Genomic DNA, 93563 nt, shown 5'->3' with positions numbered 1-93563 from the left:
ATGGCACCAACCACATAAGTGATTGGTGCCAAACAAATGATTAGGGATAAGCACCCCAACATTTGACAGAGAGCCAAAAAAGAGACTCCCGAAGGAGTCTCTTTCATATAGTTAACTATCAAATTAGAATTTGTAGTTAAGTTCTGCACGGTAGAAGTCGCCAAGGTCGTTACCTGCTTGGTCTTCCCAAGAGAAGCCATAGTAAGCGGACAAGCCAACGTTGTTTTGTAATGCATAATCAACAGTTGCCATCCAACCTTTAGCATCTTGAGTGTAGAATTGGTTCCAAGTGGAATCAATGATAGGTGCATTTACGTCTTGATCGAAGTATTGACCTTTCACGCCCCAAGTACCAGATTTACGGATGTCGTAGTTACCGAAGCCAAGACCAGCAACCCAAGCGGAAGAATCTTCTACATGGGAGTCTTTTAACCATTCGCCACCAACCCAAACTTTGTCGAAGTTAGTGTCAGCATGGAAACCATAAAGATTTTTGTAATCTTCTGTAGCACCAACAGTACGTAAGCCAGAGTTTACACGACCATAGAAACCGCCTAATTCAACTTTATCAGCGATTTTGCCTTTTAAGCCTAAGTATGTAGCACCTACATTATCAGCACGAGTGATGTTATCAAGCTCGCCAGATACCATGTAACCATGACCTGCAGTGAATGTTACTTTGTCGTTGCCAGCTACTACAGCAGCACCGTCGAAAGTACCATCGAACATTAAGCCGTTACCGAATACATGACCGAAACGACCTGCTACAGCAGATACACGCTCACCGAAGTTATGTTTTACATATGCACGATCGATGTAAGCTTTACCTTGAGCATTTCCAGCACCTTCACCGAATTCGAAGTTATCAGAGTTCAAACGAACTACTGCTTCAGTTTTATCGTTTACACGTGCGTTGAATTGTACACGAGCACGAGCGTCGAATTTAGATTTGTGAGTATTGCCGTTAGCATCAGTGAATACTGCATCTTCGTTGCCACGGTAACGTAAACGCATATCGCCTGTTACTTTAACATTACCAACGCGGTCTTCCAAAGCTGCTACACGAACGCCCAAGTTGTTCAATTCGTTGGAGAACTCGTCAGCCAAGCGGTTGATCATAGCTTGTTGCTCAGCGTTAGCGCGGTCTTGGTTAGCCATAGCTTTAGCTACCATTTGAGCCATTTCGTAACGAGTGATGTCGTTTTGGCCTTTGAAAGTGCCATCTGGATAACCGTTAACGATACCAGCTGCTGCCAATTGGGAAACTGCTTGGTATGCCCAGCTATCTGGAGTTACATCGGAGAATGGGTTAGCTGCGAATGCAGTAGTTACACCCAATACTGCTGTTGCTGCAAAAATTGCTGCGAATTGTTTTTTCATAGTTGAATTCCTTCTTTCTGAAATAAACGAGAATAAAAATTGTTACAAGATATAGACTTAACAATTCATCTCCATTTCAGAAGTTCGAATTCTCTTTGGGAGTGTCCACGTTTCCTCGCCATGAATCTAGTTCAAAAATGTCGATGTGCTGTTTTGTCCTCACTTGTGCCCTGATATTAGCACGAAGGATTTTTGATGTAAACCCTTTTTTCTCATTTACATTCTCATTTATAAAAATTAAATTTCAAAAAATCATGGTTAGCCGCATAGAATCTAACTCAATCAAGGTTAATAAATTTTTAAAATTTATACAAATTTCTTACAGTTTTTTTATATTGATATTTATTCTCACATCTACTATTAAGTTTTTCTAATTAATGATAATTCTATTTATTTTATTTTAGATAAAGTTATATGCACAGTATCTCCTTTTCTTCATGTAAATACTAAAAAGGAGGCCTTCAATGAGGCCTCCTATATATATACTATTATATATATAATACTTTAATAGATTTATTTAATAGAATTTTCATAGTGGTGTATAGGTAGATTAATAGTATATATACTATATGTAGTATATATAATGATTAGATTTTACTGACTAGTTTTTGTGGTTATCTACTATATCTAGTATATATCCATCATCCTAGACAAATTAGAATTTATAATTTAATTCAGCTCTGTAGAAATCGCTCAAGTCATTGCCGCTTTGATCTTTAGAGTTGAAACCATAACCAGCACTTAAGCCGACATTGTCTTGTAATGCATAATCAATGCTTGCCATATATCCTTTGTAACCATTGGATGTATTCGTCAAGTCATACGCTTGATCCCAAGTGGAACTTACGATTGGAGCATTTGCTTTTTGATTAAAGTATTGGCCTTTAATATCCCAAGTACCTTTTTTAGAGATATCGTAGTTACCGTAACCAATACCTGCGGTCCATGCTGCAGAGTCAGATACATTAGAAGCTTTCAACCATTCGCCGCCAACCCAAACTTTATCTTTTTTAAAGTCTGCATTGAAACCATATACATTTTGGCTATCGTTTGTTTGGATTACGCCATTATGGTTCAAATCACCGCTGGACATTCTCGCATAGAACCCACCAAGAGAAGATTCTTGACCAATTTTACCTTTCAAACCTACATAGGACATAGATGGGTTATCAGATGTTTGATTTTGATCAGCTGCGCCATCTAACATGTAACCATAAGCACCTTGTAATTGTACTTTATCATTGCCAATGTTTAATTGAGCACCATCAAAAGAATCATCATACATCAAACCGCCACCGATAACTTGGTTGAATCGTCCTGCTTTAGCAGATACGTTATCACCGAATTTGTGATTTACATAGGCACGATCAATAGTTGCCGTACCGCTGTTGTTCGAGCCCTCACCAAATTCGTAGTTACCTTTTACACGTACTACTGCTTCCGTTTTATCATTTACATTGGCATTAAATTGAACACGTGCACGGCCATCGAATAAGGATTTGCTATCAGCTTTATACACACCTTTATCCTCTGAACCTTGGTAACGTAAACGCATATCGCCCGTTACTTTCACATTACCTACCCGATCTTCTAAGGCAGATACACGCACACCTAAGCTGTTTAATTCATTAGAGAATTCATCAGCCAAACGGTTAATCATCGCTTGTTGTTCTGCATTTGCCCGATCTTGGTTAGCCATCGCCTTTGCTACCATTTGAGCCATTTCGTAACGAGTAATATCGTTTTGACCTTTGAAAGTACCATCTGGGTAACCATTAATAATACCTGCCGCTGCTAATTGAGATACAGATTGGTATGCCCAGCTATCTGGCGTTACATCGGAGAATGGATTAGCAGCATAAGCTGTAGTTACACCCAATACTGCAGTTGCTGCAAATACAGCAGCCAATTGTTTTTTAATCATGTTTTGTTTCATCATAGTTTCCTTCTTTCTTTAAAAGATATGTTTATCTATATATGCAGAAGGCCTACCATCTATTGAGACTCCCTAAGGACTATGATGTACATAACGTTCTAGTAGAGTATCCACGTTTCCTCTTCTGTAGTTATATAGTCAAAATCACTTATAAGAACCACAACGTTGATGTTGTGCCTTGCTGTGATTACACTATACAACTGGTCAAAAACTTTGTAAAGCATTTTACACAATTTAATATTATGAAATTTCCTTCATGAAGAATTTTGTCATCAAAAAATCAGGTTTTATCTATAATTCTTAAAAATTTAATTTTATAAAATTTCATTTTTCTTAATTTAATTCAGTGTTAATTTAATATATTTTTTCATTTCATTGATTTATTAACCTTATTTTTAATAAGATACTAATAAGTTATACTTCTTTATTACTGGTATTAAAATAAAACCGACCTCCTAGTATTAGATTTTACAAATCTAATACTAGGAGGTCAGTTTAAGTTTACTATTTAATTATAAATCTATCTCTTAACTATTCGCATAATGATTAATCAAACATCCTGCATCAATGATGGCTTTTTCTTCTTGTTCTATATCGCCTAAACGAAGTGTAATTTCTGTTACATTTCCATTATCACTAATGACATAGGCTGTATAGTGATCGCTTTCACCATTTAATATAGATTTTACATTAGGAATCCAAATGTAGTCGCCTACGGCCATAGAATGGGATTGGTCTTCATCGATTAAGAACGGCAACATCCCCCAATTCATCACATTGCTGCGATAACGTTTCGTAGCATATTCCAAAGCAATATTAGCAGCGCCGCCAAGAACGCGTTGGCACGATGCAGCTTGTTCACGAGCCGATCCATCACCTGGTTTATTAGCATAGATTACACTACCAAGGGAAGTATGTGTCCAGAAATCTTCAACAGAATCGGAAAGATTCATAGCTTTGCTGATGATATCATACACAGTTTGGATATTGCTGTATTGTTTTTCTTGACGTGCTTTTTCCATAGAGCGAATCGCTTTTGCACGACCTACATATTCAGGGACCTTACGGCTAAGGGTAAATTCAGATAACGCATATGGGTCAGAACGATACGACGAAGTTTCGCCAGATGGAATCAATTCGTCTGTCGTCGTTACAGGGTCGTCAATATAAGCAGCTACTTTTAGAATCAAATTATCTTGCAATGGTTCAATCGTTGGCCACGGTTTAATAGATGGAGCATACACTAGCTCCTCTTCTTTGTTAGCCTCACCAAAGCCATTGTATACTTTGCTTTCATACGGTTTCGCATCGAAATGGTATGGTTTGATAGTATCGTTATAATCTACCTCTGTAGCTGGCGTTAACGCACCACCATAGATGGCTGTAGCGGCTACAGAACGAGCATCCATTAAGCCAACAGAAGAAATTTGTCCATTGCCTGGTTTGGAGCCTTCTCGATTCGGGAAGTTACGCGTTGCATGGCGAACACTGAATCCTTCGTTATTTGGCGTATCACCAGCGCCAAAACAAGGTCCACAGAAAGCAGTTCTAACGATGGCACCTGCTTCTACTAAATCGACAAGGGCACCATTTTTCATCAATTCTAAATAGATTGGTTGGCTCGACGGATATACGCTGAAAGCAAATCGACCATTGCCGACACTTTTACCAGCTACGATATTAGCAGCAGCGACGATATTTTCATATAAACCACCGGAGCAGCCTACGATAATACCTTGATCGCAATGTAGTTTTCCATCTTTATATTTGTCAACGAGGCCTAAGGACAGAGATTTATTATCTAATTGCTCTACCGCTTGTTCTTCAATGTGTTTCAACAAGTCTAAGCCGCCTTCGTTAAGTTCTTTAATGGTATACACATTACTTGGATGGAATGGCATAGCAATCATCGATTCAATTTTGTCCAAATCTACAACGACAGCACCATCGTAATACGCTACATCTCCTGGGTTCATGGCTTTAAAATCGCCTAGACGACCATGTAAGGCTAAGAAATCGCGCACTTTATCATCCGTTCGCCATACAGTAGATAAGCAAGTCGTTTCTGTACTCATCACATCAATGCCATTACGGAAGTCTACGGATAATTCACTCACGCCAGGGCCAACAAATTCCATAATTTTGTTTTTTACAAAACCATTTTTAAATACTGCCTTTTCAATAGCTAGTGCTACGTCTTGTGGACCAATACCGTGTTTCGGTTTGCCTTTCAAATAAATAGCAATAACACCAGGGCGTTTAATATCATACGTGCGGCTCAACAATTGTTTTACCAACTCAGGCCCACCTTCGCCAATGGCGATGGTACCAAATGCACCATAACGAGTATGACTGTCAGATCCTAGAATCATTTTACCGCCACCAGCTACCATTTCACGCATATATTGGTGAATAACAGCCATATGAGGCGGTACATAAGTGCCACCAAAGCGTTTTACCGCAGATAAACCAAATACGTGGTCATCTTCATTAATGGTGCCACCAACAGCAGCCAAACTATTATGGCAGTTCGTTAAAATATATGGTACGGGGAAATGATCTAAACCACTAGCAATCGCAGTTTGGATAATCCCTACATAGGTAATATCATGAGACGTTAAGGCATCGAATTTAATTTTTAAATTCTCCATCCCTTCCGCTTGTTGGTGAGATGCTAAAATGCCATAAGCAATTGTCTCTTTTTCAGCACTCTCTTTGTCCAATTGTAAATCTCGAACCACTGGAGAATTGGCTTCAATTAACTCAGAGCCATTACGAAGAAATACGCCATCATGTAATAGTGTTACCATATACGTTCCTCTTTCTTTTTAACATAAGCACTTGTGATATATTTATCCCATAGCATACTCATTATTATTTCGAATAATTAGTATACCTATATGTTATACTAATTATGTCATAACTTCAAATAGATGGTTTTCTCTTTTATCATAAAATAAATTTATTTCTAATTCTATTTGAAACTATGTCACAAAAAAAGCTGCCACAGCATGTGGTAACTCATGCTGTGACAGCTTTTTTGATATTTATATATACTATATAATCTCTTAAATAGCGTATTTCACGAATCCCAATACATGGTCGATAGGCACGGGACCAATAAATCGACTGTCGCTAGAATGGTTCCGATTATCCCCCATAACGAAGACATGACCTTCTGGAACAACCACAGGTGTACTGCGGCTAAAATTCATATAATGTTCTTTCGTATATGGTTCTTGCAATTCAACACCATTACGCCATACGTGACCATCTTTAAATTCTAATGTATCACCTGGTTTACCGATTACTCGTTTTACCCACACATCGTTGCTAGCCGCATCTTTATTAAATACAGCAATATAATTCATAAGTGGTTCTTTCACATCATCCATCCAAGTGCGGGGACGGTTAACACGACTATCGATAATGACAATTTGCCCATAATCTGGCATATCTCGTAACACATGTTCCCATTTGGTAACGATTAAATATTGTCCATTATGAAGGGTATCGTCCATAGATTCACCAGATACGCGCGTTGGTTGTACCAAGAAAATATGGATAACCGTAGCAATGACTAAGGCCAAGGCAATGGCATAAACCCAATCTAGCACTTCTTTGAGAAATTTATTATTCATTAATGGCCTCCCTTATCAAATCGACCGCCAAATACGTCATGTACGTCTTGTATTGTTATGAAAGCTGTCGGATCAACTTCATAAACAGTGTTTTTTAAGCGAGTTATTTCCAGTCTCGTCACTACTGAATACAGCATATGCTTCGGTTGCTTTAAATAGCCTCCTTCACCATATAATATAGTAACGCCTCGGTTAAGTTCCGCATTAAGAGCATCGGCAATTTTTTCAGAGTTTGCCGCATCAGTGATGATGGCTACCCCTTTTGATTCCTCTAAGCCAGTAATAGTTATGTCAATCATTTTATAAGCAATGAAATAGGCCACCAAAGAGTACATAGCGCTATCCCAAGTATACACAAATCCCGCTGCCCCAAGGATAACAAGGTTCATAGCCATAACGATTTCCCCTACAGAGAAAGTAGTTCGTTTATCAAAAATAATCGCTACGATTTCAGAGCCGTCTAAACAACCGCCATTACGAATAATGAGGCCTACCCCAATACCTAAGATAATCCCCCCGAAAATAGCCCCTAAAAATGGATTCGTCGTAACGGGCTCAAAATAGTGTGCCAAACTAGAAAAAATAGCCATCCACACAATAGAGAAAAGCGTTGATATAGTAAAATCTTTGCCGTTTACTTTCAAACCGATATACAAAAAAGGTAAGTTCAAGAGAACAACAAAAATACTAAAGGAAATCCCTGTCAGTTCTGCTGCCATTAGAGAAATACCTACTACACCACCGTCAATGATGCTATTAGGTACTAAAAATAAATCAAGGCCTACTGTGTAAATCAAAGCGCCAATAATCATAAAAAAAGCGCGCTTTAACAAATTAGACCAGGACGTTTTTTTCATACTAGTCATTCGTTTCTCCTTCATTATATAAACGTTGAATCGCTTCTCTTCTCTTCGCTTCTATATCGCTATCGTTTACTACGTCTTCCACTTGATCCGCCACGTGTTGCAATTGTTTCGTATAACGCATACCGATAACATAAGCCGTTAAATCATCAATCGGTTCTGGAGGAAATTGCATCCCTTTCGGCACGAGTTTACGCCATCCTGTAGGCGGATTATACTGCCAATATAATTTCCGCGCTTCCTCTGTACTATGAGATTCATCAATGAGACTCGTCGTAATGCGGTGATTGCGCCCTACTTGTTGAATCATGGGATATAATCGCTTATGGTTGGTTCCATTACCACAAACTATATGGGTTATACCAAAATAATCGGTAATGATCCTCTCTATATGCGGTATAAGCTCTTTTGTTTCTACAATGGTACGGCACATCAATTCTCCTTCATGTGAAAGCACAGCTAACCCTGTCTTTTCATTACCTGGATCGATGGCTAATATATAATCTCTATTCATAGTCACATCCCCTTACTTATCACAATATGTATATTTTACCACAAAATAAATAGCCTATGTATTGAATTTCATACATAGGCTATCCTTTATAGATTATTTTATGATAACTTGAATGTTTATCGATATCTTATAATTCTTATATCCATACTATATAACGTACATTCTCCCTTTCTTAGCGATTAAGAATAGCATTATGTAACGCCGTCATTTGGGTAATACGCAATTTAATATGTACTGGGCCAGACGAATACGTATCGCCCTCTGCATAAGCTTCTACGTGTACCTTGCCTTGCATATTCGCTACTCGACGCATAGCGGAGAACAATTCGTCTCCCGGAATAGTGCCAATATCACCGGTTAAAGAATCTGGTACAATACCTTTTGCTTTTGCTTGTTCATTCACTTGTTTTAAAAAATTTAACATCGTTCCTTGGGCATTGAAACCACCGTCGATGACTGCTGAATGAATGAGCTCTCCAGATTTATATACAAATTGCTGCGGATATACTTGAATCGTTGCGATAGCCGGCTCACCAGCAATGATATTACCAGCAGCTACTACTTGTAACACCATAGGGTCTTTAGATTCTACAATTTTCTGAATAGTCACTTCTGTATTTTGTCGGTCCACATAAATAACACTTCGATCCACATCAGTTACACCAATACGGCGTAATACTAATCGGTTCGTATCATTAATAATATTGTTAACCGCTTCCGTAGCCTCTTCTTCACTTAACCCATTACGAACAACCGCTTGTGCTAACAATTGATCTACTTGGAATAAAATCGTTCCTTCACGCAATTGAATAATGCCATTTTGCAATTGTTCTTGTGTTTCTTGCAGCTCTGCAATATGGTTTTCCATCGTTTTTCGAGTGGCTTCTAAGTCTTTTAATTTTTGAGCCGCTTCATTATAAGATGCTTCCATAGCTGCTAATTCTGCTTCTGTAGCAGAGAGATCGGCACGAGCTGCTTCTAATTCTTGGCGACTCAATTCAACTTCCTGTTGGATAGTAGCAATCTCTTCTAATCGCTCTGCTAATTCTTGTTTATTAGCATCCAATAACTGTTGTCCTTCTAAAAGCTCTTTATTTTTAGCTTCTACTTCCGATGTGAGTTTCGCCATATCAGCACGCAATTGATCCATACCAAACAAAGCAGTCCGTACACTTTGAGACGTGAACGTCAAAACCCCAACCGTAGCAGCCGCAACTAAAAGGCCCGTCACAATAGTAACAATAATGGATGTATGCTTCGGTCGTAAGCCAAAGAGGGACATCCGCTTTTTGCCGACTTTTGTTCCCAGCTTATCACCCATGTAAGCGATGAGACCGCCCATGATAGCAATGATAAAAAGAATTTTTAATCCTACAAGCATGGTGCCCCTCCTTTCAAACGAACTTTACCTCGATACGCGCCAGTTCAAATATAAACCAGCAATGACGCCTAATACGTCAGGAATTAAAGCGGCTGTCAATGTTGGAATCGCTCCACCTTTACCTAATGCACCAGCAAAGGTCATAACGCCGTAGTATATAAAGATAATAAAAATACTAATGCCAAAACCGATAGAAGAACTAGACCGTTGTTTTTGTAATCCTAACGGCGCCCCTACGAGAGCAAATACAAAGCTTGCCAATGGAATCGTAAAGCGTTGGTACATTTCCATTTCTAACTTGCTCGCATCTGTATAAGCCGCTTTATATGCTTTAATGCGGTGACGTAACTCTTTAATAGTCAATTCTTCTGGTTTGCGTTGATCTTGTTGAATGTCTTTCGGTTCCATTTTGATTGGCAGAATTTGCTCTGTAAAACGCATTGTCCGTTCTACACCATTGCCAGCAGATACGTCATAAATAATGCCATCATGCATAATCCATACGGAACCATTCCATTCAGCACGGTCAGCATTTTCTACTTGTTGCAATTCCCCATTTTCATTGAATTGCTGTACCGTAATCATACGCAGCTCTTTGCTCTCACTATCAAAGTGTTTTGCGTACATCAAAGTGCCAAGATTATCGCCATTCATCGACTTCAACACTACGTGATCCTGTGTCCTAGGCGTCGAATTCTTCATAATATCTTCGCGTACGATTGTTTGGTACATATTATTTGTCCGCGGCACCACGTATTCGTTAAAGGCTACAGCACCGATGGAAATAATAAGAGCCAAAATATATACAGGCATAGCCAATCGCAAAAAGCTAAGCCCGCCAGCACGCATAACTACGATTTCACTAGTACTACTTAAACGGCTAAAAGCCATCAAAGAACCGAGCAATACAGACATAGGGAATGTCAAAATAACGATGCTCGGCATAGCTAATACAAAAGCTTTCAATACAGTTAATAGTGGTGCACCGTATTCAGTAATATACTGTGCGATGCGGAATAATGTACCAGTACCGACAAAGATACTAGTAAATGCAAAAACACCAAATAGGAAAGGACCTATAAAGGCTTTTAAAATATACGTATCTAATAAGCGCATAGTCCCTCCTACAATTTAAAGTTCTCACCTAAATAATGTTCTCGTGCCACTGGATCATTAGCGATTTCTTCTGGTGTACCTTCTAATAGAATTTTACCACTGCTCAAAATATACGCTCTATCAACGATTCCTAATGTTTCTCGTACGTTATGGTCTGTAATGAGGATACCAATGCCTCTATTTTTTACATGTAAAATAATTTGCTGAATGTCAGCCACTGCAATTGGGTCTACACCAGCAAATGGTTCGTCCAGCAAAATAAAGTTTGGTTCTAACGCTAAGCAACGAGCAATTTCAACACGACGTCGTTCACCGCCGGACAATTGCATACCCGTCCGCTGGCGAACATGATTAATATTAAACTCAGCAATGAGAGAATCTACGATAGTATCAATTTCTTCTTGCGATTTATTTGTCGTTTGCAACATGGCGCGAATATTGTCTTCTACTGTCATAGACCGAAAGATAGATGCCTCTTGCGGCAAATAGCCGATGCCTTCAGCAGCACGCTTATGCATCGGTATGCCAGTAATATCTTTTCCACCTACTGTAATTGTACCAGTTGTGGGTTTTTCAATGCCTACAATCATGTAAAAAGACGTTGTTTTACCAGCCCCGTTAGGGCCGAGCAAACCTACGACTTGACCTTTTTCAACGCGAATGCTCACCCCGTCAACGACATTGCGTCCATCAAAGGTTTTAATTAGATTATTCGTTTCTATATACATATTCAATCCTTATCGATTGGGAACAATAATTAACGTACTGCGACCACCCAATGTTTCTGCAGAATTATCGTCTAAATGGATTTTTAATTCTGGCGCGTTGAGCACATTGCCGTTTTGTACAGCATGAGCATTACCAGTTAATAATACGACACCATCATTTTGATTAGGTGTTTGCGTATACGTAGCGCGGTCGCCAGAACCAGATACGTTTCGATCAGGATTGCTAAATGTTACATTGCCTTGCGCTACAGCGCGGATTTCTTTCATCCAACCTTCTACTTGATTGCCTGTTAAGGTAGTACCTTCTGCAATGAGTTTTGCATTGCCCACTACTTTACCATATTCAGACTCTGTATTATATTCAACAGTATCACCAAAAATTTGGCGGTCTTCGCGTTGCATATGTACATTGCCAGTAGCTTTCAATTGGTTATCATTAATGCTATGTAATGTAGATGCAGACATAGCCATATCTGTACCAATCATGGATACGCCACCTTCTAATTGAGCTTCACGAGTTTTTGTATTATACCAGCCTTTAGCGCCTGTCATCGTTTTGTCAAGCTGTGTAATCACTACATTACCAATAGCCTCAGCGCGACCACTAGTGCCATCATAAGCTAATGTGTCAGCACTGATGGTGAGTGGATCATTATTGGCAGCCAATACGGTAGCGGATACTGACATCAATATAGCCACCGCAAGTGACCCCATTCGTAATTTCTTGTTCATCGCATTTCCTCATCTATTTTTTCGTTAACTTAGCATTGCCTATGGCTTTAATTTTTTTCAAAGACATATTACCTTCCAGTTTATCGCCTACTAATGTAGCGTCTTTACCTTCATAGGTGAAAGCAGATTGAGAGGTAAATTGTTTCGTCTTATTATCGAAGTGAATGGCTTCTGTCACTAATGTGTCTTCGTCTGTATTTGTAGCTGTAATACCGCCATCTACATCGAGGGTATTTCTATCACTGGACAATACCGCATGCGGTGCTGTAATAGTTGTGGTTACATTGTCTTGATAAAAATGGCCCCTTAAATTAGTGAGTACAATAGCCTTTGTACGAGGATCATAATTGATCGTTTCCGCCGACAAGGCCCACACTAATTTCCCATCTGCTTCCTCTTTCAATTCAGCACCTTGGAAATTAATCGTTTGTCCTGAACTCGTACGATTTGTAACCTCATCCGAGTCTTGTAACAAATAGACGATAAAGCCTACTAGAATGAGAACGATGGCGCCCACAATGGCGATTAATTTTTTATTGTTTTTCATGAGCTCGCTCCCGAATTTCTAGTTTCTTATCATAATCAACAATTTGACTCATTTGTGTCATCCAACGATGTTGGAACCAAATCCACTCATCTGGATGTTCACGAATAAAATCTTCTGTTACTTTCACACATTCTTCTGTTAAAGTGTACATATCTACATCATCGTCACCGCTATGTTGGTAATGAAGCGGCGGCAAAATATGAACGATATGGCCCCCTTCTGGCTTGCGCGATGCAAAGATAGGTACTACAGGAGAATCAAATTTTTTCGCAAATGTAGCAGGACCTACTACTGCAGATGATGGCTGTCCTAAGAACGGTACAGGCAAGCCATGAATATAGCCATCTTGGTCTGCTAAGAAACCAAGAAGTTTTTTCTTTTTCAACGCTTTCGCTGCCGATACGATTTCATTACCGCCACTAGCGAATACATCTAAACCAACCATTTCTCGATATTCATTCATAAAGCGAGTGAATTGAGCATTGGGTTGTTTTTTTACAATCGTCGTAGATGGATAACCATGAGCCGCTAAGGCTGCCCCCATCCATTCCCAGTTACCTACGTGACCAGTAAGAACGATAACACCTTTATCTTCTTTAATGGCCTCTTCCAAATATTCTACGCCGCGCATTTCAATATGCTTATCGATAAATTCTTTTGTTAAATTTGGCATGTAGAGAATTTCCATTACACTGCGGCCTAAGTTTTTAAACAAACGGCCAATCAGTTCTTCTGCTTCTTGATCATTCATATTCATGCCAATTTTGATATTTTTGATGCCTCGTAATTTTTGCTTCTTCGCAATCACCCCATAGAGAGGTCCTAACCCAGCACCAATGAGCAAAATGAGCTTATACGGTAATCTACAGATAAGCCAGCTAATCGCTTTCACTAAATGGTATTGCCATTCATTATTCATTCTGCCCACCTCCTTTATTGTCCGTGATTATGAGCCTCCATCATATAGTCTTGCACTACAGAGTCCCATAATCCTTGATGTTTCAAAATAAACTCTACCCCTTCTCGAACAGCACCATGACCGCCGTCATTAGTAGCGATAAATTTAGCGATGCGCTTCACTTCTAATACAGCATTCTGTGGTGCCATAGGCAAACCTACCATCGACAAAGGACCTAAATCATTTAAATCGTCCCCCATATAAGCAATATTGTGTAGAGCAATATTGTGTTCTTCACAAAGGGAGCGCAATGCTTCTGTTTTATTGGCATGCCCCATAATAAGAGCATCAAATTTTAATTCTTTTGCCCTCCGTTCCACCATCGGTGATACGCGAGCTGTAATGATAGCTAGTTTAATGCCGCATTTCTTAGCAGCTGTTAAGCCTAACCCGTCTTTAACGGAGAAAGATTTAGTTTCTTCTCCATTTGATGTATATACTAGCATCCCATCAGATAAGACGCCATCTACATCAAGTACAATCCAACGAATATCCATTATACAATGCCTCGGCGCAATAAATCGGTAATATGAACGATGCCGATAGAACGGCCCTCATCGTCAACAACAGGAAGAACTGTAATTGGACGAGGTTGGTTTTTCTCCATCATATGAAGTGCTTCTGCAGCCAACTTATCTTTCGTAATTGTTCGCGGCATATTCGTCATCATATGTTCTACAGGTCGTTCTAAGAAGTCGCTCCCCGAATCTAAGCCGCGACGCACATCGCCATCGGTAACAAGACCGATTAATCGGCCTTCATTATCTACTACAGTAGCAGCTCCTAAACCTTTTTCTGTCATAATGAATAAGGCATCCCGTACAGTAGCCTCTTTCAGTACTGTTGGATTATCATCATGACCATGCATAACGTTTTCTACAGTCATCAACAAACGACGACCTAATGATCCACCTGGATGGAATACAGCAAAGTTTTCTGGCTTGAAATCGCGGATTTCTAAAAGACTTACTGCTAATGCATCACCTAAAGCCAACGCCACTGTAGTACTCGTCGTTGGTGCTAACCCCAACGGGCACGCTTCTCGTTCTACTTCGGCTAACAACACGACATCAGAGTTTTTCGCCAATGTAGATTCCTTCTTGCCCACAACGCAAATCAACTTAGCCCCGATACGACGTAAGGACGGTAAAATGCTGATGATTTCACCAGTTTCACCACTATTAGAAAAGGCAAGTACAACGTCATTTTCTGTAATCATCCCTAAATCGCCATGCACACCTTCCCCAGGATGCATGAAGAAAGCAGGAGTACCAGTACTGGCTAATGTAGCAGCAATTTTACGCCCAATATGACCAGATTTGCCCATACCAGTACATACAACGCGACCTTTGGAGGCTAAAATCATATGTACAGCATTTTCAAAGCTTTCATCTAAAGTTGTAATTAAGTGTTCAATAGCCTGTGCTTCTATACGAAGGACTTGTGCTGCCCGTTCTAAAATATCCAATACGATTGCTCCTTATGGTTTAACGATTTTATCAATAGCTACTAGCTCTGTTAACAAGGATTCAAATTGGTTCAAATACAACATATTTGGACCATCTGATAATGCTTCTTCAGGATTGTCGTGGACTTCAAAGAAAAGACCATCCACACCACTAGCTACAGCAGCGCGAGCTAAGTTAGGTACAAATTCGCGATTACCGCTAGAAGACGTACCCGCCCCACCTGGTAATTGTACGCTATGAGTCGCATCGAATACGATTGGATACCCAAAGTTTCTCATAATCGGGAAAGAACGCATATCTACAACGAGGTTATTATAACCAAAGCTGAAACCTCGTTCTGTAAGCATGAGGTTTTCATTGCCCGATTCTTTCATTTTATTAAGTACATTTTCCATGTCCTTTGGTGCCATAAATTGGCCTTTTTTTACATTTACACATTTACCTGTTTTCGCAGCGCCGTATACAAGGTCTGTTTGACGGCATAAAAAAGCAGGGATTTGAAGAACATCTAATACTTCTGCAGCTGGTTCGATTTGCTCAATAGAGTGAATATCACTCACTACAGGTACGTTCAATTCTTTTTTAATAGATGCTAAGATTTGTAAACCTTCATCGATACCAGGACCACGGAAAGAATTAAAACTAGAGCGGTTTGCTTTATCGAAAGAAGCTTTGAATACATAAGGAACACCTAAGCGATCACAAATCGCTTTTGCTTCTCTACCAATAGCAAGTGTGCGGTCATAATCTTCGATAACGCATGGGCCAGCCATTACGAATAAGCCTTTGCCACCGCCAACTGTTAAGTCTCCAATTTGAACTGATTTCATTTATATCTCCTTTTGTCGGAATATTTCATTTACACGCGCTAAGTCTTCTGGTGTATCTACACCGACAAAGCGTTTATCTGTAATAATAACACGTATGGTGTGTCCATTTTCTAAAGCCCGTAGTTGTTCTAACGATTCCGTTTGTTCTGCTCCTGTAGGCGCCATATTGGCATAGTTCAGAAGGAAGTCTCGTTTATAGGCGTAAATGCCAATATGTTTTAATGGGGCATTTACGAAACTATTGCGAGGATAAGGAATGAGAGAACGAGAAAAATACATAGCATCATGACGCTTGTTGAGAACGACTTTAACAACCGATGGCTCATCATATTCTTCTTCCCATAAAGGAGTAGCTACTGTAGCCATTTGTAACTCGTCATCAGCTACAAACAAAGCTGCCAATTCATCAATCAAAGCAGCATCAATTAAAGGTTCATCACCTTGAACATTGATGATGAGGTCTATATCATCATAGTGAGTTGCCACTTCTGCTAAGCGGTCCGTTCCCGTTGGATGGTTCGGACTTGTCATCATCGCAGTACCACCAAAGGCTTCTACTGCATCATAGACTCGTTGATCGTCAGTAGCTACGATCGTGATAGCAGGAATTGTGGCTAATGAAACACTTTCATAAACTCGTTGAATCATTGTTTTTCCTGCAATGTCCGCCAATGGCTTTCCCGGTAAACGAGTCGACCCATAACGGGCAGGAATGACACAGCCAACTTTCACAATATAACCTCATTTCTTTTAACTATGTATCTCTTTATTATACACTAAAATCCTAAATTTTCTATAAATTCTTGTTTTCCCGACTTAAATTCAATGCCTATAGATAGCACTAGAATCGGTATTTGTAAGTCTTCAATTGTACGCAACTGACTAAGCTTAACCGCATCTTTTTCGGTAATCATAATAGCCGTCGCACTGTGTGCAAAAGCTTCCTTCCAAATGTTCACAACATCGTCATTGCTGAAGTCGTGATGATCACCAAATCCCATCGTATGAACTACATTGTAGTCACAGCCTTCCAATGTTTTAGTGAAAGAATAAGGGTTTCCAATGCCACTAACAGCCATAATGGTATGTTCTTTACCAAAGCCTACTTGATGACCTTCATCTCCTTGGGCCCATTCATCTAACGTATAGACAGATCGCGGCTTGTGTGTCGTTTCATACACAGGAATATGAGGTACCATGTGACTTAATCGTTGTTTCAAAGCCGCTACCATACCTGGATCGACTTGGTCTACCTTCGTTAGCACGATAGAGCTAGCTCGTTTCAGTCCATCCAATGGTTCCCGTAAAAGCCCTCTCGGCAATACGTGTTCATAACCAAATGGATTTGACGCATCAATGAGCACAATATCTTTATCACGGTGCAAAGCTCGATGTTGGAATCCATCATCCATCACTAAACAGTCTGCTCCTAGTTCATCGATGGCTAGCTGTGCTGATGCTATCCGTTTACGACCAATAATGACACTCGATTGAGGTAATACTTTTGCTAATAGCCACGCTTCATCACCGCTCACTTCTGGCTCTACTAAGAGTGTACCGTGTTCGGAAATAATGATACTTTCACTATTGTCTTTCGCTTTATAGCCACGGCTAAGCACAGTAGGATGAAATCCTTTTTTACTCAACGCGTCACAAATGAAGTGAACCATCGGCGTTTTCCCAGTACCACCAGCCGTAATATTGCCCACACTGATAACAGGCACCGATACGGTAGTCACACCATCGCCTTTATCGTATTTTTTATTCCGCATCGTAACGGCTTTTTCATAACCTTTACTGAGGAAAGCTAAGCCAGCACGAGCCACATCGGCTATGATGGAATCATTGTCTCCACTGACTATGCCTTTAAAAAGATCTTCACCATTCATAGTATAACCTCCCCCTATATATGGGAATCAATCGTTAAGGAATGATATTGTGGGATTCAAATAATTGACGTAATGCTTGGGTATTACGTTTCGTAGCCCCTCTATTTTCACGGATAATATCTAAACAGTTTTGCCCCATCTCTTCTGCTAATGCTGTATCTTTACACAAGCGAAGTACCATCTTCGTTAATTCTTGTTGACTTTTTACTTGTACGCAAGCATTACGGGAATATAAGAGATTGAAAATTTCTTTGAAATTAAACATATGAGGACCTACGATAATTGGTTTGCCGTGGGCAGCAGGTTCAAGAATATTATGGCCACCTGTTTTCACGAGGGAACCGCCGACGAAAATAATATCGCCTAAACTGTACAAACGCCCTAATTCACCAATAGTATCGAGCACAACTACAGGAATCGTACCGTGTACAGGTTCCTTCATATCGCTACGACAAATTGCCGTCAAGCCATATTTTTTCGCTAAGCTTTGTACGTCATGACCGCGATAGATTTCCCTCGGTGCAATTAATAAACGCGCTTGTGGGTATTCTTTAAGAACTTCTTTAAACGTTTCAAAGATAGCGTCTTCTTCCCCTTTATGAGTACTACCCGCCACAATAATAGGATGATTATGACCAAAGCCAAATTCGTCTAATAAAGATTGTTTTTCTTCTTCTGTAACAGTCGCATAGGTTTGATCATATTTCATATTTCCTGTAACAGTAATTTCGTCTTTATCCGCACCAAGGCGAGTAATATGATCCGCATCAAAACTGGATTGCATGCAAAAACGCTCAATAGAACTGAGCATTTCCTTTGTGAAAGCACTAATATAGCGATAGCGCTTCATACTACGATCAGAAATGCGGCCATTTACCATCATAACAGGAATTTTTTCAGACTCTGCAATGCGCAAGAAATTTGGCCAAATCTCTGTTTCTACTAGTAAAATCGTAATGGGTTTAATAATGTGAAGGATTTTTCGCGTCAAATACGGCAAATCGAGAGGGAAAAAGATAATCCCTTCCGCCTCAGGAATGATGCGATGCGCCATAGCGTGTCCTGTGGCGGTAACTACAGAAACAACAACAACGGCTTCTGGAAATTCTCGTTTTACTTCCTTCACCAAAGGGCTTGTAGCTACGATTTCCCCTACCGATGCGGCGTGAATCCAAACAGCCCGCCGACCTTCTATTTTTTTTAGTAATGTAGCAGGCATATACCCTGCACTTTGTTTGATACGCTCATAAAAACCTTCTTCAAAGGCTAGTCGGTAAAGGATGACCGGTATGAGGCCTATCCAATAAATAATGAGCAATACATTATATATCCAGTACATATTTATCCTTTATTGGAGAATTGAACGGAGTAAAGATGATTGTATACGCCTTCTTCTAAGGCTAATAGTTCATCGTGAGTACCTTGCTCCACTAATTGACCGTTTTGTAACACGATAATTTGATGTGCATTTTGTATCGTACTCAATCGATGCGCAATGACAAAAGCCGTACGGCCTTCCATTAAGCGATCTAATGCTTCTTGCACGAGCTTTTCGCTTTCTGTATCCAAGGCAGATGTAGCTTCATCAAGAATTAGAATACGCGGGTCTTTCAAAATAGCACGAGCAATGGCAACGCGTTGACGTTGACCACCTGATAAAGAGCTACCTCGTTCACCTACCATCGTATCGAGACCATCTGGCATTTTTTCAATGAATTCCATTACATTTGCTGCTTTAGCTGCTGCGTATACTTCTTCATCAGTAGCATCTAATCGACCGTAAAGAATATTTTCTTTAATGGATGCATTAAATAATACTGTTTCTTGCGGTACTAAACCAATTTGATCACGCAACGATTTAAATGTTACATCTCGTACGTCGACACCATCGATGGTAATAGAACCATGTGTTACGTCGTAGAAACGAGGCAACAAATTTGCTAATGTCGTCTTCCCAGCCCCTGATGGACCGACTAAGGCTACGCTTTCACCGGCCTTAACAGACAAGTTAAAGTTTTGAAGAGCTAATTTTTCGCCATCATAGGAGAAGTCTACATTTTTAAATTCTACATCGCCTTTAATATTAGGCAATTCTTTAGCGTCTTCTTTTTCTACAACATCTGCTTTCGTATCGAGAATTTCAAATACTCGATCTGCTGCAGCCAACGCTTTTTGAATATTACCATACACTTGGCTCAATCGCTTCACTGGATTAGATAAGTTAATAGCATAAATCAAGAAAGCAATTAGAGAGCCCGCTGTAATGGTTCCAGTCACTACGGAATAACCGCCGTACCAAAGGATGACTGCTACGGCAATAGCTGCTGAGAATTCCACCATAGGACTTAATAAGCTTGTCAACTTAGTCGCTTTAATAACGGCATCAAAATTGCGTTTATTTTCTGCTTCAAAACGGTTCACTTCAAAGCCTTCGCGCGCAAAGGATTTAACAACGCGAATAGCGCCAATCACTTCTTGCAATAAAGCCGTAATATCCGCAATGCGACCTTGTACATCGTGTCCAGCCGTACGCAACCGTTTACCAAAAACATTGATAATAACCAATACTACTGGCACAGTGGTAAATGTTACGAGCGTCAATTTCCAGTCGATGAGGAACATAGATACTAAAGAACCGATAAGCGTTACCGATTCGGTAATAAAAGAAATTAGATTATCTACTACTGCCGATTGTAAAGCTGCTACGTCATTTGTAAGATTACTCATAATAACGCCAGTCTTACGTCGGTCAAAGTAAGACATAGACAATCGCTGTATGTGCTTAAAAATAGCTTCTCGCACATCGATAATAACCCGTTGTCCAATATAGGACATATTATACGTCTGTCCATACGTAGCAAAGCCGCGAATTAAGAAAATCAATACGATGGCCCCTACAATGAGGTTTAGCATTAATAAGTTTTTCTCTTCTAATACTTGATCTACTACATTTTTAATTAACCATGGTACTACTAAATAAGCGGCCGCTGCAACAATCATACAAAATACAGCAAATATCATTCGCTTATAATAGGGTCTCACAAAATATAATAGGCGTGAGTAACTATTCATCCACACTCTCCTTGCCTAGGTCATAAATCAGTTGAGCTACTCGTTTCACTGCCCCTGGTTCACCTAGTTTAGCTTTAACACGGCGCAATTCATCGCGCATGTTTTGATTTTCTTTTAAATCATCTAATAATGGTAATGCTACATTGACGATATTTTCTGCTGATACATCGCCTTGTAACAATTCAGGAATCACTTCTTTATTGGCTACAATATTTGGTAAGCCTACATTCGGTATATTCACCACTAATTTTGCAATGCCATACGTAATCGGCGACACTTTATAAAGCAAAATAGTTGGTAGTTCCATCAATGCCGTTTCTAATGTAGCCGTACCTGATGCGGCTAAGCAGAGATCACAAATTTGCATCAAATCATAAGTGTGATCCTCTGTAATCGTAACAGTCACATTCCGTTCTTCTATAAAAGCTTCTAACTCACTACGGTCAATCGTATGAGCACGAGGCAAGAAAAACTGTACATCTTCGTGAGAGTGCAACAATTGTTCTCCACTTTCGAGCATTACATCAAGCAATGATAGGATCTCTTGCTTCCGACTACCAGGCATTAACAATACTCGTTTTGCTTCTGGACGCGCCTTGAAGTACGTCATCGCGTCTTCTATAGACATCGTAGGCTGTACAATATCGAGCAGCGGATGACCTACAAAATCGACATCGCAATGATACTTGCGATATGCTTCCGCTTCAAAAGGAAATATAGATGCTACTTTCGTAACATATTTTTTTATGGTCTTTCCACGGCTACTATGCCAGGCCCAAATGGTTGGCGCAATATAGTACAACACGGGAATACCTAACTCATGAGCAACGGCAGCGAGTTTCATATTAAACCCTGGATAGTCGATACAAACTAAGACATCAGGCTTTTCTTTAAGCATAATATCTTTTAAATAAGACCGTAATTTAAAGAATTTAGGCAGAGATTTAATAATCTCTACTAAGCCGATGACGCCTAGGTTCTTGATGTCATAGACGATGCGAACACCCGCTTCTTCCATCAACGTTCCGCCCATCCCCAACATATCAACAGTAGGATCAAGTTCTTTTAGAGCTTTTGCTACGCTAGCCCCATGTGTATCGCCGGATGCTTCTCCAGCGGAAAACATTATTTTCATCATTGATCCTTTCTTCTATCTACGAAGGCTTGGTCTACTGCACAAATTACTATATTATGGCGATTTGCCATATTGAGAACTTCTTCTTGTTGTACAAATATAGTCTTTTCTGCTTCTACGGCTAATACATTACAACCGCTATCAATCATAGATTGTAATGTTTTTAACCCTACGGCTGGCACATCAAAGCGCACATCTTGATTTGGTTTCTCCGTCTTTACAACAACTGATTCACCACGTCCTAATTCACCACCGCGAAGGATACATTTATCCGTCCCTTCGATAGCTTCGATTGCCATTGCTGCTTTATGTTTGACTACCACAGTTTGTCCAATATCGAGGCCGCCCATATGCTTTGCCAATTTAAAACCAAAACAAATATCATCCCATTGCTCTTCGGTAGGTTCTCGCTTTGATAAAATCCCCACTTTTGGCATGAACGGTTTTAAATAGACCGTTTGGTCTACTACAGAAAATCCTTCTCGTTCCAATTCATCTACGATAGCAAGCATAATCGTATCGTCTTTTCTATTTCTTAAACGTTTTAAAACGCCTAATGTTTTTAAATCTGGAAAGGACAATCCTTTAAAAAGGATTTCTTTCGTTACTTTACCAAGCATAGTCAATTCAGTAACGCCTTCTTTTTTTAAGGTATCAAAAATCTTTCCTAATTTGGCTACACCAATAGAATAAAAAGCATCTGCTTCCTCTTTTAAAGCAGGTTCTATATCGGGTACAACGCCAATAACTACAACTTGATGCCCCAATATATGGGCGGCACGCATGAACTCAACAGGTAAAACGCCAATACCTGCAATTAAACCTACCTTTGCCACGACTATACCTCCATCAATTTATTATGCATTAAACACTCATATCTATCTATATTTAGACATACTCATATACACTATATTTTACTATAAATTGCAGTTTTTTTCTATGTTTAGACAATAAAAACACTCTACATTGAGCCGGTCCTACTAGGATGTGACACAATGTAGAGTGTTTATACTTAATCTCTACGAGTACGCATAATGCCGCGATCTGCATTGCGCAAGAAGCGCAATAAATTTTCAATTTCTGGAGATGATCCCAATTGCATTTCCATTTCTTCAATGGCTTTAGATAAACTAAAACCAGAACGATAAATAATGCGGAAAGCTTGTTTTAAGTCTCGTCTTACTTCTTCGGAAATGCCTGCGCGAGACAATCCCACAGAGTTCAAGCCGATGACGCGAGCCGGTTGACCATCAGCAATCACATAAGGTGGAATATCTTGTACCACCTTAGCCATACCACCAACCATGGCACCGCGACCAATTTTTACAAATTGATGTACTCCTGCAAGACCGCCGATAACTACGCGATCTTCTACGACAGCATGACCAGCCAATCCCGCACAGTTACTCATAATGACATTGTTCCCAACGATACAATTATGAGCTACATGCGTACATGCTTGTAATAAACAATTATTGCCTACACGAGTTTCCTCTCCTTCACCAGTGGCCCGGCTAATCGTAACGAATTCACGAATCACCGTTTCATCACCAATGTGACAATAACTTTTTTCACCTTTAAATTTCAAATCTTGCGGCTCCAAACCTATGGATGCGCCTGGGTATATTTCGCAGCGCTTCCCAATGGTCGTCCAACCACCGATAACTACGTTAGCACCAATCGTTGTGCCATCGCCGATTTCTACATGTTCCCCTATTACTGCACCAGGACCTATGATAACATCTTTGCCCAATTTAGCATCAGGGTGTACTACGGCCGTGCTATGGATGTTGGATTCCGCATTTTCCATGCCTACAACTATCACGATAATCACTCCTCAAGTTTACTATATAAGGGCAAACATGTATTCACCGCTAGCGCAAAGTTTATCGCCTACATAAGCTCGACCTTCTACTTTGCCCATACGACCTTTAATCTTTACAATTTCCACTTCCATGCGCACTACATCACCAGGTTTTACAGGATGACGGAAACGTACTTTATCGATGCCCGTAAACATCGGTGTTAAACCGCGGTTTTCTTCTGGATATAACAAGGCAATGCCTCCTACTTGTGCAATTGCTTCTGTGAGCAATACACCAGGCATTACTGGGTTTCCAGGGAAGTGACCTTGGAAGAATAACTCATTGAACGTAGCATTTTTAATGCCCACAGCACGTTTTAATGGATCTAATTCAATAATACGATCTACTAAAAGCATTGGATAACGATGAGGTAGAATTTCTAAAATATCTTCATGGTTAAGAATCATTGCTGTGTCTCCCTTATTTCTTCCATTATACTACGAGCCAACTTAGAATTTAATTCATGACTCGATTTCAACGCAATAATATGACCTTCGATAGGTCCCAGTAAACATAAGTCGCCAATCACATCGAGCGCTTTATGACGTACTAATTCATCATCAAAACGCGGTACAGATAAGCATGTTTCATCGTCATAAACAAGCGCATTATCCGTATTGCCCCCTTTTGCTAAGCCCATAGCTTGTAATTGTTCTAATTCTTTTACAAATCCAATCGTACGAGCAGCAGCAATTTCCTTTTGGAACGACTCTTCTGTAATCACTACGTCACATTGTTGTGTTCCTAGGAGAGGATGACTATTTACAGATGTAAAAGTGATTCGATACCCATCATAAGGTACGATTATTACAAAACGATCGCCATCGTAAATGGCATGGCTTTTCTTCACTTTATATACATTGCGTTTTGCTGATTGTTCTTCTATGCCAGCTTGTAAAATTAAATCTACAAAGACAGCACTACTCCCATCTGCTACTGCAGGTTCTGGAGAGTCCATTTCTATATAGCAATTATCAATATTCATAGCACTGAATGCAGCTAGTACATGTTCTACGGTGAAAACTTTTGCTTCCCCGTCTTCCAACGTAGTCGCCCGCATAGTGTTCGTCACATTATCAATGTGTGCTCGCACAGAAGGTGTACCTTCAATATCTGTACGAACAAATACAATTCCGGTATGCTCTGGTGCCGGTTTGAAAACCATATTCACTGGTTCTCCGCTATGAAGTCCAATTCCTTTATATGAAATAGCCTGCTTTATGGTTTGTTGTGGCTTACTCATAAGAAAGTCCTTTCATATCTAAATTTATGTTTACTATACACCATAATGTATTATACCTTATTTGCATACCTGTTACAAGAATTTAAGAATATTTATCTTTATGAAAGCCATAAAAAATCGGTATTATTACCATGCGCTGATAATAATACCGATTTTTATAAAGCTAAATCAGTTACAATACATTGTTACCGTATTCGTTTATTTATATACATCTGGCGGCGTTTCTATAGTGTCACCATAATAACGACGCGTCCATTTCCAACGGTTATGGAGCCAAAACCAATCTTCTGGATAGCGGCGAATATAATCTTCCATAAATTCGCTCAACTTCGTTGTTGTTACCGCTACATCCCGCTTTTTATCATCCGTCTTTTCCGCATACATCGGGGGATGCACGACAATTTCATGCTTTCCAGAATAAGGACTGTAATGCATAGTACAAAATATGATTGGCACTTCTTGCATACGACCTAATACGGCAGGGCCTGCAGCGGTCAATGTTTCATACCCAAAGAAAGGCACTAATACACCGTCATCACCTGGGTCTTGGTCCATAATCAGACCTAAGAAGGCTCCATTTTTCAATTCTTTAACCATTTCTCGAACGCCCGTCTTATACGTCACATGTTGATGCATTAAACGGCGATACTCATTAATAAATTTATCTGCGTCCCCTTGTTGTTTCATAGCTACAGAAATCAAAGGATATCCTTCAGATGCGAGAACACCACCTAATAATTCCCAGTTGCCACTGTGCATAGCCGCTAAGATAGCCCCTTTTCCATCTTCTAAAGCATCATCTAAGTATTCACGGTTTGTAAATTCAACCATGTCTAAATATTTTCCATCTTTAATTTCTGGATAACGTAGAACGTCGATAATCATCCGTCCAAATCGGGTCGTACTCGCTTTTGCAATGCGTTTTGCTTCTTTAGGATCATCTGTGATTTTGCAAAATAAAATCTGACCAATTGCCAAATGTTTTCGTTTTGGCGGTACTGCAAGCCATGCAATTTCTCCTAACAATGTGCCTAATGCGTATTGTACACTATGCGGTAGCATACACACAAAGGCACTAAAGAACTTCATAAACCTATACATACATGTATTAGCTCTCCTTTAGCTGTGCTTTCAAAGCATCGATTTCTTTTTGCAATTGTTTTACCGTTTTCACCATATCTGGCAAACGATTTTCATAGGCCGATAATTTAAGCCACTCTTTATGATGGCGCATAGGGTAACCAGCCATAATCGCATTATCTGGTACATTCCCAGTAATACCAGTTTTACCAGCAAATTGAACATTGTTACCGATTGTAATATGTCCAGTACAACCAGTTTGTCCAGCGAAAATGACATTATTACCGCATTTCGTAGAACCAGCAATACCAACTTGAGCGATAAGGAAACAGTTTTCACCAATGTCTACATTATGACCTAAATGTACTAAATTATCGATTTTAGTGCCTTTTCGTACAATAGTAGATCCCATGGTAGCATTGTCGATAGTCGTACAGGAACCGATTTCTACGTCGTCTTCGAGAATAACATTACCTACTTGAGGAATGTGTGTATGTACACCATTTTCCGTAGCAAAGCCAAAGCCTTCACCGCCAATAACTGCTTTAGCACGCAATACAACGCGCTCTCCTAAAATACAGTTTTCATGAACGATAGCACCAGCATAAATATCAGAATCTTTACCAATACGTGTATTATGCCCAATATATACGTATGGACGAATCGTTACATTATCACCAATGACTGCATTATCGTTAATTACACAATAAGCGCCAATAGCCACATTATTTCCTATTGTTACATTTTTACCGATAATTGCTGTTGGATGAATTTCACGAGGTACCACTACTGGTGGGTAGAACAATTGTAATATAGGAGCAAACGCAGCTTTTGCATTATCTACAATAATCTGTGTCATCGGTGCATCAGGCACTTCTTCTTCTAAAATGATAACACCTGCTTTACACTGCCCAATATGGTCTACATAGTCCCCCACAGCAAAGGTAATAGATTGTGGTACCGCTTGATCAAAGCTGCGCGCTTCTGTAACAATGATTGAATCGTCACCTACAATGCGACCATTAATCAGTTTCGCCAGTTCTAGTACAGTCTTTTCCACTGTCAAATCCCCCTGTTACACTTCGGAATTATTGTGCGCCTGCTTGCGCCTCTTGTGATGCTTCAGCTTGTGCTTCTTGCTCCATAGCTTTAATATCAGCTTCGGAAGCTTTACCCATTTTATTGATCAAATCTTCCGTTACATCTGTACCGCCACCAATAACAGCGCCTTTTTCGATAACTACATCAAGCTTTTTATCTTTCACTAATTCATTGATTTGTTGTTCTTGATATTGTCTATATTCAGATGCTTTTGCATTAGAGAAAGCCGCAAACTCTTGACGAGCTTCTTGAATAACTTGCGGACGAGTTGCTTCGTCAGCAGCCGCTACTTTTGCTTGTAATTCTTTATCTTTTGCATTGATTTCTTTTGTAATAGCGATACCTTTTTCTGTATTATTAGCTACTTTGATAGAATCCACATAACCAATATTATTGCTACCGCAACCACCAAGAATTGGCAATGCTACGATTAATGTAGCACCTAGCATTAAAGATTTCATTCGTTTAGTCATTGATATACTCCTTACTGTACACGATAGGATGCTTTAATAGCATCTGTAATATCAAGGCCCTTGATATTACCACCTGCATCGATTAATACAAGCTCTAATTGTTTTTCTTCTGCAATGATAGCTGCCCGCATGCGAACATCTTCTAAAATAGCATCGTGAAGAGCTGCCACTTCTGCTTCTTTATCAGCCAATCGTTTGGCCCAACTTTCATTCCACTCTTGAGCGACTGGCAGATTATTCTTACTAATAATTTCTTTCACTTGATTTTGCAACATTTCATCTCGTTTTTTAGCCAACTCCGCCTGTACTGATTCTGCGTAAGCTATAAGCTCCTGTTCACCTTTAGTTCGCAACGGTTCTAATTCAGCTTGAATCTTCTGCTGGATAGCTTCGATATCTACATCGGAAGGTTTGCGTTTTTCCAATAGCTCTTTTAAACGAGCTTCTTTTTGATTTCGTTCCGCATCAGCAGCGGCCTTTTGCTCTTCGCTGATGTAAATACGACCATCAAGAGCATATAAATCGAGTTGCAAATTTACAATTTCTAAATCATAGCCCTTTTGTGCGACTTTTAATTGAGCTAAATATGTCTCACTCAATTCTTGTCGCTTCGCGTTAAGTTCTTGATTTAATTCATTTTCCTTAATACCAATACGCGCTTGTAATTCTACATTTAAAGCATCCGTCAAAGTATCATGTAAAGCAACCTCTTTTAACTGCTCTTCTTGTAATTGTGCTTTCTGGTTTAGCGCCGTTTGTTCTAAAGAGTACTGGTTTTCCATTTGCTCTAATTCGAACTTCGCAATTTTATAATCTTCGTAGGAATCGTTAAATTCTAAAAGATCGTCGAGACGTACGACACCAATGGAAAGACCATCACTATCTTGCCGATTCGTCACAAATCCATATGCACTATACATAGTGATAAGGGCAGCTATTAACAATAGAAGTAAACTAACATATTTTGTATTTAGTTTCATATAGCTCACTCTTATGATTTAATTAGCCCATTATTGTGCATCAGCAGCCATTTTTTTCAATACTTGTTCAGTAATATCTACACCGCCGTATAATACGCTATCTTTTGCCATAATTACACTCAAGCCTTTAGATTCTCCTACTGCTTTAGCTGCTTCCATCGCTTTATCTTGTACTTCTTTCGCAATTTCTTGATCTCGTTTAGCTATATTTGTTTGTGCTTCTTCAGCAATTTGTTGTTTTGTAGCATCATCTGGAGCGGCATCAATTTTAGCTTGTGCATCAGTACTTACTTGATTGCGGTATGTCATGAAATCATTAGCCGCTTTAATAAAGATTGGATTTTCAGGAGACATCATACGAGATGTATCAATAACACCTACTGTGCTACTACCAGTAGCACCTGGTGTAGACATTTGCGTATACGCAAGGCCACCAATACCTAAAATAAAAATTACTGCAATAATAAGAGAGAAAATTTTAACATTCTTCTTATTATTTATGGCTCTCATCATATTGTAGTTCCTCTTTTCTATTACATCGAATTACCTCTATCCATCGTCAATAGAGTCCATAATAGTGATATGGGTGAAAGCACTCCCTAATGGGTTGCTTTCACCACAGAATATATCAATATTAGAATTGTGTACCAAAGCTAAAGTGGAATTGGTTATCGTCTTTACCTACACCGTAGTCGAGTTTTACTGGACCAATTGGAGTCATAATACGAACACCTGCACCTACACCAACATTGAATGATTTTTTACTATCATACCATGTAACATGTGGTGTATCCCAAGCATCTCCGACATCAGCAAACAATACGCCTGTAACTTTTTTCACTACAGGGAAACGGAATTCCAATGTAGCATTGTACATTTTCTTACCACGGAATTGGTCATCTTCATACCCACGTAAGGAATCGGCACCACCTAATGTAAACAATTGGCTATATGGGGCATCACCTTGGATAAAACCAGCGCGAGCACGGAACGCCAATACATTCTTAGCACCTAATTTTTTATACATACGCGTTTCAGCAGTAAATTTATAGAAATCAAAATCACCGCCTAAACCGTGACCAGCCCATTGTGCGGTATAGGAAATACGACGACCGCGCGTTGGATCATAAATATTATCGCGGGAGTCATACACTTTTTGCCATGTAGCAGAGTTGATACGACCGAAGTTGTTTTTTACGTAATTATCACCAGCAAAGTCGTAATTCAAGTTATTATAACCTTGACCTGGTCCTGGTCCACGGTCGTAACGGAAACCTGAACTATCTTCATCATCCCATTTATACTCATCTTTACGCGTTTCTAATGTTAAGTAATCGCGAGTATATTCACCGGTTTGACGACCAAAGGACACATTAAAACCTTTAGATTTTTTATTATATTCTGCTACTTCACTACCATTTTCATTATAGTCAGTATATTCATCTTCACGATTGAAATAAGATAATCCAAGGGATGTACCTTTACTATCAATCCATGGTTTTAAGTAAGATAGTTGATAATTTTTATAGCTATCTTTACCTAATTCCCAATGTACTTTAAATTTATCTCCAGTGCCGCGGAAGTTTTCTTCACCAAACTCAATAATGCCTACAAAACCATCAGACTTGGAATAACCCGCACCGAGTGTAATTGTACCAGTCTTGTGTTCTAACACGTCTACTTCAATAATGACATTGTTAGGATCTTCATTACCAGGTAGCATTCTAACGTTTACATCGTCAAAGAAACCTAAGTTATATACACGTTCTACAGAACGACGTACTAAGAACTTATTAAATGGTTTGCCTTTCTTTTGTACGAATTCACGAGTAATAACTTTATCTTTTGTTTTCTTATTACCACCAGGGATAATATCTTCTACAATACCTTCTACGATATTGATATGTAACATGCCGTTTTCATCAACACGAATACCATCAACGTGGGCTAACATATAGCCATCGCGATCATAAGCAGCATTAATACCTTGTACTTTTTGGCCTACATATACGGAATTCATTACTTGGCCGATAGGCAATGCTAAATAGTTCGTCAATACTTCAGACGTATAAATCGTGTTACCTGTAAATGTTACACCTGTTGCAACAGGATTGGCAGTTACGGCAAAATCGAGTTTTACCCCTTCTGGAACAGTAGTAAAAATAGGATTAACTTCAGAGAAATAACCTGTATTGCCTAAGTTTTGAATATCTCTATAAACACCTTCTACACTAACAGCGTCGCCTACTTTTTCTTGCAAAATAGGCATTAATTGTGCTGCTACCTCTTCAGGCACGCCTGAAACAGAAAGACCAGAAATAATTTTGCCTACAAAAGGTGCAATCGATTCTTCATTAGCAGATGTTACATATTGAGCCTCTATGGTCGTCACAGTTTGTGTTTGACCATTTTCAGCGGCTTTATCTAAATCTGTACCACCTGTCGTTTTAGAAATCATTTTAACTTCTTTATCATCAGTTTTCAACGCTGCATTGTTAACAGTTACGGTGCCATCAGAGCCTTGAACAACTGTGCCATCTTGAGTCAATGTAGTATCGCCACGAGCGGCTAAAATAGCAGCATCTGTTTCATCTTGTGATGCTACAGAACCACTTACTGGTGTATACATTATAGGTGCTGCTTGCGTACTTTCATTAGCAGCACTACCGGAATCCCCAGTCATTTCTCCTTGATGTTCCGCGTTCACGATTTCATTATTGTATACTTCAGCTGTTGTGCGAGCATCATCACGAAGCCCTGCATAATTGCTAGTCGTCGTGTCTAAACCTGGAATATAGCCTGTTTGCACGCCTGCAGCATATACATTACCTGCCCCCATAATGGCAGTCATTACTGACGCAGCGAGCATCGTTTTATAGGCTTGTTTTTTTAACATAAATTCCTCCTAAAACTCATCCCTCTTAAAGAGTATTAAATCTTTATTAGTATACCATATTTTGGCAGGAATGAGTACTACTATAAATTAATTTTATGAAACTAAAATGACTACAATAAGAGTCGGTACCGACTCTTATTGTAGTCATTATGCAATAGCCCTTTAAAATTCTTTAGACCAACGGCCACCAAAATACGTATTTCCTTTCGAGGTATGCCATCCAGTAAATTTTAAATTCCTTCGTATCGTATATTCGATACCATATTTATTTTGATGATTATTAATCCCCTGTGTAAACGTAACCATAGTCCGAGGTAACACATATTTGCCTATTTCAATATTATAATTACCTGCCGTTTCACGATTCGTAGGTTCATCAGGATCTATAGACCCAGTTGTAATATTCACACGATCCAAACCCAATGTATTTTGCAATGCATCTTGTACATAACCAAAAGCAAACATTTGCACGCCAGCTACCGCTACGGCATTAGCATCTTCATTGGAAATAGAACTACTATTAGACGCAGCTCCTCTACCAAAGGTAAGCATGGACACAATTTGTTGCCTTGACAATGGAGGCGTAGATTTAAGAGATAAATCAAGTTGATCCACTGTCCCTGTAACTCCAAGCAAAATATTATAATTATTAGCATTAGTTTCTGCTTCTAATTGTAACCTTGGTAAATAGGACCCTTGCATAAAATTAGCAGTCCCTTTTGTAATCGTAAAAGTATGGCTTAAGTATTTAAAAATACCTTCGTTCACAGTAAATTGTCCATGTGCTTCTGGATACAATACGGAGCCACCAAAATGTACATCGCCATTAATGCGCATATCATATAGAGAACGATCGTACAAACGTACATTTTTACCAGCATGAACAGTCACATCCATGCCCATATTTTGAGTACTCTCACTACTTTCCAGAGATAGAGGAATTTTTAATTTCATATTTTCTAAATCGATGCGTCCCATCAATGTTGGTATACTATCACGATCAGCAATATAGAGCTCTCCTCTTAATGGACCTGAAATATATTCGTTTGCTAAATCAATACCGTCTAATTGAGCTGCCATATTGTAGTTTGTTAAGGTATGGCCTTGCCAATTGATTTTCGCTGATAGTCCGGCGGCGCCTTTTCCCATTACCAAACGAGACTGGAAGTCCCCTTGTTGCCCTGAAAATATAAGGTCTCCATCGAAATTAGTAATAGCATTACCTAAATGGTTCACTTTCATCATACCATTTCTAATAGATACAGTCCCGTATGCTTCAGGTTGATCGATAGTTCCTGTAATGTGAATATTTCCTTTAATATTACCAGTCGCTTCTTTTACATCAGCTAACACTAGTGGGAATACGCCCATATCTGCTTCATTAAAGTCGATAACAACATCCATAGCACGGCTATCACTAGCATCTAAGTAACCAGATGTATACAATGCAGCTAATGGTATTTTTCCATAAGCACTGAGTTTATAAACATCTTTGGAACCTTGAATACGCTGAATATTAATAACTCGGTCTTCCATTGTAGCTAATACGAAACCTTGATCAATAGCAACACCATTATACGAACCATTTGCCAGAGCAGCAGACAACTCAATTTTAGGATTCCGTGTTTCCCCTGTCATATTGACTACACCTGTAATTACACCTGTAGCAGGAATATCTTCACCTATTAATGGTAGGAACGGTACAATATTGACATCACGTATCGCAATTTGTACATCCGATTGACCATCAAAGTCCATCGCCCCTTGTGCAGCAATAACACCATCGCCAACAGGTAGTTTAGCCGTCTTAATCGTAAATTTACGGTTTTCTAAGCCGGCATCAATAACGGCATCTCCAACGATGGTCTTATCAATAGACACGTCTTTTATAGTACCTTGTACATACATGCTCGGATTACCTACGACGCCGCCCAATTCAACAGTACCACTCAAAGCACCATCTATATTATCTAAGGAACTACCTGCAAGACTTAAAAGATTATTGACACGCCCCCCTTGTACATCTAAAGATCCAAACAATCGTTTTGTCTCTCCTAATGTAACGCCACCTTTCGCTACATAATGGCCGCCATGCTCCTCATCAAAAGACAACTTCTGCAAGTTAATCACTGTTGAATCTGCATAGATATCACCAACTACATTCGATATCATTTCACCATTAATAGCGAGCGCTCTAGATCGAATAGCACCATTGAAAATTGGCTGTTTCGGTGAACCTTGAACAATGCCTTTCACCCACAAATAACCAGCTACATCATACTCTGTATTGATAAGCACCCGTTCCAAATCGATTTCATTTCCTTCGAAGCTTAAATTCAAAGCATCTTCCGAAACAGTCCCACTACCCGTTACAGTTGCGCCATAGCCTTGGATAGTAAAGGATGGTAAGTGAAGTACTTTATTTTCTAGCCTATAGTCTGCTTCCGCATCACTGATAAGCTTACCGTATAAAGAACCATCCGATAAATGGGCCCGACCTCTAATGTAAGGATTATCCATAGTACCGGTAATATAATTACGAGATTCTAGCCACCCCGTCAACGGAATATCCGTAAATGGACGAATTAAATTTTCAACCCGAACTTTATGAGCGTCGACCGTAAGATCTAAAGATTGATTCTCTACATTGACAGTACCTGTCGCCGTATAAGCGCCATTACCATCTATAGCGCGGGCTTCACGAATGGTCAATACATTACCACTAAGTGCAACATCTGCATCAAAGGCATTGTAGCGAGCACCTTTAAAGTGTACTTCGCTACTAGAAATTCGTGCTGTACCACCAACATTCTCTAATGGCCCGTCTAGGCGAGCATAAACATTAACTGCTCCATCGAGATCAGCTCCTAGGAATCCACCAAAACGAGAGGCATCAAGTTCATAACCAGATACAGTGAGATCTAAATGATTACCATTAATAGTACCGTCACCACTGAATTGCCCAGCCCCCATATTACCTACAACGGACAATGTAGTTTGATTATTGACATTGCTAAATCCAACTTTCATCGTATCAATAACGACACCTCTAGCATTAATATCACGGCCTGTTACATAACCACCAATGCGCTGTACCTCATTTGCGGTACCTTCTACAGAAACGATGCCACTCAATGTCCCTCCCAGAGGTTCTCCCATAGGCTGCGTCAATTGTAATAAATCTACATCATATATATTAGCAGTGCCAATGAAACTACCATCGCCTACATCATATCGACCATTGGCGGCAATGCGACCATCGCCACTAAATAAATCGGCACTTTTAATAAATACGCTGCCATCTCCGTAAGAAATAGTAGCAGTAGCTCTATCAATACGGTAATCACCATAAGTAATGCCGCTACTTTGTAGCTGTCCTGCTACATAAGGGTTGACACTCGTGCCATTAATGTGAAGGCGCCCCCCCATCGTTCCTGTCACACCATTATCTATGAAAGCCCCTATATCAGCAGAGTCAACAACGACATTTAAATTTAGCCCAATATCTTGCTCATCCAAGTCTACTAAGCCATTTACTTTTACCGCTTGTCCATTAACAAGCCAATGGCTACGAGCAATTAAGATATCTTGTTCTTGTAAGAATACCCGACCATTGCCATCAGTAATTTCATAACTAGTATGACCATTATGGAACGTAGCATTAACTCCATCAAAACTAAAGTTCCCAGCTAATGTTAATGCCCCTTCTCGGGATGTAATCTGTGCTTTTACGTCTCGCAACATACCAGACTTAATCGTTACATCTTGTTTAATAGGAATGAGACCAGCAAAACTAGATATATCTAATCGCTTACTATCAATGAACAGGTCAAAATTATTAGTATGCTCCATATCTATGGAGCCACTAGCAGAGAGTTGTTCACCATTGATAAAGCCATTAAGAGCACCTCGAGAAAGCCCCTTAGTATTGATTAATACAGTACCATTTATATCTTTGATAGTATGTACCTCACCAGATTGGATACGTGCCTTACCAGAGCCCTCTTTTATTGTAATAGCAGCATCGAAGGCTGCTTTATCACTATCTGGCGTCGGTTTCACTAATGATTCTACATTCCATGTCTCATCAGGCAATTGCCACACATGAATCTCTGGTTTTTCTAGCATAATTTCCGATATGATAGCAACACCACTAGCATTACCTAAAACAATACTAGGGATGGCAGAGAGCTTTAAATCTACCTCTACATCGGGTACAGCCGCAATGAGCCGATTGTCCTTATCTTTTAGGACTACATTTTGAATTTGTATATCACCGTTCCAGTCCACGCCTAATGAATCATAATGAACCGTACCATTAATAGCTGTATTAAGTTGTTCCTTTATAATGGGTGCTACATACCGTTCCGCTACGGGAATGACAGCAGCAAGCACGGACCCAGATAGGCCTAGCACAGCAGCGCCAATCAAGCACCACTTCTTTCGAGTCATAAGAAACTCCTTATTACAAAATACACAAACTAAATATCTTATTTGTTATATACATTACAATCTTTATAATATAGAATTGTTTTATTTGTTCATAATATTTATTTCTGATAATATTTCTTATATTTATCATATTAATATTACCATAAAGTCGGATTTAACAGTAGTATTTCGGCTTATATTTTATAAAATTAATTAATTTTTATTCTCTATGACCTCTATGGCAAAACCAAAAAGCGACGCCCCTTAGGACGTCGCTTTTTAATTATATAATAATTCTTTTAGTAATGATATGGATATACTTCACATACCACCTGATACGCATTCATTGTAATAGAGTTTATCGCGTATTAGTTAGATCCATTAGTCAAAGCTGCTAATTCTGCTTCTGCACCGCTATTAGCAATCACTGCAGCACCACCACCAACAGGTGTTTCTAAAGGAACGCCTGTTGCTTGTTCAAGAGCTGCAATACTTACATTATAATTGTACAACGCTTGTACGTAGTTATTACGAGCCGTCGTCAACGTAGTTTCTGCATCAAGCACATCAAGATTAGTACCTACACCAGCACGGTAACGCAATGTAGCAATACGGAAATTTTCTTGCCCTTGCTCTACTGCAGTTTGCGTACTAGCAATGGTTTGTTCTGCAGAACGCAAATTCAAATACGCTTGTTGTACAGCAAGATTAACAGAATCAACAGCCGCCAAGTTAGCTTCTTTTGCCTTCGCTAAGTTTGCTTCTGCTACTTTAATTTGATTTTGTGTTTGACCACCATTCCAAAGAGCCCAAGTAGCCGTAGCACCTACAGCCCAGCTTTTATTATCGGAACCAAAATAACCATCGTTATCAGCGTGACGGCGGTTCACGTTCGCAGATACAGTTGGTAAATAGCCAGCTTTCGCTTGTTTTACAGATTGTTCTGCTTGTTTTACGGCCATCGCACTTTGCACTAAAGCAGAACGATGTAACATAGCATACGCTTTAGATTGTTCTAGCGTTACATTGTATGGTTTATATTGTAAGCTTTGTTCCACTGTATTGATCGATGTTTGTACAGGATAACCAATAATGTTATTCAAATTTGCTTCCGATAAATCTGCTGTATTTTGACGTTGTACTAATGTAGTTTGGGATTCTGCCAAGTTTGTATTTGCTGCCAAAACATCAGAGTTCGCTACTAATCCTACATTATATTGAGCTCGTACATTATCTACGTGACCTTGGTAATCTTTAACAGATTGATTAGCTACATCTACTAAGTTACGGTTCATAATCAATGTATAGTAACCATTTACAGCATCGTATTTAGCTTGTTGTAATGCTTCCTCATAAGCCGCACCTGTGCCTTCACGGCTATATCTCATGCCGCGAATATTCGCATCATCTGCAGGAGAGAATACAGGTACCGATAATGTTAATGCATGGGTACCAGATTTACTAGTACTACTACCAGTACCACCACCAGCAGCTGCAATAGCTGCATTACTAGAGGAGCCGGAATCCACATGTGTTCTCGTGCCACTCCAACCATATGTTAAGGAAGGATTTTTAGCCGATGCTGCTACACTTACGTTAGCTTTAGCTGCTTCATAATCCCACATAGATTGTTTGGCGGTACGATTATTAGCTAACGCTAAATTAATAGTGGCACCTTCATTGAGAGTAATGGTTCTATCAAAAGTTTGTGCATCTTGAGCCGCTTTTTCTGCTAATTGTTTTTGTGTTAGCATAATAGCTTCTTTTTGATGCTTAGATAATTTATCACTGTTATTAATCGATGTAGACACAACGTCTGCTGCAAAAGCACCTGTTGTAGCCATGGAGAGAATAATAGCTAAAGTAAGGGCTTTTTTATTCATAGGTTTACCTCCACATAATGTGTTTAAAATACTTGCTTAATACCGAAATAGGTGCCCCCATTAGAAGAACTAAAAGGTCTTGTCATTTGGACTACACCATAGGTATCCTTATGTAATCGAATATCAGAACGTAATCGATATTTACGATGATTTAAATCATACATAACGGCAGATAAGGCAAATGATCCTCGCGGATTATAGTCTAAACCAACACCGAGTTCACTTTCAAAAATGCCACCTCGCACTAACCATTTTGGGGCAATGAATTTACCTGCATTCAAATCAAAATCAGTACCATCGCCAATATTGGAAAAGCCAATTTCTCCCATTCCTTTATCGCTATACATGCGGACTCTACCGTTTACGCGGAACTCATTGTCATTAGTATTATAAAGGAAATCTACAGATGGCTCCACTTTAGAAGATGACTTTTTTTCAGACTGACCACCTTTTATTGCATCATCTACATTAGGCGTTTCAGCACCATTATTGTAAGCTTTACCACCCATTAATTTATTAACACGAGCAGAAATTTGTGCCGTATTATGTAATGTTTCTTTCAAATTATTCTGCGCCGTTGGGTCTGTTACAGTCCCTTCCATGGCACGCGCCATATTATCCACGCGTTCTGTGGTTTGTTTCATATTTGTCAAAATAGCGCGCATATCTTCCCCCGCATTGCCATCAGCATTAAATTGCTGTGCTGTTGCATTGAGTTGTGCTGTTACATCTGCCATATTTTGAGTGATAGCTACTACATTGTCAGCCATAGCTGCGGTAGATTGTAAAGAATATTTTAAAGCATTTTGCGTTTGTGGATCGCCGATAATATTGTTGATAGATTGCAACATTTGCTCCGTACCAGCCATCAATTTTTCAGCACTTTTCATGGCTTTTTCTACAGCATCACTACCTTCACCTTTTACAGCATCTCCATCGCGCAAATACACCTTCGACGAACCTGGAGAAATTTGGATAAATTTATCGCCCAGAAAACCGTCAGATCCTAAACTAAATACAGAATCGCTAGGGATTTGTGTAGTATCGTCAACTTTCATCTTTACCACAACCCCTTGCGGTGTAATTTCGATATCAGAAACACTACCAATAGCAACACCAGAATATTTAACTTGGTTGCCATTTTTTAAACCATTGACCTGTTCAAAACTACCGTTAATTGTCATTTGTGGTTTTCCGAATATATCGATGCGTCCCACAAAAATAATGCCTATAATAAATAGGATTATACCTATAATTGTGAAAGCCCCTACTTTGGCTTCCGTTGTCCACTTCATTACACGTCTCTCCTTGCCACAATATGAATGGGTTCAGCCGCTCCATTGATAAACTGTTGTACTTTTGGATTGGAAGAGTGTTTAAATTCCTCCGTAGGAGAAATCTCAATAAATTTCCCTTTATCCAATAAGGCAATCCTGTCGGCTACATAAAAAGCAGATTGCATATCATGTGTTACAACGATAGATGTACAATCTAATCGCTCTTGCATACCACGAATGAGCATGCTAATCGTACCTGACGTAATCGGATCGAGGCCCGAAGAAGGCTCATCGTAGAGTATAAGCGTTGGATCTAGTGCAATAGCTCGCGCTAAGCTGACCCTCTTTTTCATACCCCCAGACAATTCATTGGGCATATACGATTCGTAACCTCTCAGCCCAACCCAGTCTAATCGCTCACTAACGATGCCATTAATTTCATCGTCTTTTTTATCAGTATGTTGTCGGAGGCCAAAGGCTACATTTTCACCTACTGACATGGAGTCAAATAAGGCAGAGTATTGAAATACCATTCCCATTTTTTGGCGTACTGTATTAAATTCGTCTTCAGATATAGTGGTAATATCAACACCATCTACTATGATCTGTCCTGATGTAGGTCGTTGCAACCCAATGAGAAGTCGCAATAGTGTACTTTTACCACTGCCACTACCCCCGAGAATGACTAATGTTTCGCCATCTTCAACGGTGAGGTTAATGGAGTCTAATATCACTCGACTATCATAAGCTACAACTACATCTCGTAATTCTATCATATGTCGTTCTTCCGAGTTTGATTAATATAGTATAGATGATAAAAAGTAGTTCAATACAAAAATGAGGATAATACTAGTCACTACAGAACTAGTTGTAGAGAAGCCCACTGCTTCTGCTCCCATCTTTGTGTTCATCCCTTTGTATGCACCTACTAAAGCAATGACTGCACCAAAGACACTAGACTTTAACAAACCTAATGTGAAGTCAGAAATAGTGGAAAACAATTGTATTGAATCTAAATAGGTAGCTGGCGCCAAACCTTTGATAACAGTAGCTACAAAATAGCCACCACCGATACCAATAACAATACCATAAAACGCTAAAATTGGCACCATAATCATACAAGCTACAACACGAGGTACAACGAGATATCCTACAGGATCTACCGCCATTACTCTAAGGGCATCAATTTGTTCTGTCACTTTCATAGTCCCGATTTCTGCAGTAATAGCAGCACCGACCCGGCCAGCGAGAACTACGCCTACTAAAATAGGTCCCAACTCACGACCCATAGCAACAGCCATAAGCCCCCCCACTGTACTTTGAGCGCCATAGGTAATCAATACATCCGTAATTTGCAAGGTCATAACGCCACCTGCAAATAGTAAAGTAAGGCTAATGATAGGCAAAGAGTCTACACCTAAGTGAGCCATTTGTTGCACTACATGCCAAACATTTAGCATCTTCAATTGCTTTATGGTTTGCCCTATCAATAATGTGGCGCTCCCAATTTGAGAGAAGCCATCCATTACTTTACGGCCCACAACTTCAAGCCAGTTCACTGCTTGCCTCCTTACCTACTAGTATCTTCCTTATCAGCCCCATCTTTAGGGGCGTTTGCTTTCTCTGCTTTCGCTTTGCCCGCTGTTGTTTTGCCGGCTTCATTTTCAAGCTCTAGTTTATGAGCCATTTTAGCTTGCGCTTTCATTTCTTTAGCTCGTTTTGCTAGCGCTTTATCTCGATCTCCAACACTCATAACTTGTACGGTAAATTGTCCATCACCTTGTACAATATATTCTGTGTCCACAGAAGCTTTCGCTTTTTGATCTTCTTCTTTTGTATCACCTAAGTCTTCATGGGAGTTTTTCTTTTTCATTGCTCCTGGACTCGGCTTCTCTTCTACATCTTGCAATTTAGCTTTTTTCACAGATTTAGTAGATGCTTCTTCATTAACGAGACTAATGCCTTCTTCTAAGAATTCTACAACGATTTGATTATTTGTGTCTGTCTTTTCCAATTCACTAAATAAATCATCAAAATCTTTATACACTTTTAGGCGTCGCAACACTTCATCTGTTAAATTATATTTTTGCTTTTCCAATACATATGGCAATGGAATTTCACCACCACCACGTACTTCTAATGTATATGTACCAATTGGTTGATCTTTTGGAACCGTAAAGAATACTTCTTTCGTAATTTTCTCACCTCTATATGGTTCCAAAATAACGTCTACAACAATCGTATCGCCAGGCGCCACAATCGTAGAAGATGCAGCGGCATCAACGAGCTTTGCTGTTTTCTTATCTTCCGTAATATCTGCTTCGACTGCAATGTCAGCAATTTCATAATCAACAAAACGGTTATTCAAAAGAATGTCGATAATATTATAAAATTCATCGACAGTTTTTTCTGTAATTGAATCACTACTATAGAACATATTAGTTCGCTTCAAAGGTTTTAAATCTTTGCCTTTTGGCGTAATGGTATAGGAAATAGTAGATGTACCAGAACCACTGCGATCAATTAATTTATTCAACATATTATACAATGATGTAGCTGCCAATGTAGGCGTCATTTCTTTATCTTCAACGACTTTGACGTAAGAGCTCTCATCGCGACCCATGTCGATATCTTTCAAATGGAATCGTACAGGAATGCCGTGGGAAATCACGCCAGACACACCAGCGATCCCTGCACCTCTATCTTCTGTAACCGTGCCTACTTCTTGACCCATAGACCCCAATTTAAAAGCTGCATTATAGCTTTTTACAACCGTAAAAATGCTAGCATTATGCATGAAGTAATTCGTCGACCCATGTTTCAAGAACGGATGACCAAAGGCTACGATTTTCTCACCGTCTACGTGAGTCACTGTGCCAATGGAGCCTAATTTTAAATCCCCATCCACTAATAATGCTGCTACAGATCCACCGGCTTCTAACGGTTTTACTATATCGTCGCCGCTAGCGCTAGCTGTATCATAAGTTTCATAATTATATTGTGGCAATTTAGCTTTAAAATAATCCATCGATTTACGGTCAAAACCGTAAGCCATCAAAGGCGTCGTTAAAGGAATTAATTGTTGGTCAGACCAGGTATTGGATAAATTCTTCTCGTATGGAATATTCCATAATTTCACCATATCTTCGATCGGTGTAATCATGCCAATCGTTCCATCTGCAAAGCCCCAACCATACGCTATAGCGCCTACTAATTTTCCATTTATATATACAGGACTACCACTCATACCGTGAGCAATCCCTCCAGTTTGTTCTATAACAGGACCAGAGAATTTTGCCAAAATCAAGTGCCCCGAAGGACCTCTATCCTTCATAACACCTAAGACTTTCACGTCAAAGGTAGAGATGGTATCTCCTACTATTACAGTTTTTGCTATCCCTTCCATGCCCGTTTCTACATCATTAACAGGCATAAAGTCCACTGCCTGTGCCGATGATAGCGCACTACAGAAGAAAAGCGCCAGTATCGTTTTTCTATACCGACGCCAAGAATGAGAAAACTTCATTCCTATCTCCTTTATTTACTTTCTACAGTGACAACAACTTGGTCACGAGAAACATCAGAACCTACTGCAACATTTACTGCAGATACAGTACCATTTACAGTAGATTTAGCTGCTGCCATTGGACCTGCTAAAGTTTCTACAGTCACCAATGTTTGCCCTTCCGTTACAGGGGAGCCAACAGCTACTACAGATGCTACTTTCCCTGTTAATACGCTTTGGTATGATACAGGGGCCGCCATTACAGAAGTAACACCAAGTGCTAACAATGCAGCAAAAGCTAACATAGTTTTTTTCATAACGATCCCTCCTTCTATATAATATGTAACATTTAGATATTAAATGATTGAATCTATTATACTAAATTTATTCTTTTTTTTCAAACAAAATTGTATGCAACTTTTATGCAACCTATGTGTATCATTATTTGACTAGCAAAATACTTTCATACACAGTATTATTCTGCCCACTTTTATCGATTGGTTCGTCTTTAACAGTCATATCGACTCGACCTTGGTTAGACAATTCAAAGCCATTAACAGCACCGAGTGATTTCAAGAGCTCTGCTCCTTCTTCTAAGGTGACTCCTACCGATTGTGGTTCTTTTTTATCAATAGCTACTACAATGAGTTTTTCATCCTTAGTAGAACCGATGAAGGTTCGTCCTTCATTGGTCGATGACAACGGACCTACATAAGAGCCATTGCGCAAAACAAGATGACCACCTTCAAATACAGAGCCTCCATCTGTATCGACTTTAGCTAATGCTTCTCGCGGTTGTAATGATACAGGCGTTCCTATTGTTAAGGATTGTAAAGATTTAATAGCTTCCCCATGAGCAGACAATACATAGGATCCAACTTTTAACGGTGAATTGCCATTACTAATACTTGCTACCTTACCTCCGGTAACAGTCACTTCATGACCGTATTGATTGGTTTCTGTACTATTCCCAAAACGAGGTGTGTACAGTGCTAGAGAATCTTTTCGGCGCGGTCTATTTACAGAAGATATTATCATCTGCTCTTTGCCAGCTTTCACCTGCAATAGAGGCGCCTTTTCTTCTACGAAATAGCCTCTACTCGGCGTATACCGCAATACACCAACAGATGCAATTTTATCAATATCCATATCCCCACTGCGACTTACAGAATAAAGTTTATTAAAATCTTTCCCTTTTTCAGTAAGACCAAGGGCCGCAATGTATTTCTCTGTAACAGAGGCTAACGTAAGTCCATCTTCGTCGTGCATAACCATCATAGGCGATTCATTACTTACTACAAGAGAGGTCGCTTTTATAACGCCTTCTGGCACAGTCGTCTTAATTTTCGTAACCCCTATGGAGTCGCTTATATTTTTTGTTGTTTTCTGACTATAATCAGAAAACATATCCACAACGATGCGATCCGGATTAGACAGTGAAAAAGCATGAAAATTAACGGCTTTACTAGCACCTAACTTAACTTGAATCCCCCCTTTAGCAGGGAAAATGGACACATCTTTAAGAACCCCATCCTTAGACACTTGTTTCCCAATGGATGTAGTCACTTTATTGGTAATATTAGCTAAATTTAAGGTTACCGTACGAGAATCACTATGATAGGATTTAGTCCACGACAAAGGCAGTTCTGTTACGTCTAACACAATTCGACTCGTGCCATCATAATTCGATACTCTAAGGTTTGTTAAATCCCCTGCTAATGCAGTAGAACCAACTGTGCTAAGGACTAACAAAGATAATACAGTTCTAGTAATGCCAGTCATGATACGCTCCTTTCTCATAGCTTTATATATGTTTATTGCAAATCTTCTAATGTATCGCGAAGCGACGAGATTTCATCTAATGTTTTCGCTACCCCTTTAATAACGGCATAACGCGGAGAATCTACTACATACGCAGCAATACCCACCGATCGAGAAATTACTCGATCAATACCGTCAATCAAAGCGCCACCACCAGTTAAAATAATACCATGATCGCCAATAGCTGCCACTAATTCTGGCGGTGTCTTTTCAAGAATACCTTTAATGCCTTCCAAAATATTCATCACTTGCGGTTCTAATGCCCGTTGTACTTCCAACGATGTAAGTGACGCCGTATTTGGTAATCCCGTAGACGCATCTCGACCACGTACTTCGATATGTCTCTCTTGAGATCTACGGTCTACGGTACCAGTGGAGATTTTTATATCTTCTGCCGTAAGATTACCAATGACAAGTTTTTTCTTTCTTCGCACATAACGAACAATGGCATCTGTGAAAGTATCACCGCCAATGCGGAGCGACTCACTAACAACAACACCTGTATCACTTAAGACAGCAATATCCGTAGTACCCCCGCCAATATCGACGACCATGGCTCCTACTTGATCAGCTTCATTTAAGCTAGTTCCCATAGCAGCCGCTAGCGTTTCTTCAATAAGGACGGTCTTTTTAGCACCTATGCGAAGCAAAGCTTCTAAAATGGCTCGTTTTTCAACAGGCGTAATGCCAGATGGAACGCAAACGACGATGCGAGTTTTCATAATGCGAGATGCAGGCATAACAGAACGAATCAAGTATTTCAACATAAATTCTGTCATATCGTAATCTGCAACGACACCGGCCTGTACAGGACGGATTACTTCCACCCCTTGTGGCGTCCGCCCAATCATACGATGGGCTTCTTCACCAACAGCCAACACATCTCCCGTGTGCATATCTTTTGCTACACAAGATGGTTCATCTAAGACGAGACCTTTCCCTTTTGCATAGATAAGAATATTAGCAGTCCCTAAATCAATACCAATGTCGAAAGTCAAAGAACGGCCTACTTTTGCTACCGCATGACCTACATTAGCAGGAGAAACGATGCGTTTCAACGCCATAGTAGGCGTCGTTTTCGCAATTGGTTGCGTTCGTTTCTCTTGGCGCTCTTTACGGCGTAATGCAGTCACTTTCACAGAAGCATCCCGCATTTTTCTGCGCTCATTAACTTCTTCTTTAGCCCGCAAAGCGGTCCCCACAGTACGCCGTAACGCTGACTCAACCTTGTTGGTCAAAACAGATTTAGCACTTCGCTTCTCTGTGTACTGCGGCCCACTTTTACTGTTTTTACTGCGTTTTCGGCGCTGTGTTGACATCCCTTTTAGCCTTTGTTGCGTACCTATCCGATTAGTGGAATCCCCTTCTGGTTGAATGTGTTCTCTTAAGGAGCGCTTCTCACCTTGAGTTTCTGTTCCTACCGCTTCTGGTCTGGGTCTTTTGCGACGCAAAGCCGGCTCTTCTGTGCGCCGGCTTTGTTTTCTATTATTCTGTTTTTGGTTCCTTTTCTCATTCGTCAATCCGAACAATATCGGCACCTAACCTTTTCAATTTACCTACGAAATCATCATAACCACGGTCAATATGATGAAGGCGACCAATTTTAGTAGTCCCTTCTGCAGCAAGCGCAGCACATACGAGAGCTGCACCGGCTCGTAAATCTGTAGCATTTACGTCTGCCCCATGTAAGGATGGAACGCCTGCTACAATAGCTTGGCGATTATCAATATCGATATGAGCACCCATTTTACGAAGCTCTGCAACGTGCATAAAACGGTTTTCAAATACTGTTTCTGTAACAGTACTTGTCCCTTCTGCAATAGTTGTAAAAGCCATAAATTGAGCTTGCATATCTGTTGGAAAGCCTGGATATGGCAACGTTTTAATATCTACAGCCTTCAATTCTTTACCAGAGCTAACTACACGAATACCATCGATTTCTTCTTCTACAGTAACGCCAGCTTCTTTCAATTTTGCTACTACTGGTTTCAAATGCTCTGGCAAAGCATTCTCTACGAATACATCCCCACCAGCCATAGCCGTAGCAATTAAATATGTGCCAGCTTCAATGCGATCAGGAATCACTGTATGAATAGCACCATGTAAAGAAGGCACACCTTCAATACGGATTACATTAGTACCAGCCCCGCGGATATTAGCCCCCATAGCATTCAAGAAAGTTGCTAAATCTACGATTTCTGGTTCTTCTGCAGCATTTTCGATAATCGTTTTACCTTCAGCCATAGAAGCAGCCATCATTACATTTTCAGTAGCTCCTACGCTTGGAAAGTCTAAATAAATTTCAGTCCCTTTTAATCCATTAGGAGCCTTAGCACATACATATTCTTCTGTACTTTCAATTTCTGCGCCTAACGCTTCAAAAGCTTTCAAATGTAAATCAATAGGACGAGCCCCAATGGCACAGCCACCCGGCAAGGAGATTTTAGCTTCTCCTTTACGAGCTAATAAAGGGCCCATCACGAGGAAGGAAGCCCGCATTTTACGTACTAATTCATTTGGTGCTTCTGTAGCCGTTAACATGGAAGCGTCAAAAATAATTTCATCCCCTCCATTGCGCGTAATCTTCACACCTAAAGCTTCAATTACTTGCGAAATAGTGCCTACATCTTCCAAATTAGGAATTTCCAATAATTTGCTTGGTGTAGATGCCAATAATGTAGCTGCAATAATAGGAAGAACAGCGTTTTTAGCACTACTTACGCGAACACGTCCTTCAAGTCGATTGCCACCATTTATAACTAGCTTTTCCAAAAGAATTCCTCCTACATACCCTATATTTTGAACAGCCATAGCTGTATATGTTACATCGTTATATACTAAATCTTATTATACTATTTTTGTTCTCTATACTTCAAGTAATCTCCTAAGATTATCCTCATCAATTCGAGCAAACAAAAAGCCCCTCTCAAAATAGTAGAGAAGAGCTTTTCAATCAACTCATATCGAAATTCATGTCGACCTAGAGCCGGCATAACAATCATATATTATCGAGCTTTTAACGTTTTAAGTTTGTCATCCATGTGGATTGTATCTAGAAATCGAACTGTACCAGTTTTAGATCTCATAACGAGTGTATGAGTCCGCGCACCACCAGGGAAATATTGAATTGGATTCAACAAATTGCCTCGCGTAATAGCAGTAGCAGCAAAAATAACATCATCGCTCTTTACAAGATCATCGATAGTCAACACTTGGTTTACATCTTTAATACCCATATCGATACAACGACGAACTTCTTCATCTGTTTCTGGTTTTAAACGAGCTTGCATATCTCCGCCCACACATTTCAATGCAGCTGCTGCCAACACCCCTTCTGGTGCGCCACCAGTACCGACTACCATATGGATGCCGGAACCTTCAATACAGCATTCCATAGCAGGGTTCACATCACCATCAGAAATGAGCATAATACGAGCCCCTAAATCACGAGCTTCTTGCATCAAACCGTAATGTCGTTCTCGATCAAGCATAACGAGATTGATTTCTTCTACTTTCCGTTCCATTTTAGCAGCTACGTTTTTGATATTTTCAGTTAAAGATTTCGTAATATCAATAGCACCTGCACCACGAGGGCCCACACAAAGTTTTTCCATATACATATCAGGGGCATGTAACAAACCGCCCTTTTCAGCGATGGCCATAACTGCAATAGCACCATTTTGACCTTTAGCAATCAAATTCGTTCCTTCAATCGGATCTACTGCAATATCCACTTCTGGACCACCAGCACCAACTTTTTCGCCAATATACAGCATAGGCGCTTCGTCGATTTCACCTTCACCAATTACAACCGTCCCAGAAATATGCACAGAATCAAAGGCTTGGCGCATAGCATCTACAGCTAATCCATCAGCTGCATCTTTTTGGCCGCGACCTAACAAACGTCCACTGCGAAGAGCTGCCGCTTCTACAACGCGAGCAAATTCTAATGATAATGTACGATCCATATGAGCCTCCTCTTAATTTTGATTAGCTTGTTGCCAATCAGCCATAAATTTTTCTAAACCCGCATCTGTTAATGGATGTTTCATAGCTTGCATTAACACTTGGTATGGTACTGTTGCAATATGAGCACCTGCTTTTGCAGCTTGCAACATGTGAATCGGTGTGCGCACACTAGCAGCAATAATTTCTGTATTGATATTATGAATAGCGAAAATATCAGCAATATCTTGGATCAATGTGAGCCCATCCATGCTAATATCGTCAATACGACCTACAAAAGGACTTACATAAGTAGCCCCTGCGCGAGCCGCCAATAAGGCTTGGTTAGCAGAAAAAACCAACGTTACATTTGTTTTAATGCCTTCTTTTGAAAGCACTGCAACAGCTTTTAGGCCTTCTGATGTCATAGGCACTTTTACTACTACATTAGAGCCTAACTTTACCAATTCGTGAGCTTCTTTGATCATCCCGTCTGCGTCACTCGCAATGACTTCCGCACTAACAGGACCATCTACGAAATTTGCAATTTCTTTGATTACTACGTCTAAGTTTTTCTTTGCTTTTACAATCAAAGACGGATTTGTCGTTACACCGTCGATAAAACCGAAAGAATAAGCCTCTTTAATTTCGCTTACTTCTGCTGTATCAATAAAGAATTTCATACTATCTCCCTACTGTCTATTATTTAGCAGGCGTAATCACTTCTACACCGCCCATATATGGAACAAGAACTTTTGGAATGATGACAGAGCCATCTGCTTGTTGGTTATTTTCTAAAATAGCCGCTACTGTACGTCCTACAGCAAGACCAGAACCATTCAACGTATGTACTAATTCTGGTTTACCTTTTGGACCGCGACGGAATTTAATATTAGCGCGACGCGCTTGGAAGTCCGTCATATTAGAGCAAGAAGAAATTTCTCTGTATTTTTCTTGCGACGGCATCCATACTTCTACGTCGTATGTTTTAGCAGAACCAAAGCCCATATCTCCCGTACAAAGAGTGATGACACGGAACGGCAATTCTAATAGACGTAATACTTCTTCTGCATTATCTGTCAATGTTTCTAACTCTTGGAAAGACTCTTCTGGCTTCGCCAATTTAACCATTTCTACTTTGTTAAATTGATGTTGACGAATCAAACCGCGCGTATCTCGACCAGCAGAACCTGCTTCTGCTCGGAAACAAGCAGTGAAAGCAGTGTAATATTTAGGCAACTCATCTTCGCTTAAAATTTCACCACCATGATAATTTGTCAATGTTACTTCTGCCGTAGGGATTAAGAAATATTCTGTATCTGCTACTTGGTACATATCTTCAGAGAACTTAGGCAATTGACCAGTACCAGTCAATGTTTCTCTTGTCACCATGTAAGGTGTCATCATTTCTGTATAGCCGTGTTTATCTACATGAAGGTCTACCATGAAGTTAATAAGAGCCCGCTCTAAGCGAGCACCTAGCCCTTTATAGACAGTAAAACGAGCACCGCTCATCTTTGCAGCTCTATTAAAATCGAGAATATCTAAGGATTCCCCTAAATCCCAATGCGCTTTAGGTTCAAATTCAAAAGCCCGCGGATTGCCCCATTTACGCATTTCTACATTGTCATTTTCATCAGCCCCAACAGGAACAGAGGAATCGCACATATTTGGCAACATCAATGCAGCGTCACGAAGCGTTGTTTCTACTTCACGAATACGACCGTCTAAATCAGCAATTGTATCGCCTACTTGCTTCATTTCAGCAATTTTATCGTCAGCATTTTCTTTATTTCGTTTTAACTGGCTAATTTCTTCTGTTACAGAATTACGTAAAGCTTTTAATTCCTCTACTTTTTGAATTAACTCTTTTCTTTCGTCGTAAGCAGCTACAACAGTGTCTAAATCACCTGTAGTGTGACGGTTTTCAAGGTTTTGCTTTACTAAATCGAGATTTTCTCGCACAAACTTCAAATCTAACATCCTATTAACCTCTTTTATATGACGGACAAACTAGAATTTCAATACATTTAAGTATACCATAAAATGCAGTATTAATCATCATCTTCTTCGTCAAGGAGATAATCTTTAGCCATCCATTTTCTAGTACTTGTAAAGGAAATAGTAACCCATTTTTCTGTCGGGTTCCCTCCAATTTCTTCATCGATTTCATTGCGAATCCCATCTAACTCAGCAATGGTTTGGTAAGGGAAATTTTTCCGCACTAAAATATCAATTTCAATAATCCGTGTATTGCCATAGGCTTGCACGCTGGTTACATAATCTTTGAAATTATATTTTTCCATAAATCGGTCCATAATCTCTTGAACTTCATTATGCAATGATGTAGGCGCCCAACCTAAAATTTGTTTTGTAGCAGGCACTAAAATATGGATTACCGATGGCACCATTTGTAAAGCCAATACGATAAGCACAATAGGGTCTATATACACAGCAAACTCTTCGTATTCTGTACCTTCTAACAAAATAGCCACTACAAAGCTAATCAAAATAGCTGCTTCTAACAAAGCATCCACATACCAGCTCACATTATCAAACTTAACTAAATTAGATTGTAAACTTTTGTTGATACGCTTTACATAGAAATAATAGGCCGTATCTGCAATGGTAAAAAATATAGCATAATAAATAGCTGGCCCAAAGTCTACGTGCCGCCCCCCTCCTAACAGATCCGTTATACCACTAAATAAGGCATAAATAACGATAAGTAAAATAAAAAATCCTTCTACAGCCAATACGAGAGGCTCAAATTGCCAATAGCCAAATTGAAAACGCTTGCTCGTTTCCCTCGCCACTAATTTAGCAGTCATAAGCATCATAATTTTTATAATTACATCGACGAAGGAAAAGACCCCATCTAACAATACTGCACTCGATCCAGTAACAACGCCCATAATCGTACCACTAATAGCCACTAGCGACATAAGCGCCACCGATTGCATTAATAATTTTTGTTCTATGGAACGCCTAGCTCCTAATATATCCATAGCTAGCTCCTTTCTATATCTCTATTGTATTATACACTACATTGATGATTTAGGTTCTAGAATTAATATTGAGTACATCAACAAGGTGCAACTTCAATATTATTTTTGTAAAAAAGACTTATAGCCTCAGATATTTTACAATAAAGTATCAAAATTCCCCAAAAAGGATGTGAATATATATGCCTACTACAGATTATGCAGAATTTCTTTACACTATAAAAAGAAGATATTACAAATGGCTATCCTAATTCTGACACATTTGTCTTTGACTCGAATTACCAGTAACAGCCTTCCTTTCTCCATTATGGTCAAATTACTAGACGCGCCAAAGATTACCGTGTTCATACTGTCAAATTTGAGCTGGTAACGAAGTACATTAGTCGGTAAATATCGGTAATTATAATACATTTCTCCGCATTGTTATTATTCATTTTCAGAGAAAAATCATTTTATCTTCCAAGATATACAACCGAACATAACCATCCTTAATCTATTATTTAATAACCTCTCTAAAAGCTTGACATACATTACGGTTGCTAATGTATGTGATATTTTTATTACAATAATATTGCACTGTTATTCCAAAATTCATATACCATCCCCTACATTTCTTGCAATCAATTATTAACGGCTTCCTATTACCATATTCCAATAGATATACAAAGCTGTTTAACAAAAAATAAAAACACTCAAGAGTATTATCTATGGATTGCGTCATTTTGAACGATTGATGCTTTATACCGCTCTTTTAATCAAAAAATGGCACCAACCACAATTGTGATTGATGCCTAAAATGAGTCTATAAGAGAGGGTACCCAAATCTTTAACAAAAATCAAAATCGCTCCAACAGGATACCTAAAATCATATTCAGTTGTAGCTCTTTCATTTTATCAGTGAGTCTCATCTAGGTTGCCAGGACTAAAATTAGCTTCTAGCTGATCTATAATTCCTGTATAATCATCCTTTTTAGATGCCCATATTCTAATATCAAGAGAATTTATGGATTTTGAACCGACAAAGCTTTTGTGATAATATATATAATCACCAGCACTATAAGTAACAACATACCAATTATCCCTAATAGTTCGAAAGCCGAATTCTCCATGTTCACTGGCTCGCTCCCGACTCTCCCTATATATACTTTGTACTGTTTCTCCCGTTATATTATTTAAGCCATAAACTCTTATAACAATAGATTCATCATCCACGAAAAATTCTCGCCCACTTCCATCAGTAGACGAATTCGTATGCCGTAAGTTACCAGGATATTTTATAGAGAATCCAAATCTGTTATTTCTATATAACTTAGTCTCTGTCCTCTTTGATTCTTGAAGAGGCTTTAGATTCTCTTTTGAAAAAGAGCTGTTTGGGGAAGATTCATTTGTTTTATTTATGCTTTCATTTCTTTCTACTTTAGGCTCATTCATCCTTCTCGGAATATCTTGATTTGAGTTTATATAGTTTATCTCTCGCTCACTAGTTTCTTGATTTAATAAATTGGTATATACCAGTACCTGTCTTGATATAGCAGATTCTAGCTCAGTAATTATACTTTCATATTTAGCCCAAGAGCTTTGCGCATAATGAGTAAAAATAAGAGAAGCTATTAATAAAACTAAAAAAATATATCTATATATTTTAGTACTCCAATTTTTACCCAAATATTCCAATTGGGGAAAGTAAATTTGCCCAGTAGGCGCCCCATAATAGTTTACATCCGCATTACCATTTTTTATTAATTTATTGAATATATACAAAGGCCCTAAAATAGGAAAAAATACCCACACAAGACCTTTTATCCCTATGTCTAAATCGTGTAGCCTTCTAATCGTTAAAGTAATAATAGGAATAATAGTGATAATCGAAAATAAAATTAAATAAAAAATTTGTATATTAGGATATGTGTCGACAGGAAACAAAAAGATTAAAAATATACCTACAACTAAATATATTAAAAACAGAATAATATTTGTTTTAAAATACTCAACAACACTAACTCTTCCTTCCCATTCAAAATATTTATAAACTATATTTTCTTTAAAGGTATCAATAAACCCCACACAATAAATACTGTTGGGATATAGTTTTGAAAGTATTCTAATATATACATCTAAATTATTTTCATTCCCAATTCTCTTTTTATTCATTCTCCGCCCCAGTATTTATCAGAAATCTCTCTATATCTCCTTTTAAAATATATACATCCTCTTTATTCATATTATTAAAATTAGATTTTAAAAATCTATCTTTTACATCTATAATAGTGTTATCTCTTAATTCATCAATATATTGATATATATTATCAATAAAGTTTTTATATAAATCCTTTCTTGCTGTTAGATACATAGACTTGACACTATCATTCAAATGCTCTATATGATGTTTTCGATCATTATACATTTTCAAGACACCAACTGCAGCACCAGCCAACAAAACCGGAGGCATAACCCCTCCCAAAGCAGCCCCTATACTAACGTGGGTGGCTGCAGGTCCCAATACAGCCGCATAAACAGATAGTGCTCCTCCAGCTGCAACTGCTGTCATGACAGAATCTTGAAACCCATTATGCTCAACGCCTAAATGGACAAACTCTGCTGACTTTTGATATTCAATAATTTGACTTTTAATAGAAATATTTAATTCTTCTTCAAATTCTTCATCAACTTTTGTCAAAGAATTTTTCCACAATTCATTAATCTGGGCATTTAACTTCTCTACAAAAATATCTATGTCAGTACTCCCATTCCTAATTGATGCATTAACTACGTCCATCACTTCGGTTTCTGACGGTAATTTTTCGTAAAATCTTCTATCAGAAAATTTAGCCCTTATATTTCTTTCTTCAGTAACTAAATATTCTTCATAAATCCATTTAGATATATATCTCTCTATATTTGTTTTTAAACTTGATGTAGCATAATCAATCTTTGATTCAATTTTATCAAACAAATCTAATTTTAATTCTATATTATTTAATGCATGTTGATGTATAACTCCAATTTGTTTTTCAAGAACCTTTATAGAGTTTCTTACAGACTCCTCCTGTACAGCACTCGCTTGTCGATCTATATTCTCTTCTAAATATTGATATAAACTTTGAAATCCAGACTCTCTAATTAATGCTTCATTATTAGTAGATCGCCCTTCAAAAGCCAGTTTAGCACTTATAGGGAAAATTTTGTCAAAATACAATCCCATTGAGTCATCTAAATACTCAATCAATTCTTCCTTATCTGCTTGTACTTCATCAATCCTATTAATTACAGCTACTATGGGCTTCCCCATGCCTGCTACTTTCCTTACATAATCATTTATATCACTCTGTCCAAGATAGTTTCCATTAAAAACCCACAATACTACATCAACATCTTGAAAATAATCTATCGTCCTAGTCTCATTTTCTTCTGTAATTGTTGCTAAGCCAGGTGTATCAATGATAAATAGATTTCTTAATCCTGACATAGATCTATAAATTTCAACATCTTTGCAGTTTTTAAAATAAGTCTGATCATTTATATTTTTAGTTAATTCATCATAAATTTCATCAATAGAGCCGCTAAATTTGCTACCATCCAAATAATTTATACTTGCAGACTCTATATCCGAATAAGAAACTTTTATAATGGACGCTGTAGCTTCACTCACATTCTGAGGCGAAATTGAGCCTCCCGCAAAAGCATTTACCAATGTAGACTTACCTGACTTAACCTCCCCAATTATTGCTAAATGTAAGGAGCCATTCAATTTATTCTTTAAAATCTCAATATTGTAGCTAATTTCTTTAGCAATTGAATCATTTTGCCCGTATAAAGGTGATGTGAGAATTTTTTTATTTACATTTTCTACATAGCTAAAAATATCCATAGTTTTCCCTCTTTATATCAAGTGTTAAAAAGTAAATCACTTAATGAGAGATCTTTAAACTCAGAAAATTCAATATTCTTCAACACTGATAATCTCTCTATAAGTTCTGGAACGATTTCAGAAGGCCCGTATAAAATACTAAAAGAATCTTCTCTATTCTTATGGATTATCGAACTAGTTTCTGAAATGTTATTATGAACACTATTTATGATTTCTTTTATCATATTATTTAATTGACTCTCAAATTTATATCTAATTCTTTTACTTTTTTTCTCCGTTAACACTCTTGCCAACGATCTACCAATAGAGTCCCAAAAACCATCTCCAGTAAACATAGTTGCAATATCATTAAAATCATCAAAATCAGAGAATTCTACCTCAAATATCACTTCAGAATCAATTGGATATAAATTTTCAAATTCTATAAATCTATTAGCTAAATGCTTATATGTTAAAAACTTAGTGAAATCTTCTTCACATTGTGAAATTAAACTTTCTAAATTTTTATACACAATCTCTGGCTCAATTATTGTATCCCTAACAAATCTATCGAACTTTCGCCCATCTAATCTCCACAATTCTTCCTCATAATTAGCAGCAATCTGTCCAACACGATTAGCCTCATCTTGTACTAATATTTCAAATTGATCTTTCCAATACTCTATCTTCTCATCTAATTCACTATCTAAATCTTCTTTTAAATCTATTCTTTTATTATTTGCATCTTTAATTTTTTTATACAAAACTTCAGTTTTTAATTTTACATCTTCGTATAACAACCTAGTATTTTTTAATTTAGCCTGAATTTGTATTTCTAGTGCATTAGAAAATAATGTTTTATTTAAGTGCAATAATAAATGCTCAAACCTACTTTCTTTTAATAGTTTTTTTGCCTGCAAAAAAGTTTCACTATTTTTACTACTTATTGACAATATTTCTTGTGCTTCTCTAGCTTGTTTTGCAGATATCGGAATAAAGTCATAAAAAATATCTCCATAGAACTTTTTTGCATCACTAATAACGCCCTCGACAGTTTGACCATTTGCTAAAATATTATCCAACCTGTTTATAACCGCTATGATATTATTATTATTACCATACTCTTCTAGTACTTTTTCAATCTCTTTACGATCACCAGCACTAGCTATACGATCACCTGGCAATACCCAAATAATTCCATCCGCCTTTCCATAATATTCTTTGACATTAGATATTATAATTCCATCTATCTCTTGATTTAAACCAGGTGTATCAACAAGATTATAATTTTTCAATATTCCTTTACCCTTAACTGATGTAATCATCTCAGTAACATCAGATTTATAAAGATAATATTTTTGTAGTTCCAATTGCTTTTCTTCAAGTGCTACTAAATCCAATCCAGAGTTTTTGGCCTGTTTTAATTCTTGCCTAATATATGCTTTAGACGCTTTAATTTTCTCATCTTCTAATTGTAGATAATTTTGAGCCTCCTTTAATGTATAATGACGTTCTGTGCCATCTTTAAATTTTAATATAACTCCATCTGTTAAATCTTCCGATGTAAAAACATCAATTTTCCAAGTTTCTGGATTAACACTTTCTTTTGCAACTAATTGTTCTGCTAAAGCATTAATTAAAGTAGATTTACCATTTTTGCCACTTCCCATGACAAATAACATAAATTTATTATTTAATTCTTTTGCCAACTCTTTTATCTTAATAATTGTTTCATGAATTGCTCGTAATTCTACACCTGTAATATTGCTCTCCCCAAAATTAGCTTCACCCCACTCATAAGCTAATTCCTTCTCTAAAAGATCAACTGATTTTAATATATGGTTTTTAGCATTGTTTCGAGCCCCTGCTCGATAAGAATCTTCAACTTTATCAAATAAATCATTAATCTCATTTATTAATTGCGTATCCATATCATTACCAGTTTAGAGTTAATAAAATAATAATAAAAATTGCATTAAATAGCATCGATAATGCAGCTATAATATTTAGCTTTAATGACATATTATTAAACATCTTTTGATAATCCTCTTTATCTATTTGAGCCTGTTCATAAAACATCTTTTGTTCAGCTAAAAATTGAAGATTTTTAATCTCTATATCTCGAATAATTTCTTGAGTAGTTAAATATTCTTTCTCAAGATTTTCAATATGCCCTAAATAATTATCTAATTTTATAATTGACTCTTTATTAAATTTATCAGCTTTATTAGTCAAAGATATAATTAACTTATTTTCTTTTTCTATAGCATTATTCCACTCAGATAAATTCTTATAAAATTCTTTTGTGCTTTGTTCTGTCATTGATCTAATATTTTCATAAGATTTTTTATCTTTAACTAATTTAGTATCAAAGTTTTTAACAATAGCCTCAACTTTTCCCAGCATTTGTGAATGTTTTTCTAACGCCTTTATAGATGTATTCTCTATAACATCATTAGTAACAGATTTTGTTACCTTTGCTATTACGCTAATAAACTCTTCTTGCAACTTTCTACTCATTCTATACTCTCTCCTCTTACTAAATACATCTAAATTTGGTGTTCAACACTACACATACAAACTCTTCAATTAGTCAACTTTGAAATTATTTTACACTCTCAACAAATCATATCGCCGGAATCAAAATAATCTAATTTTAAACTATATTTTATGCTAATTAGTTTCTAATATTTTCATTCTAAATATATCTAAATTATATATAGAATCCCCCCCCCCCCCCCGTCAACATTTGTCTATTCTTAACGAACACCACACTTACTTAAGAATATTAACTTATAAAATATATTACTAATAGCTCTTCGGATGATAACACAATTCTCTTTAGACTCGAATTGCCCATAATAGAACATACTTGTAGTCAGGTGTAATCCCACGACTACACAAATTAAAGAGTACTCTAGCGTATTAGCTATGGACTCGCCATTTTGAACGATTTAGGGTTTATATACGTCTTCTAAACAAAAATGGCACCAATCACAAATGTGATTGGTGCCTAATAAGTACCTAGAGGTGTGACACCCCAATATTTAGCAACGCCCGCATTTTATCTTACTCTTCATATTGATATATCTAATGCGGTTAACTTTTGTACTCTATACACAGAAAATTATAATCCATAAATAGGATGTTCTAATTTTTTAATAAGAGTCAATCAATATTTTCTATTTTCCAATATTTTGTTCTAAATCAAATCGATCGGATACAAAACCATACAATGTCCAACCTGCAAAGGTTACGATAGAACCATATGTCATAGCTTCAAATCCAGATGCATATAGAGCATATAAGCTATATAACGAACCGAGGAAAGCGATGAAAACAGTTGTTTTCAATTCTGTACCAGTTCGTTGTGCCGCTTTCATAAGTACCATGATAGCGCCCATGGACAAGAGATATGGAATGATATTAGTTACTACCGCTAAATTAACAAGAGTTTCAAATTGTTCACTCAAAGATGGACTAATCGTCATTAAACTCATGAACGATTGAATAACAGTAATCGTAATCATACCAATTACTGGAGCATCTTTAGATGTAACTTTGCTGAATAATTTAGGGAAATAACCTTCATCAGCAGCACCTTTAAATACGTTAGCAATAGTGAACTGCCAACCTAATAAGGATCCGAAACAGGACATAACCATAAGACCCATAACAATTTTACCTACTGTAGAGTCAAACATGGAGGCAAAGGCTAAACCGAATGGTGCATTACTGTTTACTAATTCATTAGCAGGAACAATACCGAAAATCATATTTGTAGATACAATATAGATTACTGCAGCCCCTAATGTACCTCCAAGCACGGCTTTTGGTACGTTTTTCTCAGGGTTATCTACTGCATCAGCATTAGCACAAGCTGACTCAAGACCTAAGAAAGCCCACAATGTCATGGCAATGGAATTAGTAGCGGCTTCACCAAATGGCATATTGTGAACGTTCCAGTTTGCAACGTACATATCTGTAGAGAAATAAGCCCAACCAACTGTACTGATTACAAGTACTGGTGCAATAACGCCCCACACTGTAAAACTAGATACACGGCCAGTGATGCTAGCACCGCCAAAATTAAGAACAGTGGCTAACCAAAGTGTAAAGATTGTATAAATACCAGTCATAAGAGGTGTTAATTGAGCATCCATAAAGGTTGCTGCATATCCAACCGCAGAAATAGCGATAGCAATATTAGCAATCAATAAAGATACACCATATGTATAGTTGGCCATGAAGTTACCAGCTTTACCGAAAGAGTATTCTGCGTAACCGCCCATGCCGCCGCCTTTTCGAGTATACATACCGCCTTTAGCGAAAGCGTAAGCCAAACACATAGAACCTACAGCTGTAATCAACCACGATACGATGGATAAAGCCCCTACTTCAGCTAATTTTGTCGGCAACATAATGATACCGGAGCCCATCATATTAACAGCGGTTAGAATAGTCAGCTGCAATACAGACATTTTATTCTTACTTGAACTCATTGTGGATACCACCTTTTCAATAACTACTGTTAGATAATGTTAGCCGAGTTCCGAGTGAAACTCGGCTAGACAAAGGTTCTTATTTTTCAAATTCTTTTTTCAATACATAGCCGAAAGCTTTTTTAGATCCATCAGGTTGCTCTGTAATATACACGCCTTGAATTTCTGGTGCGAAACCTGGCAATTCATTGATGCCTGCTTCTAATGCTAAGAAGTAGTCACAAGCCGTTCTGGACCATCTTTCACCTGGTTGTACGCAAAGTACTCCCGGTGGATATGGCAATGCACCTTCAAGTGCAATACGACCTTCTGCTTCGCTAAGAGGTACTAATTCACCTTTACCACGTTGGAATTCATAATTAGCTTGTTGAGGGTTCATTACGAATTCTGGAAGGTAATCATGTAAGAACAAACGTTGTTGTAAAGTACTTACATTGCGCGCTTTGTAGAAATCATGCATTTCTTGGCAAAGTTGACGAATTGTATAACCTTTATATTTATCTAAATTATTGTAGTAAATAGATGGTAATACGTCTTTCATAGGCACATCTTCTTCGATGAGGCGTTCAAAACGTACTAATTGAGCTACTAAATCATCCATTTTAGTTTTAGATTCTGCTGGTGTCATTAAGAATAAAATAGTATTCAAGTCACATTTTTCTGGAATGATACCGTTTTCACGCAAGTAGTTTGCTAAAATATTAGCATGAATACCGAAGTCTTCATATTCACCAGTTTCTACGTTAATACCTGGTGTGATCAATTGGAATTTACAAGGATCGATAAAGTATTGGCCTTTACCATAGCCTTGGAAGGAGTGCCATTTAGCGCCTGGTTCGAAAGCAAAATAGCTTACGTCTTGTGCCATCGCTTTAGTATCTCCATCTTCCCATTTTTTACCATGTACAACAGGTGGTACTAATGGACGTAAATATTTACAATGTTTCAATACCGATTTACGAGCGTCGATAACTGTTTCTACACAGTCAACCCATAGTTTCTTACCGCCTTCACCTTCATGCATTTTCGCATTAATATCAAGGGATGCGAACAATGGATAGAATGGAGATGTAGAAGCTTGCATCATAAAGGAGTTATTCAAGCGTTTATGGTTAACATAGCGGTCTTGCCCTTTAATATGTTTATCTTTTTTATGAATTTGAGATGTTTGAGAGAAGCCAGCTTGTTGTTTATGAACAGATTGTGTTACGAGAATACCAGGGTCATTAGGACCTAATTCTAATAACAACGGACTGCAATCTTTCATCATAGGAATAAATTGTTCGTAACCTACCCATGCAGAGTCGAAGAAGATATAATCACAAAGATGACCAATTTTATCTACTACTTGACGAGCATTGTAGATGGTACCATCATACGTACCTAATTGGATTACGGCCAGGCGAATTGGACGCTCTGCTTTTGCTTTTTCAGGATCTTTTTCAGCAATTAAATTACGAAGGTATTGTTCATCAAAACAGTGTTCCAAAATGCCGCCAATAGAACCAAATGGATTACGAGCTGTTTCTAAATAAATTGGTGTTGCACCAGATTGTACAAGTGCACCGTGAGAAATAGATTTATGATTATTACGATCATATAATACGATATCACCAGGTGTTAACAGTGCATTAAGTACAACTTTATTCGAAGAAGATGTACCGTTTAGCACAAAATATGTTTTATCTGCATTATATACTTGAGCAGCATGTTGCTGTGCTTCAAAAGCAGAGCCTTCATGAATCAATAAGTCACCAAGTTTTACGTCCGCGTTACAAAGGTCAGAGCGGAAAATATTTTCTCCATAGAATTCATAAAATGCACGACCCGCAGGATGTTTGCAGAAAAATTGACCACCTTGATGACCTGGGCAATCGAATTGAGAGTTACCTTCTTCTACATAATTAGCTAAAGCTCTGAAGAACGGAGGCAACATAGACTCTTCATAAGTAGTAGCGGCTGCTTCGATTTGCCGTTTATATAAGTCAAAGTTCGTATTAGATCCATCAATGATACGCTCAACTTTACCAATGAATTGATCTACACTAACAGTTTTATCGAATAAGACTAAAAATACTGGAATACCAAAGGATTTTACATATTCGTTGTCTAATACTTCCGTATCAGTTTCACTAATAACGATAGCACCTACATCTGTAAAATCAGTTTGACTTAACTCTACACTCGCTCTACCTTCTAACGCTCCAAAATAAAACTGCGCCTTATGGGAAAAAGCAACTTTCATGTGTTTCATAGTGTATTCCTCCTAAATTGCAATTGCAATTTTAAACGTAACGTACACAATAATGATACATAAAATTTTTTGATATCCATCCCATATTTATACTGAGCCTCCTTTTCTATATGGGACTTAGTCTTGCAGTTAAATATCTATTTATATTTATATATTAACATCTTCTTCCCTCTTTTAACAGTAATTAATTATACAGGTATTGCATAATATTCAGTATAAAATCTATGTAAATGAGTTTTTATCATCGTTGATAAAAGCTATCAGTTTGGTGGATTTTCCAGTATATTCTTCCATTGCCTATTGTATACAATAACAATAGGCATAACATAATATGTCATAGTAGATGGTTCTCCTCCGACGACAAATCATCAATTTCTTTTATTAACAATGACTGACTAGAACCAACAAAAAAGACACCTATATACGAGATATAGGTGTCTTTTTATTACTCTTCTTCAGTTTCAGCGTTATCTTGTTGCTGTTGTACTTCTGGCTTCATTAACGGGAATAACAATACATCACGAATTGATGCAGAGTCTGTTAAGAACATAACGAGACGGTCAATACCAATACCCAAACCAGCAGTTGGTGGCAAACCATATTCCAATGCCGTTACATAGTCATTATCCATACGGTGTGCTTCGTCGTCACCAGCTTCACGTTCTTTCAATTGATCTTCAAAGCGTTCTTTTTGATCAATTGGGTCATTCAACTCGGAGAAGCCATTTGCCAATTCACGGCCATAAATGAAAGCTTCAAAACGTTCTGTTGTTAATGGTTTTTCTCGGTTCAATTTCGCCAACGGGGAAATTTCTTTTGGATGACCATATACAAATGTAGGTTGAATCAAGTTTTCTTCCACATAGGCTTCGAAACAAGCATTCATGATTTTACCAATGCCGTCATTAGCACTGTATTCAACATTTAAGCGATCTGCAATAGCGCGTGCTTCTTCCAATGTTTCAACAGCATCAAAATCTTCACCAGTATATGTTTTAATACCTTCTTGCATGGTAATACGATTCCAAGGTGGTGTTAAATCGATTTCTGTACCTTGGTATGTAATTTTTGTCGTTCCTAGTACTTCTTGAGCACAGTAGGATACGATATTTTCTGTTAAGCGGATTACATCTTCATAATTACCATATGCTTGGTAAGATTCCATCATAGTAAACTCAGGATTATGACGATTAGAGGTACCTTCATTACGGAAAGAGCGGTTAATTTCATATACGCGCTCTAAGCCACCTACGATAAGGCGTTTCAAATATAATTCAGGAGAAATACGCATGTAAATATCGATATCTAATGCATTGTGGTGTGTAATAAACGGACGAGCTGCGGCACCACCAGGGATAGCATGCATCATTGGTGTTTCCACTTCCATAAAGTTTTGTCCATTTAAGTATTCACGTACTTTGGCAACGATTTTCGTGCGTTTTACAAATGTATCGCGCACTTCTGGATTTACAATTAAATCTACATAACGTTGACGGTAGCGAAGTTCTGTATCTTTTAAACCATGCCATTTTTCTGGTAACGGGCGCAATGCTTTAGACAATAACGTCATTTTATCAACTTTAATTGTCGTTTCACCCATATGTGTTTTAAATACATGACCTTCGATACCTACGATATCACCAATATCAAGCATTTTTACATATTTGTAATTATCTTCCCCTAACATATCTTGACGGAAGTATACTTGAATATCGCCAGACAAATCGCGAATATTGGCAAATGCAGTCTTACCATGGGAACGGATTGTCATCAATCGACCAGCAATTACTACTGGTTGATCATCGTAATTCAAGAAATCATCTTTAATGTCCTTCGCATGGTCTTTTACGATAAATCGGTCACCGAATGGATAAATACCATCTGCTTCGTATTGAGCCAATTTATCGCGACGAATTTGCATTTGATCATTCAGTTCTTCTTGGATATTTTTAATTTCTTCGCTCATGGTATGCCTCTTCTTTAACTAAAACTATTGGATTGCAAGCACTTTGAACGTCACAGGACCATCTGGTGTAACAACTTCTACTTCGTCACCTTTACGTTTCCCTAAAATCGCTTTGCCTACAGGAGATTCATTAGAAATACGATTATTAAATGGATCCGCTTCAGAGGAACCAACGATAACATATTCTAATTCATCATTGTACATAGTATCTAATACAACGACTTTACTACCTACAGATACAACGTCACCTTTAACAGATTCATCAATGATTTTCGCTGTATTGATTTTATTTTCTAAATCAGAAATGTGACCTTCGATGAAAGCTTGCTCATTTTTTGCATCATCGTATTCAGAGTTCTCACTGATATCACCATATTCGATAGCAGTCTTAATACGTTGAGACACTTCGATACGGCGTACAGATTTATAATATGCTAGTTCTTCTTCTAATTTCTTTAAACCTTCGGCGGTAAGTAATGTTTCTTTTACGTCTGCCATTAGTACCCCACTCTTTCTACTTATACATAATAAGAAAAAGTGCCACAATGCGATGACACCTTAACTTCTATCTTTAAATTTTTCTAGTCAATTATATAAAAATACCAATATTTTGTCAATGAAATACGTTATATTACATATCTTTTAATAGATTTCTATAAGCTTCGATTTCACGCTCAAAACTTTTCACTGTATGAATCGTATTAATACGGTTTCGCCAATATGCTGATTCTGGCAAGCCTCGTAAATACCATCCCGCGTGAGTACGAATTTCTTTAACGCCTAGTGCAGCCCCTTTATAATGGCACAATAATTGAAAATGTGTTAATAACATATCAATGCGTTCCATATAAGTTGGTCCTGGCAAAATGTCACCAGTCAACAGATAGTGGTGAATGCGTTCAAAGATCCAAGGATTCCCTTGTGCACCGCGGCCAATCATAACTGCATCACACCCTGTTTCATCTAGCATACGCTTAGCATCACTAGGTTCTACAATATCCCCATTTCCGATGACAGGAATATTAACAACCTCTTTAACAGCTTTAATATAAGACCAATCGGCTTGACCGCTGTACATCTGTTCCTTTGTACGCCCATGTACAGCAATGGCTGCAACCCCTGTGCTTTCAATGCGTTTTGCAAAATCGACGACATTGATGCTATCTGAATCCCAACCAATGCGCATTTTAACAGTGACCGGCACCTTTACAGCTTTCACAGCTGCTTCTGCAACGCGAGCTGCCAAATCAGGATGTTTCATCAGCGCTGATCCATCCCCAGAGGAAACAACTTTTTTTACAGGACAGCCCATATTAATATCTACAATATCGGCACCAGCCGCTTCTACTACTTTAGCCCCTAAAGCAATTGCTTCTGGATTAGAACCAAAAATTTGCATCGACACAGGATGTTCAACATCCTCCATACGAAGCAATTCATTGGTACGCTCATTTTTATATTTTATGCCCATAGCACTGACCATTTCAGTGCATACTAAGGCTGCTTTATGCTCTTTAGCGAGCAATCGATAAGCAATATCGCTCACCCCTGCCATAGGCGCTAATATCGCTTTACCATCAATCGTAACGGTCCCTATAGACCAAGTTTGTTCTATCATAATCCACCTAATAAAACAGGTACAGCCAAGCTGTACCTGTTTTGTACATAATCGAGTTTCTATAACTCTATTATAGTACCATTATTTATTTCGTTCGTAAATGAGACGCAATCCTTCTAATGTAAGCATCGGTTCTACATAATCGATGGAGTTAGTAGCACTACTAATAAGCTGTGCCAATCCCCCTGTAGCTACCACAGTTACATCACCGCCGATTTCTTCTTTCATCCGCGCTACGAGGCCTTCCACTTGGCCGACATAACCGTAAAACATACCAGACTGCATAGAAGCTACCGTATTTTTATTGATGACTTGGCCTGGATCCTTTACTTCAATACGAGGCAGTTTAGCAGCTCGTTGGAATAGCGCTTCTGCAGCAATCGTTACACCTGGTGTGATGACACCTCCAATATAATCGCCATTTCCTAAAACAGCACAATACGTAGTAGCCGTACCAAAGTCAATAACGATTAAATTTCCTTCGTACGCTGTATGAGCCGCTACAGCATTAACAATGCGGTCCGCACCAACTTCACGAGGGTTATCGTATTTAATGGCAATCCCTGTTTTAGTGCCAGGACCAACAATAATAGGGGTAACATTGAAATACCGAGCACAAACTCGCTCCAATGCAGGCATTACCGGTGGAACTACAGAAGAAATAATAATATCTGTAATATCTTTGGCGTCTACTTTTCTATCATGGAAAAATAAGTTCATAATTAACATTCCATATTCATCAGTAGTTCGCACGCGATCCGTAGAAATACGCCAATGTCCAACGAGTGTATCCTTATCATACACACCTAACACAATATTGGTATTGCCTACATCAATAACTAATAACATGACTTCCTCCTACTTTCGAGGTCGTATAGAGACGTCTCCAGCAATAATACGCTTCACATCTCCGCTCGTAGTTTTTACTAATAAATTACCATCTTCATCAATATTTAAAGCCGTCCCTTCATAAATATCATCAGGGGCACGCACTTCTACTTCTTGCCCTAAAGTAACGCTTAATTGACGCCATTCTTCTAAGGTTTCTTCAAACCCTTTATCTAATACTTCATAATATTGATGTTCTAATTCTTCCAATACAATTTTGAAAGCTTCTGTTCGCTCTATATCAATACCTTCCATTAATAAGGAAGTAGCAATATGTTTAATTTCTTCTGGCAATTCTTCTTGTTTCGTCTTTACATTAATACCTATCCCCATAATGATATGAGAGATTTCCTCCATAGATCCAGACATTTCCGTAAGAATGCCAACTAATTTACGTCCATTCACTAAAATATCATTAGGCCATTTAATCCCTGCATCGGTAAGTCCCATTTTATGGAACGCCTTTGTCAACGCTACAGCAGCCATTAATGTACATTTAGAGGCTTCTGAAGGGATAAAATCAGGTCGTAAAATCAAACTAAACCAAAGGCCTTTGCCAAATGGTGAATACCATCCTCGCGATAAGCGCCCCCGCCCAGCAGCTTGTTCTTCCGTCACTACAACGGTACCTTCTTCAGCACCTTGATGAGCTAAGCGACGAGCTTCTAAATTAGTAGACTCCGTCGTATCCATATAAACATAACGCTTTCCAAATACGTCTGTATTCAAAACTTTTTTCATTGCTATAGGACTTAATAGATCCGGTTCTTCCAGTAAACGATAGCCTCTCTTCGTGTAAGACTCAATTTTATAGCCTTTTTGTCGCAACGCTTTAATATGCTTCCAAATGGCTGTCCGTGACACGTGACACGCTTCCGACATGTCTTGACCAGATACAAAGCCACCTTGATTTTCTCGTAAAAATTCTAATACTTCATCGCGCATGGTAACCCTCCTTTCCACTATTGGTTTACAATTCGATTGTACAAGTGCTCTTCATAAAATGCAAGCCCTATTTATAAAATGCCTTATATATTAGTGCTAATAGTCTTTCGTAATGTATAATACATGTAGAAGTAACTAGATAAGGAGCTGCTATGAAGCAATTTACATTAGCGGAGAAAAACAAAGTATTAGAAACTCCCTTTATATATATTCACCGAAAACTAAATATACTCCTCAATATAGGCAAATTATTGATGGAATGTGGCGCTGATACAGAGCGCATTACTTCAGAAATGTTGAAGGCTGCTACTTTCATGGGTATCCCCCACGAGTATTTAAATATCCATATTACGTATACTACGATTATGGTTAATTTATTTCATGAAGAACAATCTATTACAGTCTTTAGAAAAACACCGGTACACGTTCCTAATATGGCCATGATCAATGCAGTAGCGAAATTGACATGGCGCGCTTTCCATAGACATTATTCATTGACGACTTACGAGCGACAAATTGGCAACTTAGAAAAAGCCGTTGCCGTCTATCCCAACTGGCTAAAAGGCATCGCTTGTGCCTTTGGTTCTGCTGGCTTGGCTTATCTATTCAGTGGTGACCTCATTACTTTATTTGTCACCATCCTCTGTTCTTTATGCGGTTATTTTACTCGTTGCATATCACTTCGTTTCGGAGTCAATGAATATTTAGGCATAGCCTTAGGAGCCTTTACGGCAATGATTGTAGCCTACGGCTTCTATTCCTATATCGAATTAGGATCACTCTTATATGTCTTAGTCTGCTGTACTTTATTTCTCGTCCCTGGCGTCCCCCTCATCAACTCTGTTATCGACACCATAAACAATCACATCTTAGCAGGCGCTACAAGAGCCATCAGAACATTGCTTATCGTAGGAAGTATGACATTAGGTATGGCGATGGCATTATATTTTAGTCCAATCCCAGCCTTTTCCTTTATTGATATTAGACCTCACGTATTTTCTATACAACATTTTATTGGCCCATTTTTAGCTGCCACATCTTTTGCAGTACTCTTTAATGCTCCACCAAGATTACTCTTCTATATTGGTTTAGGTGGTGTTCTATCTGTGACAATTCGCAACTTATTATTTGTAGAATACGGTTTTTCTATTCCTGGTTCTACCTTTATCGGTGCGGCAGTAATGAGTATTATTTTTGTAAAACTATCCTCTCTTTTGCGTACCTCTGGACCAGTCCTCATTGTTCCATCTGCGATTGCCCTTATGCCAGGCATATTGTTGTATCGATTCGTTTTCGATTTACTTCACATCAGTTCCTTAGATGTATCTGGGTTACTTTATATGGCACAAAACGGTACATCTGGCGTACTATCCATTATCGCTATTGCTGTTGGAGTTGCCATTCCTGATGTAGTGGCGCAAAAATATTTAAAGCAACACAGATTGCGTCGCATTAATGAATTATTAGCAACGCGTCATCAAGACGACTAAAAAGGCTGCCCGAAGGCAGCCTTTTTATATTATACATTGTCTGTTGTTATTTCAACAGGATTATCAGAAGAGACAACAGTTGCTTCTACAACTGCTTCTGGTGCTTTAGTAGTACCATATTTATAAAGGTTCTCAACTGCTTTTGCATCAATTGTTTCTTCTTCTAATAGAGCGTTCGCCATATTATGTAAGAAAGCAATATTGTCAGTCAACAGTTTTTCTACATCTTTATAAGCCTCATCGACAATACGATGCATTTCTTCATCAATTTTAGCAGCAATTTCTTCACTGTAATTACGCTCATGACCTAAGTTACGGCCCAAAAACACTTGTTCTTGTTGTTCACCGAATACAATAGGACCTAACGTATCACTCATCCCCCAACGAGTAATCATAGCTCGCACCGTATTTGTAATACTTTGTAAGTCTCCAGAAGCACCAGTACTAATTTCATTTAATACAATAGCTTCTGCTACACGGCCACCAAGAGCAACTCGAATATCTGCTAATAATTGAGATTTCGTTTTATAATCTTGCTCTTCTTTCGGCAACATCATCGTATATCCGCCAGCATAACCGCGAGGAATAATGGTTACTTTATGAACTGGATCAGCATGAGGCAATAAATGCGCCACAATAGCGTGACCCGATTCATGATAAGCCGTTAGACGACGGTCCTTATCGCTTACAATATGACTACGTCGTTCAGGGCCCATGCTCACTTTTTCACTAGCTTCTTCTAAATCAGCCATAGCAATTACCTTTTGGTTATTGCGAGCTGCTAGCAATGCCGCTTCGTTTAACAAATTGCTCAAGTCAGCACCAGTAAAGCCTGGTGTTTTCTTAGCAATAATACGCAAATCTACATCGTCAGCCAATGGTTTATTTCGGGCATGGACTTTCAAAATCGCTTCGCGGCCATTCAAATCTGGACGCCCCACTACGACTTGACGGTCAAAACGACCTGGACGTAATAAAGCGGGATCCAAAATATCTGGACGGTTCGTAGCAGCAATGGTGATAATACCTTCATTAGCACCGAAGCCATCCATCTCAACGAGCAATTGATTTAGCGTTTGTTCGCGTTCATCATGACCACCGCCAAGACCAGCACCACGTTGACGACCAACTGCATCAATTTCATCGATGAAAATAATACATGGCGCATTCTTTTTCGCTTGACCAAATAAGTCACGCACGCGAGATGCACCGACACCGACAAACATTTCTACGAAGTCAGAACCAGAAATTGTAAAGAATGGAACCCCTGCTTCACCAGCAACTGCTTTAGCAAGCAATGTTTTACCAGTCCCTGGAGGGCCTGCTAATAATACGCCTTTCGGAATAGTGGCACCAATAGCAGTAAATTTACCTGGATCTTTCAAAAATTCTACTACTTCTGCTAATTCTTGTTTAGCCTCTTCTGCACCAGCTACATCGTTAAACTTAACTTTTACATTGCCATCGCCCATCATTTTGGCACGACTCTTGCCAAAGTTCATCACTCGGCCGCCGCCACCTTGTGTTTGTTGCATAATAAAGAAAAATACAACTACAAGGATAATGATTGGAATAGCAGAGCCTAATAAACTCATCCACCAGGATGGTTGTTCTGGCGGTGCTGCTGTAATTTCAACGCCATTATCAGTTAATGTTTTAATTAATGTATCATCAGTTGGTGCATAGGATTCAAACTCTGTACCATTTTTTAATTTACCTTTTATTCCATGATCATTGGTAATCGTTACTGATTCAACCTTTTTCTGTTGTACTTGTTGAACAAAACCTGTATAACTCATATCGGCCTTTGTTGTATTTTGGCCAGCTAAGGTGTCAATCATAAAAACGATGGCCGCAATGATAAGTAAGTAAAAGACGATATTTTTTGTAAATCGATTCAAAAGATTACTCCTTTCGCTTCTAATGCAACCAAATCATGCATAATGATATGCATTCCTATATTATACCATAAAAAGCGAATAAAGGCTCTTATATTTCGTACTTTTCTTAACCTAGAGAAAAGCGATTATGCCTCTTCATATACAGATTCTTTTAAAATTCCAATATACGGCAATTGACGGTATTGTTCTGCATAGTCTAAGCCAAAGCCAACAACAAAATAATCAGGTACAGTAAATCCGATATAATCCACATCTACTGGCACTTTTCGACGCTCTGGCTTATTTAGCAATGCTACGAGACGCACGCTTTTAGCGCCGCGAGATTTTAAATTTCCTAATAAATAGTGAAGCGTCGTACCTGTATCGACAATATCTTCTACAACCAATACATGCTTCCCTTCTACAGGGCGATCCAAATCCTTCAAAATCCTTACCACACCAGTACTTACTGTACTATTTCCGTAGCTAGAACAGGAAATGAAGTCAAAGGATACGTCTACATTGTCATCGATAGCACGGGCTAAATCGGTAAAAAATACTATAGCCCCTTTTAAAACACCGACGAGAACGACCGATTCACCAGCATAATCTTTGCTGATTTCAGCACCTAGTTCTGCAATGCGTTGCCCTAATTCCTCTTTCGAGTATAATATTTCTTTCACATCTTGATGCATATATAAGACCTCCTGGATCTATTTCTAATCTTGGCAATACACTTGTATTGTATCACATTGAGCCTCAATTGTAATATGACTTATGTGTAAACTTTTCGGTTCTCCCGTGAAAGTAATCTGCCTTAATTGCTCTTGATGAGCCCACGACAATGTAAGGGGTTTACACACACGTTGCCAAATACGTCTCTGTATAGCCAAGGGTTGTTTCCGAAGTGCTCGCCGGGATAAGGAAAAGCGTCCTGCCTCTTTGGATACTAAAGCATCAAACACAATACGGCTTTCACTATCGATATAATCAGCATCTTCCTTAGCGATAGCGCCTAATCGACAGAGCACATCCCCTATATTAGGATTTAACTGTTCCAATGCAGGCATAATACGGTGACGAATGAAATTTCGAGTATATACCACATCATCATTAGAAACATCTAAGCAATAAGAGATGCCTTGTACAGCTGCATAGGCTAGAATATCCGCCTTAGTCAATGTTAACAAAGGGCGTACTAAAGGAGTATGAAAATCATGACGGACTATGTCCATCCCTGTAAGGCCACGCAAACCAGATCCTCTAATAAAGTGAGCCAATATAGTCTCTGCTTGATCATCTTTATGATGAGCTACTGCAATATACTGAAAGCCCTCTGTTTGAGCCACATCGAGTAACCACTGGTAGCGTTCATCGCGACCTACTGTTTCTAAGGACTGCCCTCGCTCTTTCGCTATACGCGGGATATCCCGAGATATTGTCCAAAAAGGCAAAAACCGTTTGTCACAATAGTCTTGTACCATGCGAACTTCTTCGGCACTTTCTGGACGAATCCCATGATTCATAGTGGCGATACCAATGCGCCAATTTGTTTTGCGATGAACGGCTAAGGCTTGTAATATTTCGACGAGAACCATTGAGTCAGGTCCGCCCGAGCAAGCTACGAGTATAGTTGCATCTTCAGGAAATAGCTGAACCTCTTTTAGTATCCCATTCACAAGTCTATGTACTTTTTTTACTATATTTCTTTCATCTACCTCTGTACTCATCATATTAGCCTTCTAATAACTCTTGTTGTATTGCTTCCATGCCATCTTGTTCACTAACAAAAATATACGGTATTTCGTAAGCATCCATACAAGACGTCAAAATTTCTGCACCGCTAACGATAATGTCTACACGACCAGGTTGCAATCCTGGCACCTGCAATCGTTCTTCGCGGCTCATATACCGAAGTGACATAATCATCCCTTCAATTGCTTCTCTCGTCAATTTATGATTTTGAATCTGTTCTGGCACATAAGTAATCATTTTTAGATCAATAGCCGCTAGCGTTGTAATGGTTCCGCCAATGCCCACAAAATCGCCAAAGTTCCCTTCTATCATCATAGGATCCCATAAAAATCTCGTTTCTTCCCATATTGATTGCGGTCCTGATTCAGATAATGACTGTAGTCGAACAGCTCCTACCGGATAGGAACGACTCCAGTAGACACCATCCTTAGAACCTACTGCTAGTTCTGTACTTCCCCCACCGATATCGATGATTCCATAGTGCATTCCTGATGATAGTCGATCTTGTAAGGCCCCTTTAAACCCGTAAAAAGCTTCTTCATCACCTGATAAAATGCGATATTCTGTAGGGCAATATTGTTTCGCCCTTTCTAAAAACTCTCCACCATTCGAAGCTTCTCGAACAGCACTAGTCGCGATAGCTATACTCCGTTCCACTCCATATGAAGCCATTAGCTCAGAAATCTCTGAAAAAACCTCATAGGATGCGTTCATTACTGTATCTTTTAACTCGCCACCACTCTCTCGGTCTCCCAATCGAGTCGTCCACAATCGTTTTCCTTCGTTATACCACTGCTTTCCTTCATAAGTTCCTAGTAATAAACGAATGGAATTAGACCCTATATCTATAACTGCTGTCTTCATAATAACTCCTATACGATAATACACATAAAGAGATGGCAATTGCCATCTCTTTCTTTTAATCTCGGCGACCGCCTCTGCCGCCTCGTTTACCTTCTGTATTTCGCTTTAAATCATGCAATCGTTCATTGCTATCGCGCAAAAAAGATTTCATTTTTGCTTCAAAGGCCTCTGCCGATTGTCGACTTTGTATCCGTCGTTCAGAACGTTGCTCTACCCGTTCTGGCTTTTCTTGTGTTTGTCGTATAGATAAGGCAATCTTATTACCCTCTACGGAAAGCACCTTTACTTTCACCGCATCATTAACATGCAACAAGGTATTAATATCTTCAACGTAACCGTGGGCTACTTCTGAAATATGAACTAAACCAGTCTGTTTATCTCCTAAATCGACAAAGACGCCAAACTTAGTAATACCAGAAACGGTGCCCTCCAAAATATTACCTACTTCAATAGCCATAAAGCCTCCTACCTCTAAACCTCTACTCAAACTCCAAAATAACATGAGCCTTATGACATCTATTTAACATAAGGTACTTCCCCTGGTTTTACAAGACCTAGCTCCTCTCTTGCTAACGCTTCAATAGCCTGTGGATCTTGTAATTTAGCTTTCTCCTCTTCTAGCTTATCATTTTGCATACGCAATTCTTGTAATTGTTGCTCTATTTGTTGTTTTTCATGATAGATAGCTGCTAACTGATAGGCTTGAAACCCAAGAAAGAATACCATAATAATCACTAAGCCACGCTTAATCCACACAGCGGCAATAGCTTGATCTCGCTTCTTCCTATCTCTTCGTATTCTTTTTCTTGGTACTCGCCGTTCTGTACGGTGCACTTCACTCATTGAGATCTCCCAAATTACAACAATTCTATATAGCTATTTATGATTCTATTATACTATGGCCCTGTAATAAATGCACGTTCTTACTCTGCCTCTGTCAGTAAATAAGCAATGCGTTCACTAATAGACTCTCCTTTGAAAGTAAAGTCCGGTGCTATATCCTGTAAAGGCTCTAACACGAACAAGCGGTCCCAAAAATGCAAATGAGGCACCGTGAGACCTTCTTCTGCAATAGTCATTTCCTTACCAGCTGCATCTAGTCCATAAATAATATCTAAATCCAAGGTTCTCGGCCCCCAATGAATATGCCGTTGCCGATTGGCAGCTGCTTCTAAGGTTTGTAATATAGCTAGAACAGCAGAAGCCTGCAAATCTGTACGAATGCGCCACACAGTATTTAAAAAGGACTCTTGTTCCGTATACCCCCAAGGCTCTGTTTCTATAATAGACGCCGTTTCTATGGTAGCAATCTGTTCGTGATCTTGTAATGCTGCATAAGCACCATCAATGAAACCTTGTCTATCCCCCATATTAGAGCCTACACTAATGTAATACGTATTCATTACATAGTTCCTCTTGTAGTGACAACAGCCACATAATCAAGAATTCCTGCAATAGGAACTGATGGCTTTCGCACTGTCACAGAAACCCCTACAATTTGTTCGTATCGCCCTTCTATCGCATCTGCAATAAGCGCGCCTACTCGTTCTAACAAATTTCGACTTTCACCAGTCACAATGGACTCGACTAGTTCGTAAATCTCTACATAATTAATAGAGTCTTCTAAATTATCTGTTTGACCAGCTCGTGATAAATCTACCTTCACTTCTACATCGACGAAGAATCGTTGTCCTTGTTCTTTTTCAGATGTCAAATTGCCATGGTAACCATAAAAAGCCATATTTTTTAAAACAATGGTATTCATGACGTTCTCCTCTTATTCAGCACGCAACAAGCCATCTGCAACGGCTAATGCTCGTTTATGCATCAATACATTATGAACGCGCACCATATCAACACCTTGGAAAACACCAGTAATACAAGCCGCTACGGTCCCTTCATCTCTCTCTTCTGGTGGCAATCCATTCAGCATAGCTCCAATAAATCGTTTCCGACTAGGCGCCAACAATACAGGGTATTCATAGGCTGTCAACTCTCCTAATCGTTGCATAATTTCAATATTTTGCGCTTCTGTTTTACCAAACCCAATACCTGGATCGATGATGATATTCTGCAATGGCACCCCTTCTTTTAAGGCTTTATCGATAGCAGAAAAGAAAAATGCTTTCATATCTTCAATAATATCACCATAATCCGTGTCCTTGCTATTATGCATAATAATGACAGGCACTTGATATTTAGCGGCTACAGCAGCCATATCTGGATCGTAGTGAAGCCCCCATACATCATTTAGAATGTGAGCCCCTTTAGCAAAAGCATAATCGGCTGTCTTTGCGTGGTACGTATCGATTGATACTGGCACAGTAGATGCAGCTAAGACAGGATCGATAAGTGCACCGAGGCGTTCTATCTCTTCTTCTGCAGACAATGGTGTGGATCCAGGACGCGTCGATTCCACACCTAAATCGATAATATCGGCACCATCTTCTATCATCTGCTGTACCCACTGTACAGCGAGCTCTGGCGTATTATGTTGACCGCCATCAGAAAAAGAATCTGGCGTACCATTTAAAATCCCCATAATAAGAGTTCTATCACATAATTGTAAGGTTTTACCATCTTTCCAAGTAAAGTTTCTACGTTTATACATCTGTGCCTCCTAACATAGCTAACGCTTCATCACGAAGAGCGCCTGCTTCGTTTAATACACCGCGACTTTCTATCGTAACAACTTGAGAGCCGTGTGGTAAATTGCCTTTCATAAGCATACATAGTTGTGTTGCTTTCAGACGTACAAATACGCCTTCTGCAGATAAGTCATTCATAATGGCATCCGCAATTTCTTTCGTCAATCGTTCTTGTAATTGCGGTTTCTTACTCAATACAGCAATTACATCACTAAACTTGCTAAGTCCTGCTACACAACCATTATGAGGTTCATATATGACATCTACGGTACCAAAAAAGGGCATCAAATGATGTTCACACATAGAATAAAAAGGAATATTGGTAACCGCTACAAGGCCCGCATAGTCTGTAGGAAATATATCTCCCCAGAGTTCTTTTGTAGATACACCGATGCCAGAAAACAAGTCTTCATACAAGTCCACCACGCGAACTGGTGTTTTAGCTAACTCTGGTGCCTCTATATCGACGGATAAAGCCTTTAAAAATTGCTCAATCCCTTCTTGTGCCCGGTGATTCATGGCCCCTCCTAAACGATTTTTGTAGTCCAATCTTCTATGTTCCAAATATCTGTAATCCAGCTTTCATAAAATTCTGGTTCATGACTAACGAGAACGATTGTTCCTTTAAATTCTTTTAGCGCTCGTGCTAATTCTTCTTTTGCATATATATCTAAGTGATTTGTGGGCTCGTCAAGAACGAGAACATTGTACTTATTTTGCATTAGTTTACAAAGTCGTACTTTCGCATTTTCCCCGCCTGATAAGACGCGCATTTGGGATGTAATATGCTCATTGGTCAATCCACAACGAGCAAGAGCTGCTCGCACTTCTGCATTTGTCATAGACGGATATTCATTCCAAATATAATCTAAGGCAGTAACTGAATTAGACGGCGCATCTTCTTGTGCAAAATAGCCTACTTCTAAAAATTCGCCTTTTACCAATTCCCCGCTTACTGGTTTCAGTAAACCTAAAATCGTTTTCAATAATGTCGTTTTACCTAAACCATTGACGCCTCGAATGGCAATTTTTTTATTTCTTTCAATTTGAAAGTCCACTGGTCTAGTTAGTGGCTCATCATAGCCGATTTCAAGTCCAAATGCTTCTACGATAAATCGACTCGGTGTACGGCCTTCTTTAAAGCCAAAGGATGGTTTAATATATTCTTTTGGCTTTTCCAAGATTTCCATTTTTTCTAATCGTTTCGCCCTAGAGTTAGCCATACCTCGGGTCGCTACGCGTGCTTTATTGCGCTGAATAAAGTCTTCCATGCGCTCAATTTCTTGTTGTTGTCGCTCATAAGCCTTTTTTGCTTGTGCCTTTTTAACTTCATAAGCAGCTTGGAATTGATGATAATCACCAGTATATCGTGTTAAAACAGCTTGTTCAATATGGTAAATAACATTAACCACAGAATTTAAAAATTCCATATCATGGGAAATTAAGATGAATGCATTTTCGTAATTTTGCAAATAATTTTGAAGCCATTGAATATGCTCTACATCTAAATAGTTCGTCGGCTCATCAAGGAGAAGAATCGTTGGCTTTTCTAATAGTAGCTTTGTTAACAATACCTTCGTTCTCTGTCCGCCGCTAAGCTCTGTCACATCTCGATCGAGACCTATATCTACAAGACCTAACCCTTGTGCAGTGCGCTCAATAACCGCATCAATTTCATAAAACCCACGTTGTTCTAAAATTTCTTGCCATTCCCCAACTTGTGCTAAAAGATGATTCATTTCATCGTCTGATACTTCGCCCATTTTGTTATACGCATCATTGATGTCTTGTTCCATAACATACAAATCGTCAAAAGCCCGTTGCAATACATCGCGAATCGTCATACCCTTTTCAAGGACTGCATGTTGATCCAAATAACCAACTGTCACTTGATTGGACCATTCGATTTTGCCTTCATCAGGAGGTAATTTACCAGTAATGATATTTAAAAAGGTTGACTTCCCTTCCCCATTTGCCCCAATGAGGCCTACATGTTCCCCTTTTAATAAACGGAACGATGCATCATCTAATATTTGTCGCGCCCCAAAACCATGGGTTACATTGGATACGGTTAATACACTCATTATCTATCTCCACCGGAATAAAAGCCGCCTTGCATAAGACGGCTTTGTTTACATTTAATAATATATCTATTTTACCTTGATTTTACTTGCTCTGTCAAAACTTTCTAGCCCTTTGTATATGGTGAAATGACAATGGTATTAGAAATATATCGAAAATGAATATCTGCGCCTAATGGCAATGTATAACGCGGCCCATCACCGCCAGTAGATACATAGCACACAAAGGGATCGGCGTCATCAAAGGAACGGTCTTCTTCCATATACCGTAACGCAGCATCTCCTATATCACAGGTATCTTCTTCAGTATCTCTCCATGGTATTCCGTGGGAAAGCGCCTTATTCGTAGACATGTGTCCTGCGACGACACCAGCAATCATGTTTAATACGTTAGATACCTTCCATCTTTTAAAAATAGCATCTCTATCATGGTGAGGTAAACTAGTATCTTCTAGGAGCAATATAGTATCCTCTGCATTGGCCCTCACTAATGCCTCTACTCCATAAGGAGTATCCGTTAACTGCCCTAAGGTCTCCATACAGCCGCCTAGCAATATGCCACTACCTAGTTCAGTTCCAATAGCCCCTCTCGGCGGTTCTGGCAATGGCTCTATAACCCGTAGTGTTCCTTCTACAGCAGCAAATAACGTATCTATTGTATCTCGGTCTGCCCCGACTAACTCTCGCCCAAATGGTCCGTAATAGGTAACTAAGCCACAATGCTTGTGGAGGGCAGCGTGAATACCTGTACATCGGCCACGACCGACAAAGCCTTTTCTATAGTCACCGATAACTTCATAATTTAAATGATCTAAAAAAGAAAGTTCTGCCTCTATATCATCTAACATAATTACTAAATCACAAGGAGCTGTAGTCATCATATATTGAAACTGTTCTGCTCGTTTCACATCCTCTAAATCACTCTCATACGTCATCGATTTAGCTATGAATACATCATAGCCTCGTGCCTTGCAGAGGATTCTAAGCTTAACCATAACTTCATCGATCCAAGGCGAGTCATGATGGAGCTGACAAAAACCAATCGTCATGCCTAATCGTAATCGTTTCGGATAAGTCCACTCCATATTATGGCAAAGCCTCTTCTACAAATTCTTTCATAAGTACACCTATGCGAGCCCCTAATTGCTTGGCCTCATCAGGTTGCATATGTTGTGCCATGAAAACAAAAGCAAAATCGCCGTTCATCGTTTCAATTAGTCCCACATCAGATACCACATCAGTTGCACTTCCAGTCATATGATGGAAAGTCGTATCTCCACCCCAGTGGAAGGACAATATATCATTATATTGATGGCGACCTAATATAGTCCACATTTCACGACCTTCTACAGTGTCTCGCAAACGATAGATTTGATCTAATAACAGAGCCATATCTATGGCACTGATTTCATTATCTTCGGCCACAAAAGTTCGACTATCATCCATCATATAGCGATGCAAAGTAAAAGATGATAAACCTAATTGTTCTGCTCGTGCATTAATATATTCCATACCAAGGGTAGTAATCAATAAATTCGTAGCCCAATTGTCACCGAAAATAATCATAAATCGGCATAATTCTAAATAAGAGAAACTACGAACGCCTAATAACTCTTGTAAAGCCCCTCGACCACCGACGCGTGGGCTCCGTTGTAGCGAAACGGTATCATGCAAATCCAGTTGCCCTTCTTTGGCTAAATGAAATACATATTCTAAGATGACCAAACTTTCTAAACTAGCACCTGTATAGACTGCATTCTCCTTGGCACTAGCAATGATCGATGTTTCTGCTTCATCAGACAAGCGCAATACTACATATGAAATAGAGGCATCCGAAGGCATTTGTTGAATATATTCGTTAATTTTATGTTCCAGCCATTGGCCTACAATTAATTTTTCCATACTATCCCCCATGTAATAGACTCTTTACTTTATTATACTATATGAATTAAGATGGAATCATAATGAATTAATATAAACTAAATGGTAAAAATAATTATTATTTTGCAATTTATCATGATTTGATACCATTTACATCGATAGGAGATTACTATGCACACAGTACCTCGAATATTAACCATCCAAGACATGAGTTCCATTGGTCGTTGCTCCTTAACCGTTATGCTGCCCATTATTAGTGCCATGGGATGCCAAGCAGTTCCCTTAGCTACAGCGGTCCTTAGTAATCATTTAGAATACCCCTATTTTGAATTAGTGGATCTATCCGATCATTTACAATCCTTTATGGACTGTTGGGAGAAAAACGATATCGATTTCCAAGCTATCGTCAGTGGATTTTTAGCATCACCGGAACAAATCCACCTCGTCGAAGAAGCTATTGACCGTTTTGGTGCTGACAAAATGATTATCGTCGATCCAGCCATGGCCGATGATGGCCGCCTCTATTCCATTTATACACCTGAAATGGTAGTAGCTATGCGTCATCTTGCGAGTCGTGCCCATATTATTAAACCGAACTATACAGAAGCCTGCTTCTTACTTAACAAACCATTTAGTACAAATCCTATCACGAAAGAAGAGCTCCATCAAATGTGTCGGAATTTGCACAAATTGGGACCTCAAACGGTAATCATCACCAGTATTCCATCAACAACAGATGCGACAATCGCCATCTATACGGGAACAACAGACACAGTAACAACCCATTCGCTGCCATTGATTCCTGTAAAAGCAACTGGTACAGGCGATATATTTACATCGGTCTTAACGGGAGCCATTATGAAAGGCTATACACCAGAAGAAGCTGCCAAATTAGCTATGAATTTCACCACAAAGTCGATTCAAGTGACTATGGAACAAGTGAAATCAATGAAACATGGTATAGCTTTTGAATTAGTATTGCCAGAGCTCCTAAAATTGTCCAAATAAAGTGTTCATGTTATACTGAAATATACAGACATTATAGATGTAATTAGTATAAAGGGGATTTTATGGATCTACTCTATCCAGTTCTGCGTACACTCCTTATCTGTTTAGTAGGCTTTGCTATTGCTTTTCAAGGACGGCGTATGGGCTATTCAATTTTCAATCTAACAGGACGACTTAACCGACTACAATACTTTATATTATTTATGACGCTTATGTTCTTATACTACGGCATTAGCGTTATCGAATATAGACTATATGATTATATTGTAACTCTCCCAGCCTATTGGGGCACGCGCATACTTATCGGATTATTACAAGCAATTTTATTCCCATTAGCTTGTGCCTTATTTACACGACGCATTCATGACATCGGTTTTAACGGATGGGCTGGTATTTTATGGGCTACTATTATTACTTTTATTAACACCTATATAGCAGTAATGCCTCTAAATTACTTTTTAGACTTATTTATTTGGCTCATTGGACTTCTCTTCTGGATCCTTCCAGGGCAAGCAACGCCAAACCAATATGGCTACCCTCCGTTTATGCACCAACCTAAAACAGAGCCAACGGATACTAGTACTATTGCAGAAGATATAAATCTTCGTAAACCAAGTAAAACCATTAGAAAGCGCCGCAATAAAGACAAATAAAAAAAGCTGAGCTATAAGCTCAGCTTTTTTGTTGCCAATTTTATTTCTATTGTATACCACATCACCAAAATACTACTTAGTTCATCAGTAACATAATCTCAATCAATGTACAACCAATATAGGCAATGATAAATTTCACTTTTTGCTTTCTAGCTCTATCATCATCAGCTAATTTCAACTGATTCGCTAAGAATCGTTTATTTCTGATTTGTAAGAGCAACTGTTTCAAGCGTTCTTCACTGCCTGCCGTTTTGCATTCTTCCCCATCGTTAGCTAATACGGATTGCTGCATGAATATACGGCGATGTAATTTGCGCAACTGTATCTTAATATTATTGTGTACAAAAGCGCTTTGCCATTGTTTTCTAGAATCTATATACATATATACGTATCGAGGTATGTTCATAACTAAGAAAGATATGATGAAAATACCTAATGAAATTAAAAAGTATGTAGAAAAAGAAAACTCTAATGTTTCAGTAGGTAAATAGTGATGCAAAATTAAGAAAGTAATCCATACACCGATAGGCAATAACAATACAGCAGCCATGTCTATAGAACGAACCCAACTCGTTCTTGTCGGTACGTCTGGCAAGGTAAACGTATCTACAGGATCATGAAAGGCATAGTAATCCAATTGCAATACCGATTGCCCTGTCTTTGCATTACCTAACAAGATCGGTCCTGTACTACCTACGTGACGTTCAGGGAAAGGAATATAAGCTTTAATCTTAGAGTTAGGGACTAAATCAAATTGAATGATTCCCTTTTTCTCAAACCGCATCGTCGATCCACGGTCACCAATAGAAATAGGATTAAAGAAAATGCCAAATAGGCTTAAACACCAGTTTCCTAATAAGTGTAAAACGGAATTTAAAATAAATCCCCCTGTATCTATATTATTTGTATCTAATTTGATGGCAAAAGACGATGAATAATCATCAAACCATACATCCTCTAAGGTGAATTCCACATTAATCACATTGCCCCATTTAGTAATAATGGACAAGAAGATTTGATTGTTCGGTTCAAATTCAAAGGTCACAGAATAAAAGAACCAATGATGTCTAAGGGCTGCACGCAATAAGCGATTCACCATATCTTCTTCTATATATAGCAATCGATGTTCTACTAATTCCCGTTCTATAACCGGCTCTACTACTGGTTCTTTAATTTCTACAGTAGGTGTAGTAGTTCCTCGATCGGATAATGCGTCTTCCACCAGCGATCGTAATTTGGTGAAAATTTTTGTCATATACGCTCCATATATTTAGCTATCTACAATATAATAGCATACTTTCAAACAGTGTAATTATATCATAAAATACGAGCCATAGATAGGAGACAATAGTTATAGAATTGCCCTCTTAAGGCAATTAACTCTTCATATGTGCCATCTTCTACAATCTTTCCATGGTCCATAAATATGATGCGATCCATCTCTTCTAAGCCATCTAATTGATGTGTAATATAGAGTAACGTCTTATGTTCTGTAAATTCCATAATCCGATGTTGTAACGTTTCTCGTGTCACTTGGTCAAGCCCTTCTAGGGGCTCATCAAGGAGTATTAAATCCGGATTTTTCAAAAATAGTCGAGCCAATGCTACTCGTTGTCGCTCGCCCCCACTCAAACCTACACCGCCATTCCCTACAATAGTTTCTAAGCCTAAGGGTAAGCCTTTCACTACATCAGATAAAGCTGCAGCCTCTACGACTCGTTCAATATGGGCATCACTACTTTTAGGATTCGCCAATCGTATATTATCTGCCAAAGTAGCGTGGAATATATAGGTTTGCTGTGTAATAGTTCCTAATAATTGACGCCACGAGTCGATAGCAATCGACTTCAAATCTGTAGAGCCAATCAAAATCGTCCCATCGTAGTCGTACAGTCGTTCCAACAAACTAAACAACGTTGTTTTACCAGAGCCACTAGCTCCTACAATAGCTACTTTCTGTCCTTTAGGAATCGTGAGATTCATCTGTTTGTAAATTGGGTGCCCCGACGTATAAGAAAAGGAAACATCCTTTATCGTTATAGAATCCATGGTAGTCATCGTTTTTCCTTCTACCACATGGTTATCAATAATAGCTGGCGCAGCTTCCTTAATATCTAATAAGCGACGTACGGCAAGGGTACTTTCATAACCATGGTGGAAAGCTACAATCATAGGCTGTAAAGCTTCAAACCAAGCCTGAATACCGATAACACAAACTGCGACCATAACACTAGCCCATGGACCGGTAAGAGCATTAGCAGCTATCACAGCAGCCACTATGACAGTAATTTGAACAATCCCCATAAAAGCCGTATTACCGAGATTCATGCCTTTACTAATATGCACCTTATGATGTTCTATATCATCCATATACTGACTCAATATAGTCGTAGTTAAGGGAATCCTATTATAGCTAATAATATCTTCCATGCCTTCTAAGGCATCGCTGAGTCTAGATTTTAAATAGCTCTGACATACACTGATGAGTTCTAATGATTGACGATGATAACGATACACCGCATAAGGTAAGACAATCCCCGTTATGATCGCTGCTATAACGACTAATAGGGATAATACTGGATCAATAGTGCTTACACCGTAACCTACGATAATAGTCAACACAATAGCCGCCAACGGTGGGATTAAAGTACGTAAATAAAAAAACTGTAATACTTCAATATCTACCATAATGCGACCTAGCATATCACCGGCAGCCCATCGATTAAAGAAAGCGGGCAAGAGCGGTTCTAAATGAGTATAAAACCAGACACGTAATCCATACAGCCCTTGGAATGCCATTCTATGCGATGTATATCGCTCAAAATAACGACTAACGGCTCGGCTGATACCAAAGAAGCGAACACCTACAATAGCCAAACTTAAGTAGGTAATACCTGGCTGCAATGCAGCTGAAGCTAATAGCCACGCAGATACACTAAGAAGGCCTACATTCATAAAGACCGTCAAAAAAGTAAAGATAAAGGCTAATAGAAGCGACCATTTCGAAGGACTAAGTACAGATAATAGTAAACGTAACCCCTCTAAAATAGAGCCATTTTTGTATATCTGTTGATGCCTAGTAATTTCATAGCTTGTCTGATTCTCTGAGTATCTACTGTTCTCCTCTGCTGCTGATGCCCATTGTTTTTCTATAAACTCTTTATCACTATCGAATCCATCAGTAGATGCTACTAGATTAGATTGCACCCCTCCAGATTGAGTTTCTTCCAACGTAAGGCTATCTACATCATCTACATAGGTAACATAATTGCCCATACCCGCTTGCACTAAACTATGAAAATACCCATTATTGCCTAATAGTTCTTCATAAGTACCTTGTTCAACAATAGCACCTGCTTTTAAAACATATAGCTCCTTAGCCCAATGCATCGTTTTTAATCTATGACCGATAAGGATAACTATTTTATCGTGAAGTAATCGTTGCAATGCTTTCCCAATAGTCGCCTCTGTATTCACATCTAAATGGGCTGTCACTTCATCAAGGATGAGGACTTGAGGTTGTTGTAAAAATGCACGGGCAAGAGAAATACGTTGTAATTCGCCGCCACTCAAACCTGCGCCGCCTTCTCCAATAAGGAAATCTAAGCCCTTTTCTTTTATAATAGACGTTAATTCAGCTTGTTCTGCAGCTTTGATAATCTCTTCATCACTTACAGGGCGTCCAAAGGCGATAACATCTCGCAATGTACCATTCATAATGTGCGGCTTCTGCGATACATAAGCAATTTGACTGCGCCACCAGTCCATAGATAGATCATTCATAGGCATGCCATTGATGAAAATAGATTGCCCTGGAGCCTCTAAAAATCCTGCTACCAAATGACCTATCGTCGATTTTCCTGCCCCGCTTTCACCGACCAGCATAATAGGTTCATTTCGCTTAGCTATCAAAGATATATGATGTACTCCATTATCAGTACCATTATAGGTATAAGTAAGATCCTGTAACTCGATGTGCTCCAATGGCTCTGTAATACGTAATCTCCCCCCTTTAGGCAATGTAGATACAGTTGCCATAAAAGCATCAAATTTTTCAAGCGATGCTTTCCCAGCCATTCCTGTATGAAAGGCTGCCCCTAGTTGTCTAAAAGGTGCGTAAAATTCAGGCGCTAAGAGAAGAATAAAAAAGGCTGGGAAAAAGGAGATGCCCCCTTCCAATAAAGTCAGCCCCATGTAAACAGCAATAATAGCTGTACTGATAGTACTCACCATTTCAAGCACTAAAGCTGATAAAAAGGCTACGCGTAATACCTTTAAGGTAGAATCTTTAAATTCCTCCGATAGTCTACCAATAACATCAATTTGCTCTTTACTACGACCAAATACTTTCAATGTCATAATACCGCGCAAGACATCGAGAAAATGCCCTGACAATAGACTCATCCGTTCCCATTGTTCTTGATTCATTTTTTCTGCTTGTTTACCGATGAGAATCATAAAGAATGGTATAAGTGGAACCGTGAGAATTAAAATGACCCCAATCACTGGCATAGCATCGATAATAGCAAGCCCCATGACTAGAGGAATGATAACGGCATATAAAATTTGTGGTAAATAACGAGCCACATAGGCATCTACTTGTTCTAATCCATCTGTTAATAAGTGAATCGTATCTCCTTGAGTCGCCTTTTGTTGTATGCCTAATGAGAAAAGATGAGTCATTGCTCTTTTACGCAATATATCTTTTGCTCTCCCGCCCAATGTCTCGGCTAAATGTTCTATATAATAGAATGAACCTAACCGAATTGCAATCATAATGATGAGCATCATCAACGTATGTTGTTCATCATATACAGTATGATCTAAAAAAATAAAATTATTGATGAGCATAGCAAAATACCAAGCCTGCCCTACCATAGACAAACTATTCAATATAGTCATCAACAATAGTAAGGACAATATGGACCGTTCCTGGCGAATTACCTGCAAAGCAGTTTTTTGAATCATATGTGTTCCCTTTATCAACGATTCTAATCATAGTATTAGCATCTAATACATATAACAGAACCATACATCTAGATAGTTTCCAATGACAACAATTCTAAATTTATCAATATATACTCATCATAACATAAAAAAGAGGCGTACCGCTACAGTACGCCTCTTTATGATACTTTCAAAATCTATGAAAGTATATTGTATTGAGTTAATAAATATATCACTATAGAATTAATAGTGAAGATCTTTTTCTGTTACACGATGACGGAAAATCCAGTATACCCAAATTTGGTAAGCCAATACGATTGGTACAAAAATCAAGGCTACTATAGTCATCAATAACAATGTGTAATCAGAAGAAGCTGCATTTGTAATTGTTAAGCTCCACTCTGGATTCAAAGAAGAAACCATAATACGTGGGAACAAACCTGCAAAGTAAGCTACTGTTACAGCAATAACGGATAAGGAGCTAAATACAAACCCCCATTTCGTATTGCGAGTACGTGTTGCACCCCAAGAAATGAGGAACAATACGATAGCAGCTGCAAAACATACAATAGCTAATACAGAGTTAAAGAGGTCTGTATATACATATGTAGCAGCTACTAATGCTAATGCCCCGACAGCAGTAGGAACGCCTACTACTAAAGAAGCAGCACGAGCACGTTCGGAAATAGGACCTGCTGTTTTAATAGATGCGAATAAGCCACCATGATATGTAAACAACAAGATAAATGCAATACCGCATAATACTGTATATGGGCTAAGTAAATCCCAGAAAGTACCTACATATGTCATCGTCTCATCAATAGGTGTACCTTGAATTAAGTTACCTACTGTTACGCCCCACAATAAAGCAGGCACGATAGAACCGATGAAAATGCAGTAATCAAATGTTGTACGCCATGCACGGCTTGGACTTTTAGAGCGGAATTCAAATGCTACACCGCGCATAATTAATACAGCTAGCATTAAGAATAATGCCAAGTAGAAGCCACTAAACAAAGTAGCGTATACATGTGGGAACGATGCAAATAATGCACCACCAGCAGTAATCATCCATACTTCATTACCATCCCACACAGGACCTAATGCATTGATCAATTGACGACGTTCTACGTCCGTTTTACCAATGAAAGGAAGTAAAATACCTGTACCATAGTCAAAACCTTCTAATAAGAAGAATCCTGCAAAGAGAACGCAAAGCAAGATGAACCATACTACATTGAGGTTACTCATAATTAGTTCCATAATCTCGCCTCCTCTTTTTCTTCTACATCATAAATCGTTTTGCCATCTGGCCCTTTTTTAATGTGCTCTACAGCAAGGTAAATCGCAGCAATCGCAGCAACTACATAGATTGCAGTGAAGCCGATGATAGTAGTTAAAATTTCTGGCGCTGTAACGGCTTTAGATACACCAGCAGCGGTTGTTTGCAAACCATATACTAACCAAGGTTGACGACCTGCTTCTGCTACAAACCAACCAGTAGATTGCGCAATATAAGGCAATGGTAACATCCAGAAAATAACAGTTAATAATGTTTTATTTTCTACTAATTTATCTTTTGCATTCATTACTAAACCGATGAAAGCTACTAATAACATTAAGCACCCAGCAGCAACCATGATACGGAATGTCCAGAAAATAGATGTTACGTCAGGAATATAGTTACCAGGACCATATTCCATTTCCGCCTTAGCTTGTAAATCTTTAATACCTTCTACTTTACCAGAAGTAAAAGAATTTTGTGTTAAGAATGATAATCCACCAGGGATTTCAATAGCACTCGTATTTTTTTGTCCCTTTTCATCAATAGTAGCTACTAAAGAAAACGGAGCTGGGTCTTGCGTTTCCCACAAAGCTTCCATCGCAGCCATTTTCATTGGTTGCACTTTTGTAACATATTGACCTTGATGATGACCAGCCAATGCTCCTAATGAGCCTGCCACAAAAGTAATGACTAAGCCCCATTTAATAGAGGTTTTATAAAAATCTACATTGCTTTTTCTAATCAAATGCCATGCACTAACAGCCATAATAATAACACCAGCAGTCATTAGGCCATTAAAACCAATATGAGCATATTGACCAGGAATGTAACCATTAGAGATAATCGCAGCAAAATTATCCATTTCTGCACGACCATTATTGATTACATATCCTACAGGATGCTGCATAAAAGAATTTGCTACTAAAATCCAGAATGCAGATAAGTTTGTACCTATTGCAACAAGCGTAGCAACTACAGCATGAGTCGTTTTGGACAAACGATCCCAACCGAAAATCCATGCGCCCATAAATGTTGATTCTAAGAAAAATGCCATTAATGCTTCTAGGGCGAGTGGTGCACCGAAGATATCTCCCATAAAACGGGAATATTCAGACCAGTTCATACCAAAATGGAATTCTTGAACGATACCTGTTACAACACCCATAGCAAAATTGATAAGGAATAATTTACCCCAGAATTTTGCCATTTTTTTGTACACTTCTTTACCAGTGCTGACATAGGTCCATTCTAAAATAGCTACAATGACCGTCATACCTAATGTAAACGGAACAAAGAGCCAGTGATAGATAGATGTTAGCGCGAACTGTAATCGAGCTAAATCCAATGCCTCAAACATGTTTCTTCCTCCTCAGAATTAACTACAAATACACACTTGATTTGTCCCTGATACTAACTCAGATGCTCTGTCACCTAATGACCTTCTGAAATTTGTAATTCACGAGCTGCTAGCTTATCAAAAGTAACATTTTGCATATCTTCCACAAGTTTCTTTTGAATACCTCGCATAGCTTCGTTTACAGCACATTGCCCCTTACAAGATTTCGAGCAAGAACCAGCATCATATAAACACTTTTGTAAATACGCATTTCCTTCCACAGCGGTAATAACATCGAATATAGAAATGTCTTTTGGTTCTCGATTAAGTGCAAAACCACCATCTACACCGCGGAACGACTTCATAATCCCTGCCGCTACAAGGCTACGCATAATTTTGAGCAAAAAGCGTTCTGGAATCACTTGCTGCTCAGCCAATACAGCACCAGTTATTTTTTCGCCATAAGGCAACACAGACATGTGTAGAACCATGCGAAATGCATAGTCTGTTGCTTGATTTAGCTTCATATGGTCTCCTTTCCAGTCCATGTTGGACTCACGTATTACTATCTTAAGTATAAACCATCACAAACAATACTGCAATGGTATAGTTTGGTATAGTTTATTAAAATATCTACTACTTGTAGAGAAAAGTACTTTCTAGTAATGCCTACATAAAATTACAGTCATAAACTAGGTAATACAGTCTATTGATAAATAAAAACGAAAACTACTATATAAATATATAAATGCTTAACTTACACAACCCACATCAATAATATTTATATAGTAGTTTTAATTTTAATATACGTTATTCACTATTAAATTTATTTTATCCAAATAAGAAATTACCAATTACATAAGCCATAGCCGCTACCAATCCAGATAATGGGATCGTTACAAACCAAGCCATAACCATAGATCTTGCAACACCCCAATTTACGGCTTTCACCCGTTTTGCAGAACCTACACCGAGTAAGGAGCCACTCACTACATGCGTTGTACTAACAGGCATATGCAAGAATGTAGCCGTAAAAATAGTGATAGCAGAGTTTAAATCTGCAGCAAAACCATTGATTGTTTCTAATTTGAAGATTTTTGTACCCATCGTTGTAATAATTCTCCAACCACCGGCAGCTGTACCAAAAGCCATAGCCAAGGCACAAGAGATTTTTACCCACATTGGTACATCTAACGTATCAATATAGCCACCACTAAGCAATGCTAGTGTGATGATCCCCATCGCCTTTTGTGCATCATTAGAGCCATGAGAGAAGGCCATCAATGTAGCGGAAAAGATTTGCATGCGGCGGAAGTGATCATTCAATGTAATGGGCGAAAAGCGACCAAAAATTATGACCAACAATTTCATAATAATGAAACCACCAAGCATAGCAATCATAGGAGATAATACGAGAGATAAGAAGATTTTCAAAATCCCTTGTTCATTCAACGCATCAAAACCTACTGAAATACCTACGGCACCGATGATGCCACCGATTAAGGCATGAGAAGAAGAACTAGGGATCCCCCACCACCAAGTGGCTAAGTTCCACGTTATAGCACCAATCAAAGCGGCACAAATAACAGCACTATTAATTAGGTTAGCGGACATAACGATGTCTCCACCTATAGTTTTTGCAACACCTGTACTCGCCATAGCACCTAAGAAGTTAAGTACAGCGGTAAGCATAATCGCCTTTCTCGGCTCTAATGCACGAGTCGATACAGATGTGGCAATAGCATTTGCAGTATCGTGGAAACCGTTGATATAGTCGAATGCTAAACAGAGAAATACAACGGCCCAAATGAGATAGTGATCAAGCATATTTCAATACTACCCGGCGGAACGTACCTACCAAATCCTCACAGCCATCAATTACATCTTCCATGGAGCTGAGAATTTCCTTCCATTTGATAATTTCAATAGGATCTGTACATTGAGTAAATAGCTTTGCCATTTCCTCATGATAAATATTATCGGCTTCAGATTCTAGCTTTAATACTTGATGTACACGGCCCTCAACTTTTACATGGTCCTTTTTAAGGCTTCCCATGTAACCGATGGATTTATTAATGTGCTTCACACATTTCACGACAATTTCGCTAAGGCGAATAGCGCCATCACTAGGTTTGCCTACATTGTACATCACCATTTTATCCATGATTTCTTTGATATTATCCAATGTAGTATCCAACTGATCAATGAGAAGTTGAATGTCTTCGCGGTCCATTGGAGTAATGAAAGTTTTGCGTAATCTGTCTACTGTTTCATTAACTAATTCATCAGCAGCTTTTTCTTTCATATCGATTTCAAGGAAGGCTTCCTCTTTCGATACTTCACCTTTAAATACACGCTCCATCATTTCCGCACTTTCATAAGTAAGTCCAGCATGATTTTCTAAAATGCTAAAAAACTTTTCTTCTTTGCTCTTTAATTTAAAAGCCATGGATGTCCTCCTGATACATGAAGCTTCTATATTTACTCTTTCATTATAGCATAGTAAATAAAACAGTCTATGCTTATTTTACAATTTAACTTAATAATTCAATGAAATTTTCAAGTATCTATACAAGACGTTACTTTTCTATAATTTTAGAATCTTACTTTGTAATTTCTCTCACTAAATGAGGCATTTCTGGAAGGATCAGTTTTTCCATAGCCAATGTAACAGCCCCTACAGAACCAGGAATAGAGAAAATGAGCGTATTATTTTTAACCCCTGCATCAGCTCGAGAAGCAATGGCCTTCGTTCCAATATCTTCAGTATAAGACAAATATCTAAAGATTTCTCCAAAGCCGGGGATATGCTTTTCAAATAAGGAGTTAACGGCCTCGATAGTCACATCGCGAGACGCAATACCGGTACCTCCAGTGGTAATAATAACGTCCAGAGCCTTATCCATACACCAAGGTATAATAGCCTCTCGAATGGCCTCATAATCATCAATGACAATGGCTCTGTGTAATACTTCATGTTCTGCAGCCAATAACAATGCTTCCACTGTATTGCCCCCTTTGTCAGTCTCTACCGTTCTCGTATCAGAAACGGTGAGAATAGCTACTCGCAAAGGACGATTTGTAACTTCTTGTGCCATAGTGCCTCCTTATTATTAAAAGTATAAGTCTATTTTGTAAGCAATAGTATAGTTTAATTATACTACTATTTATAATATTATCGCTAATATAAGAAATACCGTTATCCTATCAGCGACATCCTATCACTCCTCACTATATATTTGACTTTGCTACTTAGCAAATTTATGCTCCGATGAATCTGATGCAATGGACGTCTACGTCGCTTTGCTCCTTTACGCCCTATTACCCTACTTGCTTCTTCACTGGGGATTCTTCTTCGAAGCATCTTAGTCGCTCATGTGGGTTCTTCTTTGGAAAACCTTACTTCGCGACATAAGCGACTCCGCACTACTTGTGCGTCACTCTGTTCCTTCAAGTAGGCTATTCTGCTTACGTTCAGAAGAAAGTGATGCAGAGAATCTATCGTCGCTTCGCTCCTCTATCTTCTACTGCCCTGCTTTTCCCAAGTTCCCTGGTCGGACTCTACATATTGGTATTCATAACAAAAAAGGCACACCCTCTGGTGTGCCTTTTAGTTTAATCAGCGACTTCCTATCCTCCCAGGCCGTCTCCAGCCAAGTACTTTCGGCGTTTATGAGCTTAACTACTGTGTTCGAGATGGGAACAGGTGGATCCTCATAGCTATCGCCACTGAATCTGTCAGAGTTTGTACTCTGAAAACTACATAGAAGTATATATATTTGTATTGCACATATTGTCTGCTTATTGTATATCCTTTGCTTTGTTCGTCGCTGTGGATTTTACCTTGTAAAATCTTACGCTCCGAACTAAGCGATGCATTGAATCTGTCGTCGCTTTGCTCCTCCATCTTCTAATGCCCTGCTTAAGTAAAGCCCTCGATCTATTAGTACCAGTCAGCTCCAAACCTCACGGCTCTTCCACACCTGGCCTATCTACCATGTCGTCTACATGGGATCTTA

At 38.7% G+C, this 93563-nt stretch carries 79 protein-coding genes and 2 rRNA genes; 3 read left to right on the top strand and 78 right to left on the bottom strand.

The window, feature by feature from the left end:
• Positions 1–123: 123 nt before the first annotated feature.
• The 55 genes from NFR29_RS05650 to NFR29_RS05380 all read right to left on the bottom strand — a co-directional run bounded on the left by NFR29_RS05650 (position 124) and on the right by NFR29_RS05380 (position 67716).
• Complete coding sequence (locus NFR29_RS05650) at positions 124–1380, bottom strand: S-layer homology domain-containing protein (protein ID WP_251424391.1); 1257 nt, start codon at positions 1378–1380, stop codon at positions 124–126.
• 655 nt (positions 1381–2035) lie between these two features.
• Positions 2036–3301, bottom strand: coding sequence for an S-layer homology domain-containing protein (locus tag NFR29_RS05645; protein WP_251424396.1), 1266 nt, complete (start codon positions 3299–3301; stop codon positions 2036–2038).
• A 542-nt stretch (positions 3302–3843) separates the two neighbouring features.
• On the bottom strand, positions 3844–6126 hold the full coding sequence (locus NFR29_RS05640; protein ID WP_251424389.1) for a hydratase: 2283 nt from the start codon (positions 6124–6126) through the stop codon (positions 3844–3846).
• 258 nt (positions 6127–6384) lie between these two features.
• A complete protein-coding gene (lepB, locus tag NFR29_RS05635) occupies positions 6385–6957 on the bottom strand; it encodes a signal peptidase I (protein ID WP_251424387.1) in 573 nt (190 codons plus the stop codon).
• Entirely contained in the window at positions 6957–7823 is an 867-nt protein-coding gene (locus NFR29_RS05630) for a YitT family protein (RefSeq protein WP_251424385.1), read from the bottom strand. Before NFR29_RS05630 ends, lepB begins: the two co-directional genes overlap by 1 nt.
• Complete coding sequence (locus NFR29_RS05625) at positions 7816–8334, bottom strand: RuvC family protein (protein WP_251424383.1); 519 nt, start codon at positions 8332–8334, stop codon at positions 7816–7818. The genes NFR29_RS05630 and NFR29_RS05625 overlap by 8 nt, the downstream gene beginning before the upstream one ends.
• 172 nt (positions 8335–8506) lie before the next feature.
• Positions 8507–9715 (bottom strand): DUF3084 domain-containing protein, encoded by a 1209-nt coding sequence (locus NFR29_RS05620; protein WP_251424381.1) that lies wholly within the window; start codon positions 9713–9715, stop codon positions 8507–8509.
• A gap of 24 nt (positions 9716–9739) precedes the next feature.
• The gene (locus NFR29_RS05615; protein ID WP_251424379.1) at positions 9740–10831 is read right to left on the bottom strand and encodes an LptF/LptG family permease; all 1092 of its coding nucleotides are present in this window, start codon (positions 10829–10831) and stop codon (positions 9740–9742) included.
• 8 nt (positions 10832–10839) lie between these two features.
• Positions 10840–11559 carry an LPS export ABC transporter ATP-binding protein gene (gene lptB / locus NFR29_RS05610; protein ID WP_251424377.1) on the bottom strand — a complete coding sequence of 240 codons (720 nt, stop codon included), beginning with the start codon at positions 11557–11559 and terminating at the stop codon, positions 10840–10842.
• 9 nt (positions 11560–11568) lie between these two features.
• Positions 11569–12291 (bottom strand): LptA/OstA family protein, encoded by a 723-nt coding sequence (locus tag NFR29_RS05605; RefSeq protein ID WP_251424375.1) that lies wholly within the window; start codon positions 12289–12291, stop codon positions 11569–11571.
• A gap of 13 nt (positions 12292–12304) precedes the next feature.
• Positions 12305–12838, bottom strand: coding sequence for an LPS export ABC transporter periplasmic protein LptC (lptC, locus tag NFR29_RS05600; RefSeq protein WP_251424374.1), 534 nt, complete (start codon positions 12836–12838; stop codon positions 12305–12307).
• Positions 12825–13757: a lysophospholipid acyltransferase family protein gene (locus tag NFR29_RS05595; RefSeq protein ID WP_251424372.1), complete on the bottom strand. Its 933-nt coding sequence runs from the start codon at positions 13755–13757 to the stop codon at positions 12825–12827. The genes lptC and NFR29_RS05595 overlap by 14 nt, the downstream gene beginning before the upstream one ends.
• 14 nt (positions 13758–13771) lie before the next feature.
• Positions 13772–14293, bottom strand: a complete 522-nt coding sequence (locus NFR29_RS05590; protein ID WP_251424370.1) for a KdsC family phosphatase — start codon at positions 14291–14293, stop codon at positions 13772–13774.
• Positions 14293–15264, bottom strand: a complete 972-nt coding sequence (locus tag NFR29_RS05585; protein WP_251424368.1) for a KpsF/GutQ family sugar-phosphate isomerase — start codon at positions 15262–15264, stop codon at positions 14293–14295. The genes NFR29_RS05590 and NFR29_RS05585 overlap by 1 nt, the downstream gene beginning before the upstream one ends.
• Before the next feature lie 12 nt (positions 15265–15276).
• Complete coding sequence (kdsA, locus tag NFR29_RS05580) at positions 15277–16095, bottom strand: 3-deoxy-8-phosphooctulonate synthase (protein WP_251424366.1); 819 nt, start codon at positions 16093–16095, stop codon at positions 15277–15279.
• Positions 16096–16827 carry a 3-deoxy-manno-octulosonate cytidylyltransferase gene (kdsB, locus tag NFR29_RS05575; protein WP_251424364.1) on the bottom strand — a complete coding sequence of 244 codons (732 nt, stop codon included), beginning with the start codon at positions 16825–16827 and terminating at the stop codon, positions 16096–16098. It abuts the gene before it with no gap.
• A gap of 44 nt (positions 16828–16871) precedes the next feature.
• Positions 16872–17984 carry a tetraacyldisaccharide 4'-kinase gene (gene lpxK, locus NFR29_RS05570; protein WP_251424362.1) on the bottom strand — a complete coding sequence of 371 codons (1113 nt, stop codon included), beginning with the start codon at positions 17982–17984 and terminating at the stop codon, positions 16872–16874.
• Positions 17985–18018: 34 nt separating this feature from the next.
• Positions 18019–19323 carry a 3-deoxy-D-manno-octulosonic acid transferase gene (locus NFR29_RS05565; protein ID WP_251424360.1) on the bottom strand — a complete coding sequence of 435 codons (1305 nt, stop codon included), beginning with the start codon at positions 19321–19323 and terminating at the stop codon, positions 18019–18021.
• A 2-nt stretch (positions 19324–19325) separates the two neighbouring features.
• Positions 19326–21056: a lipid A export permease/ATP-binding protein MsbA gene (gene msbA, locus NFR29_RS05560; protein WP_251424358.1), complete on the bottom strand. Its 1731-nt coding sequence runs from the start codon at positions 21054–21056 to the stop codon at positions 19326–19328.
• Complete coding sequence (lpxB, locus tag NFR29_RS05555) at positions 21049–22191, bottom strand: lipid-A-disaccharide synthase (protein ID WP_251424394.1); 1143 nt, start codon at positions 22189–22191, stop codon at positions 21049–21051. The genes msbA and lpxB overlap by 8 nt, the downstream gene beginning before the upstream one ends.
• On the bottom strand, positions 22191–23027 hold the full coding sequence (locus NFR29_RS05550) for an LpxI family protein (protein ID WP_251424356.1): 837 nt from the start codon (positions 23025–23027) through the stop codon (positions 22191–22193). Before NFR29_RS05550 ends, lpxB begins: the two co-directional genes overlap by 1 nt.
• A gap of 176 nt (positions 23028–23203) precedes the next feature.
• Entirely contained in the window at positions 23204–24016 is an 813-nt protein-coding gene (gene lpxA / locus NFR29_RS05545) for an acyl-ACP--UDP-N-acetylglucosamine O-acyltransferase (RefSeq protein WP_251424354.1), read from the bottom strand.
• Positions 24017–24037: 21 nt separating this feature from the next.
• Positions 24038–24463: a 3-hydroxyacyl-ACP dehydratase FabZ gene (fabZ, locus tag NFR29_RS05540; RefSeq protein WP_251424352.1), complete on the bottom strand. Its 426-nt coding sequence runs from the start codon at positions 24461–24463 to the stop codon at positions 24038–24040.
• Positions 24460–25299 carry a UDP-3-O-acyl-N-acetylglucosamine deacetylase gene (lpxC, locus tag NFR29_RS05535; protein WP_251424350.1) on the bottom strand — a complete coding sequence of 280 codons (840 nt, stop codon included), beginning with the start codon at positions 25297–25299 and terminating at the stop codon, positions 24460–24462. Before lpxC ends, fabZ begins: the two co-directional genes overlap by 4 nt.
• 198 nt (positions 25300–25497) lie before the next feature.
• Complete coding sequence (locus tag NFR29_RS05530; RefSeq protein ID WP_251424347.1) at positions 25498–26400, bottom strand: lysophospholipid acyltransferase family protein; 903 nt, start codon at positions 26398–26400, stop codon at positions 25498–25500.
• A 7-nt stretch (positions 26401–26407) separates the two neighbouring features.
• A complete protein-coding gene (lpxD, locus tag NFR29_RS05525) occupies positions 26408–27439 on the bottom strand; it encodes a UDP-3-O-(3-hydroxymyristoyl)glucosamine N-acyltransferase (RefSeq protein ID WP_251424345.1) in 1032 nt (343 codons plus the stop codon).
• Between the two features lie 28 nt (positions 27440–27467).
• Complete coding sequence (locus tag NFR29_RS05520; protein ID WP_251424343.1) at positions 27468–27953, bottom strand: OmpH/Skp family outer membrane protein; 486 nt, start codon at positions 27951–27953, stop codon at positions 27468–27470.
• Positions 27954–27964: 11 nt separating this feature from the next.
• On the bottom strand, positions 27965–28933 hold the full coding sequence (locus NFR29_RS05515) for a coiled-coil domain-containing protein (RefSeq protein ID WP_251424341.1): 969 nt from the start codon (positions 28931–28933) through the stop codon (positions 27965–27967).
• A 30-nt stretch (positions 28934–28963) separates the two neighbouring features.
• Positions 28964–29446 (bottom strand): OmpH/Skp family outer membrane protein, encoded by a 483-nt coding sequence (locus NFR29_RS05510; protein WP_251424339.1) that lies wholly within the window; start codon positions 29444–29446, stop codon positions 28964–28966.
• A 121-nt stretch (positions 29447–29567) separates the two neighbouring features.
• A complete protein-coding gene (locus NFR29_RS05505) occupies positions 29568–31562 on the bottom strand; it encodes a BamA/OMP85 family outer membrane protein (RefSeq protein ID WP_420908278.1) in 1995 nt (664 codons plus the stop codon).
• Between the two features lie 429 nt (positions 31563–31991).
• Positions 31992–36281: a translocation/assembly module TamB domain-containing protein gene (locus tag NFR29_RS05500; protein WP_251424335.1), complete on the bottom strand. Its 4290-nt coding sequence runs from the start codon at positions 36279–36281 to the stop codon at positions 31992–31994.
• A gap of 347 nt (positions 36282–36628) precedes the next feature.
• Positions 36629–38143, bottom strand: coding sequence for a TolC family protein (locus NFR29_RS05495; RefSeq protein WP_251424333.1), 1515 nt, complete (start codon positions 38141–38143; stop codon positions 36629–36631).
• A 23-nt stretch (positions 38144–38166) separates the two neighbouring features.
• Positions 38167–39438 carry an MlaD family protein gene (locus tag NFR29_RS05490; protein ID WP_251424331.1) on the bottom strand — a complete coding sequence of 424 codons (1272 nt, stop codon included), beginning with the start codon at positions 39436–39438 and terminating at the stop codon, positions 38167–38169.
• Positions 39438–40196, bottom strand: a complete 759-nt coding sequence (locus NFR29_RS05485) for an ABC transporter ATP-binding protein (RefSeq protein WP_251424329.1) — start codon at positions 40194–40196, stop codon at positions 39438–39440. The genes NFR29_RS05490 and NFR29_RS05485 overlap by 1 nt, the downstream gene beginning before the upstream one ends.
• Positions 40197–40217: 21 nt before the next feature.
• Complete coding sequence (locus tag NFR29_RS05480; RefSeq protein ID WP_251424327.1) at positions 40218–40979, bottom strand: MlaE family ABC transporter permease; 762 nt, start codon at positions 40977–40979, stop codon at positions 40218–40220.
• 11 nt (positions 40980–40990) lie between these two features.
• Entirely contained in the window at positions 40991–42946 is a 1956-nt protein-coding gene (locus NFR29_RS05475) for a SpoIVB peptidase S55 domain-containing protein (protein ID WP_251424325.1), read from the bottom strand.
• Positions 42947–42957: 11 nt separating this feature from the next.
• Positions 42958–43242: a biotin/lipoyl-containing protein gene (locus tag NFR29_RS05470; protein ID WP_251424323.1), complete on the bottom strand. Its 285-nt coding sequence runs from the start codon at positions 43240–43242 to the stop codon at positions 42958–42960.
• Between the two features lie 124 nt (positions 43243–43366).
• The gene (locus tag NFR29_RS05465) at positions 43367–44707 is read right to left on the bottom strand and encodes a phosphodiester glycosidase family protein (protein WP_251424321.1); all 1341 of its coding nucleotides are present in this window, start codon (positions 44705–44707) and stop codon (positions 43367–43369) included.
• Positions 44708–44739: 32 nt separating this feature from the next.
• On the bottom strand, positions 44740–45900 hold the full coding sequence (gene mreB / locus NFR29_RS05460) for a rod shape-determining protein (RefSeq protein WP_420908277.1): 1161 nt from the start codon (positions 45898–45900) through the stop codon (positions 44740–44742).
• Between the two features lie 355 nt (positions 45901–46255).
• Positions 46256–47518 carry a UDP-N-acetylglucosamine 1-carboxyvinyltransferase gene (murA, locus tag NFR29_RS05455; RefSeq protein WP_251424319.1) on the bottom strand — a complete coding sequence of 421 codons (1263 nt, stop codon included), beginning with the start codon at positions 47516–47518 and terminating at the stop codon, positions 46256–46258.
• Between the two features lie 233 nt (positions 47519–47751).
• Positions 47752–48714, bottom strand: coding sequence for a class II fructose-bisphosphatase (gene glpX, locus NFR29_RS05450; protein WP_251424318.1), 963 nt, complete (start codon positions 48712–48714; stop codon positions 47752–47754).
• 12 nt (positions 48715–48726) lie between these two features.
• Positions 48727–49374: a fructose-6-phosphate aldolase gene (gene fsa, locus NFR29_RS05445; RefSeq protein WP_251424316.1), complete on the bottom strand. Its 648-nt coding sequence runs from the start codon at positions 49372–49374 to the stop codon at positions 48727–48729.
• A 19-nt stretch (positions 49375–49393) separates the two neighbouring features.
• Positions 49394–50674, bottom strand: coding sequence for a serine--tRNA ligase (gene serS, locus NFR29_RS05440; RefSeq protein ID WP_251424314.1), 1281 nt, complete (start codon positions 50672–50674; stop codon positions 49394–49396).
• 71 nt (positions 50675–50745) lie between these two features.
• Positions 50746–51699: a cation diffusion facilitator family transporter gene (locus tag NFR29_RS05435; RefSeq protein WP_251424312.1), complete on the bottom strand. Its 954-nt coding sequence runs from the start codon at positions 51697–51699 to the stop codon at positions 50746–50748.
• Between the two features lie 891 nt (positions 51700–52590).
• The gene (locus NFR29_RS05430) at positions 52591–53847 is read right to left on the bottom strand and encodes a DUF805 domain-containing protein (protein ID WP_251424310.1); all 1257 of its coding nucleotides are present in this window, start codon (positions 53845–53847) and stop codon (positions 52591–52593) included.
• The gene (locus tag NFR29_RS05425; protein ID WP_251424308.1) at positions 53840–55564 is read right to left on the bottom strand and encodes a dynamin family protein; all 1725 of its coding nucleotides are present in this window, start codon (positions 55562–55564) and stop codon (positions 53840–53842) included. Before NFR29_RS05425 ends, NFR29_RS05430 begins: the two co-directional genes overlap by 8 nt.
• Positions 55565–55581: 17 nt before the next feature.
• Positions 55582–57474, bottom strand: coding sequence for a dynamin family protein (locus NFR29_RS05420; protein WP_251424306.1), 1893 nt, complete (start codon positions 57472–57474; stop codon positions 55582–55584).
• 4 nt (positions 57475–57478) lie between these two features.
• Positions 57479–58063 (bottom strand): hypothetical protein, encoded by a 585-nt coding sequence (locus NFR29_RS05415; protein ID WP_251424304.1) that lies wholly within the window; start codon positions 58061–58063, stop codon positions 57479–57481.
• 662 nt (positions 58064–58725) lie between these two features.
• Entirely contained in the window at positions 58726–60045 is a 1320-nt protein-coding gene (gene potE, locus NFR29_RS05410; RefSeq protein ID WP_251424301.1) for a putrescine-ornithine antiporter, read from the bottom strand.
• Positions 60046–60124: 79 nt separating this feature from the next.
• Positions 60125–62299 (bottom strand): ornithine decarboxylase, encoded by a 2175-nt coding sequence (locus tag NFR29_RS05405; RefSeq protein WP_251424299.1) that lies wholly within the window; start codon positions 62297–62299, stop codon positions 60125–60127.
• Between the two features lie 445 nt (positions 62300–62744).
• Complete coding sequence (lysS, locus tag NFR29_RS05400) at positions 62745–64265, bottom strand: lysine--tRNA ligase (RefSeq protein ID WP_251424297.1); 1521 nt, start codon at positions 64263–64265, stop codon at positions 62745–62747.
• A 24-nt stretch (positions 64266–64289) separates the two neighbouring features.
• Complete coding sequence (gene greA / locus NFR29_RS05395) at positions 64290–64763, bottom strand: transcription elongation factor GreA (protein ID WP_251424295.1); 474 nt, start codon at positions 64761–64763, stop codon at positions 64290–64292.
• A gap of 133 nt (positions 64764–64896) precedes the next feature.
• Entirely contained in the window at positions 64897–65883 is a 987-nt protein-coding gene (gene dusB / locus NFR29_RS05390) for a tRNA dihydrouridine synthase DusB (RefSeq protein WP_251424293.1), read from the bottom strand.
• An 81-nt stretch (positions 65884–65964) separates the two neighbouring features.
• On the bottom strand, positions 65965–66732 hold the full coding sequence (locus tag NFR29_RS05385) for a type III pantothenate kinase (protein WP_251424291.1): 768 nt from the start codon (positions 66730–66732) through the stop codon (positions 65965–65967).
• Between the two features lie 9 nt (positions 66733–66741).
• The gene (locus NFR29_RS05380) at positions 66742–67716 is read right to left on the bottom strand and encodes a biotin--[acetyl-CoA-carboxylase] ligase (RefSeq protein ID WP_251424289.1); all 975 of its coding nucleotides are present in this window, start codon (positions 67714–67716) and stop codon (positions 66742–66744) included.
• Between the two features lie 152 nt (positions 67717–67868).
• Here NFR29_RS05380 and NFR29_RS05375 point away from each other — a divergent pair, with 152 nt between their 5' ends.
• Positions 67869–69206 carry a threonine/serine exporter family protein gene (locus tag NFR29_RS05375; protein WP_251424287.1) on the top strand — a complete coding sequence of 446 codons (1338 nt, stop codon included), beginning with the start codon at positions 67869–67871 and terminating at the stop codon, positions 69204–69206.
• 29 nt (positions 69207–69235) lie between these two features.
• On the opposite strand, the gene ftsH is transcribed toward NFR29_RS05375, so the two are convergent.
• From ftsH to NFR29_RS05310, 13 genes are all read right to left on the bottom strand, one after another.
• Entirely contained in the window at positions 69236–71107 is a 1872-nt protein-coding gene (ftsH, locus tag NFR29_RS05370) for an ATP-dependent zinc metalloprotease FtsH (RefSeq protein WP_251424286.1), read from the bottom strand.
• Between the two features lie 125 nt (positions 71108–71232).
• The gene (hpt, locus tag NFR29_RS05365; protein WP_251424284.1) at positions 71233–71781 is read right to left on the bottom strand and encodes a hypoxanthine phosphoribosyltransferase; all 549 of its coding nucleotides are present in this window, start codon (positions 71779–71781) and stop codon (positions 71233–71235) included.
• A 24-nt stretch (positions 71782–71805) separates the two neighbouring features.
• Positions 71806–72819 (bottom strand): tRNA lysidine(34) synthetase TilS, encoded by a 1014-nt coding sequence (gene tilS / locus NFR29_RS05360; RefSeq protein ID WP_251424282.1) that lies wholly within the window; start codon positions 72817–72819, stop codon positions 71806–71808.
• A gap of 1 nt (position 72820) precedes the next feature.
• Positions 72821–73705, bottom strand: coding sequence for a Ppx/GppA phosphatase family protein (locus NFR29_RS05355; protein ID WP_251424280.1), 885 nt, complete (start codon positions 73703–73705; stop codon positions 72821–72823).
• A gap of 55 nt (positions 73706–73760) precedes the next feature.
• Positions 73761–74162, bottom strand: coding sequence for a S1 RNA-binding domain-containing protein (locus NFR29_RS05350; RefSeq protein WP_251424278.1), 402 nt, complete (start codon positions 74160–74162; stop codon positions 73761–73763).
• A gap of 59 nt (positions 74163–74221) precedes the next feature.
• Positions 74222–74548, bottom strand: a complete 327-nt coding sequence (locus NFR29_RS05345; RefSeq protein WP_251424275.1) for an FtsB family cell division protein — start codon at positions 74546–74548, stop codon at positions 74222–74224.
• An 80-nt stretch (positions 74549–74628) separates the two neighbouring features.
• The gene (gene folK / locus NFR29_RS05340) at positions 74629–75108 is read right to left on the bottom strand and encodes a 2-amino-4-hydroxy-6-hydroxymethyldihydropteridine diphosphokinase (RefSeq protein ID WP_251424273.1); all 480 of its coding nucleotides are present in this window, start codon (positions 75106–75108) and stop codon (positions 74629–74631) included.
• Positions 75108–75470, bottom strand: coding sequence for a dihydroneopterin aldolase (folB, locus tag NFR29_RS05335; RefSeq protein WP_251424272.1), 363 nt, complete (start codon positions 75468–75470; stop codon positions 75108–75110). Before folB ends, folK begins: the two co-directional genes overlap by 1 nt.
• 12 nt (positions 75471–75482) lie before the next feature.
• The gene (folP, locus tag NFR29_RS05330) at positions 75483–76316 is read right to left on the bottom strand and encodes a dihydropteroate synthase (protein WP_251424270.1); all 834 of its coding nucleotides are present in this window, start codon (positions 76314–76316) and stop codon (positions 75483–75485) included.
• Positions 76309–76872: a GTP cyclohydrolase I gene (gene folE / locus NFR29_RS05325; RefSeq protein WP_251424268.1), complete on the bottom strand. Its 564-nt coding sequence runs from the start codon at positions 76870–76872 to the stop codon at positions 76309–76311. The genes folP and folE overlap by 8 nt, the downstream gene beginning before the upstream one ends.
• Positions 76873–76880: 8 nt before the next feature.
• The gene (locus tag NFR29_RS05320; RefSeq protein ID WP_251424266.1) at positions 76881–78437 is read right to left on the bottom strand and encodes an ABC-F family ATP-binding cassette domain-containing protein; all 1557 of its coding nucleotides are present in this window, start codon (positions 78435–78437) and stop codon (positions 76881–76883) included.
• A 104-nt stretch (positions 78438–78541) separates the two neighbouring features.
• On the bottom strand, positions 78542–79519 hold the full coding sequence (locus NFR29_RS05315) for an LD-carboxypeptidase (RefSeq protein ID WP_251424264.1): 978 nt from the start codon (positions 79517–79519) through the stop codon (positions 78542–78544).
• A 1-nt stretch (position 79520) separates the two neighbouring features.
• The gene (locus tag NFR29_RS05310) at positions 79521–80336 is read right to left on the bottom strand and encodes a serine hydrolase (protein ID WP_251424262.1); all 816 of its coding nucleotides are present in this window, start codon (positions 80334–80336) and stop codon (positions 79521–79523) included.
• A gap of 150 nt (positions 80337–80486) precedes the next feature.
• Here NFR29_RS05310 and NFR29_RS05305 point away from each other — a divergent pair, with 150 nt between their 5' ends.
• Entirely contained in the window at positions 80487–81323 is an 837-nt protein-coding gene (locus NFR29_RS05305) for a pyridoxamine kinase (protein WP_251424260.1), read from the top strand.
• 62 nt (positions 81324–81385) lie between these two features.
• A complete protein-coding gene (locus NFR29_RS05300) occupies positions 81386–81976 on the top strand; it encodes a DUF805 domain-containing protein (protein WP_251424258.1) in 591 nt (196 codons plus the stop codon).
• Between the two features lie 76 nt (positions 81977–82052).
• On the opposite strand, the gene NFR29_RS05295 is transcribed toward NFR29_RS05300, so the two are convergent.
• From NFR29_RS05295 to NFR29_RS05250, 10 genes are all read right to left on the bottom strand, one after another.
• Positions 82053–83231 (bottom strand): hypothetical protein, encoded by a 1179-nt coding sequence (locus NFR29_RS05295; RefSeq protein WP_251424256.1) that lies wholly within the window; start codon positions 83229–83231, stop codon positions 82053–82055.
• A 62-nt stretch (positions 83232–83293) separates the two neighbouring features.
• A complete protein-coding gene (cydD, locus tag NFR29_RS05290) occupies positions 83294–86944 on the bottom strand; it encodes a thiol reductant ABC exporter subunit CydD (protein ID WP_251424254.1) in 3651 nt (1216 codons plus the stop codon).
• Positions 86945–87166: 222 nt separating this feature from the next.
• Positions 87167–88186 (bottom strand): cytochrome d ubiquinol oxidase subunit II, encoded by a 1020-nt coding sequence (gene cydB, locus NFR29_RS05285; protein ID WP_251424252.1) that lies wholly within the window; start codon positions 88184–88186, stop codon positions 87167–87169.
• Positions 88177–89565 (bottom strand): cytochrome ubiquinol oxidase subunit I, encoded by a 1389-nt coding sequence (locus NFR29_RS05280; RefSeq protein WP_251424251.1) that lies wholly within the window; start codon positions 89563–89565, stop codon positions 88177–88179. The genes cydB and NFR29_RS05280 overlap by 10 nt, the downstream gene beginning before the upstream one ends.
• 74 nt (positions 89566–89639) lie before the next feature.
• Positions 89640–90071, bottom strand: coding sequence for an RrF2 family transcriptional regulator (locus NFR29_RS05275; RefSeq protein ID WP_251424249.1), 432 nt, complete (start codon positions 90069–90071; stop codon positions 89640–89642).
• A gap of 304 nt (positions 90072–90375) precedes the next feature.
• The gene (locus NFR29_RS05270; RefSeq protein ID WP_251424247.1) at positions 90376–91371 is read right to left on the bottom strand and encodes an inorganic phosphate transporter; all 996 of its coding nucleotides are present in this window, start codon (positions 91369–91371) and stop codon (positions 90376–90378) included.
• Entirely contained in the window at positions 91364–91993 is a 630-nt protein-coding gene (locus NFR29_RS05265; protein ID WP_251424245.1) for a DUF47 domain-containing protein, read from the bottom strand. Before NFR29_RS05265 ends, NFR29_RS05270 begins: the two co-directional genes overlap by 8 nt.
• Positions 91994–92147: 154 nt before the next feature.
• A complete protein-coding gene (locus tag NFR29_RS05260; protein WP_251424243.1) occupies positions 92148–92642 on the bottom strand; it encodes a MogA/MoaB family molybdenum cofactor biosynthesis protein in 495 nt (164 codons plus the stop codon).
• 519 nt (positions 92643–93161) lie between these two features.
• Positions 93162–93278 (bottom strand): 5S ribosomal RNA (gene rrf, locus NFR29_RS05255).
• 188 nt (positions 93279–93466) lie between these two features.
• Positions 93467–93563: ribosomal RNA gene (locus tag NFR29_RS05250) — 23S ribosomal RNA — on the bottom strand; the annotation flags it as partial.

It is taken from the genome of Veillonella agrestimuris, from assembly GCF_943193065.1.
Lineage (GTDB): Bacteria > Bacillota > Negativicutes > Veillonellales > Veillonellaceae > Veillonella > Veillonella agrestimuris.
This window is presented reverse-complemented; position numbering and strand designations above follow the sequence as displayed.

Coding starts and splice junctions, on each gene's coding strand:
- NFR29_RS05650 (WP_251424391.1), bottom strand. CDS start 1,380: ATGAAAAAACAATTCGCAGCAATTTTTGCAGCAACAGCAGTATTGGGT.
- NFR29_RS05640 (WP_251424389.1), bottom strand. CDS start 6,126: ATGGTAACACTATTACATGATGGCGTATTTCTTCGTAATGGCTCTGAG.
- lepB (WP_251424387.1), bottom strand. CDS start 6,957: ATGAATAATAAATTTCTCAAAGAAGTGCTAGATTGGGTTTATGCCATT.
- NFR29_RS05630 (WP_251424385.1), bottom strand. CDS start 7,823: ATGACTAGTATGAAAAAAACGTCCTGGTCTAATTTGTTAAAGCGCGCT.
- NFR29_RS05625 (WP_251424383.1), bottom strand. CDS start 8,334: ATGAATAGAGATTATATATTAGCCATCGATCCAGGTAATGAAAAGACA.
- NFR29_RS05620 (WP_251424381.1), bottom strand. CDS start 9,715: ATGCTTGTAGGATTAAAAATTCTTTTTATCATTGCTATCATGGGCGGT.
- NFR29_RS05615 (WP_251424379.1), bottom strand. CDS start 10,831: ATGCGCTTATTAGATACGTATATTTTAAAAGCCTTTATAGGTCCTTTC.
- lptB (WP_251424377.1), bottom strand. CDS start 11,559: ATGTATATAGAAACGAATAATCTAATTAAAACCTTTGATGGACGCAAT.
- NFR29_RS05605 (WP_251424375.1), bottom strand. CDS start 12,291: ATGAACAAGAAATTACGAATGGGGTCACTTGCGGTGGCTATATTGATG.
- lptC (WP_251424374.1), bottom strand. CDS start 12,838: ATGAAAAACAATAAAAAATTAATCGCCATTGTGGGCGCCATCGTTCTC.
- NFR29_RS05595 (WP_251424372.1), bottom strand. CDS start 13,757: ATGAATAATGAATGGCAATACCATTTAGTGAAAGCGATTAGCTGGCTT.
- NFR29_RS05590 (WP_251424370.1), bottom strand. CDS start 14,293: ATGGATATTCGTTGGATTGTACTTGATGTAGATGGCGTCTTATCTGAT.
- kdsA (WP_251424366.1), bottom strand. CDS start 16,095: ATGAAATCAGTTCAAATTGGAGACTTAACAGTTGGCGGTGGCAAAGGC.
- lpxK (WP_251424362.1), bottom strand. CDS start 17,984: ATGAATGGTGAAGATCTTTTTAAAGGCATAGTCAGTGGAGACAATGAT.
- NFR29_RS05565 (WP_251424360.1), bottom strand. CDS start 19,323: ATGTACTGGATATATAATGTATTGCTCATTATTTATTGGATAGGCCTC.
- msbA (WP_251424358.1), bottom strand. CDS start 21,056: ATGAATAGTTACTCACGCCTATTATATTTTGTGAGACCCTATTATAAG.
- lpxB (WP_251424394.1), bottom strand. CDS start 22,191: ATGAAAATAATGTTTTCCGCTGGAGAAGCATCCGGCGATACACATGGG.
- fabZ (WP_251424352.1), bottom strand. CDS start 24,463: ATGATTCTTAACCATGAAGATATTTTAGAAATTCTACCTCATCGTTAT.
- lpxC (WP_251424350.1), bottom strand. CDS start 25,299: ATGAGTAAGCCACAACAAACCATAAAGCAGGCTATTTCATATAAAGGA.
- NFR29_RS05530 (WP_251424347.1), bottom strand. CDS start 26,400: ATGTATAGGTTTATGAAGTTCTTTAGTGCCTTTGTGTGTATGCTACCG.
- NFR29_RS05520 (WP_251424343.1), bottom strand. CDS start 27,953: ATGACTAAACGAATGAAATCTTTAATGCTAGGTGCTACATTAATCGTA.
- NFR29_RS05515 (WP_251424341.1), bottom strand. CDS start 28,933: ATGAAACTAAATACAAAATATGTTAGTTTACTTCTATTGTTAATAGCT.
- NFR29_RS05510 (WP_251424339.1), bottom strand. CDS start 29,446: ATGATGAGAGCCATAAATAATAAGAAGAATGTTAAAATTTTCTCTCTT.
- NFR29_RS05505 (WP_420908278.1), bottom strand. CDS start 31,562: ATGTATACACCAGTAAGTGGTTCTGTAGCATCACAAGATGAAACAGAT.
- NFR29_RS05500 (WP_251424335.1), bottom strand. CDS start 36,281: ATGACTCGAAAGAAGTGGTGCTTGATTGGCGCTGCTGTGCTAGGCCTA.
- NFR29_RS05495 (WP_251424333.1), bottom strand. CDS start 38,143: ATGAATAAAAAAGCCCTTACTTTAGCTATTATTCTCTCCATGGCTACA.
- NFR29_RS05490 (WP_251424331.1), bottom strand. CDS start 39,438: ATGAAGTGGACAACGGAAGCCAAAGTAGGGGCTTTCACAATTATAGGT.
- NFR29_RS05485 (WP_251424329.1), bottom strand. CDS start 40,196: ATGATAGAATTACGAGATGTAGTTGTAGCTTATGATAGTCGAGTGATA.
- NFR29_RS05475 (WP_251424325.1), bottom strand. CDS start 42,946: ATGAAGTTTTCTCATTCTTGGCGTCGGTATAGAAAAACGATACTGGCG.
- NFR29_RS05470 (WP_251424323.1), bottom strand. CDS start 43,242: ATGAAAAAAACTATGTTAGCTTTTGCTGCATTGTTAGCACTTGGTGTT.
- NFR29_RS05465 (WP_251424321.1), bottom strand. CDS start 44,707: ATGACTGGCATTACTAGAACTGTATTATCTTTGTTAGTCCTTAGCACA.
- mreB (WP_420908277.1), bottom strand. CDS start 45,900: ATGCGGGATGCTTCTGTGAAAGTGACTGCATTACGCCGTAAAGAGCGC.
- glpX (WP_251424318.1), bottom strand. CDS start 48,714: ATGGATCGTACATTATCATTAGAATTTGCTCGCGTTGTAGAAGCGGCA.
- fsa (WP_251424316.1), bottom strand. CDS start 49,374: ATGAAATTCTTTATTGATACAGCAGAAGTAAGCGAAATTAAAGAGGCT.
- serS (WP_251424314.1), bottom strand. CDS start 50,674: ATGTTAGATTTGAAGTTTGTGCGAGAAAATCTCGATTTAGTAAAGCAA.
- NFR29_RS05435 (WP_251424312.1), bottom strand. CDS start 51,699: ATGGATATATTAGGAGCTAGGCGTTCCATAGAACAAAAATTATTAATG.
- NFR29_RS05430 (WP_251424310.1), bottom strand. CDS start 53,847: ATGAATAAAAAGAGAATTGGGAATGAAAATAATTTAGATGTATATATT.
- NFR29_RS05425 (WP_251424308.1), bottom strand. CDS start 55,564: ATGGATATTTTTAGCTATGTAGAAAATGTAAATAAAAAAATTCTCACA.
- NFR29_RS05420 (WP_251424306.1), bottom strand. CDS start 57,474: ATGGATACGCAATTAATAAATGAGATTAATGATTTATTTGATAAAGTT.
- NFR29_RS05415 (WP_251424304.1), bottom strand. CDS start 58,063: ATGAGTAGAAAGTTGCAAGAAGAGTTTATTAGCGTAATAGCAAAGGTA.
- potE (WP_251424301.1), bottom strand. CDS start 60,045: ATGAGTTCAAGTAAGAATAAAATGTCTGTATTGCAGCTGACTATTCTA.
- NFR29_RS05405 (WP_251424299.1), bottom strand. CDS start 62,299: ATGAAACACATGAAAGTTGCTTTTTCCCATAAGGCGCAGTTTTATTTT.
- lysS (WP_251424297.1), bottom strand. CDS start 64,265: ATGAGCGAAGAAATTAAAAATATCCAAGAAGAACTGAATGATCAAATG.
- greA (WP_251424295.1), bottom strand. CDS start 64,763: ATGGCAGACGTAAAAGAAACATTACTTACCGCCGAAGGTTTAAAGAAA.
- dusB (WP_251424293.1), bottom strand. CDS start 65,883: ATGATAGAACAAACTTGGTCTATAGGGACCGTTACGATTGATGGTAAA.
- NFR29_RS05385 (WP_251424291.1), bottom strand. CDS start 66,732: ATGTTATTAGTTATTGATGTAGGCAATACCAATATTGTGTTAGGTGTG.
- NFR29_RS05380 (WP_251424289.1), bottom strand. CDS start 67,716: ATGCGCGATGAAGTATTAGAATTTTTACGAGAAAATCAAGGTGGCTTT.
- NFR29_RS05375 (WP_251424287.1), top strand. CDS start 67,869: ATGAAGCAATTTACATTAGCGGAGAAAAACAAAGTATTAGAAACTCCC.
- hpt (WP_251424284.1), bottom strand. CDS start 71,781: ATGCATCAAGATGTGAAAGAAATATTATACTCGAAAGAGGAATTAGGG.
- tilS (WP_251424282.1), bottom strand. CDS start 72,819: ATGATGAGTACAGAGGTAGATGAAAGAAATATAGTAAAAAAAGTACAT.
- NFR29_RS05355 (WP_251424280.1), bottom strand. CDS start 73,705: ATGAAGACAGCAGTTATAGATATAGGGTCTAATTCCATTCGTTTATTA.
- NFR29_RS05350 (WP_251424278.1), bottom strand. CDS start 74,162: ATGGCTATTGAAGTAGGTAATATTTTGGAGGGCACCGTTTCTGGTATT.
- NFR29_RS05345 (WP_251424275.1), bottom strand. CDS start 74,548: ATGAGTGAAGTGCACCGTACAGAACGGCGAGTACCAAGAAAAAGAATA.
- folK (WP_251424273.1), bottom strand. CDS start 75,108: ATGAATACGTATTACATTAGTGTAGGCTCTAATATGGGGGATAGACAA.
- folB (WP_251424272.1), bottom strand. CDS start 75,470: ATGAATACCATTGTTTTAAAAAATATGGCTTTTTATGGTTACCATGGC.
- folP (WP_251424270.1), bottom strand. CDS start 76,316: ATGTATAAACGTAGAAACTTTACTTGGAAAGATGGTAAAACCTTACAA.
- folE (WP_251424268.1), bottom strand. CDS start 76,872: ATGAATCACCGGGCACAAGAAGGGATTGAGCAATTTTTAAAGGCTTTA.
- NFR29_RS05320 (WP_251424266.1), bottom strand. CDS start 78,437: ATGAGTGTATTAACCGTATCCAATGTAACCCATGGTTTTGGGGCGCGA.
- NFR29_RS05315 (WP_251424264.1), bottom strand. CDS start 79,519: ATGGAGTGGACTTATCCGAAACGATTACGATTAGGCATGACGATTGGT.
- NFR29_RS05310 (WP_251424262.1), bottom strand. CDS start 80,336: ATGGAAAAATTAATTGTAGGCCAATGGCTGGAACATAAAATTAACGAA.
- NFR29_RS05305 (WP_251424260.1), top strand. CDS start 80,487: ATGCACACAGTACCTCGAATATTAACCATCCAAGACATGAGTTCCATT.
- NFR29_RS05300 (WP_251424258.1), top strand. CDS start 81,386: ATGGATCTACTCTATCCAGTTCTGCGTACACTCCTTATCTGTTTAGTA.
- NFR29_RS05295 (WP_251424256.1), bottom strand. CDS start 83,231: ATGACAAAAATTTTCACCAAATTACGATCGCTGGTGGAAGACGCATTA.
- cydD (WP_251424254.1), bottom strand. CDS start 86,944: ATGATTCAAAAAACTGCTTTGCAGGTAATTCGCCAGGAACGGTCCATA.
- cydB (WP_251424252.1), bottom strand. CDS start 88,186: ATGGAACTAATTATGAGTAACCTCAATGTAGTATGGTTCATCTTGCTT.
- NFR29_RS05280 (WP_251424251.1), bottom strand. CDS start 89,565: ATGTTTGAGGCATTGGATTTAGCTCGATTACAGTTCGCGCTAACATCT.
- NFR29_RS05275 (WP_251424249.1), bottom strand. CDS start 90,071: ATGAAGCTAAATCAAGCAACAGACTATGCATTTCGCATGGTTCTACAC.
- NFR29_RS05270 (WP_251424247.1), bottom strand. CDS start 91,371: ATGCTTGATCACTATCTCATTTGGGCCGTTGTATTTCTCTGTTTAGCA.
- NFR29_RS05265 (WP_251424245.1), bottom strand. CDS start 91,993: ATGGCTTTTAAATTAAAGAGCAAAGAAGAAAAGTTTTTTAGCATTTTA.
- NFR29_RS05260 (WP_251424243.1), bottom strand. CDS start 92,642: ATGGCACAAGAAGTTACAAATCGTCCTTTGCGAGTAGCTATTCTCACC.